This is a genomic window from Nocardia sp. FBN12 (assembly GCF_054031145.1).
Map to the genome: position 1 here is coordinate 168,910 of NZ_CM132926.1, position 106,797 is coordinate 275,706.

Sequence of the window (106,797 nt, forward strand, 5' to 3'; positions counted from 1 at the left end):
GGTTTCCAGCGTGAAGGCGCGCCAATGCACGGATTCGATCTGCTCGCATTCCAGGACGGCGCGCAGGAAGATGAACAGTTCCTCGATCGGCAGCTGAACGAGCGGGCCGAGAGTCCAACGGGGGCAATCGTCCCCGCGGACCGTGAAGCCACCCACGGTCCGCGAGGGGATCTCAGTCGTCATGTTCAGTCGTGGTCGTAGTGCTCGACGTTGAAGCCCTCGACGGTGGCGGTCACCTGGGCCGGGTCGCCGAAGTGGGTGTGAAGGTCGGTGTCGTAGGCGCCCGACTGGAGGGCGTTGCTGAATTTCTCGAGCGCGTCGACGATTTCAGCGGTGGCCTCGGGGTAGCGGGGAGTCCAACCTTCCTCGTCGTGGCGGTTGGGGTCGTTGTAGTACTGCAGGGACCACAGGTCGATGAAGTCTCCCTCGTCCTCGTCCTCGTCAGAGTTGTCGGGCGCGGTGCTGGTCTTGGGGTCCGCGTCGTCAGATGTAGGCGGACTCACGCGAAGCGACGGTTCGGCGACAGAGAATGTGCAGGCATCACCGTCGTTGAAGTAGGGCGTGAACTGCTCCCATCTCACAGCCTCGGTGCCGGGCAGGGCAAGCAGCGAGTCGAGCAGTTCGATCAGTGCGGCGATCGGATGCTGCTCGACGGGAGCATCGGCGTAGTGGGTGACGTCGCCGGTGATCGGGCGGCCGGCCAGCTCGGTTGGTGTAGCGGTCATGATTCCGTTCCGTGTGCTCGATTGGGATGTGGCAGAGAGGAAGCGAGCAGCTCCTCACGGCCGATGAACTTGTTGCGTTTGCCGCCCATCCAGGTTTTGCAGGTCAGGCACGCTGACCAATCGGCCGGTGAGGGGAGCCAGCCGAGGTCTTCGAGGATGTGGTTCTCGGCGATGTCGCGGACGAGGATGGGCTTGTTCGCGGAGTTGGTGATCGTGCGGCCGAACACTTCTTGCGCCATCCAGGGCCCGTGGCTGTTGTGCCGGTACTGGCGGTGGGTGACGTCGCCAACGATGGATTTGAAGGCGTCGATCCATTCGTGGATGGCGATGTAGTCCTCCGGTGCGCCGCCGAAGTGGCGGGCGCTGGCTTGGGCGTGCACCCATGACTGCGCCACCGCTAGGACTCGGTGGGCGCAGGTGTTCCGACTTCGGTGACGCTGTCGGCCATGAAGGTCACGGTGATCAGTGCGATGCCGGATGCGTCGTCGATCTCGAAGTTGGGCCCCGAATCGGTGATGTGCCAGGGGAATTCCTCACCGTCGACGTGCAAGGTGCGCGCGGTGTGGTCGATGACGACGATGTCGGGCAGGGTTTGTTCAGCCATCACAGGTCCTTGACGGGGTAGAGGGCGTAGCCGTCCCAGTTGATTTCGGGCATGGTTTCGCGGGCGATCTGGGCTTCGAGTCCGATTTCGGTGCGCGTCAGGAAGGGGGCGGGGAGCTGCTCCATGAACTGGCGGCCGAGTGCGTCATGGAAGCCGAGCAGGTACCCGGCTGGTGGCTTGCTGTTGCGCCGCTGCGGTGTGCGTGTGACTGCAGGCTGCGGGTGCATGCGTGCGACACCGTATTTGGTGAGGTAGAAACCTCCGTAGCAGCCGCAGGTGCACCCGTCGATCCACCCCTTGGTGTGGAGTCGGCGCAGCTTGGCCAACGCGAGCTTGTGCGGCACCGGGTAGGGGCGCTGCTCATCCGGTCGGGCGACAGCGTCGAAGCCGTAATGGGTGAGATCGGAGACGACCTCGCCGAGCGTGGCCCAGCTGCCGTTGCGCCCGTTGATGAGCTGGATGATGGTCAGCAGCACGACATCAGGGATATCGGCGGCCTTGCTCAGCGGGATCGACGGGTGGTGCGGGTTCATCGCGCGGGGATGGTCACGGGCATGTTGGTTCCGGGCCAGCACTGGAAGCCGATGGGCAGCTGGTGACCGGAGGCGACTAGCTCCAGGCAGCGGGCGACGAGCACATTCGGGTCACGGCTCACCGAGTCGGCCATCACGCGGTTGGCCTGCGCCTGGGCGGCGGCGGTGCGCTGGGACTCCTCGGCGATGCGGGTGCTCGCCAGCTGGGCTTGAACTGCGTTGATGCGGTCCTGGGTCTGGTTGTCGAAATGAAGCAGGGCGATGATGACGTTCTGAACGTCGACCTGGGCCTTGATCTTGGCCTGGATCTTGCTGGTTACCGCGGCCGAGAGATCAGGCAGTTTGGGGGCGTTGGCGTCGAGGGGGTTGTATCCGGCGAAGACTTCGCTGAGTGCCGCGTTGAGTTCGCGGGTGACCAGCGATTCGCGGATCCGCTCGTCGCTCTGGTAGTCCCTGAACAGTTCGTCGGCGGCGGTCGGAACCAGTCGCCACCTGATGGTGTTGTCCACACAGGCGGTCGAGCCGTTTGCCAGGCGGACCGAGGTGCCGCCGTCGCAGCGTCCTTCGCGCCAGCCGCCAACCTGTGAATCGGTGTGGATAGTTCCCGACAGCTCGGGAACTCGCTGCCATGGGGCGATGAAGTGCAGGCCGTTGCTCAGCGTTGAGACCGGTTTGCCGAAGGAGGTGACCACGCCGATGTTGCGGGTGCCGACGATCGTGGTCGAGGCCGCGCCGAGACCGAGAACTGCCAGCAGGCCCGTGGCGACGAACACGACCGCTGCGGTGGGGCGGTCGCGGTGGCCGGCCAGCTTGTAGAAGACCAGGGCGGCGAACGCGATCAGCGCGAGGATCACGCTGGTGACGAAAAGGAAAGGCATGACTGCTTTCTCAAAACGGGGGATGGGGAGGTTGGGAATTGAGGTAGATCAAGGCCACGGAGAGCACGACAAGCCAGAGCAGAAGGCCCATCACGCACCGGGAGCCAGGGAGTGATCGCGCAGGAGGCGACGCTCCAGCGCGTCAACCGACATGCCCAGGCGTGAGGAGATCCGATCGGTGGGCATGCCGAATCCGGTCATGTGGGCCAGCTCCTCGACGAGCACTTCGTCGGGCACGGTCGCGCAGGCATCGCGGCCGATCGCAGATCCCTTGGTCCGGGCGGCCTCGAACTGGCCGATGCTGATGTCGACGTCGACGTCCCACCGTTGGGGATAACGCTGAGAGGGCAGCATCACGCGGCTCGCAGGTCGGCGACGATGAGATGCGCCAATTCATGCAGGTCTAAGACCTCAGCACCGCGTGGCGATTCGATCCATGCCCCGCCTGTGCCGGATTCGCTGGACATCGTGATCGAGGAGAAGGTGCTCAGATAGCCAGCTAGCGACTCACGGACCTTGGTGACCTGTTCGGAGGCCGAGAGCGCAGGCACCCAGTTGGCGCGCGCAGCGGGCCCGAAAACGTTGGGAGCCTTGGCTGCCAGCTGGTGACCGATCTCGGCGGCGAGACGTCGATGTTCAGCATCGGCGTGGGGGGAGTCTCGCTTGAGCAGGTATTCGATCCAGGAGCGATAGTTGCCGGAGATCGTGATTCTGGTTTCGGTGAATTCCGGCAAGAACGCTCGGGCGGCCTCTCGGGCCTGCTTGCGGTCGACGCCACGATCGAGGTAGCGCTGTACGTGGTTGCGGTACCGGCTGATCGCATCCTCTGCGTGCCGGTTCAGGTCCGCGAGCGCCTCCTGGTCAGCGTCATAGAGCGGTGGGACGACGAAGGCGAGGTTGCGGTCGTCGACGAAGCGCTGCGACACCTGGGAGGGCGAAAGGTGGCGGTGGCGTACCAGTTCGTGGGTGAGCGCGCGGGTCACGCCTTGGATGTAGAAGGTGGCCGTCGCGTGTTCGAGGACCGACAGGTGTCGGTGGTCGAGGATGTTGGCCAGATAGCCTGCGGCGGTGGCAGTTCGGGTGTTGGGGCGTCCGAAGCTCTGGTAGCACACGCGCCCGGCGAACACGGCCAGTTCCTCGCCGTTGTCTGCGGCATCGGCGTTGAGGGTGTAGTCGACGCTGGCGGGGACGACGAAGTCGGTTTCCGCGATCAGCTCGACGCTCAGTGGGGCGAACACAACCATGACCGAAGCCTATAAACCGCGTAAAACCTCGGAACGGAAGGTGTAAACGCACAGGTAGAGGCGCATTCAGCCGCCTCGGCTCGCGTCAGGGGATGTGCGCGCGCAGGTAGGCGTTCGCGTTGGCCGCGATGTTGGGCCCGCTGCTGAACTGGGAACCGCCGCGGGCATGGAGCATCAGCACGCTTCCGGCCGGCACACTCATCCCGGAGATGCTGACGGTGGCCGTGCCGCTGCCGAACGCCGGGGCGCTGGCCTGGACGCCGGTCTGGACCGAGACTCCGTTGAGGTAGAGCTGGAGCGTCAGATTGAACGCGTAGCTGGTGCCCGAGCTGAACGGTATCGACGCCGACAGCGTGACGTTCTCTCCGGCGTTCGGGATCACCAGACTGTTAGAGGAGACTGCCGAGCCGGGATAGGCGGCATCGGCAGTGAAGCCCAGCACCTGCGCCCACGACGTGGTGGTCTGATGGGCGGTGGTGAGCTTGGCGCTGGCTGGGGTGAACGGCTGTCCGTCCCAGAGCAGCGTGGTGCCGAGGCTGATCCGAAGAAGCGGCGTGGTGCCGATCGAGGCTTTGACGATTGGTGTGGTGCCAGCAGATCCGGCCATCTACGCCGACCTGAGATAGATCGTGTTGGTGTCCTTGGTAGCGATCGCCATGAACTGAGCCTCGGTGCCCACCCAGATGGTGAACGTGCGCGGTCCGGAGTTGTCGGCGCCAGAGACGTAGCCGGTGGCCAGCTTCGACAACGCGATCGCAGCGCCTGCCGCGATCTTGGCGTTGGTGACCGACCCGTCGAGCGGGGTGCGCGGATCGGACAGCCGTGCATCATCACCGGCGGCGGCGGTTCCCGCAGCGGTGCCAAGGGCCAGGCTCGATGTGCCCGCTCCCAGCGAGGAGCGCGCAGCCGAGGCAGAAGCTGCCGTCAGGACCGATCGCCCGATGGTGGTGGAGTCGGTGATGTCGACCGCTGCGGTGGTGACCGCACCCGTGCGCCCATTCACAGTCGATACCGGGGAGGCCGGGTAGGTACGCTCACGCCAATTCGCCAGCGCCGTCGACGGTTCGGCGATGACTTGCCAATCGGTGCCGGTGTCGGTGCGTGTGCACCAGTCACCGCGCTGGCCGGTCAGCGCGAGCATCGCGGACTGAGAACCGACTGCGCCGAGAAACTCGGCCAACGCGACCGCAGGGATGATCGCGGCGGGAAGCTTGCCGGATCCGTCGACCTGCACAGCACTGTCGGCCTTGCCGAGGGAGGTCTGTACCGCCGATTCCAGATCGGCCTTCGGGATCCCGACGCCAGGCCTGGTGTAGGACAGGTCGGCCTTGCCCAGGGATGCCTGCACCGCCGATTCCAGGTCGGTGCGCGGGATTCCGTCGGTAGGCCTGGTGTATTTGGCATTCACCGCTGAGACGTCGGCCTTACTCGACCATCCCGCGACTACGGGGTGCTCGAAGGTGCCGCCCAGCTCGCCGGGGGTGCCGCCGGGCAGCATGATGCCGCCCTTGATGCCGACATCGGCATTGGGGATGCCACTTCCGACGGTCTCGGCAGCGGATTCGGCCCAATGCTGAGCGTCGTCGGCCGAGGCCGCGGCGGCGATCTTGGCGGTGTTGGCGTCGCTGGCTGCCGAAACGGCGGTGTCGCGGGCGGTGGTGGTGGCATCACGCGCGGCGCTGGCGTCGGCAGCCGAGGCCGCTGCGGCTGATGCCGAGGCTGCCGCCTGCGTGCGGTGGGTGCCCGCGCTCGTCGCGTCGCTCGCCGCAGCGGTGGCCGAGTTCGTTGCCGAGGCCGCCTTGCTGGTCGCTGTCGACGCGGCGGCTTGTGCGATGTCGCGCGCGGCGGTGGCGTCCTCGGTGGCGTCGGTTGCCGACGCGGCAGACGTGGTTGCCGAACCTGCTGCCGCAGTGGCGATATCGGCGGCTGCGACCGCATCGTTGGCCGCGGTCGTGGCCTGCGACGCGGCGGCCGTCGCGGCAGCCAGCGCAGGAACGGAAACGTCAACCGGCGTCGGGGCCTCGGTCATTGTGAATCGCAGGCCGTCGGCGGTCGTCGAGATCGACACCACGCCGCGGCCAGGATCGCCCTTATCACCCTTGAGTGGTGCACCCGCGCCCTCGGCTGGCCATTGGTAGCCGTTCCACAGGTACGCGCGGTTGTCGGCGAGCACCAGGTAGCCGACGCCGGAGTCGGCGGGGTCCAGATTGGTGGGCAGCTCGGCGTAGGTCGACAAGACGCCAGCCAGCTGGAGCCCGGAGCCGTCACGGCCGGCGACCGGCACGAGTACCCCGATGGGGGTGGCGACGTTGCCGCCGATGTCCGGGTTCGCGGTGGGTGGTAGTCCGATGATGAAGTCGCTCATCAGCTTGCCTTCCAGCGGCGCACGCGGCCCATGCCGAGCGCGACCGGCTCCGCGGCGGCGGCCTGCTTCCACATCAGATAGAACGGTGCCCGGTCGGCGATGCTGGTCAGCTCGGCGACGGTGACGATCAAAGTGGCCCGCGCGCCGAGGATCTCGAAGTCCCAGCGGTCGGGCGCGTTCTCGGGACCGACGAGGAGGTAGAGCTGGCTGCCTGCGGGGAACGGAACGGTGCCGTCGCCCCAGCGGAACTGCCACTCCAGTCCGGAGTGGTTGCGGATGTGCATGATGCCCTTGGGTGGGGCCTGGCCGATGTCAAAGCTCACTTGGATCGCCAATCCGGGTCGTCCAGGTCCAGAGCTTCGGCCAGCTCGTCCATGTAGGCACCTTCCTGGCCGGATTTGCACATCATCAGGTAGAGGTCGCCGTAGGGGTCGATGCGTTGGAGTGCCTGCATATCGCGCTGCATCTCTCGCATGTAGGCGATCACGGCGGTCGCGGAGCGCGCCGAGGTTGCCGGGCCGACGGGGTCGTAATGCGGGTCATCAGCCTTGACCGCGATATACAGCTGAGGAACAGCCCATTCGTGAATGTATGTGCGTGCACTATCGAGGTGTGTATGCCCGATGTATTTGCGCGCGCCGAATCCGTCGTAGGCGCGCGCAACAAGGAATTCCTTGATGTGTTTCAGCTGGTCGGGCATGTCACCTCAGAACATAGAACGGCAGTTTGTCGGAGTTGGCGTAGGAGATGTGTTGGTCATGAATGGCAGCGTGCATGACATCGGTTGGCCCGCACCACCCATAATTTTTTCGGGGGAAGATGACTCCGGGTGGATTCAAATCCGTCAGGGTGGTCGCCATCAATGATGAGGTCGTCTGGAAAGCGCCTGTGACCTGCAAGGTTGCAACAGCGAAGATATCGCCCTGTTTTGCTGTGATGACCGTACCCAGATTGAATCGGTATTCTGTGTTCGTCGCACCCATGGAGCCCTTGAAATCCATCGCTGCCGAGATCGGGTTCAATAGATGGAGATCTCCATTGGCCACATCAACGGAGTAAACGCCCAGGTGGAACTTCTCGATTCCCAGGAACGTCACCGCGTCCCCGGTAATGAATCCGGCCTCGGTGTAAGTGCGGTCGCGAGTGCAGGTGATATACCCGATTTCGATGCTTCTTCCACCATTTCCGGCAGGCTTGTATTGTGGCGTCACTCCCATTCGGTGCGAATGTGAATTGTCGCCGTTGCCGCCGCTCGATGTCGTGCCCGCCGCCCCGTAGGTCAGCTGCGAGCGCGGAAACGTGCTCTCCTCCGAGGCGATGATCGACTGCCACATCGGCGAACCGATCGGGATCTGTGTCAGGCCGGGCTTGGAGTCCAGTGGCGACTCGACCTGGTCGACGAACTTCTGCCGCGCTGCGCCGTAGGCGAGCCGGATGCCGCCGGTCATGGCGGTGAGCGCGGAGTCCTCGTTGAGGTCGTAGCCGTATCTCGAGCCGAACCGGTACGCGCCATCAGGGGGGTTACCGACGGGATAGGTCACCGCGGGGCCTTGCGGTACTCGGCCAATTCGGCACGCAGAGCGGCGATTTCGACCATCGCGGCCGACAGCTGCGCGGTGGTGGCGGCCAACTCGTCAGAGGTGCTCGACAGTCGATCGCGGAGATCGTCGAGCTGGGCTTGGTGGCGCTCGGAGTCCTCGCGGCGCTGACGCAGCAGCTCGTCGAGCTGGTCTTGGTAGCGGTCGGCGTCTTCGCGCGACTGGCGAAGTACAGCATCCAGTTGCGCTGATACGCCGGAGAGTTGGATCGACAGCAGGCGGTTACGTTCGTCGTGCAGGGTGGCGGCGGCGGCTTCGATGCGTGCTTGCCGCTCGATCTTGCGGACCTCGCGGGTGCTGACGAACCCGAAGATCGGTGAGATCAGCTCACGGACGCGAGGCACGGTCGCCGCGGCGACGGTGATCACCGCAGCGATCACCGTCGCCCACACCACCCACGGGTGGTTGTCCGGCATGGCTACTCCTTGGTGGCCTTCGTGATGCCGCCGACGGTGGACAGCAGCTCGACCAGCGCGATCAGACCGGCCGCCGACAGGCTGGCGCGCCAGTCGACATCGAGCAGGCCGGTGAAGACCGCGAGCGAGCCCGCGAGGTGCAGGGCGAAGGTCTTGAGCGAGCGCTTACCGGCGTCGAGAAGACCGGCGGTGGTGAAGACATCAGGCAGCATGGGTTTCCTCCTGGGGGAGTGGGCAATCCGCGCACCGACGGCCGGTGCGCTGGGTGTCGACCTCGCCGAGCGCCTTGAGTAGCGTTTCGAGCTTGGCGTCGATTTCGAGGACGTAGCGGGCCAGCGACGCATGGAAGATCTGGTCTTCGGGCTTGCCGGAGCGCAGGTCATACACCGATGCCAGGCCTGGGTTTTCGCCCGCGTCGCGACCGCCGGTCAGCTCCTGGCGGATGTCTTTGACGTCGGAACCGATCGGGCCGCAGAACGCGGCGATGAACGAGGTGATCTGGTTGACTTCTGCGGCGCTCAATTCAGCGTCGTCCTCTCCGTTGTCGATGAAGTGCTGCACATCGGCTCGGAAGGCATCCATGTCGATCCCCGCGGGGTCGACCTTGCCTTCGGAGCTGTACTCGCGGTGGGCCACACAGCCCTGGTCCGCGCTGCGCCCGATGCGGGCCAAGATCGCGGCGACGCCGCGCTTGTAGGCGTCGAGCTGCACGTCGGTCCAGTCGTCGCCGTAGCCGCGCGAGACAGCCTCGATGCCGATGACGTGGTAGTTGGCGTTGTTGGTCGGCCAGCCCGGCCACGACCCGCGCCCGGCGTGCCAGCACACCCCGGCGGCGATGACCCGGTAGGTCCCGTCGCGTTCGAGGACTAGCTGCGCCAGTGGGCCGGGCAGATCGCTGCGGCCGTACTGGACGATGCGCCAATCGTTGGTGCCGCCGCCGGCGGTGTGATGGCAGAGCACGCCGCGGATGTCGGCGAAGTCGCCGTGGCCGCGCTCGCGCCAGCCCTCGTGTTCGATCACGTTCAGTCCGGCCTCACGCAGCACGTCGGCCAGCCAGATCGGGTCACCGCTCCACGCCATGGGTTTCTCCATCCCTGCCGGACATGGCCCACAGCACGGGGATGGTCACGGCGTCACAAACCGCCCACACCGGCCGCGATGACGCGTTGATCCCGGGGGCGAACGAAATTCCTCCCGGGGGCTGGGCTATGGCCGAACAATCCCGGGGCGTCCTCATTATCTGACGCCGCGGGGGCCGGTGGAAGATCATCTGAATTCAGACGACCTGCGCGTAATTCGGCGGCGGCTCAGGATCGGCGATATATCCCTTGGCGCGCCACATCGCGACCATCGCGTCCCGCTCTTGTGGGGTGAGATAGTCGGGGTCGGGAAGGCTGATCACTGCCGGTTCGGGAGTGTCCATCGGCACCCACTGGCACCCCGGGTTGAAATGGGACTGGTCGCCGCGCTGGGGCCGCATGAACTTCTTGGTCTGCTGCGGCAGATCGCTGACATGGATGTACCCGTCGGCGTTAGCTTTCGCTGCCAGATGCGGGGCCCACACGAATCCGATTTCGGTCAGGTGAGTCGAGATCGCGTCAGCCCACGCAGCGGGTAGGGAGGTGCCCGAGGGGCCGGTTCCGACGCCGGGAACATTGCGTAGCGCCCAGGAGAAATGCTCTGCCGGATTATCGAGATTCGACGTCTGGAGAGTTTTTAGTGCCATTATTCAGTTGTCCTTTAGAGAACGCCCAGGTCCTGAATGAGACCGAGCACATCCTGTAGAGCTTCCCACGCCTTTACGACGGGGTCCTTATGTTCTCGCTTGCCGATGGTGATCTTCCACCCTGGAGCGCGCTCACGGTCCCAGGAAAGCGAGACTTCCGAGACCTGGTCGATGAAGATCCGGCCCGGCTTCATCCCGCGAACCGTGCTGCCGATCCGGTCGCCGAGGTAGAAGTGACCGTGCCCCTGCGCGCCGATCCGGTACGGCGCGCCATCGGCCACGACGATCTCATGAGAGATTTGCTCACGGGTTGCCCACATGCCCGCGCGCATGGCCAGCAGCCAGCCCAGGGTGTAGGCCCGGTCGGCTCCCTCGCTGAACGACTCATGGTATCTGCTGGGGCCTAGCCGCTGCGCACGAGCGATGTTCTTCCACTTACCGAACGCCAGAATGGTGTCCGTGTACAGGGGTTTTAGCAAAGCGTCGAGCGCTCCGCCTATTGGCGGCACGACAATAGCGGCGGCAATCAGATCGCCGGCGGTCTGCACCGCGGCTGAGATCAGCTCGTTCACGTAGGGTGCGGACTTACCCCCGGCTACCACACCGACGTCGGTAGCTGGATGGACGCTGAACGCGCTGGTTTGGATGCCTGTGCCCGGACCGTCGCGGTAGATCACCCACGGCGCGGTAGGTACGGTGCCCAAGTAGTCCGGGTCGCCGTACTGGGGCGGCGGGTCGATGTTGGGATCATCGGCGATGTCGATGCCCTCTTCGAGACCGTTCTCATCCATCCCGATAACGGCCTTGACCAAACCGGTGAACAGATTGCCGAAATAGCTCGTCACCATTCCGGACGCGCCCTTATTCACCAGGTCGATAACCAGGCATCCGTGACGCACCACAGCGCCCGGCCACGGCGGCGGATCACCCTGGAGCCACCGCCGGAAAGTCCACGTCAGCTGAGCGTCGGCGACAATCTTCTTGCCGACCTCGTGCAGCGACTTCATCCGTGAATGCACCAACGCGGGCATCGAGGTATCCGACGCCAGAGAACCCGGTGCTACGACAATCCACCAACGGCTCTGATCAAGGTTGAACCAACTCGACGCATCGAGCGGATCGTCGGGCAGAGTCCAGGCCGAACTTTCCAGTCTGGCGATATTCAGAAAAGCGCAGAGTTTGAGCCCCCAAGACGCGCTGCCGAAAAGGAAAAAATGGCGCGGAAATTGTATCTCGGGAGGTAGCGCTGGATTTGGATAGCAAATGATATGTTTCAGTTCTTCGTAATCGTGCCTGAAACTCATCGCGAGAACGCCAGTACCGTCCTCCTGTTTGCGTACCTCGAACATCGACATGCGCCCTGACCAGCGCACACCGTCCTTGTCGACAGTGAGGTGGATATTGTCGAGACGGCTGTCGATATCGACGACCCATTCCGAGATCCAATAGTCCAGCGGCAATTCCAGGTGCGCCATGCCGGTTTCGTTGTTCAATTCCGTGATCTCGGCGGAAATGATCTGGGTGACCTTGCCGCGCAAGTTCCACGCGCCGTCCCACAACCGCACCAGCGGCGGTTGTAGGCGCCAGAACCTCTCCTCGGCGATGTCACGCTCGAACTCAGCAAGGGCCGCCGCGAAATCGAGTGTGGGAACGCTCATTCCAGCCCCCACGGCCGCGACCAAGTCCGCTTGCACAACACCTGCGCCCCGACACCGGCGGTCGCGTTGGTCACCGACACCGGCAGCTGCATCGCGGAGGTGTAGGCCGGGATCGGGTAGTTGTAGGTGACCCCGTTCATCAGCGACCAGACCTGCGATCCGTTCGCGTCGCGCAGCTGGTCTTCGTGAGGGTCGGTGTTGACCAGGAACGTCTGACCGGGGTTCTGCAACGGCATCTGGACCCGTCGCGCCGCATCGACCTCGGCGCGCCGAAACCGGTTGTCGCCGTGGCTGTAGTCGGGCAGGGTCCAGCGCGCGCCGCCCTGGAGGATCCAGCGCAGCCACATCTCCTGGTCGGTCGGATTGGAGACGGTGACGAAACCAGTTCCCGCCGTGCCGGATTCGAGAATCCAGGTGTCGGTCTGGTCGGCCTCCTCGTACCACCACGGGTCACCCGCGATCGCCGTCATCAGCACCCGGCCGGACTGGAGGATGTTGGGGTCCTTCTCCGGCTTGAATTGCGGCTGCTCGCCCAGGCGGACCTTGAGGTATCGGCGGCCCGATTCCTCGGTCTCGACCCATAACTTGCAGTCGCGGTCGTAGGCCCATGCCTTGCGCCAACGAGAGTCGTTGGCCTGCCAGGAATCTGCGGCTTCTTTTCCGATCCAGACGCCGAAGACGATGTCGCGGCGCAGATGCCGCATGCCGGCGTAGCTGGCGCCGATCTGGTGCGCGTGCTCGGTCCAGATCGTTTTCACCGGCGCGTCGAAGATGCCCTCGACGTCGGTGCCAAGGATCACTCCCTCAGCGCCCATTCCCGGGCCCGAGAGCGTGAACCAATCTCCGTTCACGCCCTCGAGCTGCACGAGTGTGCGATTGCTCGCCACAGGTCCTCTATTCAGTTGTTGTTCAGTTGTTTTCGCAGGTCAGCGCATGAAGCCGGAGGCATCCTGCCGCTGACGGATAGCGTTTTTGCGCAGCGCTTCGTCGATGTTTGTCACGTGGTAGTGCACGTGCTGTTCGACTGTTTTCTGCGCCCCGGTGAACGCCTCGGTCGCCTTTTTCTGGATGTACTCGACGCCGATGTTCTTGTCCTCGTTCTTGTGCAGCTTCACCAGCTGCGACAAGGTGCCCTCACCGGTGATCCCGAGGTCGGAGGTGAACTGATTCCACGTCGTCTCAGCGAAGTTTGACGGGATGTCTTTCCACTTGTTGGCGTAGTACTCCGGCTTGCGGATCTCCATCGCCGCAGTCAGATACGGGTCGGTCTCGGTGGTGTCCTTGGGCTGGGTGTCGCCGCCCTCGACCGCGCTAAGATCGCCGGTCTCGGTACTGCCGTCGGTCAACGACGAGGTATCGGTGCCGGTGCCACTGCCGTCGGTGGCGGCAGTGTCCCCGGAATCTGTCGTATCGGTTCCCGAAGTTGAGCTGTCGGCCCCGGCGGTAGTCGAATCGCTCTCACCGCTGCCGGATTCCTTGGCGGTCAGCGACTTGATCCGGCTCACCACCGCCTCGACAACCTTGGTGAACTGCTCGACGAACTGCGCAGGCCCGGACGGCGCGGTGAGCGCGGTCATCCCCGGCGCCAGCTTCGACAGCGACTTGAGCAGACCGCTCATCGTCACCCACTGGTCGTTGGTGAAGACAGGCTCCGGCTTCCCGCTGAGGTTGTAGCCAATCGACCCGTGCTCAAGCCAGCCACCCTGGTCGTAGCCGTGGGCCTGGCCCCACATCGCGCCGAGGTCTTCGCCCCACTTCGCCCGGTAATAGCGCAGCGCCGCACTGATGTTGGCGTCAGGGTCGGTGCGGTCGTTGGGCAGGGCGGGGTTGCGCCAGCGAGCGAAAGTACCAGGGATCACCTGCAACAGCCCGACACCCTCGTTGCCGCCGCTGTTCACATCCTGGACTTGCTGGACGATGTTCGGATCGCCGCCGGACTCGGACTGGATCTGGGCCAGGGTCAGGTTGATGTTGCGCTCGTTCGCCTCAAACCCCTCGCGCAGCAGCGCAGCGATGACGTTGTCGCGCCACTGGGCCGCGCCCGCACTGATGTCGAAGGCCACATTCCCGGCATCCACCGACGAACCGGCCGCCGCGGTGGCAGCACCGGTGACCGCGTCGAAGATCGCCCTCGGCAGCTTCTCCAGATTGCTCGCGCCAGTAGGGACCTGCTTGGCCAGCGCGGCCATCGGCCCGGTCAACAGCTCCTGCACCCGAGCGCCCGCCGCGCCGAACATGTTCCCGCCCAGGGCGGGCATGACCACATTCGACATGTCGCCCAAGGCCTTCGCCAAAGCCACATGAACGTGGTTGCGGTGCTCGGCCATGGTGGCGGGCCCGTAGAAGCCCATGCCGTCGCCGACGTCCCGCCCGTTCTTCAAATTGTGGTTGAACGGGGAGTGGATCAGCTCGAGGGTGCTCGACTGGAAGTTCGACGCAAACCAGGCGGCCAGCTGGCGCATGGTCGGTGTCGAGTCGCTGCCGTCGGAGAAGTCCGCGGCTTGGCCGGTGCTGTGGTAGCCGTTGTCGGTGAACCGCAGCCCGCTGGTGAGCTGCATGCTCGGCCAGCGTTCCTTGACCGCCGATTCCATCGAGTCGACGATGCCGCCGCCTGCGTACGCACCCTGAATCCGCTGCACCGCCGACACGCCGCCGCTGCGCGCGGCGGCGTTCATCTGGTGAACCCAGTCAGATCCGAAGGCGCGCACAAACTCTGGGCGCATGATGGCTTCGCCGCGCCCGACGGCGACGATCCGGTCGTCCACGCCCGGCTGGTAGCCCGGGATGATGCCACCACGGTGATACCCGGAGATGGTGGGGATCACCGCGGTCCACTCCGGCAACGACGGCAGCGTCTTGCGGACCTCGTTCCAGGCGTTCTTGAGCGCGGTGTTGAAGACGTTGGTGATCAGCCAGTTGATCGGCTCCGCGACGGCCTTCTTGATCCCGGCGAACGAGGCGGTCGAATCCGTCGCAACGGACTTGAACTTGGCGTTCAGCTCGTCGAGACCACGCACCAAGTTGGGAAGACCGTAGTCGACCAGCACCACAAGGTCCGCGTCCATGGCTGGGCGCAGCTTGGCCCACTCGACCAATGCGCCTTCGGTGATGTCGGCCTTGAACACCGCATGCAGGTTGGTGATCGCGGCGACGAACTCATCGAGTTTCGGCTTGGCTGCACCGATCCCGTCGACCAGCGCGGTGCTGAGCTTGGTCGCCTTGTCCAGCGCGCCGTCGAAGGACGGCACAATCCGATCCCTGTACCCGGCCTCGACAGCCTTGGCGTAGTCGTCGTAGGCCTTGATCGCACCGGTGTAGTCCGGCACCGTCACCGCGGCCGAGGAGGTTGCCGCAGCGGCGGGTGCTGGTGCGGCGGCTGCGGGTGCAGCGACACTCGGCGCTCCGGGAAGCATCATGCCGAGGACACCGGGGATCGCTTTGGTGGGTGCGCTGCTGTCGGCGGGGACGGTCGCTGGTGCCGCGGTGACCGGCGCGGTCGGTCCAGGTACCACCTGGCCCGGTGACTGGGTGCGGGGTGCCTGAGCGCGGGTGAAGCTGTCGGGCGCGATGCCGTACTCGCCGAGCACGTTGTCCAAGTCCGCGCCCGAGAAGTACTGGCCCGCCTTCGCCCGCGCGGCATCGGTGATATTCGCAGTGGCCTGCACCACCGCCGCGCGCGCGGCTTCGTCGCTCTTGGTCTGCTCGTATGTCGTGGCATAGACCGCGCCGGCGACGCTGTTGTAGGCCTGGGCCAGGCTGTAGAGCTGCTCGTGGAAAGCCGCGCCGGCCTGGCTGTTGACGTCGACCTTGCCGTCGACGTTGACCGACCCGGTGGACTCACCGGTGGTGAAGCCGTTGAAGCTGGTCAGGGTCTGGGTGGCCTGGGCCTTGGCTTCGGCGACGGTGAGCCGGTTCTGGGTCTGCCGGTTCATCGCCGAGGTCAGCTTGTCGGCAGCATCGGCCGCATCGAGATAACCCGCGCGCACATCAGCGAGGGCATCGACGAGCTTGGACGCCGAGTTCTGGGTCTGGGTGAAGTTGTCGCGCAGCTTCTGGTACTGCTCGGCAGCGATCCGCCCGCCCTCGGTGCCGTCGAGCAGCTTGGCCTTGAACTTGTCCCATTCCGCCGCGCCGCCGGTGAGCGCCGACGTCAGTTCCCCGGTGGAGATCTTGAGCGCCTTGAGCTTGTCCATCGCCGCGGTCGCGGCATCACCGGTCTGGTCGATCTGGAAGTTCTTCGGCGCGTCCAGCTTCTGGGTCCAGTCGAACCACGTGGCAGGGTTGTAGAAGCGGAACGTCTCGACGGCCTCACCGAACTGCGAAGAGTTCTTCTGGTCCTCGATCGCCTTTTTCCACTCGTCCATCACGTCCTGGGCACGCTGACGCATGAGGCCGCGGACGTTGTCGTCGACGAAACCGTTGCTGTTGTTCAGCGCCTTGGTCAGGTCGAAGGAGAACTCGAAGCCGGTGGTCTTCCAGTCGGTGATCGCCTTCTGGTGCGACTGCCACGCGGCCTTGAATTCGTCGGCCTTCTTGGTGATGGCGGTGATCGCCAGCACCGCTGCGATCATGGCGACGTTGAACCAGCCGCCCATGGCATTGGCCATGACGTTGGCTCCGCGGGAGATGGAGCTGTAGGTGGTGCTGGCCGCGCGCTGTATTCCGTTGAACGCGGTTTCAGCTGCCAGGCGCGTCCCAGGCAGACGGCCAGAGGCGGCGTCTCTGATCCGCGAGAACACCGTCGAGACCCGATCGCGGGTTGTGTTGGCGACCGACTGGACCCGGTCCATCGCCGAGGATGCGGCCGAGGCCACGCCCGGGAAACGGTCGACGGCGGCCTGGCGGATCTCGGTCAGGCGGGCGGTGGCAGTGTCACGGAGGTTGGTGAACTGCTCACGCGCGGCCACGACCGGGTTGGTCAGGACGAACGGCATGTTGCGCGACAGCGCGTTCATCGGACCGGCGAGCCTGGACTGTGCCCGGGTCGCTTCGGTGGCCATGCCGCGGTAGGCGGTGGATGCCGCGTTGCGGATGTTGTCGAACATGCCCGACAGCGACCGCAGCGCATACATGGCCACGAATGCGGTGGCCACGCCTTCGATCAGGGCAGCGGTCGGCCCGAACGACATCAGCGCGCCGACGATGCTGGCCAGGCTCTCGGCGAGAGTCTCGACCACGCTCAGGGTGATGCCGAAGTTCTCCGACACCGGGCCCAGCACGTCGACGACCGCCGAACCCAGCGAGGAGATGATGTTGCTCAGCTGGGTGGCAACGGAGTTGATCTTGGCGAAGACGGCCTGGATCTTGCTCGCACCCGCTGCGGACTTGGCCCACGCTTCGAACTTGGCGGTGGCCACCGTCATCCGCTCGATCATCGAATCGCCTTCGCCGCGCATGGCTTTGAAGACCCCGGAGATCCCGCCGAAAGTGTTGGAGATGATCTGGCCGAGCTGACCCATCTTCTCGATGCCGTTGTTGATCGACTGGTTCAGCTCGCCGGTCTCGCGCTTGAGCGAGATCTTTTCCGACCAACGGGCCGAGGCAGCGGCCAGCGCGTCACCGAGCTGGGGTAGCACGGAGGAACCCGCGGTCGCCAGGTCGACGAACGTGCGGGTCAGCGGTGCAGCGGCATCGGCCAGTCCACGAAAGCCGTTGCGCGTGTTGGTGAGGAACTTGTTGTAGTCGGCCTGGGACTTGCCGCTCGACAGCACCGACAACGAGTCACGGAATCCGCGCCCGATCTCGGCGTTGATCGCGGAGAACCCGGCCTTCATGTTCGGCAGTTGCGCGGTGGTGAAGTTGCGGACCGCCGCGCCGGCACCGTTGGTCAGCGCGTCCTGGGCGGCCCACTTCACTTCCTGCCACGCGGGCTTGATCGACAGGATGTCGTTGACCAGCTTCTGCGCGTTCGGCGAGAGCTTGGCCATCGCCTTGGCGAGCTTGTCGTCCTTGGTGCTGGACTGGAGGTCGGTCCAGGCGTCGGTCATCCGCTCCCAGGAGTCGGCGATCGAACGCTGTGCGTCGGAGTTGGCTTGGGCGACCGAGGCGATCGTGTCGGTGACGTTCGATCGAGCTTCCTCGACCCGCGACTGGGCCTCAGCCAACGCCTCCTTGGCCGCGACGACCTCGTCGGAACCTTCGACCCCCTTTGCCCGGGTCGCTGCAGCGTCGTCGTGATTGTCACGGTTCTGCTTGCGGGTGGTGTCAAGGTTGTAGTCCGCCTGGTCGATGGCCAGCTGGGCTTCTTCGATATCGAGCGCGGTGACGCCGTTACCGGTCTTGAGCAGGTCCGACATGTTCTGCCGTGCCCGCTTTTGTGCCAGTACCGCCGAGCGTTCATCCAGCGCGCTGCCACGTAGGGCGTCGCCGAGGCCGCGGATCTTCTCGATCGCCGACTGGCGTGCCTTGGTCAGGTTTTCCTGGGCGGTCTGGCTGGACTTGAGGGCCGACTGCACCGACTTCTCGGCCGAGGCGATCTGGCGCTGACCCGAGGCGTAGGTGCGGTCGGCGGATTCGCGGGCACGCTCGTAGGACTGCTCGGCGTCGCGGGCCCGGCGACGTGAGGCAGTCCGGTCCTCATCGGACTGGTCCCCAGCCTGACTGGCTGCCTTGATCGCCGCACCGATCCCGCCCATGCCGGTCACCAGCGACGCGATACCGGTTGCGGCACCAGCCAATACCGCTGGCAGGGCAGCGAAGACGGTCAGCGCCTGCGATGCCGAGGAGATCAACGGCACCAGGCGCACGGCGCCGAGTGCGGCCATGGCCATGGTGACCGTGGTGGCGATCTGGGTGATCGAGGCCAGCGCGCGCCCCAGCAGGATCACCCGCGACATCACCTCGCGGATGTTGTCGCCGACGTGCAGGTCCACCCGTTCGAACGCACGCACGACCCGGCTCACTCCGGTGCGGTTGCCGATGTTTCGCTCGGCACCCACGAAACGCTCTCGGGCCGAACTCATTCGGATCGCAGCGACCCGTTCCTGCCGCTCAAGGGACTGGTGAGTTTGGTACAGGCGGGTGTAGGAGTCATTGAGCGCGTCGATCTCGGAGGTGTCAGCCTCCCTCAGACGCGCATGCTCCAGCTCGATCGCGCTCTCGGTGAGCTTGGTGTAGATGCCGTCGCGGCGCGAAAGAACCTGCTGGTAGGCAGCTTCGGCGCGATCCTGTTCCACCGCGGCCTTGGTCAGCTTCGCCATGGCCTCTTGGTCGCCGGGCAGCACACGGCGCGCCACGCCGGACCGTTCGGCCAGCTTGGCGATCATGGCCTGCGAACGCTCGACGGCCGGGAACTCGGCGTACTGTGTCTGGCCGGCGCGTGAGCGGGCCATGTTGTTGGCACGCTCACGCAGCTCGGACATGTAGGTGGAGTCGAAGTTGGAGTTGGCGATCGCGAACAGTTCACGCGCACGCTTCATCTCGGCGTGGCGGCTGTCGATCACACCCTTGGCCCGCGCGATCGCGGTGTGCAACGCGTCGAGCTGATCAGACGAGCCCTGTGCACGGTTGCCGAGCCGGTTGCGGGTGCGGCCGTTGCCGTTGGGGTCGGCGATCGCGGCGGCAAGGGCGTCGAGGTTCTGGTCGTGGCGTCGGTTGGCGTCGCCGAGGTCCTGATACAGCCGCCGCAGCGACTGCCCGGCCTTGTCGACGTTGTTCGAGATCCGCGCCCAGTCATCGCCGAGCTTGCGGGCCACACCGTTGTTGACGTCGGTGCGGCGCAGCACATCCTGCGCGCGGTCGGTGTGCCGCCACGGCTGGGGCGTCTTCCTGGTGCGCCGGGACTCGGCCTCGTCGAGGCGCGCCCGCTCGGTAGCGGTGGCACGGTCGAGCCTGAGTTCGGCCGCAGTGCGCCGCGCGGCCTCGCGCAGGCGAGCGTCGTTGCGCTCGGTCTCACGCCGTGCGCGGTCCTGGGCGTCGACTTCGAGTCGATCGAGCCGAGCCAGCGCCCTCGCCACGCCCTCGGTCTCGATTTGGTCGATCCGCGCCCGACTCTTCTCGGTGATCCGGCGCAGAGTTTCCTGGTGGGTCTTCTCCCGTGCCTCGGTGGAGTCCTGGCGCGAACGCCGACGCGCCGCCATCGCCTGATCGGCCCGGTCGCGCTGAGCCTTGAGCTTGGCCGCGGCGACCTTCTCTACACGGGCGACCTCGTTGGCGGTGCCCTGCGCGTGGCGGACCGAGGTCGCCTTGCCCTCCGACAGAGCCTTCTTGCGGGCCGCCGCAGCTGCACGGGCACGGCCCTTTTCGACCGCGGACCCCATCTCCTGTCCGGCGCGCTCGGCACGAGCTTTGTCGACCTCGGGGTACAGCTCGACCAGGGTTCGTTTGTCGGCACCAAGACGCGAGGCCTCCTCCTGGACTTCCTTGCGGAAGCGGCGAAGGTCGGGCGACACCGTGATCTTGATGTGGCCAGCGACGTTGCTCATGGGGTCCTCGCGGCGGGGTTGGGGATCAGAATCCGAATGCGCTCAGCGCGTCTCCGACCTGGTCGACCTCTTCGTCGACGGCATGACGGGCACGCACGACGTCGAGCGCGGTCACCGGTCGGGGCAGGAACCGCGGTTTGGGTGGGGCTTTGCCCTCGGGCAGATTGACCGCGACGAGGGTTGCTTGGAGCTGCTGGATCAGGTCGGCGATCGTCATCAGCGTCTGAACCGAAAGGTCATAGCCAGCAGAGGTACTGACCTGCGGCCCTGATTCGCCTTCATCGCGGCCGTCGCCGTCAGCGTCGAGTTGCTGGCGGGCGTAGGTGTATTCGGCGATGTCGAAGTCGGCGTCGATCGCGGCCTGATACCGCGAGCCCGGAGGGAGCTGCCGCAGAAATCGGGCCAACTTGGCCCAGGGCAACTCCCCCCGGAAGAAATCGAGCAAGTCCACCGCCCAATAGGCGTGCAGGTCCCACTCGACGGCCTCGTAGTGGCGCTCCAGTAGCGCTACGAGGCCTGCTCGCCCCCCGGGAATTCCTCCGCGCCTTCATCGGCCTTGCCGTTGAAGTGCTCGCCGATGTCGTCGATCAGCGCCAGGGCGACCTCGATCGGTTCGTTGCGCAGCGCGCTCCACACGAGAGCGAACGCACCCTCACCGACGAGGGCCTCGAGCATCGGAATCAGGTTCTCGATGGCCGAATCCTCGCTGGCCTCGAGCAGTCGGGCCAGCGCCAGCGAGCGCTCCAGACCGTCGGGAGCGTCGATCAGCAGCGGCGGGTCGACCGCGTCGAAGACGTAGGGCTCGTGGACGGGAAGGTCCTTCTTGGCCTCGCGAACCAGCTGGGACCAGCGCGATTCGGTGGCGGGGGACTTGCGTGCACGCTTGGTGGCGGCCATGGGTATGGGAACTCCCGATTCGATATTCAGTTGTGGGTGAAGCTGTTTCGCGCGCGACTACTTGACTGCGGGTACGCGCACGGGCTTGGCGGGCTTGCGGTCCTCTACGGACTCAGCGGCCGGTTGAACTGCCGCAGCGGCCTCGATGGAGGCGGCGGGCTTGGGTTCAATCTTCGTCCGGTATCCCGAGCATGCAAGATTATTGGCCTCAACAGCGGTGGCCACACGGACCTCGACGCCGGCGGGGGACACCATCGTGACAGGGGTGAAAGGCATGGGGACTCCTGGTAAGTCGGGCGCTCCGAGAATGAAAATGCGAAGGGCCGCCGCCGGTGGTGGAGCGTCACACCAGCGGCGGCCCGGTCAGATCCCGTCCAGCGACTACGGGGTCGAAGCGACGAAACCTGCCTTGAGGGCCAGGGCCTTCCAGCCCGGACCGGCGAAGATCGTCTTGAGGGCATAGCCCTCGGCTTCGTCGATCTTGGCGCGGGCGGTGATGCCGTACTCGACGGCGTTCTCCTGCGACCAGCCCTGCTCATCGACCTCGGTCACCACCAGCTTGGGCGCGAACTTGATGATGTAGATCGCGTTGGCACCCGCACCGTCCACAGACAGGAACACCGCGCGGTGGTAAGTGATCGACGGGTCGGTCGGGTCGGTGAACTCCGTCTCACCGCTGGCGGAATCGAACTTGACCGCCGACAGATCGCGGCCGTGGTACAACTCCAAATTCTTCTTGTGAGTTTCCTGGCCCTTCCACTTGATCGTGGTATTGCGGCTCACGATGTCAGTGCGGGCCGACTCCAGAAGACCCCACGCCTCGACCTCGCTGGTCTCGGTCTCCGGCGTAAAAGTCGGCGCGCCTTCCTTGGAGATGTGGCCCAGCGACTCGAACCCGGCGGTCTTGAGGTCGATCAGCGCACCGGCGGTGTCGGTGAACTTTTCCGGCACATCGGTCGACAGCGGTGCCAGCAGGACCGCACCGGCGAGCGGCTTGCGGATCAGCGACTGCTTGAGATCGCGCAGCGCGGAGAAATCAGCCATCTTCGGCTCCTCTATTCAGTTGTGGTGTTGTTCAGGCCGCGGCGTGGGAGTGCAGGTAGGCCGCTGCTCGGAGTAGGAGTTCGGGGTCATCTCGCAGCTGGCCGATGCCGACGTTGCAGCTGCGACACAGCAGGGCCCTTACCCGGCCGTCGCGGTGGGAGTGATCCACTGCCAGCACCTCGCCCGGTTCGGGCACGTGCTCGCAGATCGCGCACCGCCCACCCTGATCGGTGAGCATCCGCTGGTAGTCGCGGTGCCCGATGCCATAGCGGCGCAGCAGTTTTCGCTCTGCGGCGCAGTCGCGGCATTGGGTATCCAGGCCGCGGGCGCGAGTGGTGTTGCGGTGGAACTGGTCGGGGGTGCGGTCTCGGCCGCAGCGTTTGCAGATCACTGGGCGCGGAAGCTCATCCAGAAGGTCAGCTCGACGAATCGGTTGTCGCTGGCCAGGTTTGGGTCTTGCGCGGTGCCGGTCTCCTCGTCGGTGGTGTCGATGAGAACCCCGTTGACCTCGGTGCATCCGGCGTTGAGGATCCGTTTGCGTACCGCGCGGGCGGTCGTCCAGGCTCGTGGCCTGGTCGAATCGACAACCACGACCGCGACCAGTGCCCGGTCGGTGATCCCGGAGGCATCGACGCCGCCGCCGGTGCGATTGACCGCGATGATCGGCGCCAGGCTCGGCCACTGTTCGGGGTCGGGCAGTGCGGTGCAGCACCAACCGAGATCGTCGAGCAGGTCCATCGCGACCAGCTCGGCGTCGGGGAATTCGGCCTCGCTCATCGTGTCCGCCCGTGCCGGCGTTCGATGTCGGCGACCACTGACCGGATCCGGCGGTTGTCGCCGCCGAGGGTGTGATCACCAGCCCAACGGTCTGGCATCGAGCCGGGCAGAACTCTGCGCCGGCCGCGGTTGCGTTCGTTGTCGCGAGCGAGGTTGACCTGCCCGAACTCGACCGCCGCGGAGTAGGGCGCGCGGATGGTGAGCACCCCGGCCCAGCGACCAGGATCGGAATTGCTGGTACGCAACAGATCTCGGTGGACTTTGCCGGACCCGGCGTAGCGTCCGGTGCGCCGACGTGCACGCTGCTCGAACAGCGCCTTGGCTTCCTGGGCGATCGAGCGCAGGATCTTGCCGTACTTCGGCGAGTGCAAGACGCCGTCGATGGCGGGATTAACCGGCCATCCGGTCGGGGTCTTGCGCGTCTCGTACCATTCGATCTGCGGCGTCGGATCTTTCTTGGCCATCAGCCCTCGATCCGGCGAAGTCGCACGATCACACCGGGGGTGGTACCGGTGCGGGGATGGCGGGGGCGTTCCGGTCGACCGACAACGTGATATTGCAGCCCGTCGGGAAGCTCGGCGATGTCGGAGGCCAACACGTCAGATCCGGTGGGGCAGAACACGATTGAGTCGTATCGTGCCATCGGTCGGTCCAGTGTCGGTGCGCCGTTCGGGTTGGGTTCGCCGCTGCCGGTGTCGTCGATGGCGACCCCTTCGATGTCGTGATGGGCGACGTAGGAGGTGTCACCGAACCTGTCACGTGACGGTCGACGCAGGATGGTGATGGTTGCCCCGTAGGCGTAGCTCACGACACCCACCTCGGACCAGACAGGCCGATCACACCGACCCGGCGCGGACGAGTGCGCACTGCGGCCAGCTCGTCGTCGGTGAAATGCAGGTCACCGCGGGCCGCACCGTCGCCGTAGCGAGTGGTGTAGGACCCGATGACCTCATAGCTGACACCGGCAGGATTGCGGATTACCCGCAGCACCGCCGCGCACACAGCGCGAACAGCATTGGCGCGCACCAACTCCGACACGCCAGACGGTCCGGCGGCCAGGGATGGCACGAGACTCATCAGCAGCGCTTCGGCGTCGACGATCTTCGCCTCGCCGAAGGTGAGCTGACGATCGGTCAGCTCACCCTCGAATCGAGCGATCAGGTCATCACGACCAGCGAACACACCCACCGATCAGGCCCCCGCCGCCTTGCGGGTGCGCCGCACCGGCTTCTCGGCCGGTTCCGCAGGTTCCGCCTCGGTGATCGGCTCGACGGCCGGTTCCCGGGTCGGTTCCACATCCACCGGTCCGCCCACGGCGTAGGCCGCAGGGTTGGTGATCTTGGCGATCGCCCACTCCGGCAGATCCACGCCGGGACCGAACCAATGATCAATTCCGCTGTCCGGGTTACGGACAGCGACGAACGTATTCAGTTGTGCCACAGGAACTCCCGATCAGAATACGGTCGCGACCATCAGCGACTTGGGATCCTCGAGGACCGGCAGCACCAGGCCGTCGACCACCGTGGTCTCCTTGAACGGAGGACCCGACTTGACCACCACACCGGTCAAGCCCGGCGCATCCTGGAAAGTCATGTCGGACTGCGCGGCACCGACCAGCTCCAGGGCAGTAGCGGTCACGCCCCACTTCACCGCACCCAGGCGACCAGCCGGAGGGACAAAGATGATCTTGTTCTCCGGAATCACACGAGTGTCGACACCACCGACATTCACGCTGGTGTCGTAGACCGCGCTGATCGGCGGAAGATTGAAGTCGTCCAAGACGTTGTTGACCACCGACTTCGACACGATCGCCGGGCCACCCGCCAGTGCCGAGGTGTAGGCCCGGAACTCGGCGTTGCGCTGGAGGAACGATGCGGTCTTGCGACTGATGATCATGCCCGCCGGCGCGAAGCCGTTGTCGGCGATGTACTTTTCAGTCCAGGTCGACAGATCGCCGACCACGGTGGCCGTAGCGGTCTGGGACCACACGGTGCCCGCGGTGACGAAGTGATCGACGGGCACCTCGAAGTCCGCGGTCAGTGTCAGACCGTTTTCGCCGGTCAGCTGGATCTTGCCGGTGGACAAAAGCTCACCGCGTGCCAGCTCGATGCGATTTCGGATGCTCCTGACCGCGATCTCGATGTCGTTGTAGATCGCCTGGGTGATCGCCGACAGCGAGCCACCGTTCTGGCGCGCACGCTCGAGCTGGAGCCGCTCAAGCTCGCCCTTCATGCCCGCGATGGAGATCGGCAGCAGGTCGACCTCGCGCGTCTCCACGTAGTCTCGCTCAAGCTGCGGGATCGAACCATCGAAGCTTCGGAACTGCGCGGTGCGGTTGACTCGCGTCGAGTTCAGCAGTCGGATCGTCTGTTCCTGCACCAGCTGGTCAGGCAGATACGCATTCAGAATGTGGTCGGACGGGTTCGGGATCTCCCGCGCGAACGCCGTCGCGGCATCGGGGTGGACCGCCGCATCGAAAACAAGAGCCATGACAGGCCTCTCCGCTATTCAGTTATGTATGTTGTTGTGGCGCTGGAAAATTCAGTTCGTCAGACGAACTTGAACCACGCGCCGAGGTCTGTCTTCGCCTTGGTGCCCACACCGGAAGCCGGGGGCAGCTTGTTCTCCTTGACCAGACCCGGACCCACCCACAGCGGCGCGGCTTCCTTGCCTGCCCAGTCGGTCGGTGCGAAGGCGTCCCAGAGGAACCCAGCAGCGACCTCGCGGCCGTCGTTGGCGGTCGAATCGTGGATGCCGAACAGGCCGCTGGCGGTGACCTTGCCCAGGATCAGGCCGGACGGGAGATAGCCCTTCGGCGCATGGGTCGCGGCGACGAACTTGGTCATGTCGAGGGTGATCGAGAGACGGCCGGGCTGGCCGGAGATGTCGCCGAGCGCGAATGTGCGGCTGTCGCCGTAGAAAACGCCGGTCTTACGGATCGCGATATTGCTCATCAGGTGCTCTTTCCTGGGTTACTTCTCGGCCTTGGCGCCGAAGCGGCGCGCGGCCTCGGCCAGACCGGCCTGAAACGCGGGCGCCTTGGTGAAGCCCGCACCCGAGGAGGCCTGCCCGACATTGGGGTAGGTGGAGGTCGGCGCGGCCGGAGACTTCTCGGGCTCGCCGAATAGGGCGGTCAGATGTGCGACGACCTTCGCGCCGTCGACGCCGCCCTCGGCATCGAGGAACTTGTCGACTGAGACCGAATCGACCCAGCCGTCGAGTCGCTCGCCCGAAATCACCGTGCTCGCATAGCCCCTGACCTGTGCCTCGTGCAGAAGCGGCAGAAGCTCGTTGCGGGCTTCGACCCGCGCCTGCTCGGTCGCCGAGGTGATCGCTTCGGACTGGGCGCGCTCGGTGTCGCTCATCGCGGCGGTGCGCAACTGCTCGATCTCATCGCGCAGTGCCTGCGCCTCCTCAGCGCTGAGGCCGCCGGTGTTCTTGGCTTTCGCGCGGCCTTCGTGCTGGCGGGCCTTGTGCTTCCAGTAAGCGGCCTGCTCGGCAACGCTCATCTCGGCCAGTGGAGTGGCATCGGGGAAACCGTTGTCGTTGACGACGCGTTCGTTGTCGGTCGTCTCGGAGGTCTCGGCGATGACGGCCGGATCGCCGCCTTCCGGGTTGGTCTCGGTGGCGGCAGCAGTCGTCTCAGCAGGCATATTTAGTTGTGATCCCTTGTCGGGTAGTGGATTTTGGTGGAGCCCATGTCGGGCAAGAATCAGTTCACGGACAGCAGGCGCTCGTACCGCGCGACCTGCGCGGTCTGCCACACCACCTTCGGGTGGTCCTCGCCGAGTCCTTCGGAGCGGGACTTGGTGAGCATCTGCCGCATCAGCGGCAGCTGACGTGCAGCGAACGCCTCGGTGCTCTGGTCCAGGTCTACCAGCGGTGTCGACGATGGATCCCGGTAGCGCGGTACGGCTTCGCCGCGGCGATCGGGCACCAACACGGCCTGGAGTTCGCCGTGCTCGTCGACCCGGTAGCGGGTGCGCTTGAGCAGTCGACCGGCGGTGCCGCCGGCGTCGTCGTAGAGCTTGCCCAGGTCCTCGTCATTGAGACGACGGCCAGGGTCGGCGTCGGCCTTGATGGGCATGACCTCGCACTTGCAGCCCGCATGGATCGGTTTCAGATCACCGGTGTGATACTTCCGGTCCGACGCAGCCAGACACAGCCCGCACGTTCCGCCCACAGACAGCTCCGGGCGAACCACCCGCCGCCAGCCGATCACGTCCAGATCGACGATCCCAGCATGTGCCAGGACCTGCGATTCTGCTTCGCGCTCAGCCAGCGAAATATTGGTGGCCAGCTCCATTTTCACACGATTAGCGGCCACGTCCAGAGCATCACCAGGGTCACGGCCCTCAGCGAGAAGCCGCCGATACATCCGCGCCGGCCGGTTGAAGACTTCCTCGACTGGCAACCGGTCAGTGACTACCCCGGCGGCTTTGACCTTGCGGGCCGTGGCATACCGGTACTCGCGATCCCGGGCGAACATCCTGACCTCGTCAGGGACCTCGGTGACGAAATCCTTGATGTCGGTGCCCATCTCGTCGAGATAGCGGCGCTGGGCGGCCAACGTCAGCGACACCGCGCGCCGCTGCGCCGCCGCCGACACCTCAGCAGCCGCGCCCGCGAACTCGTTGACCGAGCGCCCGTCAGCGGGGTCGGTCATACGGAACATCGCGTGGACTCGATCCTGGGCGTTGAGCAGCAACAACTGACGCCGAGCTGCCCTTGCCAACAGGATCTTGGCCAGCATGTCGATCACCATCAGGCCGCCAGCAGCTCGTCACCGGCCGCCGCCGAACTCGACTCGGCCGCAGGAGCTACGGCCGCCGCGGCACCGGTGATTCCGCCTAGGCCGCCGCTGTTCTGTTCGGTGGCCATCGCCTCCTCGAGCAGCTCGGACTCCGAGAGCTTCGCAATCACCGGATCCATCTCGAGCAGCTCGACGATCTGGCGCTTGCGCGAGAGGATCCCGCGCGTCTTCTGCGCCGCATCCGCCCGGGAGTTCAGGCTGGTGCGCTCGGGCTTGCCCCACTGCAACCGGATCCCGGTGACGGAGTTCGCCTTCCCCGCGAGGGTGAAAGCCATCTGCCACAACAGGATCCATTGCGGTTCCTGGCGGGCCTGCCGGTCGCTGATCTTGTCGATCAGCCCCTCGCGCATCGTCGTCGCACCCTCCGCGGATTGATTGACGCCGTCGGGGGTGAGCATGTGCATCGGGATTCTCGTGCAGACCCCAAATTCCTTGACGTCGTCGCGGGTGGCGACGAGCAGGGGCGTGAGGTCCGTCGACTGGCTCTCCCAGAAATCGACCCCCTCCGGCACCGCCCAGAGAACGCCCGGGTCATTGGCGAAAACGTCGGCGATCGTGGCGTCATCCAGCGGCCGGATGAGCGACTCGGTGTCGCCATCAGAGAAGTCCGCGCCACCGTCGACATCGCCCTTGATAGCCCTCTGCCTAAACGACTGGTAGGCGGTGATGACCATCCGATGCAAGATGCCGTCGGTGATCCGGTCGAGCAGGTCGATATGCGGCTCGAACTCACCGAGTCCCATCTTGTTGGTGAACCGCACCACCGGGATCCCGCCCAACATCTCCAACCCCGGCATCGCCGTCGACGGGCCCGCCGTCCACTGCTTGAGGTTGAACTCCGGATCGAACTGCCCTTCCTCGCGGACCCATTCGATCCGTGTGCCGGGCAGAAATAGAATCGCCTTCTGGCAGTTCGCGATCCGATCAGCGAAGACCTTGATGAACGCGATCAACCGGCGAGGGTTCAGCGGGTCAGGCTCGCCGACACAGAACCGCGGATCCTCAGCGAGCAGCATCGGCACCGAACCCTCCGGCGCGCCCTGCACCGGCGGAACGACCATCGCGTAGGCCTCGCCGAGGGTGTACAGCCAGGTCTGCATGTCGCGCTGTAGCGCGGCGAACCCGGAGATCTCCTGCACCTGACGGGCCAGATCGTCGCCGTCGAGATCGGCATCGGCCGCGGTGTAGATCCCGCGCAGCACCGAACGATCACACATCGAGTCAATCGACATAATTGCGTAGTTCGGGCGGGCCTTGCGCAGCATCTCCCGGAACGTCTCCCGATACCGCTCATTGATGCTCGGCAGTGGCGGGTCGCCCAGGTAGTAGCTCCACAACAGGTCGAGCCGTTCACGTCGGGTAGCCGGGGAGTTCGCGGTTTGTGACCGAGGTTCCCGTTCGAGGTCCTCGTCGAAGCGCTTCATCAGGAACTCGAACCACCACTCCGGCGGCTGCTGAGTCGGTTGCTGTTCAGCCATATTCAGTTGTCCTCGTCATCTATCGCAGTCGGCGCACGATCCGCTTGCGCGGCTTGACCGCCAAGCCCTTCGACACCGCATCCAGGTAGGCCTGCCACGCCAGTACCGAGGCCACCGCGGCGTCGATCTTGTTCGGAGAGTCCGGATTTTCCTTGCGGATCTGCACGCCCTTGGTCGTCTCGAACCGCCTGGCATTGAGCACGTGGGCGCGCAGCGTCAGGTCACCGTCGTGGCGCAGCTTGCGGTCGAGAACGGCGTCGACGAACTCGCGCAGGGCCTGCACGGTCTTGTATCCGCGATCGCCGGTCATCCACCACTCAATCGGGTGCGCCGCAGTAGATTTCAGCTTCAATCGGGCCCCGTACCTGGCTTCCCAGGCCGCGACGTTCGCCTCCCACCTGGCGGGGTCGGCGAACATCCCGAGCACCCGATAGGTCTTGAACGCTCCGGCGATCGTGGCATTGACGTCGTGCTCGGGCACTTCCCAACCGTCGGCGTGCACGCCAGGTGGTTGTTCCCAGATCTTGATCGGAGAGATCAGTCCATCCGTGAGGCGGCAGGCGATCAGCGCGGTCGCGTCGGTGACACCGCGTCGTCGTCGTCGGCTGCCGTCGAAGCCGAGCACGATCGAATCGCCGGGCGACAGCGGCTCGGAGTCGTGGTACTCCGGACCGATGCCATCCCACTCATACGCTGCCAGCCAGGCATTTTCGGCGCTGGTCGGGGAATTGAACCAGTACCTGAACGAGCTGGTCACATCGTTGCGAGGGTCCGCGATGGCTTCGACGTAGCCGTCGATGTCATTCCAGGTGCAGTCGCCGTAGGCATCGACCAACGCGGCGCGGACCTTGTCCTCGTCGTCGAGTTCCTCCGGCGTGATGGCGCCGAATCTGTGGTCGAAAAGCTGCCTCGGGTGGGTCTTGAGCTTGCCCTGGAGCACGTCCTGGATCAGCTTGTAGGTCTGTTCGGCGATGCTGTCCTCGCCGGGCGCGTACATCGTGGTTGTCTCGACTGCGAAGGTCTGCGCGGTGCGGCGACGTTTACGCAGGTTGCGGGTGAGAGTCCGGTACGTCGCGCGCAGTTCGGCTTTGTTGTACAGATGTGTCTCGTCGAACAGGACCAAGGTGTCCTTGCCGCCGTCCTTGGATGCGGCGCTCGACGTCGACGGAATGATCTCGCCGCCACCAGGAATCAGGATCCGGGTCAGGCCGGCGTCGTCGCGGCGCGGCAGTGCATGCCGCAGCGGACCCTCGCTGACGTTGAGGTGAATCGTGTCGTAGATCAGCCCTGCCTGGCCCTCTTCGGTTGCCACGCAACGGATGTAGGGCGTCTTGAGTCTCTGGCCCATGGGTTCGCCGGGCCGGTAGACGTAGCGGAAGCCGATGCCCCACTCGTCGGTGAAGACCTCGCCACCGCGGGCATATCCAGCGAACCGGCACGGGCCGAGTGCCTCGAAAAGGCCGATGAACGCAGCGATCTCAGACTTCGCGCAGCCCTTCGGGCGGCTCAAGAAGACGTGATCATAGATGCGCCGACCGCTCTCCTCGAGGGCGTAGGTATCGACCAGGAACCCGACGTACTCGTCGATGATCTGCCCGATCGGCTCGCCACCGAGATCGCCGGGACCGTGCACGGCCATGTATTCGAGCCACGCGGTCGCCAGCCAGCCCAACGACCGTTCCCGATCGTGGTCGGGATGGGTGATGATGTCGTGTGGCACAGGCGGTTACGCGGGCTTGAGCAGGCGGGCGCGGCGTTCCTCGGCGAAGTCGACCACCGGCGAGCTGGTGGTTTCGACTTCGTCGTCCAGCTCGTCGATGACCGGCTTGATGCGCACGCGGGCACGCTGGAGGTCGTCTTCGGTCAGGCGCAGCGCCGCACCGAGCGTGGACGTAATCGCCTTGTAGTTCTCGCTGCCGGGGCGCGACAAATAGCGCTCGACCAGCGGCAACGTCATCCACAGCTGCACCCACGTGCCCATGCCGTAGAGGCGGGCCTGGGGGAGCGCGGCCAGCTCGGCGTAGACGGCGCGCCCGATCGCGCCCACGGTGATCCAGTCGGGGATCTCAGGGATTTCGCCGTCGTGCGGCGTCGGGTCGATTTCGGTCCAGCCATCCGCACCGGTCAACGGGTCGGCATTGCGCCGCGCCCTGTCTTCGGGATTTTTCGGAGGCGGGCCGCTTCTGCGTCCAGCCATATTCAGTTGTCTCCCATGTCGGGTGTATTTCTCGATCGGAAATTCGTGTGCCCATGTCGGGCAATTGAATTCATGATCGAAAGTGACTACGCGTTGATTTGACCCGTTTTCACACTCGGGCTGGCAGACGCGCCCCTGCCGGGCATAAATGGAGCTGGGGCGACAGGATTTGAACCTGCGACGCACGGCTTTGGAGACCGTTGCTCTACCGGATTGAGCTACACCCCATGGAAGCCCGCGCGCCCGAAAGCGGCGGGCCGATGCACATCCACGGTATCCAGGCCACGTGGATGTGCAAGATCATCCCAGGAGTGCCACCAGGATCGGGAGGATCTTGAGCACAGCGCCAGCGATGGTGGCGACTGCTTCGCCAATTGTCACGATGTCATCCGCATTCATTTTGACCTCACACATATCCAGGGTGTTTTCTCAGCGAGTCGGGATGGCGTGCATCGCGGCGCAATTTAGCGCGCGCCGCAGCTGATTCCGACGCGGTCTTGCGTTTGTGGCAGGAGCTGCACACAGCCTGGAGGTTGCCCAGGTCATCAGTGCCCCCACGCGAGAAGTTGCGCCGGTGATCGACCTCGACCGCGGTGGTGGTGCAGCCGCGCCACCGCAGCTGGCACCGGAATTCATCACGGGCCAAGGCGATCGGTCTATTGCGGCGGAATTCGGCGCTGACTTGCCGCGTGCCACCCGTTCCCCATGCCATTATCCGAATTATCCCAGCTCAATCGGTGTATTCCAGATCATCTATCTCCGTCGGGGGTAACTGGATGTCGCGCACCGGTAGCTGGTTGATTGGCTCGACCTATCAGTGAAAGGCGCTGATATGACATTCAATTCGCAGCGTTGAATACGGAATTGATTTGGCTCTCAATCCCTGATCCCGCTGGGAACGGCGGGGTGCGGCGGGCAGCGGCTGGGAGTACCCCGTACCGCGAAAGTACGAGATCGCCCCGAGCGCAAGCGCTTCCGCCGGTCAGACGGTCATGCGTATGGTTGCTCAGGTAAGAACGGGCTGCGGGTATTACTCGCTTGCCCAACGGCCGGGATACGAGGTCGCGCCGCTACAACAACCACGCTGTCCCCCGCCGGGCGTTCCTTCAATTAATCGGGGTGGACGCAGACCTCTCGGATCCGTACCAGTAGCCGCAGGGCGGCGTATGGGTACGGTTGCAGATGCGGCTCTGACCCGCGACGGCACCGCTCGGTGAGGCGGCCCACCCGTGGAACCTACGGGCGAAGAGGACGGTCATAGACCGCGATAGACCGGGTTTTACGCGGTGTATGAGTGAAGGTAGCACGCGACGGCGGCCTCGGCGCGACTTTGACCCCGCCTATGGGGCGATCGCTCGGCGTTCTGCTAACCTCGGCCTCATGCCCCGCGAAACGATCGACGACCGCCAGCAGCTGGCCGCGGCCATCGCCGATGCGATCGAGCGATCCGGCGAGGGCGTGCCGTTCATCGCCGAGCAGATCGGCGTCCCCCAGAACAGCCTGTGGGCGATCGCCAGCGGCAACGTCAAGTCCTGGACCGTGGACAACCTCATCGAGGTGTGCGCCAAGATCGGGATCAACGTGTCGATGGCAGTCGCTGGCGTGCCGGCCACGCGCACCAATCCCAAAGCCCAGGGCCGTAAGTCGACACCCGATGGCTCCATCGTCTTCCCGATGCGCGAGGAACTCATCGCCGCGATCGCGAGCAAGATTGCGGCGTTTGACGGCACCCAGAACGACCTCGTCGAAGCGACCGGCGTGATCATCCCGACGGTGTCGAGGCTGCGGAACCAGCACACCGATTACTTCCGCCTCGACAAGCTCATCGAGTTCGCTCGTAAGTTCGGCCTCGACGTCACCCTAACGACGGCACCGGCATGACCCCGGTCGAAGAGATCATCTGGGCAGAGTGGAACGCCATCGACGACAGCGACCCCTCACCGGTGAAGCGGATCGCGCGCAAGCTCGGACTGACCACCGGCGAAGTCGCCGCGGTTGTCTACCCCGCCACGAGCCAGTACGACTTCGGCGAATGGGACGACAGCCAAGAGCCGGATATTGATTAGGGGCGGGCCCTCTATGCGGTGATCTCCTGCATCAGCATCCGCAAAGTCAACGAATGCTTTTCCGGCGGGAGAGCGTCGAGCGCGGCCTGGGCATAGGCGATGCCGCCATCGCGGTCCCCGGCGCGGACAAGCATCAAGCCGCGGTGCATCTCGAGGTGAGTGGCAAACCGTGGCAACGTGGCGGGGAGTTCACGTCGCGAAGAGTCTTGGGCGTCAACAGCACTCGCCTCATCGCCTAGACGCGCTGCTAGCAGCGACCTGAATACCCCGAGTCGCCACCACGGCACTGCGTAGTCGGAGGTCTGCTCGTCAGAGCCTGCCTGGTCGAACATGCGCCGACCTTCCAGGTCAAGGGCGCGGGCTGTGCTGACGTCTCCACGCAGTGCTGCGGTGTGGGCCTTGCCGTAAATCGCGTTCAATCGGCCCAGGCTGGGGCGTTCGCTGATCGCCAGCGCCTCGTCGGCGAAGCGGTCCGCCACTGGCAGCGCCGCACCTTCATAGCCCAACGCGATAGCAGCCCGGCCCCGAACCCACACTCTGGTCGTGACGTCACCGGACGCGTCAGCGGCGTCGGTAGCCATCTGGTACCAGGTCACTGCCTTTGTGCCGTCGCTGCCAGGGAAAGTCTTGGCGTAGAGGGTCATCAGCTTGGCGGCGGCGGCCCACATTCTCGGCTGGTCGCACTGCTGTTGGATAACCGCCAGGTCAACGGCCAATCGGCGTTGGATTTCCGCAGCTCCCATTGACATGTAGTCGGCGCCATAGCCGACCAGCCGGTTCTCCCACGAGTCGACACTCGGGCCCCGGCCGGCAAGGCGCGCTGCGAAGCCTTCGGCGAGTAAATCGTTTGCAACAACGGGCGCGATGGTTGTCGCGGCCACACTGGCAAGCAACTGTCGACGGTTCACCTCTGACTCCCACACTGCTAGCGGCACATCCAGGACGGTGACCAGGTGGCGAAGCCAGAAAGCGGATGGCTTGCACTTGCCGGATTCCCATCGTCGCGAGATGTATTCGCGGGTGATGTTCGCCCCAGACACCTTGGTCAGCTCATCCGCCAAGCGGGCCTGTGACCAGCCACGGGCATTCCGCAGTTCGCGGATGAGCTCGCCTGTCTTCATACCCCCATCATGCCCCGGTTGTCGCAGCTGCGGAGGAGATGCCACTGGTCATGCCACTCGTGGTAATCGCCACCGCATCTAAGGGTTGACAGGTCGCCGACGTCGTATGGACGACGCCGGTTCGGCGCGCGGCGGAGGGCGATTCGACAATATCGCCGGCTGCGCGACCCGATCGCAGAGCTTGCTCCCGCAATCAGTCGAGCGCCTTCAGCGCAGCGGCCCACGGGACGGGATCACCCTCGGCGATCCGAATGAAGCGCACACCCCACTCGCTGAGGCTGGTGAGCGCGGCAGCGACTGCGGGAAACTTGAATTGGGTCTCCCGAGCGTGGGGCACCGCCACCACAGGCAGTCCGGCGCCGACTGTTTCGACTAGCAGCGAGAGCGGCAACGTATCGCCGATTCCCGCAGCCCATTTCGCCAAACTGTTGGTTGTCAGCGGCGCAACAATCACCGCATCAGGCTTCGGAAGCAGGTCGACGGCACCCGGTACCTTGAAGGTCGAGCGAACGGGGTACCCGGTCTGCGCCGCTAGTGCCTCGGCGTCGATGAACCGTGTGCCATTGGGAGACGCGAGCACGCACACGATCCAACCATCCGCCTGCGCCAACGCCACCAGCTTCCCGATGTCCTCCGCGCCACCGGCACCCGTCACCATCGCGTACAGAACCTTAGTGCGCTCTTCCATACGCCCATCATGGCAGGCAATCTCAGGCGCGTCTTTGCCTACGGAGCCACAACCCCGACCCGTGAGGCGAGGTCTCCCAGATCGCCAGTGGTCAGCTCGCGCCGTGCCTTCTCCATCATGTGCCCCACCAGCTCTTGCACGGTTGGCATTTTGCGCACCAGGTGGGGGGCAATCTCCTCGGCGCGCAACAGCGCATCGACCGAGGTGGTGTGGTCATCGCGGGCCGAGGCGGCGCGTCCTACCTCGACGAAATACTGTGCGGCGCGGCCGACGGTGGGCAATGACCTGGGATCGAGTTCGCGCGCAAGGTCGAGCACCCTCTCCGGGTCGGCCTCCTCCATTGCCACAGTCATATTCCACAACGCGACGTTCGCCGAACCGAACGAGACGTTCCCGACGAGCGTGCCCGGATCCTCAGCGCTCGTTCGATCGAGACGGGCCGCATACTCGGCAGCTTGACCCAGGTGGTCGTGCGGGCTGCCTCCCATAGTCGCAGTCACCAACGAGGCTTGCAGATGAAGCATCCCGACCGTTTGGATCTCGGGCGCAGTGCTGGCATCGGGCCCGACAAGCATGGCGGTGCGAACCGCGGAATCCAGGGCCGCCTTCAACGAACCGGGGCGCGCCAACAACACCTGGCTGCGCACATACGCTCCCGCAGCCAACCCTTGTCGGCTGTCGATTTTCTTCGCGGCCGACTCGGCGGCCTGAGCCGCCGACCATGCAACCGCGAGATGGCCACGACCACGCATCGCAACCGAGGTTTCAGATGCGACCTGCGTCAGGGCGTCCCACGCAACACCTCGATCAGCCGGCCTCCCATTGAGCGCCTGTCGATACAAATCGGTGATCAGCGGGGCCAACAACGGGCCGAGTGTTGTGTACTCACAGTCCATTTGGAGTTTGGTGATGCGTTTTGCGAGGACGACCAACTCCGCGACCTCGCGGACGGGACTGCCGTCGTCGACGTTGCCTGCCGTCCACAGCGCGGTTTCGATGTCAGGAACGCTGGCAGAGAATTCGTCGACGTTCGTCAGCGGTGCGTCCGGCCCCGGTGCCGCGCCTAACAGCGTGTCGCTCGCCGTAGTAGACGTGATAGCTGTCGCTGCCAGGCTGGCAAGCAGCTGTCGACGATTCACGTCCGGGTCTCCCACTGCTAGTGGCACACCGAAAACGGCACTCAGGTGGCGCAGCCAGAAAGGAGACGGCTCCACCTCGCCGGATTCCCAACGGCGCGAGATGTATTCACGGCGGATCTTGGTGCCAGATTCCTTGGTCAGCTCGAAAGCCAAACGGTTTTGCGACCATCCGCGGGCTAACCGCAGTTCGCGCACGAGCTCGCCTGTCTTCATACCCTCACCCTGCCCCGATGTCGCTCCTGCGGGAGAGATGCCACTAGTCATGCCACTCCTGCCTCATGGAAAATGCCACCCTCTGCCACCCCCCAGAACGCTACCCCGGCATGTACATCCAGCACAGACTGAAAATGCGCCCGGGACAAAGCCTCTGGTTCTCGGATAGCAGGTCCCGAGCGCAAACCACCGTAGCGGTGGTCCGCAACATCAAGGGATCAGCATCGAGAGGGGCGTTGCCAAATGACACAGCGAGCACTGCGCGCGATCTGCGCGCTCAATACCGATCGGGTGTCGAGCTGGCAGGTGTGGGAACGGCTCCTGATGACGACGCGGGCTGAACTGGATGGCTGGACGGTACCGGCCGTGGTCGATTGGACGAACTCAGTCGAAGACCCAGTCCACTTGATCCTGTCTGCCTGTGCGCTGCACAAGGCCAGCAGGGTCTACCTGCCTCGCATCGAGCACCTTCCCCAAGGCGCGCTGCCTCGGTTGCGGGCCAAGGTGTCTGTTTTCACCGTCGAACCGGACCACTGCTATGAGATCTCTACCGTGCAAGAAGGGTGCCTCAGTGAGTAATTCCCGAAGTTCGCTCGTCCTCCCACTGGAAGTCGCGCAGCCCCGGGGGCCATTGCGAATCATGACCCCAGAGGAACAAGCGCAGCTCGATCCGAAGTTGCAGCGAGTCATCGACTACCGAAAGAGCGGATTGTCGCTCAACTGGATCGTCGGATGCCCCCTCGACTGCACGTATTGCGTGCGCCATACCTTCGGAAATTATGAGATGAAGGTACCCAAGCGGCTGATGGACGAGGAAACTGCCGTGCGAATGCTGCTGAGGAACAAGCACTTTCGTCCGTTCGTCACCCCGATTCAGCTGCTCAACAGGGCAACCGACCCGATGTTGCCCATCGTCAAGCCGCATACGCTCAACATGCTCCGCTTGCTCGACGAGCAGGGAATCAACAATCACGTCTTGGTGATCACGCGGTGGAGGATCGACCCCGAAGACTGCGAGATATTCAACAGCTTCAACAACATTCGACTGACGATCCTGGTCACCCACTCTGGCATTGACGACAACCGGATCGAGCCGGTCAAATCCAGCATCGCTGCCGCTTCGCTGCGCACCGCCTACGAGCACGCCGAAAAATACCGGACCATTCTGTACTGGCGGCCCATCGTTCCAGGCCTCAACGACTCCGACGAACACCTTGAGCGAGCTCGCGAACTCAGCCACCATGCCCATGCCACGGTATTCACCGGTCTGTTCTTCAAAGACGAAATCCGTGAGTACTACCAGGCGAATGGCTTGCCCGAACTTTACGAGGACGGGCCAAGCCGCAAGATCTTCCCTGAACTGCTCGAGCAGCGCATCCTGGCCAATCGCGCCGGTTTCGGCTCCCCGCTATTTCGCAAGACCTCATGCGGCGTGACATACGCACACGGGGTCGCCGACTACAACGGCCACTACGGCGTGCGCGAACTCTGCGACATCTGCCCTGTCGCTCAGATCCAACGGTGTGCCGACGATTGGCAGCGCCCGGACGAGTCGACGATCGCAGCCTGGGTCGGTCGCCTCGGCGGCGAGATGGTGACGGTCACCGATCGCGCAGTCCTGGTGAAGGGCTTGCCCGAGGGCAGACGAAACTTCCTGCAACACAATCTCCACTACCAGGTCAACGACATCCGACGTCCACACCACATCGGCCGGCACGGTCGCGCCGACATCGGCTGGACGGACACCCAGGAGGCAATGCGATGATCATCCCGAACACCCTGCGTGGCAAAGACTTCGCCGCGGTCGATGTCGAAGGGAACGGCCAGACACCGCCAGAGATCATCGAAATCGCGATCCTTCCCGCGTCAGGGGAGACCGTCGTCGTCGATGAAATGCGCTCGTGGCTGATCCGACCAGCCCGCCCGATCACACCCATCGTCACCCGCAAGGTCCACGGCATCACCAACGCCGACGTCAAAGACTGCCCGACATGGCAGGACGTCTCCGACGTGATCAGCACGGCCTTGAACGATCGGATTCTGGTCGCCCACAACGCGAATGTAGAGCGTCGAGTGTTGGCTGAGCACTTGCCTGAATGGACACCGCCGATGGTGCTCGACACGCTGCGACTGGCGAAGGCAGTCTGGCCGGGTCTGGTCGGCGGCTACTCGCTGGAAAAGCTGGTTGCCCACGCAGAACTCGACGACACCGCGATCGCCGACCATGGGCACCATCGCGCCGGATGGGATACCTGGGCGGCCTGGCAGCTGCTCGTGCGCCTGGTCGAGGAAAGCAAGTTCAGTTGGGATGAGCTGGTCGAGGCCGCGGCGCCCGCCGAATACGTTCCGCCGAGAGAGCCCGAAGGGCGGCTGTGGTGACCGGAAACTTCGGGCGTCCCGTCACTGTCGCAGTGACGGGCACGCACTCCACCGGCAAGAGCACGACCTTGCAGCGGCTGGCTGAGCAGCTGCATCGTGACCGCATCGAAGTCGCGTTCGTCCAGGACCTCGGTGCCGAAGCGGTCGAGCTCGGGTTGCCGATTCTCGACAAGCACACCGCGGCATCCACGCTGTGGTTCATCTCCCGCGGCATGTCCCTGGAAGCCCAGGCCTGGGCCGAAGCCGACGTCGTTCTGATCGACCGGCCCGTGTCCGATGCCCTCGGCTACTACGAAGCGGCCCTCGAATTCCGCGGTGAGCAGCCCGATCCGACGAACATGCACCAACTCGAACAGATGGTCCTCCACCACTCGCGCCATTACGACCTGGTGCTGCGGACAATCCTCGACCCGACGATCCCGCTCGATCTCACCAAACCCCGCGGCACCGACTTGGCGTTCCGTGCGCTCGCTGACCGGCACGTCGCGAAGGTACACGAACGGCTCGGCATTGAGCACGACACCTTGCCGGCCGACGGGCACAGCCGAGCGATTGTCGAAACCCTGGCCTTCATAAAGGGCCGTCTCGACGGTGTCGAACACGACGCGGAAGGTTCCAGATGACTATCAGCACCCTACCCGCCGCGACGAGCGGCACGTTCTGCATCGGCGGAGACCTGCCGGTCCACCGGATCGGCTTCGGCACTATGCAACTCACCGGCCCCGGTCACTGGGGAGAGCCAGCCGACATCGACAACGCAATCCGGGTACTGCGGCGCGCAGTCGAACTCGGTGTCAACCACTTCGATACCGCCGACGCCTATGGGCCTGCAACCGTCGAGACCATCATCCGCAAAGCGATCCATCCGTACCGCGGAGAACTCGTCATCGCGACTAAGGGCGGGCTGACCCGGCAGGGACCGAACCGATGGTCACCTGTTGGTCGGCCACCGTATCTGAGGCAGTGCCTCGAGATGAGCTTGCGCCGACTCGGCGTCGACGCCGTGGACCTGTACTACCTGCACCGCGTCGACCCGGAAGTGCCATTCGACGACCAGATCGGGGCCCTTGAACTGATGCGTGAGCAGGGCAAGATCCGCCACATCGGCCTCTCGAAGGTGACCGTTCCCCAGATCCAAGCGGCTGAGAAGATCACCCCGATCGCCGCAGTGCAGAACCGATTCAACCTCGCTGTCGGCGGTGATCGCGACGTGCTGGCCTACTGCGAACAGAACCAGATCGCATTCGTGCCCTACGCCCCGCTCGGCGCCGGCCATCAGTCCCTCATCCCGCGGATCGCACTGCGGTGGCTGCTCGAACAATCGCCGAGCGTTCTACCGATTCCGGGAACCGTGAACCTCGATCACCTCGAAGCGAACGTGGCCGTCGGAAGCTAGCTCGACGTGAACCCACCTGAACCCCTGACGAACCAACCATCCGCGATGGAAGCGACCAGCGTGACCGACGAGACCGGCACCGACGAGGACCGTGCCCTCGCACTCTGCCACGAGGTGCAGACCTGCATCCAAGACCTCATCGACTGGGGACTCGTCACGGACACGCCGCATTTGATCGAAGGAGGATGACCATGGTCTTGGGACTCCTCACCGCTTTCGGATCTGTCGTTGCCATCGGCGTGTTGATCGTTTGCCTCACCCCTTCGGATTACGGCGACCTCGAGCCCAAGATCGTGACCCGTCGACGACACCAGCCGTTCTATTACTACGAACTGCTCGACCTGCTCGACCACACGGCACCGGAGGAACCGATGACGCTTGAGCGGGCACACCGAGAATCGCAATTACACGCCATGTGCCCACCATGGCTGTGCCCGAGGAAAAACGCCGCTATCGAATTGCTCGAGTCCAAAAACCGACGTTCACTGCGTCGCCGATCAATCCTCTGACATGGGCGAGTATTAGTCCGAACAGCAGGAGAAAACTGTGCTACCCAAACGTATTCCGAACGCGACGAAGGTTCCAAAACGAACGGGAACTGCGGGCCCTGAGTTCAGTATCGAGTTCATTCGTCGAATTGCGGAGGGTATGGCGGCATATGTTCCGCCAGATCAGCCAATCAACGAACCATCGGCCACGTTTTCATACTTCTCAACTGAGCATTGACAAACCACTCCGGCGAATAGGCTCCCGCCAATCAGCCACCCCTCGGGCTGAATGGCTAATGCCTAAGCAAGTGGGTGGCAGGTCAGCTCAGATCTGCCACCCACTTGCACCGTGAAATCAGCCCGAAATTGCGATAGAACCTGACAGGGGGACCATGAAGCCGCACACCTTCCAACTCCCGGCTAACCGCATAAACGCGTGTACGACGGTCGTGTTGGCGACCCCGGCACCAGTGACGCATCGGACCGCCGAAGAGAACCTCGGCCTGGGCTACCTGGCCGCAGCACTACGACAGGCCGGCTACCGAGTCGAGGTCATTGACGGCTGGCTAGCCGGGCTCGACACAGAGGAATTGGCTCAACAGATCATCGAGGCACGACCGACGATACTGGGATTCGCTTGCTACCGGTCGAATATGGAGTCGGCCTTGAAAACCGCCACCCAAGTCCGCAATCAGTTGGGCGAGGTGCCGATCATCGCGGGAGGGTTCGGGCCGTCATTCCACCCCGAAGATTTCCTGACCGCAGGATTCGACGTCGTCGTCCGCGGTGAAGGCGAACACACAATCATCGAACTCGCCGACCACTACGTCCACGGGCAGCAGCATCTGAAAGACATCGCCGGGATCAGCTTCACGACCAGCCAAGGCCCCCAACATAATCGAGCCCGCCCCACCATCGCCGACCTCGACAGCCTGCCGTTCCCCTCGCGCGACACCCTCGACCTGACCACTGCCCGGCGAAGCCTGGTTCACGTACAGTCCTCACGCGGATGCCAAGCGTCGTGCACTTTCTGTTCGATCGTCGCTTTCGAGCGACTCGCCGGACGGGGGCCAACCTGGCGGCAACGTTCCATCACCGGGTTCGCCAGCGAACTCGAACAACTCCACAGCCGCGGTGTCCGGCACGTGAAAGTCATCGACGACAGCCTCATCGAACCCCCACGAGACGCATCGTGGTGCGCGGAGCTCGCCGACGAACTCGAGCGCCGCGGAGTAGCGATGTGGCTGCGCGGGTCGATCCGCGCCGACCGCGCTACCCCGGCTGTGCTCGCCGGACTCGCGCGCGCGGGGTTCTGGTCGTTCTCCTGCGGGATCGAGAACTTCGCGCCAACCGCATTGGCGCGCATGGCAAAACGCGCAGACCTCGACGCCAACCTCGCCGCCCTCGCCGAATTCCGGCAGCTCGGTATATACGTCCAGGCCGGACACATTCTGTTCGACCACGCCACCACCCTCGACGAACTCGAGCAGAACTGGGCCGGGATGCGCGCCCACGACTGGACCATCTCCAAAGGCGTGTTCACCGAAATGTACGCCGCGACCGGCACCAACCTGACCCGCCGCCTCGACCGCCAAGGCTTGCTCGGCGCATCTGACACAGCGACACCGGGAACCGCAGGGCTGGGAAACCACGCCTACCAGGTCGCAGATCCGGCGGCCCGCATCGTGCGAGTCGCGCTCAAGCAATGGCAGAAGAGTCATTCGCGCGTCTACGACGAAACCATCGACCCCCTCTCGGCACCCAAGGCCATAGCCCCGATTCATCGGCAGATCTTCGGCGAGCTGTCGATCGCGCTGCGCCGCACAGATCTCGAATTCTTCCGCGCCGCGCTCGACCTCGCGGCCGGCGGCGCCAGCGAAGCCGACGCCGCCGAGTTCACCACCGCCCGGGTCGAGGAAACCCGCGGCTGGTACCAGCGCCTCGCCCAACGCACCGCCACTGCCTACCGCGCAGCTGGCCTGATCTACGACGGCCAGGACAACCCGTTCCTGTGCTGAGCTCCCCAGGAGGACACCATGACAGACCTCGGAATCCCTGTGCCGCAAACGTTCCCGTGGGAGCGGCCCACTCAAACGGCGTTGCCAGTGATCGACGCCACCGAACACTTCCGACGCACCGACGTCGGGCCGATTGAACACCCCGAACTCGACGAATGCCCGACCACGATCCGCAACATCGGCTGGACACTCGGAAACGACTGCCCCTACCGGTGCACTCACTGCTACTCGATGACCGCCCGTGACAAGGGCATGGACTTCACCCCGGAAATCATCGACCGGATCGTGGAGCAGCTGGCGATCAACGGGGTAGAGACCGTGAATTTGGGCGGGAACGAGCCGCTGTTCACCAACGGCCCCAACCCGAAGGACACGCTACTGCCCCGCATCATCCACGGTCTGACCGACGCGGGCATCCCCGTCGGGCTCACGACCTCGGGAATCACGTTAATCCATCTCGCCCGTGATCACCGATCAGCGTTCGAAAAGCTCAACGACGTCGACGTCAGCCTGGACTCGCCCTACCCCGACGAACACAACAAAAACCGCGGCGCCAAACTCTACAAGCAGGCCATCACGGCATTGGATCTCTGTGTGGAACAGGGGATTCCGCACAGCGTGATCATGTGCGCGATGGGCTGGAACTTCACCCCCGACCGCATCGACGCCCTCGTCGAGATCGCGCGAGCCCACCAAGCCCACATCCGAATCAACCCGATCAAACCGGTAGAGAAGGCGCACATGGAATCAGCGCTACCCGCCGACCAGTACTACGCAGGATTCTCCCGCCTGCTCGCCCGATGCTCACCCATCGACCTCGGCGAGCCGCCGATCGCAGCGGTGACCGGATTCGCCGGTGCGAAAGGGTGCCCGTGCGGACGGACCTCGTTCCGCATCCATTCAATTACCCCGGACGGACGGATACCGGTCTCACCGTGCGTGTACCTGCATGACTACAAGGTCGGTGACCTCGTTGTCGACGACCTCGCCGATATCATCGCCTCCGACCAGTTCAAAACCTTCCGCCGCCGCAACGCCCACCCCGAAGTCATTCCAGGCTGCGAAGGCTGCTCGCTACTGCACTCGTGCCGGGGAGGCTGCGCCGGCCGTTCCTACCTGCACAACGCACACACCACCGGACAACGGTCCCTGTTCGCTCGCGATCCATACTGCCCCCGCGACATCGCCCCCACCGAGGTATTCCCACAGAACCCGACCCTGCCCACCGACCAGAGGCTTGTCCACATGGACTACCTGTGCACGTGGATCGGCAAACCACTACCCATCGACGCAGCTAAGATCGGGCAATGAGCAGCACTGCACCACCGCCTACCAGCGACGACGACTCTGTGTCGTTGAAAATGGCGCGAGGCTACCTGGGGCGGTCGGTGGAACTGACGATCGACCGGCCACTCGGTAGCCGGCACCCGGTCCACGGCTTCCGCTACGAAGCAAACTACGGCTTCGTGCCTGGAACGACTGCGCCTGATGGTGATGAACTCGACGGCTACTTCCTCGGCGAACCTGAACCGCTTGCTGCCGCGTCGGGGGTCTGTGTGGCAGTGATCCACCGCAGCGGAGATGACGATGACAAGCTCATTGTCATTCCAGCTGAAAGTGAAATTCCCAGTGATGGCGATATCGCGGCTGCCGTCGAGTTCCAGGAGATCCCCGGCCGGTATGTGATTCTAAGAAGTTGAGTGGCTCGACCGGAAGCTGGCCAGCGGGGGCGTCGAGGCGGCCGTAAGAGGGGGCGCCGTCGGCACCCCCTACCAGCCGTACATCGAGATGGTTTCCCCGGAAGCGATACGGTCCAGCGCGTCTCGGCAGTAGGGGATCATCTCGATCGGCAACGAGTCCATCGCGAACCACTCCAACGCGTCACACTTGTCCGGCTCACGATTCTCCGGCACGCCCTGCCACTGAGTCGCCCGGAAGAAGAACGCCACCCTCCCGCCGGATGAGGCGTTGTGCATGACGTGGACGAATTCGACATCACCCGGCGCGATCTGGACACCGATCTCCTCGGCCGCTTCACGCACCAGCGCGTCGACCACAGATTCATCGGCTTCCAGGTGCCCGGACGGCGGATGGTAGGCGCCATCGGCGAAACCGGTGTTGGCACGCCGACCGAACAAGATCCGCCCCTGCTCGTCAGTGAGCAGCAAATGCACATCACCGATCAGTTTGTGTCGCTCAACGCTGGCCACAGCCATTGCCATCCCCATCTCTCGAATGCCCGAACTGAGCGCGGGCCTGGACCACCTTGTTTACCGAGGCACGCACCCGCGCGTGAGGCGGGCGACGACGAAGTTCCGACGTGCTTTGGTCGTCATCGTCTCGACGGATGCAGCGGCGCCGATCACGAAGAACATCGCCGAAAGTCCGATAATCGGGCCAAGAACGACCCCAACCAGGCACGCCACGAAAAGTATCAGCAACGGCAGACTTACCGAAAGGATATCGCGGTACACCCGGGCCCATGTCTGCGACCGATCCAATTCCTCGAGCGGGATGTCCTCCTTCAACCCATCTGCGGCCCAACTTTCGTTGCGCCGCTCCAGCAGCAGGACTAGCTTTCGGCGCTCGACATGGATGACCATCGACCACCACCACAGCCCAGCCATGAGCAGAAAAGCCACGCCCGCCTGGAACGAGCCCAGAAAGAGCAGGAGTGCGGCCATGGATGAGGTGACAGCCAGGTAGGCGATCTGGAACGCTGTAGACGAGGAGATGATTCTCGCCGCCAGTCGCAGGTAATGCACGCTGCCACTGTACATCTGGGGTGTGAGGCCGGCGGCGCAGCTGGATCGTCGCACGGCGATGGATCTGGGAACTATCCGGCCGCGACCATCGTGATGAGCAGTGGCCGTGCCGTTTACACTTGCCGTTCCCCGGCGCGAACAGTGACTTAGCCTCGCTTGGTGATCATCCCGCTCCGCATCCCCTACATCCAGCTCGATCCCGAGCTGCCCCGCCCGCGTCGCGCCCACACCGGCGACGCGGGCATCGACCTGCACGGCGTTGACGATGTCCTGCTGGCGCCAGGAGGCCGCGCGCTGATCGGCACCGGCATCGCGATCGCACTGCCACTCGGCACCGTTGGCCTGATCCATCCACGTTCAGGTCTGGCTGCACAGTCTGGCGTCACCGTGCTCAATACGCCGGGCACCGTCGACTCGGGCTACCGCGGCGAGATCAAGGTCTGCCTGATCAACCACGGCGAGGAAACGGTCATGATTAAGCGCGGCAACCGCATCGCGCAGCTGCTCGTCCAGACCGTGGAACTACCTGAACTCGTCGAGGTTGACCAGCTCGACGAGACCATCCGCGGCGCAGACGGATTCGGATCAACAGGCTCCGGCCGGGAGATTGCCGCGTGAACATCACCGAACTGATCGTCCACCTCGACAAGGTCCGCGAGACCTCCGGCGATCTCGAAGTGGAGATCCCCGACGGCGGCTGCGGCTGCTGCGGGTACAGCACCGACGACATCACAGACATTCATCTCGTCAGCTACGGCGACATCCCGCCCCGACTACACCTCACCGACCGGCAACTCGATGACCACCGCCACGGCAAACAGGCCAAGGTGACCTCGGTGCTAACAGGTGCCGACGCGGATCCGCGGGAGTGGGAGCTATGACCACGATCGCTCGCGCCATCAACTGGAACCGCGTCTTCGACGAGAAGGACGCCGAGGTATGGGATCGGCTGACCGGCAACTTCTGGCTGCCCGAGAAGGTCCCGGTGTCCAACGACATCCAATCCTGGACCGCCCTCACTGACGCTGAACGCCAGCTCACCATGCGGGTTTTCACCGGCCTGACGCTGCTTGACACCATCCAAGGCACTGTCGGCGCAGTCTCCCTGATCCAGGACGCGGCCACCCCACATGAGGAGGCGGTGTACACCAACATCGCGTTCATGGAGTCCGTACACGCCAAGAGCTACAGCTCCATCTTCTCGACCCTGTGCTCCACCAAGGAGATCGACGAAGCTTTCCGCTGGTCAGAGGAGAACCGATACCTCCAGCGCAAGGCAGAGATCGTGCTGTCCTACTACGGCGCCGGCACTGACTACGGCCGCGGTGACGAGTGGCTCCAGGACGACCGAACGTTCGTCGCGGCGAAGCGCAAGGCGGCCTCAACGATCCTTGAATCGTTCTTGTTCTACTCCGGCTTCTACCTGCCGATGCACTGGTCATCCCGCGGCCGACTCACCAACACCGCCGACATGATCAGGCTTATCATCCGCGACGAGGCTGTCCACGGCTACTACATCGGATACAAATTCCAACGCGGCCAAGAGAATTGGCCGCAGGCCGATCGAGACATCTTGCGCGACTGGGTAATTGAGCTGCTCCTGGAGCTTTACGACAACGAGCTGGAGTACGCCGGCGAGCTGTACGGTGAGGTCGGCCTGGTCGATGACGTCGCGAAGTTCCTGCGCTACAACGCCAACAAGGCGCTGATGAACCTCGGATACGACGCCCTGTTCCCCAAGGACGACTGCGACGTCAACCCTGCGATCCTGGCAGCCCTGTCGCCGAATGCCGACGAGAACCACGACTTCTTCTCGGGGTCGGGCTCCAGCTACGTCATCGGCAAGGCCGTCGAGACTGAGGACGAAGACTGGGTCTTCTAGGCGGCGGAAGCGCCCCCGGCAGGTGATCGGCCCGCCGGGGCACCCGCTGTCACTGTGACGGTTTGAACGGGCGAGAGATTCTATGCGCCGAAGGGCGCGTCGAACTCGCTCGATCTTCTGCTGGTCGCCCTCCCTCAGTGCTCGGATCATCGCGACGAGCGTGCGTTCGTAGATCTCGCCGGTCATCGCGTCCAGCTCCTCGCGCAGCCACTCCGGGATGTCGACGATGGGCTGGCTATCGAATTCATTGCTCATGCAGAACTTATAGGGAGGCTCGTCGCGAAAACCCCCGCGCCGGCCGAAATGGATGCGATAGACCCCTTGGAACCCGTATGCACCGCGAACAGCAGAGCACTGCGCTGCCCTAGTTGACCTGCGGGGGAGGCCCCCCGGCCCCCCTGCCGCGCCGGTCGCGCCTGCCGCGCCGGTCGGTCGGTCGCGCCGGTCGCGCCTGCCGCGCCGGTCGGTCGGTCGCGCCGGTCGCGCCTGCCGCGCCGGTCGGTCGGTCGCGCCTGCCGCGCCTGCCGCGCCGGTCGCGCCGGTCGGTCGGTCGCGCCTGCCGCGCCGCGTGGCCCGTGCCCCCGTGTGTGCGCATAATTGATACAGCCTCGGCGCAGGGCTCTGACCTGCGGGTTTTCCGCATCCTTGCTGGTCAGGGGGATTTCGGTCCGATTGTCGGGTATTTGTGCAGGTCAGGGCCCATTTTTTCCCCAATTCCCCAGGTCGACCGGCCTGCGACAGCGCCTCGAGTGTGGCGCTGATCACATATTCGGCATTTATGCAGGTCAGGATGTTTTGAGGGTGACCTTACTAAGGGTGGGTTTAGTCGGGTAGTTTCGGCCCAAAAACCCTATCCGACCAGGGCATTTGACAGGTTAGCAAAACGTCGCGTAGCTTTGTCGTTGTTCGGCCAGCGAGGCCGGACAGGCAGGGGGCGACATTCCCCCCGCCGCAACTCTCACCAGTCGGTCACGGGACCGGCGGAAGGTAGGCCGAAGTGTCCGAGACCATGACCGTTGCCGAGTCCGACGTCATCGAAACTGTCGAGGTGGAAACCGTCGACATTGCGGAAACCACCGAAGCGGTGGACACGCCGCCACTTGGCGAAACGATCGGCGGATGCTTTGTCGAGTACGCCGAGACGTTCCGCAAGGTCAACCGCGCCGGTGAGTTGCTGGGCCAGATTGTCGAGTTCAACGACCGGTGGCTAGCTGTTCCTGTCGAGGGCATGGCGACCGACTACGAAACTGATTTGCTCGCTGTCGACGCGTTGATTGCTGCGCAGATGGCAGCGGCGGCGGCCAGCATGATCGCAAAGGGCAAGGGCAAGAACGCGAAGGAACGCGCGTTGTCGCTGGTCACTGTTCACACTCGCCGCTTTTACAAGTTCTCTCGTGAGTTGACCGTCGCCGAGAACGGCTATAAGCGGGCGGTCACGGCGGCGGAAAGGGCGGCGGCGTCTGCAAAGGATAAGCGCGAAAAACTGGCCGTCGCAAAGTCGGGGTTCGTTGCGCAGGACAACACCGACATTGCCGATCGCAAGCACAACCTTGCATGGCAAATCGTGTCGATTCATGAGACCAACCGTGTGGAGGCGGGTAAGCAGCTCGACACCGTGATTGCCCAGCGTTCGCAGGCCGAACGAATCGCGGTCGTCGATCACGCGGCGACTCAAGCGGACGTGGATACGGCGCGGGCCGCTGGCAAGCCTAAGCGCAAGTGACCTAACGGGGTCGATTGCGGGCCGCACACTCGCATCGTGTGAGTGTGCGTCACCGGAGTTACCCGTTAATTCCGCCCGGCATTAGCCAGAGCTACGGCTCAATAGGTGAAGTCGGTTCCGAACGGTGCGACCGAATCGCGCCCACGGTACGGGCCCTGTGATGGGGTGACCTGCCATTCCGCCCAATCGGGCAAACCCAATCTCAACCCAGTAAGACAAACCTCCGCAATTCGTGGGGGCGGCAGGCCGAACGTGATCGGTTACCGACGGATGAGAGGTCGGAAAATCCCGAATCAAAACCCACACTCGCACTTTCGGTTCACGCCGTTCGGATTGTGAGGTGGCGATTCTGCCGGGCTTGTAGGCGCATGTTGTTTGAGAACTCAATAGTGTGTGGGCGAAATTATCCGCCCGGATTCTTTCCCTGTTTCGCGTGCCGTCGACTTGTCCGGCACGTAGGGAATCCGGGCGTGAGCGCGACGTACGGCCGTAGCGGGTAGCGGCGTCGCGAAGGTATCCGAGTAATCCGCTTGTCGGATGAGTGCGAGGGCGGCCGGTGGTGTGAGCGCCGGACCGCCAATCGGACTTATTCGGTCCATTCGACGTGAAATGGAGTAGTTGCAATGAAGGTTTTGGAAACTGTCGCGGGTACAGCATCGTTCGTCACGGTCGATGTGAACAACGTCCAGATGACGGCCGGAGGAATTCGACTGTGGGACCAGTTCGGCACAGCGTACGCATTCGACCGTTCGCGGCTTGCGATGGCGCTGCACGCCATGTACCTGGTGGGCAAACCCACTGTGCTGGCGCTGAATCAAGACGGGAAGATCGTCGGAATCGCCGATGATCCGAACTACGTCGGCACCGGCTGGCTGGTCGACACCGACCGAAAGCGCTTGTGGGTCTGCGGATCTGGCGAGACGACCCGAGACGGTCGCATCACTATGGCGACCGGCCCGAACATGGTGGCCTACGAGGCACCCGAAGGCTCGGCGGTCAATGCCGTGATGTCAGTGGCCCAGCCGGGCAGCCGTATCGACGTGTGGCTACGTCGCGGCACGAACGAAGTCGTCGGCGTCATCTTCTGACCTGCTCTGCGAGCACGAGCAATCGGCACGAGCACACGGCCCCGAGTCCCTGTGCTCCTTCGACTCCTTGCGCTTATTTCCGCGTCAATCGGCCGGGAGTATTTCCCATCCACAACCCAGGAGGTTGTTCTATGTCGACCAACAAGCTGATCAAGGTGGCGAGCGTGATCGCGTTCGGTTCGTTGTTCACTGTGACCGGCGTGAGCCACGCTGATGCACAGCCGCAGTTCACGCAGGATCACCACGTGGTGTGCTTCACGATGGCAATCGGTCCAGGCAAGAGCGGCCCGTCTGCCCGCGCGCCGATCTCGTTCGGGTACAAGGTGAACTGCAACACCGCGCCGACCTCGCGGCATATCGAGTATGTGCTGCACCGCAAGAACCTCGGCACCGGCCGCAACGAGATCCAGGCGTTCGGGCGTACCTACGAGACCACCGCGGTCATGGAGGAGACCTTCTTCTCCGAGTGCTCGGGCGAGACCCTGTATGAGTTCTGGACGGAGGTCAACCACATGGCCGAGCATGGAAACACCGACTCTGATCAGGTGTTCTCTGACCACGTACTGCTCGCCTGCTGACGAATGTCGGTCCCGTCTGCTACACCAATGGCAGGAGAAGGGAGTCACCCAGTGACCACAATCGAGCACCCTGCCGCCATCGCCGCCGAGGCAGCCCTGTCTGAACTGGCGATGCACGCCGAACGCCTCGTCGATCGCGGATCGGCCGTCGTGGTGCAGCTCGGCTCGGCCGAGCACGAGATCATCGTGCTCGTTCCGACGGACGCCGCAGGTTTCGGCGCACCGGTGGGAACAGTCGGCACCTTCCGCCGCCCGATCGTGCGACCCGACCGCACCGCCGAGCACAGTCCGATACAACTGCTGACCAGGAAGCGCGCCACGCTTCCCGGCCAACAGCATTGGTGGGTTATCTCAGCGGTAACCGCCGCCGATGCTATCGGAGTACAGGTCACCTCGAGCCAGGACACCCACGAGGCAGTTCCTGACGCTGAGGGCCGTGTCATCGCGGCCGTGCAGGTGCAGGAGGGTGAGGTGCCGTCGGTGACGGTCACCACCCGCGACGGCGGCACGGTCCGCGTGCCGCCGGACTACCTCGGACGGTAGTCAGACACACAACCCCGAAGGGGCACCGCCGAACAGTGGCGGTGCCCCTTCCTCATTTCACACAGACTCACCCGCCAGGTTGGCGGGTTCATATGGCGCCCAGGGATTCCTGGGCGCCCTTTTTGTGCAAGGAGATCGAGATGACGATGCTGGTTGACCACGCACCTGTCGTCGCGGCCACTGAGGCCGAGCCGACCGTGCGTGATGTGCTGGTCGAAGAATTCGGAATGGACTGGCAGCGTGCGTTGCCGCATGTCTGCGAGGTGGTGATGTGGGCACCGAACCGCAAGGTCGTCGACGACGACGGGGCGGTGCATTGGCTGATGCACGAACGCGAGTTCCTGGCTTTCAGCCATACCGGCGACCGCGACGCAGATGGATTCGTCGACCCGATCGACCGTGGCAACCACGCGCACCTGGTGGACCAGTGGGGCGAATTGGCGCGGTCCTACGGTTGGCTCGACCAGATTGCGGTCGAACTGGATCACGTCGCACCGGCGGATCTACTCGACGTGGTTCGGGCGCTACAGGATTCGGTCATCCTCGACAGCGATGCCTGGTGCCAGGCCGAAGACCAGACCTTGCGTGAGCACTGGGATGACTACGGGCTGGACGATGCCAAGCGGGCATTGCGTGATCGACTCGGCGTGTGGGAGGTCACCGACCACGCGGAGAACGTCCTCACCCAGCTTGTCTGGGGTGGGTGGGTGAACTACGGGCATCGCGACGGCTACCCCGAGTTTCCACGTGATCCGTCGGCGGCGAACTTCGGTGACGTCGAGGTGGCCGACTGGATCGCCGACCGCCTCGGCGTGGTGGTCACGTTGTCTCGGTATGGCCGCAGCGAGGTCGTCGATCTTCGTCGCCGGCTGATCGTGGAGCCATGACCTGACACCGACTCTGTCGCGTCTGCGACTGAATCTCATTCGTGGGACCTGTCTTTCGGCAGGTCCCTTTTTCATGCCCATGAGGAGGGTTTCGTGGAGTTCCGCAAATTGACATCACGCCAGGCCGCAACGCTTCGCCGTGCGTGTGACCAGCTCGGCGTCCGATTCAATCCGGCCGACTACCAGTTCAACGGTGACCCGATGTGCGTGACGTTCACCGCCGTCGGGCAGCTCGGCGGTGCAGTTTCTGGCTACTTCCGCAGCACGCCGATCGTTCAGGTCGACGCCGGGGGCGGGCTGGCCGTGCAGGGCGTGCCGCGCCCGAAGGGGCTGGTCTTCAAAGGATCTCGGCTCATGGCATATCAGGAGCCGGTGAATCTGACCCATGCGGCGAGTTGGCTGCTCCCGGCCGGGTTGGCACGGATCTAAGCGTTGGGCTCGGCTGCCAGGAGCGAGTACTCCTGGCGGCCGTACCGAACTGTCGAGTTCTGTTGTCTCTCTAAGTCTCTGGAGGAATATGCCATGTCCGATTGGATGGATCATGTGATCATCGCGGCGGCCCGACAAGGGTTCGCCGTGTTGCAACGCAAGGACGGCCGGTGGGTCTTGCACCGGCAGGGAATGTATCTGGTGCTGGGCGAAACACCGGAGGGTGTGAAGGCGTTGGCGGAATTCCTCGCGGCGCTGCGTGCGGCGGGAATCGACCTGCGGGGTGAGCGCTCGTGAGCAAGATGAGCCTGGACGAGTACATGGAGTTGCTCGCGGCACGTTCGGCTGAATGGCAGGCCGCGAATCCTCCTCGCGAGGGGGTGAAGCCGAAGCCCTGGGTCGAGCCACTGCTCACGTGGTTCATTCGTGACGGCGATGAGGAACTCGTGGAGTTGCCTGAGACCACACCGCGGCCCAAGCCCAAGCCGCGCTACTACCGCCCGGCGTCGTACTGGCGTGAACGGTGTGAGGCGCTGAGCAAGCAGATGGAAGCACTCGCCGAGCCGATCATCACCGACCGTGCCGCAGCGGGCGGGGTGGCGCTGGGCCCACGTCGTACAGCTCGAGTCCAAGCCCGCGAGGACAGCCGACTCCAGCGCTACACCGCGCTCAAACCCAAGCTCGACCATGCCAAGTCGATGCTGCGCGCCGCCGAGGCCCGCGAAGCCAAACAGGCATCGGCTTGACCATCAGATAGACATCGCCCGGTCACCTCCGATGGCCGGGCCTTTTCGTGAACGGAAGTGATCATGAACAACACGGTGAACGTGAAGTACACCGGCACGCACGGCCTGGCCGATCCCGATCCACTCGACATCGGCCAGGCGTTGCGGGATCTGGTCGAGGACCTCGAGAACACCTATCCGCAGGGCAATTCCGACGCCAGCAAAGCAAGGGCCTGGCTGACCGTAAACGGCTGGATCGTGGTGACGCCGATGGCAGACGGACTGGCCTTCTACGAGTTCCCGCCCGTCCCGCAATTGCAGTCAGCGTCGGTTCGGTTCGACGACATGCCGATGCTGATGTCGCCGGAAGGCCTGATCGACCTGCTCATCTTCACCGCCTTCACCCAGCCGTTCGTCTCGCTGGCAGTGACCCGCGACAGCTCCGGGATTCGCCTTGACCTCCGACCGCAGAAGGAATCGGGCAAGGTCCTGCGTTTCGAGTTCGAGGCCTGACACCATGAGACTCCTACATGGGCTTTCGTGCCATCATGGGCAGATGAGCGACAATGCGTGGCTGGTCGACGTGCAGCTGGTGGAGCTGACGCTGCCCGGCGGCGAGGACGCAATCGAATACGGGCTGATCGCGTTGGCGGATCTGCTCGGCCACACCGCCATCACCTACAACGCCAACACCAGCGTCGCTGTTGTGCCGGTCGTCGTCGACGCACCGACCGGGTCCGTCGCCTCAGCTGCAGCCGAACGCACAGTGGCCGAGGCCGTCTCGGTACTGCGCTGGTCGGTCGGCATCGCCGCAACCCGCACGGTGCTCGTCGAAGACGAACTGCGCGAAGCATTCCCACCCGACGGTGCACCGCCGCAACAAACAACAATATGACCGGCCGCAGGACGGCAAGGCCCCCAGGAACGCACCTGGGGGCCTTTTCTATGCCCATTTCCAGGAGGTACCCGTGCAGCACCGTGTCGTGTTGGCCAGACCGGGGCGCGAGATGCGCACCGGAATCCGCGGCAGCGCCCAACACTGCCTGACCTGGTTACAAGCCCTGGCAGCCCGCCCTGACGGGTTGGCCTCCACGGCAGGTACTCAGGTCCACATTCTTCGACCCGACAGCACCGTGCTGCACGGTGTCCGATTCGAGCTGCGCGCCGAGCAGCAGTAGGAGCACAGATCTATGACCGACCACGTTATCCGGGAGCAGAAACCATGCGAGAGCTGATCGAAACCAGGGAGAACGGCACCCGGATCTATATCGAGCACGACGACAGCTGCGATTCCCCGTACGACAACGGCGACTACATGTACATGTCGGCGGTCATCCACCACGGGCATGGTCGCTATGACCTCTACGAGTCCAAGGACGACGAGATCCCGGTGACCGCCACGAAGGTACGAGAGGCCCTGCACCGCACGGACTACCGAATTGTGGTGCGCTGGCTGGAAGTCGTGTACGGCCTGCGTGTCGACGGGGACGGCGGGTCGGTGCTGTTCTTCACCCGAGGCGACGCCGAGGACCTCTCGAACGATATGGCGATCTTCAACGCCTGGCGTGACGGGGAATGCGGCGGGTGGATCGTTGAAGACCCCGACGAGGTCGAGGTTGAGTCGGTCTGGGGCTTCTACATGACCGACGCGGAGCGGGACTACATGCTCTACGAGGCGCGAATCGCAGCTGACAGGTGGACGCCAGACCCTGCAGCTGCGTACCGGCGCATGAACGAGGCCGCGAAGCTACACCCCGCCGGGGATGGGTATCCGGCGGCGCTGGAGGTCGGCGGCGTGCTGGTTCTCGCCTATGTCGATCAACAAGGAACACTGCGGGTCTCGATCGACCTGGACACCGTCGACTCGGCGATCACCTCGACCCACGAGACGGTGCCGATGCAGATCGCTGTGCAGGGCGAGCAAGTGTTCGCGGCGGCCTAGGACAATGAAACGTCAACTAACAACGATGACCAGGCCCCAGCTCAACGCCCTCACCAGGGTTGACGGCGACGGTGTGCTCGACGAGACAGACCGGCGCGTCCTCAACGGCCTGGCCCGGCGCGGATGGGTGCAGAAGCATCAGCACGTCACGAAGCGGCGGAAGCGGACGTGGTGGACCACTACCGACGCCGGCCGCGCAGCTCTCGAGGTCGCTGTCGTCCCACCTGATCGCATCCCGGTCAAATGGCCTGGGCACTGGGATCGTCGACGCGAAGGCCACAACCGCCACATCCTCGCCGACGGACACATCATCTTCCGGCAGGCCCGCACGACGATGTGGCGAATCACCTGCCCCGCGGCGTATCTCGAAGACAAGCCCCTCGGCATCGTCGAGGAGTTGGGCGAGGCCGTCGCGATCTTGACAACGCATTTGTATGACCAGCAGCGCGCTTGCCGCGACGAGTCAACAAGTTCTGAATCCTGCTGCCCTGCTGGCTAATTCAAGTCAACCACCCCTGCCTACGCCCTGCCGTGATCGTCACGGTGGGGCATTTTTCATGCCCTGCGGGGCCCGTTCTGGAGGTGCTTTCCGATGTACATCGAGCGTGTTTCTCGTCCCGACCAGGTGCAGCGCGAGGTCGCGCTGCACGCAGAGACCGGCGTGCTCGTCGGTGACGGTGTTGCCCGTGCGCTGGCACAGGCGCTGTGGAGCGACGGCGATGCCGCGCTGTTGGCGATGGCTCTGGGCGAATCGTTCGACCCCACCCGCATCGACCTGACCGGGATGGATTTCGCCGCTGACCCGGCGACACTCGCAGCACTGCGGGCGTGGCTGCGGGTAGCGACCAAGCGCGATCAGGTGGTGGCTGTGTGAGGAACCAAGTGGTCGAGTTCGACGCCATCAACCACACCGACCCGTCTATTTCAGGCGGGCGGCTTCGCTGCCAAACCTGGTATCCGGGACCGCTGGAGGACACCGTCTGGGTTCTCGATCCCGACACTGTGGGCCTGCCGAACAAGGGCGCTCGTGTCGTCGACACCCGTCGTCGCCGCGAGATCGCCTGGCCACCGACCGCGGCCAACGAAACGGCGGCGATCGTGCCGCCGCAGCTGGTCACGCGTGAGCCTGCCGCACAGTTCGCACTGTTCTGATTCGCCGAACCAATTTCCCTTCGTTATATCTCGACAGTGTTCGATTTACACCCTGCGTCCCCCTGTTGGAGATGCCGGGTAACTTCACCGAACGATTCGAGACAGTCACCAGCTCTAGGGGATTCAGTGGATGAACTCTATGCCGACTACCTGCGATTTGTGCAGGTAACAGGCAATTTCTTCGTCGGCTGGAAAGGCTGGAGTGGGGATGAAGAATTCCCCTCCTTCGTCACCGACTACCAAAACATGTTCGGGATTTGCGAAGCGCTTTTCGTATAGCCGAAACCGCCCAACAAAAGGAGCAGAAAAAGTGAGCAACCCCGCAACCCTCGAGGCTGTCGACTCCAACTGCCAGACCGCCGTGATAGCTGCCATGAAGGCATACGCAGCCGAACACGGACGGCCCGGCGAGATCGAGATCGAGGGCGAGTTGGCCTGGGACGACAGCGAACTCGCAGACTTCCTGACCTGCACCCTCAAGTACCTCACTCAGCGCCGCGTTGACCTGGGGGAGGTACTCGACAACGTCGAGCGCCACTTCAACGAGGAGGTCGACGCCGACCTCGCGTGCCTGTACCTCATGGCCTGGGTCTACACGGACGTGCGTGAGTGACCTATCGCGACCACAGCTGGTACGTCAGACAGGTCAGCACCCTCGAACAGCAGCTGGCCAACACCCAACGCCAGCACAACGCCGAGATCGCCCGCAGCGCAACGCTGCTCGACTACATCACTGCCGCCGGTCTGATGCTCACCGATCCCGAGATCCGCACCAGGATCGAGTCGAACCTTGTCGGAGAGATCCTGACCGCCAACCAGGCCGACCGGTGCGAGGACTTCCGCACCGACATCGTCAGCCTCACCCACGAGGTCACGCAGGCCCGTAACCGAGGAGTCGACGACACCGCAGTTCTCGAGGCCACCCTCGAGGCGATCAGCAAGGCCGTCGCTTGCTGCAAACGACGCGAGATCCGCGCCGTGGACGCCCGCGCGAAGGCGGCTCAACGCCTGGCGCACCTCATCCCCGAGTAGGGGTCCGAACCCGACTCTGTCCCAACACCTTTCAGCAGGCCCTCCAGCATCGACTGGAGGGTCTCTCAACCATGCAAGGAGCACCCGAATGTCGATGGAAACCTCGCAGTGGCTCAACACCAACACCCTGATCGGCATGACCGCCGAGCGCGGCAAGGCCTGGCACTACCGAGCCGAGGAACAGGGCCAGGAGACCAATCACTACACCGGATTCGTCCCGGTCGCCGACGTCGTGCGACGCCTGTTCGACTGGGATGCCCAGAACACCAAGCTGCGCATCCAAGTCCCCGCCGACAACGACAACTTCACCACCATCGGTGACGACGGCACGCTGATGCGCGAGATCGTCGACCAGACCCGCAACGTGACCTATCACCCGGTCACCGGCCAGATCTTCGGCGTCTACAAGACCGACAGCATCCACCAGTACTCGGAATGGCTGTTGGACAACCTCGCCCACCTCGTCACCGCCGACGGCTTGGCCGTCACCACCGACTCATTGGGCATCGGTTCGGCAGGAGTGCTGCGAGGCGGGGCGCAGGCCTGGGTTCAGCTCGAACCGCACGAGACGTTCAAGACGCCCGAGGGAGTGGCCTATCGCTCCCACATCACCGCCTACTCCTCCCACGACAGCAGCATGGCGACCACCTACGGTCGCGGAAACACGGTCGTAGTCTGCGACAACACCCTGAGCCTGGCCCGCAAGGACATGTCGCGGACCGGCCAGCAGTACAAGGTTCGCCGTTCCGCGAAGTCGATGAGCACCAAGCTCAAGGACGCCCGCCAGGCCCTCAACCTCATCATCGAGTCCTCGGATTCGTTCGCCGAGGAGATCAAGCGACTGTGCGAGATGCCCGTCACTGAGCGCCAGTGGCAGGCATTCCTCGGCGAGATCGCACCCTTCCCCGAGGAAGACGGCCGAGCCAAGACCCTCGCGGAGAACCGTCGCGAGAAGCTGACCAGCCTCTACCGCAACGACAACCGCGTCGCGCCGTGGGCGGGCACCGCGTGGGGCGTTCTCCAGGCCACCAACACCTACGACCACCACGAGGCCAGCAACCGATCCGGCCTCACCCGCGGCGAGCGCAACACCACCCGGGCCATCGACGGCGATCAGGCCAAGTCCGACGAGAAGACCCTGCGCCTGCTCGATCTGGTCCTGTCCAACTCCTGACTCCTCCCACCCGAAAGGAGCCCGGTCATGCCCATCACGACGCGTGAACAGTTGGACCTCGCTCACGGCGTTTCCTGCTGGATCAAACAGAACCCCCATCTCCACGACCAGACCAGCTTCCGGACCGCGACCAAAGACGGTGTGGCGCACTGCATTGCGGGTGTTGTCGTGGCACTCACGCCAGGTACGCGGTTCGACGACTGCAACTGCTGCGCAACCACCGTTGACGGCGCGGTCGATATCAGCGACTTCGCACAGGAGCGGCTCGGTTTGAACTGGGGGGAAGCCTTCGACCTGTTCTTCGAGTACAGCAACGACACGGCTCGCGCATATCTCGATCAGTTGATCGCTGACGGTTCGGCCTATCTGGCAACCGTTTGACCTGTGGGTTTACACCCTCGGTTCCTCGTTTAGTGGCGCCGGGCAGGATTCGCCCGGCGCCACGGAGCCTCCTGAAAACCCCTCCGAGAAAGGACTTCCGATGAGTAGCGACAACCAGGTGCGCTTCCGTGTCCAGTACGACATCAACGGCAAATGGCACACCGCACACGGTGCCGACCTGCCCGCCCTCGACAAGGCGATCATGCGGATCAAAGCAGGTCCGGCCAACCTGCACCGGATCCTGCTGATCATCAGCGCTAAGAGCCCCACGGGTGTGGTGATCTGGCAGGGCAAGCGGCTCGCTCAGCACCTGGGCCAGGTGGTGGACCTGTGAGCGACGAGCTTCGCCACGACCAGGTCATAGACGAGGGCTGGGCAGTCGGCACGACACACCAGGGCGAGCACCTGACCGTGATCGGCAGCCGATACAGCGCATTCCTCGTGTTCCCCACCGCCCAGGCCGCCGAACCGCGCGCCGAGTTCTTCCGCGAACGCTGGAACAACCCCGCCGATGTCCTGGTCCGCCGAGTCCGGCGCGTCGGCTTCTGCGAGTACCTGCTGATCGACACCTCCACCACCGCGCCGGCGGCCGCACGCACCGAAGGAATCGCCCATGTCTGACAGCTTCAAAACCGACTACGAACTCCTCTACGACATCGACAGGTCGATCAAGCTGCACGAGGCCTTGGGCCTGGACGTGTTGCCGCTGCATGCGATTCGAGACGGCGTCGAAGCCGTCGCCGAGGTTGATCACGTGATCGGCGAGGCCCTGGACACGGTGCAGACATCGGGCAGATATGCGGTGGTCGGCGGCCGTGTCCGGATGGCGCTCAGTCGCGCCGGACTCGAGATCGTCGACGTCGACGACACGGTCGAAACGTTCGTCATCGGGAAGTCCGGCGGCATCAAGATCTCAGTCCCCAAGTCCGCGACTTGCGAACTGGCCGAAGACATCCGGGACATGGCCCATCGGCCCGGCATCGACGCCCAAATCCTCGTCGAGCGCGTCCGACCGCTGAGGGCCATCACCGCACGGGACGACAACGAGCCCCCGTTCTGACACCGCCATGAGGCAACCGTCAGCCCGTCCGACAGCCAAACATCGCACCAGACAGGGAAACCCGATGAACTACGCCTCCAAGAAGGCCACGATCGCCGAGATCCTGAGCCTGCTCGAACCGGCCAACACACACCAGGGCCCGTCAACACCCGAGCAGCACGCCGAAGCGCTGCGGCTCGACCCCAGCCAGCTCGACCCCAACGAGGTCATCGCCTGGCTCGACGGACTTCTCACCGATACCGACGGCGAAGCGACCGTGCAGGTCAGCCGCGCCCAGCTGATCCTCTTCGCCGCCCTCGCGCAAAAGGCCGCGCACCACGACAACGTGCTCGACGCCATCGAACGCGTCCTCGACGAGATCAGCAAAGCCCTGACCGGCAGCGAGACCCCCGAGATTCGCCCCGGCGACCTGCCCGAAATCGTCGGCCAGGTGGTCGCGGCCTTCGCCGCGCTCGTCTCGAAGTAGCTCAACGACAGGAGGTGATGACCATGATCGAGGTGACGTTGACCGAGACGGTCAACTACCACTCCAGATACACCCGCGAAGAGGTCGTGTACCTGCTCACCGCACACGGGCAACCCGCGCCTTACCAACGGTTCCCGGACGCAGTGCTGGCCAACACATTCCGCGATCTGCTCAACGACGGCGTATTCGCGCTGACCGACCTGGTCAACACCCGCGGCGAGTCCCAGTCCGAGGTGATCTCCACCGACTACGCGATCACCGGCGGCCTGATGTCGCTCGCGGCTGGAGGTCACGCCGATGGCTGAACGATGGATCGCCTCCGCAGCCGGCCTATCGGTGTCCTTCACGATCGCCGAGACCGACCAGACACCCCTGGCAGAGGCCGCTCGCCGTGCACTGGCTCGCCAGCAAGGCAAATCAGTCGCTGCTGCAACAACATTCACTGCGATCGAGCCAGCAAATGATGCAGCTCGATCGGTCATCTGCGGGAGGTCAGTCTGATGGGTGAGGAGTTCACGCCTCGCGGCTGGTGGAAGATCAGCCGCCCTTGCTACGACAAGTCGTGGCGCTGCCCCGGATGGAACGGCGGCGGCATGCGATACGCCAAGGTGGCGTACTGCCCCAGCGGCTACATCACCTGGGGGATGTCTCGCGCGGCACTCGAGCACCTTCCGAGCGCTGAGGTCAGTCGGTATCCGGCGTGGAATGCGTTGGGCCAGTGCAGCAAATGCGATGTCCGGGTTCTCCCGGCATGGGTCCGGCAGCTCGACCCGACCTACTGGCTGGGCGAGATCCAGCGGGTACCGATCCGGGCCCGCCGACGGGCGCGGTGGTGGCTGCGTGACCTCGACGACTGGATCGAGAACTGGTGGGCAGACCGGTGACCAGCTCCATTCCCGACCCCCACTCGGCGGTCGCGGGCGAGGCGCCGAACGGCACCGGCATGGTCCACCGATACGAGCCATCCCTGTACTGCGACAACGCCTGTCACCCCCAAGGCATCTACTCCGGCCCGCACTGCGCAACCTGCGGCCAGCCCAAAACAGCTACAGCGCACAGCAAATGAACGCACCGACATCGGCGAGCGCCGGGAACAGACGCAGCCGGTTGAGGCCGACCACATAGGGGATTGCCAGTGACTTTTGTGTACATCCAAGAGGGTGGCGCGTCCAACGAGTTCTACGTCCACGCCTTCGACACCGAGGACGAGGCAGACGACGGTCGCGCCAACTGCGCCCGAGATGGCGCTTACCGAACGACTCCCATCTTCGAGTTCCCCGACATCCCCGACGAATTCGTGGGTCCGTTGTTCGACGCCGTCGAGGAACTCCTCGGAGGCCTGGACGATCTCGACTATGCCGAGTACGACGAGGACGACAACGAGGACGACGACTCGGACGTCGCCGACTCGAGTAACGAGGACGGCAACTGATGGGTGACCACATCGACCTCACTCCCGATGTCAAGGGACTGGTTGCCTTCGCCCGCCAGGTCCTCAAGGAATCGGCCGAGGGCAGCAAATCCGCCGAAGCTGCCCGCGAGATCCTGCGCGACTGCGGCGTTACCACCCAGGCCTGACCACCTCCCAAACCGCAATGCCGCCGACCACTGCTCGACCGGCACCAATCAATCACTCCTGCAACGAAAGAGAGAAACCAATGACCGCCTCCGTTTCCGGATTCCCCGTGGCCTTCGACGCCGAGATCAAAGAGCTTGCCCTCGACGAGCTGAAAAACCGCGTCCAGGCAGGCGCGAAGGTGACCGTTGCGATCGAGGAGGTCGCCGACCTCCTCGCACCGAAAGGCCCGGCGAAGACCACGATCTACGCCTGGTACCTCGCGGAGAAGAAGGCGGCCGACGCCGCGCCCGCCAAGCCGAAGTTGACGGTCGTGGAGGCCCCCGAGCCCCCAAAGGTCGACTTGAGCGCGTTCGGGGAGTCCGTAGCCCGGCCGCTGCGCAGGGAGATCTCCACCCTTGAGGGGAAGGTCACCCGGCTCAAGGAGCAGGTCGGCGCGCTCAAGGGGCAGATCGCTGACCGTGATGCACAGATCGAAAAACTCGAGATCTCGGCGCGGGAGTCGCGAACGATGACGGTGTCGCAGGCCGACCTGGACCGCCTGGCCGAGTTCGAAGCTGAGAACACGGACCTGAAAGCCAAGCTGAGCCACCTCGAACCGCTACTCACCGCCTACATGAAGTAGCGCACCAGCTCACATCCACTCAACCCCGCGGGCCGGTCTCGGCCCGCGGGGTTATCCGTCATGCCCGAAAGAGAGAGCACATGGTCAACGTCGTCGTCGACACGATCAATCCCGTCACAGTGATGATTCGCCACCGTGACGGACGTACAAGCACCGTCGCGATCACCGAAGCCGACACCGGCGTCACGTTCGATATCGCACCGGCCGACGCACTAGCTATGACGATCCGGCTGAACGGGCGGGAGCTGCGGGTGCCGACGTCGCCAACCCTCGATGCCGCACTGATGCAGTTCCTCGCCGCCTGGGGCAATACCTCCCTCGCAGAGCAAATCGGCGGGCTATGCACTCAGTCCGAGATCTGGCCGCTACTCAACCTTTTCGAGAAGGCTGAGATGCCCGACGTCGCGCAGGCGTGGTCTGACGCCGAGGAATCCGGCCGAGCCGACGACGACGATGACGTCGACACGTCGGCCTACCTGTGAGCACCACGATGATCATCACGCATATCTGGGAAGCTGACCGACTGCCCGACGGTGCGGTGCTGATCCCGCTGCGCGACGACGCGACGGCACTGCAACGACTCTCTGGTCTGTGGCTCGAGATCGGCCAAGAGCACCCAGTCGAACTCGATCAATATGCATACCTGCCCGCCAAGGCCTTCAACGTTACCCAACCAGCCGAGGACGGTGAGGACGAGCTGATGGTCCGGCTCGTCTTCACCGAAACAATCCGGTACGTGGTGAAACTCCCGCGGCAAGCGCTCGTCGAGGCGCTCGGCGATGACCACGAACGCGACACCATCACCGTCGAGGAACTCAACAGCAACGACGAGATCGACGCGCTGCTCTACGACGAGACCGACCCCGACTACTCCGACGGCAGCGAACGGACGGTCCTGTCCATCGAGACCATCGCCGCCAACACCCGCTAGCTAGCCAACCGAGGGAAACACGTTGCCGCTCAACCAGATTCTGGACACCGTTGCCCAGGCCATGAACGGCCACGTCCGGCCTGCCGTCATCCGCCGCACCATCGCGACCTTGCAGAAATCGCTACCGAAGGCGGTCGACGAGGCGGCCGTCGACACCGCTGCGGACTACCTCGCCGCAGTCGGACACCCCGCGATCAGCGCACTCGAAGCCGTCATCGCGGTACGCAACGCCGCCGCGTCCGGCCACGTCACAGAAGCCGCCATCGACAGCGCTGTCGCGGCGAGTGCCGATGTCGCTCACGCGCTCGGCGTCGACGAACAGCGCGTGCTGGCCCTCACCACGACCTGACAGGAATCGACACCTGATGAACACCTCCACCTACCCCGACCTCGCTGAACTCGTTGCCGACGTGGAAACGATCCTCGTCACCCTCCAGAAGCTCAGCGAGCAACTCGACGAGAGCAGCCCCGACTACCGCAGCTACGACGAGAAACGATTCGACGAGTTCGAGAACATGCACGGACCAGTCGAAGCTCTCGTTGCCGCGCTCAAACAGCGGGCGACCTGCCAGGTATGCGGGGAGCCGATCCGCCCGCATGTCTGGATTCACCAGCACAACGACATCTACTGCGGCACAGGCGATGGCGCGAGCGCTACGCCCTCGGGGAAGTGACGCCCGTTGGCGCCGACCATGCTCACCGCAGCCCGCATGCGGATCCAGAACACCTACGGCGACGGCTACTGCACCGACGACACCCGCGTGATCCATCTGAACTCGCCCTGCCCGCGGGAGGACTTCCTCGAATGGATCGACGATGTCCTGTTCACCCTGACCGGAACCGGCCGCGTCGACGACTACGCCGTGTACGAGGTCGACGTCGTCTGTGCACCCGTCGAACTGCCCGGCCTCGCCGGATACCGATTCGAGGCCGGGTACTGACCGCCATCCGTCACACGTCACCTACCGATCTGACATTCATCATGAAAGGAACCTCATGGTCACCGAAAAGGAAGCCTCCTTCGACCGGCTCGTCCGCGACTTGGTCGACCAGATGCCCGGCTACAACCTCACCTGCAAGGCGAGCGGCTACGTGGCTCTCCACGAGGAGGGCCACGGCCTGCGCTTCTGCGACGGCGACGACCGCTGGAGGAACGCGGCAGACCGGGGACGGCTCATCGTCATCCCGTGCGAAAAGGTCGCCCATGACGGGTGGGACGTCAAACCAGGTGGTTCGGGGATCCGCGTGTCGAAGACGAAGTCCCACAAGGTGATCATTGCCGACATCCGTCGCCGAGCGATCGCCCCGCTGCTCGAGTACCTCGACGACCGCAGGAAGGTGGAAACGCGAATCCAGGGCCTTGCGGCCCAGGCGTACGAAGCGGCCAAAACGACGCAAGAGCAACTGCAGGGCTGGCGCGTCGAGGCTATGCATGCCCGGCCATCCGCCGAGCGGGTGTTGCCGAGCACCGTGACAGTCGTAGACCGCACGACCAAGCACGGCGTCGATCTTGCCACCGTGCCGCTAAATGTCGGTGCCTTCCACCTCAAGGTTGGCCTGGTCGTCGACGTCGACGAGGGGCCTGCGTTCGCCAAGGCACTCCGCGAGTTTCTCGACGCACAACCCTGGAAGACCGGCATCCCAGACCTGACCAGCATCGAGGAGCCCGACACACAGGTTGAGATCGCAATCGTCGACGAAGGCACCCACTTCGAAGCCGCTCTGTTCGTCAACGGCAAGCCTGTGCCAGCCGAGCTGTACGCCGTCGACGCTGGCTGCGACCTCGAATTCATCGACAAGGCAACCCCGCCGATCAGCGCGGCCTGCGTAGCCCAGCTGGAGAAGTACTACGCCGAAGCAGTGGTCCACGCCGCGTGAGGTGGACCGAAACGACCTACTTGCCCCGCCACAAGGAGAACGCCTTGGGACACAGAATCTTCGCAGAATACGTCCGTGCGGTCGCGGCTGAGCTGGGCTGGACCCCCGGTGAAGTGTCCGACTACAACTGCCGAATCAGCGGCCCCGACGCGCAGCGACTCTCGATCTACAACGGCGACATGAGCCACCTCAAGGCGATGAAGGGCCGCGTGACCATCAGCCTGCACAGTCCCATCGACGAGTACATCCCCAACGACCTTCGACCGCGACGGTTCACCCTCGCTGTCGACCGCGGGCCCAGCGTTGCTGTGCGAGAGGTCCGCAAACTGCTCCCCGCCTACGAGCAAGCGATGGCGGTCGGCAACCAGGCGCGGGCCGTGAGGGACGCTGCCCGCGCCAACCGTCTGAGCGTGACCAATGTGGTCGCGCAGACATTCGGCGGACGAGTGACCTCGAACGACCCGGACTACCCCGAGGTGCACTTCGACAGCGGCGACGTCAAGATCCGCGGCTCGGATGCCACCTTCACGGTGAAGGTCCCCGCGCGCCGGGCCGCCCACGTTGCCGATGTCTTGGCACTGGCGCTCGCCGCCAGCACGCAAGGGGCCTGAGCGATGCCGATCTTCAACGTCCGCGTCGCCGTTGTCGCGCTGATCGGCGCGGAAACCAACGAGCGCGCGATCCGGGAGCTGCGCACACAGCTCTCCGCAGCCGGATTCGAGCCCCTGGAAAACGATGCCGACGCCTTCCTCAGCGAGGACTAGGACAGACGAAGCAGCCGATCCATCTACACACCGACCATCGACGACCAGCCCTGTGCGGCTGGTCGTTTCGCATTGAGGAGAGACAACATCATGATCAGCAACGAGGAGCGTACGTTCGTCGAGCAGCTCGCCGAGCGGCTGTCCGGGGAATGGATGGCTAGGCCCACCGAGTACGCGATGAGCCCGCACATGTCCCTGGTCAACACCGACGGTGCGCGCGTCGTCGTCCTCGACGGCGACACCGAACGCGGATGGGCGGACCCCGGCCGGTGGTCGTTCGTCGGACTCCACGATGGGCTATACGACCAGGTCAAGTACACCCGTTGGCCCAGCCAGATCAACATCGCCAAGTCCAAGCGGCCCGCGGTGATCGCCCGCGAACTCCAGCGCCGCTTGCTGGTGGCCTTCCTCGAGGTGCACGCCGACGCGGTAGCGAACAAGGCGGCCCGTGACGAGAAGGCGGCAGCGTGGGTACGCCTGTTGAACGGTGTTGCCGTCGCCCTCGGTCCCGCCGTCGGCGCGCGGGTGTGGGCGGACGAATCGCGTCGGAGCGCGCCGGAGGTCTTCTCCCGGCAGGTTCGGATGGAACAGTACTGCCGTGGCGAGGTGCAGCTGACGCTGTTCGCGCCGTCGGAGCGCGCGATCGAACTGGCCGAGTTGCTGGGGCTGTTCTTCGCCGAACCCGCCGCGTCGCTCCAGGCCATTGCCTAGCCGAGAGCTGAGAACCTGCCCGTCGGCCGTCTTGTGCAACGAGTTCGGCCGGCGGGCACGTCGACAGGAAGGATCGCTATGTTCGGTGCTGGTCACCGAGGTTGTGGAAGGGTGATAGTGGTACGGGCAGAAGGTGTCGCCGCGCCGTGCAATAGTGCATGGGTGAGAGGAGTCGCTATGTCGCCGACCAGGGCAGATCAGGAACGCGCCGCTTTCGTCGCGCTCATTCGGATGCGGCCCAAGCTCGTCGAGTGGTCGGCGATCACCGAGCAGGTCTTCGAAGCCGGAGGCAGCGCGCTCGCGGTCTGGGAGGAACTGAACCAGCCGAACCTGCTCGGCCCCGGCGATTACCAGGATGTGTTCGATCAGGCAGTCGTCGACCTGCAGCACTGGGAGGCACGAGGCTACCGACTCCACACCTTCCGCGACCGGACCTATCCACGACTGCTGAGGTCAGTACGGAACCCGCCGCCGGTCGTGTTCACACAGGGACAAACAGTCTCCGACGAGCGCGGCGTCTGCATCGTAGGCTCTCGTGCGGTCTCCGATTTGGGTCTGAGGTTCGCTCGTGAGGTCGCACGCGGAGCAGTAGAAGCGAACCTGTCGGTAATCTCTGGTCTGGCGCTCGGAGTGGACACTGCCGCGCACGTCACAGCTCTGGAGGCTGGAGGCAGGACCGTAGCGGTCCTGGGCAATGGACTCGGACGTGTATATCCGAGGCCCAATGCCGCGTTGCAGTCCGAAATCGCCCGTCGCGGCATGCTGCTATCGCATTTCCTTCCCGACTTCACGGCGAACAAGTGGAGCTTCCCGGCGCGCAACATCACGATGAGTGCCTTCGGCCTGGCGACGGTGATCGTTGAGGCAGGAGAGAAGTCCGGGACACGACACCAGGCGCGGGAGGCCAATCAGCATGGTCGACCGCTGATTCTCACCACGTCGGTGGTCCGCACGACTAGTTGGGGCCGAGACTTGGCAGATAAGCCAGGTGTGGCGGTGGTGACGACGCCGGCGGAAGCGGTCGAACAGGCAGCTCAGATAGCTCACCGCCAGGCCGTCGCTTCAAGCTGGCTGGCCGATGCCATCCAGTAGTCCACACGATATCTGGGATCTGCTCGGCTTCATTCGGGATGCGATCAGTGCGACCTACCACAACACCTATCTGACGGGTGTGTGCGAGGTGTGCCGCGGGCAAGTGTATGGAACCGAGCGATGCGAGGTGTGCCAGGCACACGTTGATGAGTACGGTGACCGCCTGGCCGATCAGACGATCCTTCTGACCTACGTGGAGGCCTATCACAAGGACGGCTACCACCAGTCTGTGCATGACCTGACGTACTACAAAGGCAAGGACGGTGTTCCGCCGTCGGAAGATCTGCTGGGGAAACTCGGTGCGATGTTCAGCGCAGCGGGTGCACTTCACGCTGACTGCTTCCGCGCTTCGCGGGGCAGTGAAAAGCTCTGGGACGCAGTGACGTTCATTCCGTCGGTTCGGTATCCGAGCATTGATCACCCGGTGTCGAGGCTGGCGAACTCGATGAAGCTCGCAATCTCCGGCTGGGATCCCAAGTGGGTGTTCCTGGCGCCTCACAACATGGGCGACAAGCACAAGGTCACCGTGGATCGGTTTCTCGTCCCTCCTGTTTTCGAGCCAGTCGTCAAGGGCGCGAGTGTGCTTGTCGTCGACGATACGTGGACGACGGGCGCGAACGTTCAGTCGGCATCGTTGGCCTTGAAAGCTGCTGGAGCACAGTCGGTGACGGGCCTCTGCGTTGCTCGGTGGCAGGACTGGAGATACCAGAATCAGCTGTGTGCGTCACTGAGCGAGCCGTACTCGCCGCAACGTTGCCCGGTTGGCGTGTGTAGCTAGCCGCCGAGCATTGCTCCGGCGTGGTCGCGCCAATGAGCCTGGGCGCGGTGTCCCCGAACACCGCGGGCCCGGTCAGGCTGCTACCGCTGCGTCTTCCGGGTAGGGAATGAGGCGGTAGCGGTGCCAGATGTTGGCAGGGAACTCCGGCTTGTCGATGCGGACGATGTGTCGGCTCTGTTCGTCGCTGGACAGCGTGCGCAGCAGGATCACGTCACTGTCCCCGCCTGGGTCGGGCGGATAGGTGTTCCAGAACTGGTCCCATCGGGGGAGCCCGGCACAACGGTCGACGATCGTGGCGAACCGTTGGGCGACTTCGCCGTTCGGCTTCGGCGCGAAGCGCAGGCTGTGCACCATACCGTGGGCGAACGCGGCCCAGTCCGGTAGGACCAGCGGTGCTTGTGGGTTGAGCATGACCCATTCGACGACGTTTCCGCCAGCGGTCAGTCCAGGGAACGCGGCCTCGAAGGCGGCATTGCAGGCTATGACGTCGAACAGCGGCCACCGCATCAGCGCATGTGGATACGGGCTGGCCTGGAGGTCGATGAGGTCGTGGGTGTGTGCTGTCCCGTAGGCGCGTGGCTCTCGCTTCTGTGCCGAGTCCAGCAGCGTTGGGTGCGCGAGCTTGACCAGGAACTCTCGCGATCGTTCGTCGACGTCCAGCGCGTCGAACAGGTTGGACAGGGTGTCGAGGCCGATCTGCTGGGTTCCGCGTTCGACTCTGCCGAGGTAGTCGGAGGACATGCCAGCCTTGCTGGCAACCACTTTCAGGGAGAGGCCGAGGAGGTCGCGGCGACCTCGCAGATACCGCCCCATTTCATGCTTCAACTTAGGCTTGCCTTATTTCCGGGGTCCATTCCCTTTTTGATGGACAGGCAAACCTAACCTAGACCATAGTTTCAATGTGGAATTTCATGTTTCACTTCCAAAAAGTGCACCTGACGTGCTGTTTCGCACCTGTTGCGCACATTTTGCATTTCTATTGTGATTTGCATCGCACATATCAGGAATGGTCATTCCATAGTGGAGGGAGGGATAAGGCTGGCATAACTTAGGCGCGCCTTAGATGGTCTCCCATATGGCCCATATGGGAGATATGAATATCTCTTCGTAATGAAGAAATCGTAATTGATCAATACCTACTAAGGCGTGCCTAAGTAGGTATTGATGTACGAAAGGGTAGATCTCACAACGGGTTGTTTCCGGCGGGGTTGGTGTGCGTATCCTGTGCTCGACATCGCGCCATGGATTGAGGAGAACGAATGGCTACGATAATTCCCGACTATCGCCGGATGACCCGCGGCGACCGTCGGTCACTCATCGTCATGCTGCTCAAGGCTCGGCGCGAGGTCGACACCGACCTCGTCGTCGCCGCGCGCGAGTACAACGCTGCCAAGGCCCGCCTGGACGAACTTCAACAGCGCCGCTCGGACATCGAACACTCGCTGTCGTACATTGACTGAGAGAGGCAAAAGAGGTGCACATGCAGCAGAACTATCGGGTCATCAGTGACGGACGCCGATCGCTGGTGCTCGTCGACGGCAGACCCGTCGGCAGCTTCCAGCAGTTGGGTGCCACGGCCTGGATGTTCACCGCCTGTAACTACGCAGACGGCCGCGAAGACATCTTCCTCGGCACCGACTTCGATGAAGGTGTCGCCGAGCTGGTCCGTGTCTCCACCGGGAGCTGATTGGCACTCAGGAACGCCCCTCACCGCTGGTGGGGGGCGTTTCGTCTGTCACGGCGGGGGTCAGGATGCCAAGGCGCCAATGCAGGCGGGTGGCGGCTTCGGGGCGGTAATAGCGCTGGTGATAATCGGTCACGACACCGGTGCTGGGGTCGCGCATCGAGATGGTCTCGGCTGCTGAACGTGGTGGTGCGACCGGATTGGTCAGCATTGCCGACCACTGCGGATCGTGCTCGCAGGCCGCGGCGATCGCGGCGAATGTATCGGCGTTTTCCCACTCCGGGGCGTTGTCGAGCAAATAGGACACCGCCATATGGGTGTTACGGTGCCAGTTCACCATCACTCTGCGCGCGACCGGATCGTTGAACAGCCACACAACCCCGTTCATCCCCGCATCGAGGCCCGGAGCCAGGCGGCGTGCATGACCGTTGAGGGCGATCACGTCCCAGCTGCTGCCGTCGAACACCGCCGCCGGCATCTCCATCAACTCCAGTTGCGCCTGGTCAGCGGGCAAAATCTCAGCTGGCAGAGTGTCCTGACCGGCATCGGCGAACAGCTGTGGCCAGGCGCGGCGAGTCAGCTCGATCCGGTGCCGGGCGGGGATCCGCAGGGCATCGGCGATCGCGCCGAAGTTGGCGAACGACAGCGGCAACGCTCCCTGCTCGATCTTGCCGAGAGTGTCGGGCTTGATCCCGGATATGCGTGCGACTTCCTTGCGGCTCAAGCCCATTGAATCGCGCAATTCTTTCAGGTATGGCCCGAGGCCGGGATTTCTCATTTGCGTCATTGTTAGGCGAGCCTTTCTCGGTCCACCCCGCGTGACGGATTTGTTAGCCCCAACTATTTGACGTACCCAGTGAAGGGAGGTGATGCTGTGTTCAGTTCGAAGCTTGATCGAACTGTAATTCTGATGAGATCGAAGGGGGACACGTGAGCGCCGTGTCGCATGTCCATACGGAACGTGTATCGACTATGGGGCACCTATCGGTCATCACGATGTTGGTACCAGGTGGTAACACGCCTTACCAGACCGTGGTGCACGGAGGGCGGTGGGACGGACGCGAACAGCGATGCCGAACTCGCCGGTGTGCATTGGCCTGCCATGTCCGCATGTGTCGCGACGTCGGGATCACAGTGAGGAGCGATCGTGAACTACCGAGTGCCTCGAAGCAAGTGGCAGCAGCGAAAGAAGGACCTGCTGGACTGGGAGGCTGCGCAGCAGGCGCGCCAGAACTTGGCCGAGCAGGCCGAGGAGCTAGCGAACGAGGCTGAGACAGCCATGGCCGCCGGGGACGGTTTCGAGGCCAGCAGGCTGATGAACCTGCGCCACGGCGCACTGGGCGCGCGCGCCGAGATCGGCTACCTCGGTCTCGGCCTCTAGATACATCGAGGGGGCGAGCCAGATCGGCTCGCCCCCTCGGGTCCGGCCCACAATGTGTGCCTCTGCCGGAGCTTCAGATCGCCACCGGCCGCTATTCAGTTGTTCACTATTCAGTTGTGCCCGCCCGATAGGGCGAGGTTTGCTCCCACGTCTGGGAGCCAGAGCCTGTCAATTCCGGCTCGATCTCGAGCGTATCGGCCGGTCATAGGCCTGTCACGACGTTCTCACGCCCGTTGCAACGGCCACGCCGACTTCACTCCAGCGGCCTTGCTCTCCAGCTCGGCGGCCGAGACCAATATCTGTTCGGCGCGACGTCGTTTGTCGGCGGCCAGGTTCGCGAACCGCTGCCGCAACGCCTCGGCTTGGTCGCGATACCACCCGATCTGCATCTGTCCCAGCGTGGCACCGTTGAGCCGTCCGACCTCTGGGAACTTGCGACCCAGTACCCACGCCAACCGGATCGCGGCCAAGGTGTCGGCGTCGGCAGTGTGAGCGGTGCCCATGGTGAGTCCGTAGTGGCGGACCGCATCGGTAAGACGTCGCCGCCCGACCCGGTCGGGATCGCAGGCGCGGTCGATCACCAGCGGATCGACCAACAGCCCGCCGGCCAGTGGCTCCATCCCCAAACGCGCCAGCTCCGAGGAGATGATCGTGACGTCGTAGGCGGCGTTGTATGCCGCCATCGCCCGCCCCTCGCGCCACGCGGCGTTGAGCGCGTCACGGATTTCGCCGAGGCCTTGCCCATAGTCCATTCCCTCGGCGGCGGCGCGATCGGTGGTGATGCCGTGCACCCGGGCGGCTTCCTCGGGGATCTCGATGCCCGGGTTGAGCAGCCAGGTCCGCACCGACACCGTGCTGTCGTCGACGACCATCACACATGCGGTCACGATCCGTTCCCGTGTCGGGTCCAGCCCGGTGGTTTCGGTGTCGAATCCACCCAGCGGCAGCCTGATCCACGGGCGATCGGTCCAGGTCGGGTGCTGCATCACACGGCCTCGGCGGGACCGATCGGGCGGTCATCGAATCCGCGGTGCATACGCATGAACTCGGCCAGGACCAGACAGTGCCACGCCGCGGAGATCACGTGCGGGACACCGGTTTCGGGATCGTAGTCCTCGCCCCGCCAGAACGCCCATGCGTGGCGCATCATCGCATCGAAGCTCAGCGACCAGTCGAACCCGCGACGCCAATTGTCCGCCGAGTACTTTTCGGCGCCCTTGCCGCACAGCTCGGCCAGATCATGCAGCGGCACAGCAGGAATCAGCCCGTAGCGGTGGATCTTGCGGCCCTTCTGGCCGCCAGTCGCGCTGGTGATCCGCACCTCCTGCGCGCTCACCGGATGAACTCGGTGGCGTAGGCAGCGCCGATCAAGATCGAGGCGACGGTGTAGGCGCAGACCACACGCCACGCCAGCAGCGCCGACCGTTCACACGTGGTGTCGTCGGTGACGATGCTCCACAGGCAGATGATCGCGCCGATCAGCGCGCCGATGAAGGTCATCAACAGGTCGTACACGTGACCTCCTAGTACTCGATGGTGATGTCGGTGTCGGCAGGCAGCGCGACGATCTCGTTGCCGTGGGGGCCTTTGATCCGCAGCCGCACATAGCTTTGGAGGTGCTCGACCTCGAACAGCAGGCCGCGGCGGCGTTTGCGCCGGGCGGGGTCGTCGTAGGCGATGAGGCAGCCGAAGAACTCACGAGTGAGCCCGGACGCGGGCCGGATGGTGACGCTCATGCCGCGCCCCGCTGGAAAGCGCGGGTGGCCTGGGAATGCGAGATCCGCAGGATCCGCGCCAGCGAACTGACATTGAGGCCCCACGATGGATGGGTCATCGCCGCGGCGTAGGCCTGGCGCTGCCCGTGGGGCACCTTCACCCGTTGCCCGGCGATGAGCTTCCCGATCAGCTCGATGTCGATCACCGGTGCGGCTGGTGGTTCCACCGGTAGGTCCATGATCCGCCCGGCAACGTCGGCGGCGAACCCTTGGGTGTCGCGGCGGTTGACGATCCGCGAGATCGTCGACACCCCCACGTGCGCGGCCTTGGCCAGTTCGGCTTGGGTGTGGCCTAGCCGCAGCAACTCCAGCACACGCTCGTGCAGGTGTTCTCCGCTGTAGCGCCGGACCGTCGAACGTAGGTGTTCGATCGCGAGGTAGATGTGCGGCAGCAGTGCCGCGGCATCGGAGCGGAATTCGCCGGAGTCGGTGTTGAACGGGGTGTGCGACAGTGCGCGGTCGGCAGCGGTGATCAGTGCGTCGAGTTCGACGACGGAATAGTCGGTCACAGGGGGTCTTCCTCGTCGTAGATGGCTTCGATTTCCGTGGTCAGCAGCGCGGCCAGCCCGGTGGCGTTGTGGTAGGGCAGGGCTGAGGACGCGGCGACTTCGTATCCGGTGCCCGGACGCTCGCTTGACACTCCGGCCGAGATCAGGACCCATTCGGTGGCCAGCACGCCGGGGTGAAGGGCGTCCATCCAGCGCTGGATGGCGGCGTCGACCTCGGCCAGCTCGGCGGCGCGGCTCACGGGGTGCTCTCCTTGCAGATGTGGTGGGCCATCAGCGTCTGTTCGTCGGTGGAAACCAGGCGTTCGCGCAGCCCTTGCAGCAACAGCTCGCCGCACGATGGGCACTGATAAGCCACGCCGTGTTCGCTCAGCTGGGGTGAGGGCACCATCGCGGCAGCAGGTGTGGTCGGCGCGTTGGCGTCGGTGCCGAACGATTCGCGGGTCATGGTGATCACGGGCACGCCGAGGAACCGCACGGTGGTGCGTTGGTAGTGGACGTTCATTCGCGGACCAGACTGCTCGAGTGCGAGCTGATGAAGATGACGGTTCGGGGGTTGGCTCGGTCGAGTTCGATCACGCCGAACGCTGCCGTGCATTGCGAGTCATCGACCCACGCGACCTTGTTGCCGGCGTCGAAAACGTGCTTGAGCAAGTTGTCGACGTCGACGCGGCGGCGGGTGGAGCGGTAGAACTCGCACCCGACGGCCAAGTTGCCGGTCAGCGGCTCGCACAGTGTCGCGCGCAGGATCGCGGCGGTCGATGCTTCGGCCTCGACGTCGGCGGGGTGGGTGTATCGGCGGCCGTTGCCCAGGCGGGGGCGGCGCTTGGCGACCGGCTCGCCAGGGATGGTGATGACGTAGGCCGGGGACATCATCGCTTCGGCAGCCTCGCGCAGCCGCGCTGGAGTCTTCACAGGCTCAACCCGTCGGCGATGCGTTCCAGGTGCGCGATGGCGCTGCGGTGGAATCGTGTGCTCGGCGTCTGAGGGACCGGGATACCAGCCCAGACCATGCCGCCGATGTTGTCGCGGTCGAGCAGCGCGTAGGCGGCACATTCGCGTGTGGTGGTGCACCCGCCGCAAGCTCGTGCGAGGTTTTCGGCCTGTCGGCCGCCGCGATTGTCGGAAACGTAGAGCGCGAACTCCGCGGCTGTGCTCGACGTGCGGCACTTCGCCCGGACCATCCAGTCCCGGCTGTCGCTGGGCACGAGTGATTCACTCCATCTCGGTGGTGTGGGTGATCCGTCAGCCGCAGCTGCGCCTCCCGGGAAGGTTGCAGACCGGGTCGTGGGCGCGCTTTCAATTCCGCGGGTCGGGGCGTAGGGGTTCCCGGTGGCGGTGATGTTGACGGCTGACGGATCAGGGGAAGGGCGGTCTAGAAGGGCGGGGCGTCGTCGCTCGCGCTGGCATCCGAACCCCATGGGTCACCGGATCCGCTGCGGGAACCACCGCCGCCCTTGGCCGCCTTGGTCACTTTCGCCGTGGCGTGCTTGAGTGAGGGCCCGACCTCGTCGACCTCGAGTTCGACCACGGTGCGCTTCTCACCCTCGCGGGTTTCGTAGGAGCGCTGCTTGAGCCGACCAGAGACGATCACACGCGCGCCTCGCTGGAGACTCTCAGCGACATTCTCGGCAGCCTCGCGCCAAATGTTGCAGCGCAGGAACAGTGCATCACCGTCTTTCCATTCGCTCGAGTTCTTGTCATAAACTCGGGGAGTGGAAGCAACGGTGAAATTGGCCACCGCCTGACCGGCTGGAGTGAATCGAAGTTCTGGGTCAGCGGTTAGATTTCCGATGACCGTAATTACTGTTTCGCCTGCCATTCGGCGGGGCTCCTCTCTTTCTGCTGATTTCGAGGCTAACAGCGTGGAGGTGCCCGGGAACGGGGGGTGTAATCGGTTGGATTAGGCTATCTAGCTGGGAAAACAGCCAGCGAATTGGATGAGGTTTATCTGCTTCCCGAAACGGTGACAGTCTTTATTGCTCGGTGTTGACATGCCGAAAAAGCCGGTCCGCAAAATTGCTGGACCGGCATTTTCGGACGTCGGCTACAGGCTGTTGACGGCATCCGCCAATTCAATGCACAAGCCCTCGTTGATATAGGCCGTGGTATGTCGGCCTTCGGTGAGATACGCGTTGGCCTGGGCGATCACATCGGCGGTGTCGCGCCAATTCTGAGGCTCCCACCAACGCTGGAATCGCCGCCGCACAGCCAGGTCGACGATCGAGGCACCCCACTGCGCGAACTCCTGCGGCGAGGAGATCGACATGTAGGCACTCATGTCGGCCAAGTACCGCAGCATCGACCCCTCCGGCAGGGCACAGATCGGATCGCGGAACGCGGCTGCGTGTAGCGCCGGCATCGTGGTGATCGCCAGCTCGCCGACCACGCCATAGCCGCCCGGGTCGGTGCCCACACACAGTCCGCGGGGCCGCGACGGACAAGCGATCAGCGCCGCGGCCCGCACGTCCAGGTCCGGATACAGCTCGATCTCAGCGGCGACCTCGGCCGCCACCGCAGCGCCCTGGGAGTACCCGGCAACGATCACCGGATTCGGCGAGTCCCGGATCGCCTGCACGAGGGCGCTTTTGCCGAAGCCGACACTGCTGCGGTACGACATCGGCGTGCCGTACGCGGCGGGGTAGGGCACGTACTGGTACCGGAACCGGCGACGGTCGAGCGCGTTGGCGAAGGTCTCGGTCACCGGGTCGCCGTTGGGGTTCCAGGTGCCGCCCATGATGAGGACGTCGATCATTCGGTGAAGGCCTTTCGGTCGTGATGGCTGGCGCGGGTAACGGTGAAGACCAGATGCCCACGCGTGTCGTCGGTGGGGTCGGTCTGGAAGACGATCCGGTCGAAGCTGTACACGGCGACGGTGTTCGGGTCGGTGACGATGAGCGCGTGTTCGTTGCCGATGATGTCGATCTCAGGCAGGCCGGGCATGGCCACCTCCGTTGATCCATTCGATGTCGGCCAGAGGGTCGGATTCGGTTGACGCATCAGGCATGGGGGGTGCGTCCTCGGGCCGGTACATGAAGGTGAAGTCCGGGTGTGGCAGGCCCCGCACGACCATCGACCCGCAGTGGGGGCAGTGCGCCATCCCGCCCGGGATGTCTTGACGGTGGGTGGGCCACCACGGCCAGGGGCACGGGTCGCCCATGTCGTCGAGGCAGTCGAGGATCCCCGGCTGAGGTAGCACGACCTCGGCCGCCTCCTGTGGCGACAGGTCACTCCAGTGACGCTTCTGGTCAGGCACGGTCAAGCTCCGATCTTGGCGAAATGAGGTCGCCACGGCAGGGTGACGATGGTGTCGCGGGTTCCGGTCCGGTTCTTGGCGACGATCAGTTCGATCTCCCCGGTCGGCAAGCCCTCCATGGTGGGGTGGTGCAGCAGGATCGCTACGTCGCAGTCCTGCTCGATATCGCCGGTTTCGCGTAGATCGCTCAGCACCGGCGGGCGACTGGACTGGTCAGGACCGCGGTTGAGCTGGCACGCCAGCACCACGGCCACGGACAGCTCTTTGGACAGCTTGACCAGCTCTTTCATGATGTGGCCCAGGCTTTCTCGCCGATCACGCTTGCCGCGTGAGGCGCTCACCAGGCCCAGATAGTCCACGCAGATCGCGTCCAGGCCGCCGCGCGCCGACATCTGCCGGGCTGTCTCGCTGATGTGTTCCACCGTCATCGACGGGTTGTCCATCAGCCATAGCTCCGTCTCGGCGACTCGGGAACTGCGGTACAGCTCAAGCTTGTAGCGGTCGCGTTCCACCACCTCGCGCCGGGTAATGCGCCCGTAGTCGGCTTCGGCACCGGAGGCCATGATCCGCGAGACCATCTCCAGCTCAGGCATTTCCAGACTGCACATCAGCACCGGTGAGCCCGCCTCGGCCAAGTGCTGGCCGATGTTGAGCAGCCCGACGGTCTTACCGCCACCGGGACGACCAGCGATCACATACGTCCGACCCGGGTGCAGCCCACCACCGATGACGTCATCGAGATGCGGCCACGGGCTGGGGAAGATCCGCACTTTCTCCGCGGGGGCGTGCAGCCAGAGCCACCAGTCTTCGACCGCGTCCGACAACCGCCGAACCCCTTCGGGCAACGGCGCCTGGGTCCACACGAACTCGTCGAGCCGTCGCCCTGCCGCGATGTGATCAGCAGCGTCCTTGCCCTCGGCGGGCGAGACGATGCAGGGCTCGGCACGCCCGGCCAGCAGGCCGGCGACCTGGTTGGCGTGCGCCAGGCCGACATCGTCCATATCGCGCACGATCACCACGCGCCGTCCGTAGAGCGGGCTCAGATCAGCCAGGTGGGCTTTCCCCGCACCCATCGCAGTACAGGTCGCGATCTCACCGAGCGCCTCGAGGGCCAAGACATCTTTCTCCCCTTCGACGAACCAGATCACCCGGTCCGGGTCAGCCTCAGCGACCCGAGATGCCCGAAACAGTGACGAGCCCTTCGTGTTCCCCGCCTGCTTGAACTCCTTGCTCGGGGACCGGCGCACAATTCGGCCGTCGTCGTATCGGTACTCCGCGCCGCGCGGCTGATCGAACAGGTCGACCAATCCCAGCCCGACCGATTCCAGCACCGTGTCGGTGTCATCGCTGTGACAGTGGATGAGGACCTGGCCCTCGATCGCGCGAATCGACACACTTCGGTCCGCCGCAGAATGTCCCGGGGCCTGGGCCTGCGCGACACCGCTGCTGCGCTCGAGCACGATCAGCCCAGCAGCACGGAAGGCGTCGACGACGCGTTGATAAGCGATCATTGCAGTTCTAGTTGCTCTCCGTTGGCGAGGGCCTTGGCGACGAGGCGGGCACGGTTGCGGTCGATCCAGCGCCGGAATTCCTTGCGGTGGAACGCCGTCAGCGCATCCGGGTCCTCGGCGGACACCGTCGTCGGCGGCGGCCACGGCGGGGACCAATCCAGCCCGGTCATTTGCTGGATGGCTTGGGAGTACGGGTGCTGGGACCAGCGATCGAGGAACGCTTCGATCCGCGCCGGCGAACTGGTTACCGGCAGGGCCGCCACTCCTGCGATCACATCGCCCGGCTTGATCGGAAACCGGCCCGGCTTGCGGTAGTAGTTCTTCACCGCGGCCACCGCGTCCTCGGGTCCGATGCCCTGGCCGTCGAACAACGTCGCCCAGGCCTGTATCCGCAGCTTCGTGGGCTCTGGCATCTGAGCGTCGATCGCTGCTGCCATCGCATAAGCGGCCGTAGCGGCCTCGATGTGGGTGGTCACAGCGTCTCGACCTGGTAGGCAATCGCGGGCATCGGCGCTGCCTCGGGACTCATCTCGGCCATGAGCTGGCGGCCGATATCGAGCGCATCAGCGAAGCCACGTTCTGCGGTGCGCCGGTTCGGGTTTCGATCCGGCAAAGGCGCGTCGTGCCACCGTTCACCGTTGAGCCACGTCGCTCCGTAAGGGGTGAATCGGTCCTCGCGATTGGGGTCCTCGGAGAACGCGACCGTGGCGCGCATCAGCTCGGCGAAACCGACCTTGGCCAACGCAGTGGTGAAAGCCCGCTCGGCGTCACGACGAGCCTGCTTGCGCGGCCACACCTGCCACCACGAATCGAACCGAGGGTCCGAGGTGACCGCGACGGCACGCGAACGAGCGACCCGGCCTGCACCGGGCAGCTGCAGCTGCTCGTCGCCCGGCACCCGATGCACCACCGAACGCTCAAGCAGCATCTGCCGGTCGTTCTCGCTGCCGAGACTTTCCCAGATCTGAACAGGCAGGGCCGCAACGTTGTGCCGCGACAGATACATCCATCCCTTGACCAGCATCACCAGCTGGGCGGGAGAAAGCGGCAGATAGGCCGGACCATGCGGAAAGTCGTCGGGAATCGAAACCTTCACGCCGCCAGCACCTTCCACACCATCGGCGTGGCACCCGGCTTGGCCTGCGACATCTTGATCTCGCGGCGGCGCGGCTTGCTCCACCGGCACGGCTTGTGCGCCGGGTCGTCGATGCTGTCCTCGTCCCACTCGAACGGCAATGCCCAGCGTTGCAACCGGCCCAACTCTCGCGACCGAGGGCTGCGACCGGGATACAGCTGCCAGACCCGAAACACCGCGTCCAGCCGGTCGGCCACCTCGGCCGGCACAGACGACACCGACCCGTTTGCCAGCTCGAGCACCGACCGCATCGACAGGCAGGCCCGCGCCGCCAGCCACGGCACCGTGTGCCCGCTGGCGATCAGCGCTTGAACGCGCCGGACCGAACCGAGCGCATCGACGTGGCCGTCCGGGATCGGTGCACGCACCGCCTCCACCGCCATCAGCCGTTCATGGGTCGTCACGGTGATAGTCCGCTGGCCCGCCAGAATCTGGATGATCGACTGCCGCGACACACCCGCCTCGCGGGCGATCCGTTTGCGGGATGAGCTTTGCAGGAGGTAGAGCAGGTGCTCATGGACGGTGTCGGCGGGGACCAAAGCCACGGCTGCCACGAGGGCTCCTTCGTTAGGGCATGGGAAATAGACCCTGCGCGGACAGGCGCCCGCGCAGGGCTGGAGAGGAAAGGGACTAGCGCTTGGGCTGGCCGTACGTGATCAGCCATTCCTTGAGCGCTTCGGGAAAGATCAGCTTGCGGCGGCCGATCTCCAGATAGGCCAACTGGCAATCACGCATCGCGTCGTAGATGGTGCGGGGGTGGACCCCGATGGCGTCGGCGGCCTGTTGCACGTTGTAGGAGATCTTCTCGCTCATGCGACGTCGGCGAAGTCGTCGTAGCTGTCGTCAACGGCGGCCGGGCTGGTCAGGTCGACGAGCATGCCTCCGGTGACCCGAAGGTTTAGTGCTGAGGTCGACACGAACTTTTCCAGTTCACGGACTGCGACCTTGCGGTGCATCGGCGCGGCCGGCGAATTCCACGGTGAGGCAGCGTTGTCCGAGCCGCGGGACTTGGCCTTGGACGCGGCGATCATCTCCTTGGTGGCCTCGGCCACCTTCGAGATGGCACCGCCCTGGAACTGAACCGCGTAGGCGTAGGCGGACACCGGCTTGCCGCGGTCGCCCTTGGCCTTGCTGTGGCGGGGCCGCTCGTCGACGTTCTGGTCGAACTCGTATTCGTCGTGCTCGTAGACGGCCTCGACGATGACCTTGGAGTACAGGGCACTGCGCTGAATCCGCTGAATGATGCCCTTGTAGTCCTCCCAGCCCTCGATGCTGGAGCCCTTGGGCACGAGGTGGAAGAGACCGCCACCGGGTTCGTGACCCAAGGTGGCGCACCGCATCAGCGCCCGCATCAGCGACGCTCCGCGGTCACGGCGGAAGATCTCGGCCAACTTGTCATCGGCGTTGACCGCCGAGATCGCCAGGCGCACCCAGCGGTCCACGGTCATCGTCGGCGGCAGAACGCTGGCGAAGTCGGCGCGGTGCCGTGTGATCAAGCTCGCCGGAGTGGATTTGGCGGCAGAAGCGGCGTCGATGATGGATTCGGTCACAGTGCGTTCCGTTCGGTTTCGGGGATATAGCGGGCCCAGACCGCGGTGTCGCGGGTGTCGGCCTCGTAGGTTCCGGCGGGTTGAAAAGCAACGAGGTTGCCCTTCCTGATCGCACTGGCTTGCGCTAGTGCGCGCTTGGGTGTCGCGCAGGTCATCACCCGACCCCACTGGCCCTTGTTCGCCTCCAGCTCGGCCGCTTCCTCCAGGTAGGAGGCGGGTCGGCCGGAGGCACGCGCCACGCGCGGGGGGAGGGTGTTGAGCAACTCCACGTCAGGGTCCTTTCACGGCATCAGTGATGGTTGAAAACTTCGGTCGGGCAGCAGATTTGACGAAGGGAGTGCCGTTTCCCTTGGGCGGGCGCTGCCGGTAGGCGACTTTCTGCTCGCCGCACATCGCGCGCCACGCCTCGCCCATGACCTTGGCCAGTTCGCTACGCACGCCCATCAGCTGGGATTCGGCGGTTTCGGCTTCCCCGAGGGCGGCCCACCAGCGATCGGCCAGGTCGGCGCTGATCTGGAGCGTGGTGCCGTCGATCTCGGGATGCAGCTCGCGCAGCACGGCGTAGGTCGCGGAGTGGTCGTCGATATCCGGCTCGACGTCGTTGGCCAGGTCTTGCATGAACTGCGCGCCGGTGGCGATGAGCAGTTCGATCTCCTCGGCGGTTGGCTCGACGCGGTAGGTGCGCCAGTCGCCGACACCGAAGACCACCCGCACCCACATACCGGGCAGGCCCATGACCGCGCAGTACCACGTGACCTGGGTGCGGTAGTAGATCGGGATCTCGTCGGTGCCCTCGGTGCCCCACTTGTCGTCGCGAGCGGCGCACTTGATCTCCAGGCCGTCGACCAAGTTGCCGTTGGCGTCCCAGATCAGCCCGTCGGGGTTGGCGATCATCCACGGGTGCTCGGCGTGGCGGTAGGTGATTCCGGAGGTCATCGTGTGACCGGGCGGAAGCAGGTTGTCGCGGTAGTGGTCGAAGATCACGGGCTCGAACAAGCTGCCCATGAGCATGTAGAGGTTCTCGCGGACCGGCGGGAGCTTGTCCTGTTTGCGCCACCACAATGTGAAGCGCGACTCCCACGGGCTCAGCCCGAGGACCGCGGAGATCTCGCTGCCGCCGAGACCGCTCGCGCGTGCGGCGTGCCACTGGGGGGAGCCGCTGGGGAACTCGCCGATAGCGACGGCGGGCCCGGGGTTTAGGTGTGTTGTGGAGATCACTGTCGATTCGCTTGGGGTCGCCAAGCCCCCACGCGCGGACGGTTTTACGAGGTTTATCCGGGCGTAGATGAGGCTCTATGTCGGCTGTTTATGCTGGTAGGGGAGAAGACCATTGGGTCTCGTACGTAGACACCGTAACGCATTAACGCGGTTTATGTCGAGCTGCGAGCCGATAGCTGACCAGGAAAAGACCCCGTAAATCTGCTATAGAAAGTGATTTACGCGGGTTATCGACGTACTATGGCCGCGAACCTTGACATAGAAAAGAGGAGGCGGTCATGGCCCGAGGTAAGCCGGTCGGCGAGCCGTGGGCGACGCCGATGATTGCCCGCGGGTACGTCGAGCCGCGCAGCAACAACCCCAGCATCCAGGCGCTCGCCGCTGCGGCCGGCCTGGGGCCGACCACGGTTCAGCGAATCATCCGGCGCGAGGCGATCCCCGAGCGCCGAACCCAGGGCAAGCTGGCCAAGGCCCTCGGCATCGACATCGACACGCTCGCCGAATGGGTCGATCTCAAGGAACGCGTCGCAGTCCAGCCCCACTGGACTCCTCCGCGAGCAGTCGCCACGCTGACCGAAGAGGACTTGCTCCAGGTCGAAGCGTTGATCAACGAACTCGCACTCAAGCGCATTCGAGGTCGCGTCGGCGCTGGCAAGGACTGACCCCCCAACGGCGCGAAGGCCCACCCGAACGAATCGGGTGGGCCTTCGCTGCGTCTACGGCCACTCAGGCTGCGGGGAGTTCGTCCTCGCCGTAGTGGTCATGGTCGGCGGCCTCCAACTCGGCGGCATCAACAACATCGTGGCCGCGATCGAGCAGTGCGCGAAACGTGGCGGCCCGGAACTCTGCGACCACCGGCACGCCCTCGCCGGTGTCGATCTCGATCGTTATGTACGCGTTGTCCTCGACCGCCCCGCCACGGATGGTGACCGTCTCCAGCCCCATGGCCACGAACTGCGCCGCGGCCGGTTCTGGTGGGTGATGCAGCACGGCGAAACCCTTCGGGTCAGGCGAGGCGAGATCCTCGATATGCAGGATCGTACGTCAGGTTTATTCGCCTGTTTCCCGGGGTGTCACCGCTTGGGCAGACGGCGGCGGGTCGGAGTCCGACTGTGCGGCAACCGGTTTGCCGCTCTGATTCGAGTCTCGATCTCAGGTGGGATTCTGTGACCGGGTTCACAGGATGTCTAACCCCTGAACGTTCCTATGCAGGTTGGAGAGAGGGGTTTGAGTGACCCAAATCACAGCAAAATTCTCCTCAGAGAAGTCGCTGGTCAGGGCTCTGGAGGCGGAAATCAGGCGCTCCGGCCGTCCCTCCGCAGAGGGGGTGGGTAGTTTTGTGGGTAGCTCAACCAGAGGTTGAGCGTTCCACATCGCTATAACACCAGGTAGACCTGGTGCTTCTGAGTGCGCCATCAGGGACTTGAACCCCGAACCCGCTGATTAAGAGTCAGCTGCTCTGCCAATTGAGCTAATGGCGCATGTTTTGTTCTTTGCCCCGTCTCCGGTGCGGAACAAACATTAGCAGGCCGTGGGCCGGAAAGTGAAATCGGGCGCTGACCAGCGCCAATGCCGTGTATCGGGCGTTGTTAACGCCGACGGCCCTCGTACGTATCTAACGATTGTGACTTGGTCGTGTCGCGGGGGCTTTCCCGTTGGAACCGGCCGGACTAGCTGGCAGAATGGGCGAGACGTCGAGTTCGTAACGCCCCCCGCCTACACGGATGGCAGTAGCGATTCGGTATGTGGGATCTGCGGCGCACTGTTATCGCGTCGGTACGGAAACGGGGTTGACATGGGTAAGAAGCGGGGGCGACCTCGGTCGCTGCGGACGATCGTTCCGGTGGTGCTGCTGGCGGTATTCGCCCTGGGGGCATCGGCGTGTTCGGCCGCGGAGGGTGCCGGCGTGGAGGTGGCGATCGATCGCAACCCTCTCGCCGAGCTGATCAAGCCGAAACTGGTCTCGACCATCAAGGACGGGCAGGTGGGTGTCTCGCCCGGGATGCCGATGGCCTTCCAGGTCGAGGACGGCAAGTTCACCGACGTCACGCTGACCAATCAGCAGGGCGGTGTGGTGGCGGGCCAGCTGGCCGCGGACGGCCGCTCCTGGGCGACCGCCGAGGTGCTCGGCTACGGCAAGACCTACAAGCTCACGGCTTCGGCCATCGGGCTCGGTGGCGCCAACTCCTCGACGCTGAGCTTCACCACCAGCTCGCCGAAGAGCCAGACCAAGCCGTACCTGCTGCCCGGTGAGGGTGACGTGGTCGGCATCGGTCAGCCGGTGGCGATCCAGTTCGACGAGAACATCCCCGATCGCCGGGCCGCGCAGGAGGCCATCAAGATCACCACCGAGCCCGCCGTCGAGGGGGCCTTCTACTGGGTGAACAATCGCGAAGTGCGGTGGCGCCCAGAGCATTACTGGGCACCGGGCACCAAGGTGACCGTCGATGTGAACGTCTACGGCAAGGACCTGGGCAAGGGTCTGTACGGCCAGGACAACATCCATTCGTTCTTCACCATCGGCGACGCGGTGATCTTCACCGCCGACGACAACACCCACCAGGTGACGGTGGAGAAGAACGGTCAGGTGATCATGACCATGCCCACCTCGATGGGTAAGGACAGCACGCCCACCGACAACGGCATCTACATCGTCAGCGACCGGCACGAGAAGATCGTGATGGATTCCTCGACCTACGGTGTGGCGGTGAACTCGGCCGACGGGTATCGCACGCCGGTCGACTACGCGACGCGAATCTCCTACAGCGGCATCTTCTTCCACTCGGCGCCGTGGTCGGTCGGGCAGCAGGGTTACTCCAACGCGAGTCACGGCTGCCTGAATCTGAGTCCGGCGAACGCGCGCTGGGTGTACGAGAACGCCAAGCGTGGCGACATCACCATCATCAAGAACACGGTCGGCGGCACCCTGTCCGGTGTCGACGGGCTCGGTGACTGGAACATCGCGTGGCCGGAATGGAAGGCGGGCAACGCCGACGCTCCGTAGGCGCACGAAAAGCGAAGGGGCACCGGATGTTTCCGGTGCCCCTTCGCTGTGTCTGTGGTCAGTGCGGCGTGGGAAGCTCGCTGCAGTCCATCATCGCCTCGCCCGCGACGGCGAGGGCGCTGCCGAACGCGCCGCACAGGATGCGTCCGCCGAACAGCAGGCGGTCGAGGTTGGGCAGGCCGGCCGAGCCGGTGCCGGAGGAGCCGGTGGTTTCGACGCCGGTGGTGGAGCCGCTCTGCGCCGAACCGGATTCGGGCTGATCGCTCGGCAGGCCGAAGTCGCCGGTGGGGGTCTCCGCCGTGAAATCGGTGAGGGGTAGGCCGGGCGAGGCGGCCGCGGTCCCCGCGACAGGGCCGAGCACGGTGGCGGCCGCGAGGATGGCGACGACGGTGGAACGCTTCATCAAGGGGTCTTTCCGGTCGAGCGCTGACGCTGTGGCGAGATCTGCCCCACATCTGGGCAGCGGTCCAAAGTGTAGCGGTCAAACGTGACGTTCGTCATGGTGGAGCGGGTTATCCGGCTTCGGCCAAGTCCGGTTCGTCGCGGTGGATCTCGGACGCGACGCTCAGGTGGTCGACGACCACTCGGCGTGCGCCGCAGTGGCAGCGCTGATAGGCGACGAGGCCCTCGCTGGTCCGGTGGCGTGACTCGAGTTGCCAGGTGTGCGCGGGGTGGTTTTCCATGCTTCGAGTCTGATGTAATGGCATTGTGCATTACAACCATTACGGGCGTGAGCCGGTGCTGCTCGGCGTCGATCTGCTCAATGATCCGTGTTCGAGTGCCGGGGAGTTGGCGCGGCGCTGTGCCGACGCGGGTTTGGTGCTGAGTGCGCCCGTGTCAGCCGCCGATCTCACGTCGGTGACGGCTTTTCTGGGGCGCTGGCGTGCCGTGGTGGAGTGCGCGGACCGGGCCGAGCGGGCGGCGCTGCTCAATGTGTTGCTGGCCGAGTACGCGTCCCCGCCCCGCCTGACCGACCACGTGGGCGACGGCTGGCATCTGCATTTCCGGCCCCCCGAGGTGCCGACGGACCGCCAGATCGCGGCGATGATCACCGTGGGGACGGCATTGCACCTGACCGGGCTCGGCATGGACCGCTTGGGCGCCTGCGAGGCGCAGGGGTGTTCCCAGGTGTACGCCGACATTTCGCGCAACGGCCGACAACGCTTCTGTAGTCCGGCCTGTGCGAACCGGTCGGCCGTCCGAAGGCACCGGGCCGGTCGCGCAGTTGGTGACAGCCTGCCGGTGCGGGGCACACCCTGATGTGACCACGCCTGCCTGTAGTGCGGCGAAGGATCGGCGCGATGACGGCGTGTGCGCGAAAGGCCGATGGTGTTCGCCGCGAGTAATACGACCGCGGACCCGCGCCGCCGACCCGTGGCGGCGCGAGCTCGTGATCAGGGCTGAACCGGGAAATTGGCGCTCAAGATGTTTCGCGGATCGCGGGCCTGCTTGATCGCGCGGAGGCGTTCCAAGGTGGCTGTGTCGAAGGCGGCCTCGGCCGATTCACCTGGCGCGAGGAAGGTGTACGGCTTCTTGCCGGTGACGTGGGCGCCGAGGTCGTCGACGATGCTGGTGAAGGCGGTCTGGACGTCGTCGATCAGGTGGGGGAGTCCGAGCCCGAGCAAGTAGAGGGCGTAGGGCTCGGCGACCGGGCCGCGGGCGCCGTGTTCGCGAGTGGTGTCGGCGAGGGCCCCACCGAGGGCACGGATCTGGATGTTGAGCAGGGGTGCGACCGGTGCGTCGATGAGCGTCTTGACGACCGCGTCGCCCAGGTCGGTGAGCAGTTCGCCGCGCGAGAGCGACGGGCTCGGGTCGGTGGGTTCGGCGGTGATGGTGCCGATCCGGTCGGGGGTCATGGTGGCGCGGGTGTCGGCGAGCGCGCCGGTGATGGTGTCGAGGCGGCTGGTCAGCTCGCGGCCCCGCGCCTCGTCACCGAGGTAGGCGAAGTCGATCGCGACGGTCGGTGCGGCGCCGGGAATCTGGTAGCGCTGCAACCACACCGACAGTTCCGGCGGTGCGTCGGTGGTGAGTGCGGTGAAGACGTCGAACACGTCGTGGGTGCGCTCGGCCGACCAGCTCACCCGCCCGCCGTAGAGCCGCGGTAGTTCGAACAGGTCGATCTCGAGCGCGGTGACGATCGCGAAGTCGCCACCGCCGCCGCGCAGTGCCCAGAACAGCTCCGGATCGGCGTCGGCGCTCACTCGTGCGCGGTTGCCGTCGGCGTCGACGATCTCGAACGCGCGGACCGCGTCGGCCGCCCACCCGTGCTTGCGGGCCAGCCAGCCGAAGCCGCCGCCCAGGGTGTACCCGGTCACACCGACCACGGGATTGCTGCCCGCGAGCCCGCTCAGGCCGTGTGCGGCGGCCGCGGTCTGGACGGCGCCCCACTGGGTGCCGGAGCCGATGCGGGCCACCCGCGCGACCGGGTCGATGTCGATGGTGTCGAGGTGGCCGGTGCGCACGAGGATCGTGTCGTCGATGTCGCCGGTCGCGCCGTGGCCGGTCGGCTGGGTGACCACCGTGCGGCCCGCGCGGTTCGCGTAGCGCACGAGGTTCGCGAGGTCGTCGGCGTCGGCGACCTCGACGACGGCGGCGACCGTCTGGGCGATCGCGGTGTTCCACGGGCGGGCCGCGAGGTCGAATGCGGTATCGCCCGGCAGGAGAACGTTTCCGCGGAGATCGGCGCGCAGTTCGTTGATGCTCATGATCAGTAGACGATGCCGGACCGGCGAGTGTGACATGCACGCGGCGAACAAAGAAGGCCCGGTCCTGGGGACCGGGCCTTCTCTTCGGGGTGACCGACGGGACTCGAACCCGCGACATCCAGGATCACAACCTGGTGCTCTACCAACTGAACTACGGTCACCATCACCGGTGAATCACCGGCGCCGTCGATACTAGCGTGAGTTTGGTGCCAGGCCCTAATCCGCTGGTAGAGGGCTCGAACCGGTGACATCCACGGCCTCGGTGGCCGCCTGCGCGGCGGCCGCGATCTCGGTGGTCGATGGCCCGGGCAGCGGCACGAAGGCGGTGCGGCGGTAGTACTCGAGTTCGCGGATGGATTCCTTGATGTCGGCCAGCGCGCGGTGCGCAAGGCCCTTCTCCGGCTGGCCGAAGTAGATGCGCGGGTACCAGCGCCTGCACAGTTCCTTGATCGAGCTCACGTCGACCATCCGGTAGTGCAGGTGCGCGTCGAGTTCGGGCATGTCGCGGGCGATGAAACCGCGATCGGTGCCGATGGAATTACCGCACAGCGGCACCGTGCGCGCGGTAGGCGCGTACTCGCGGATATAGTCGAGTACCTGCTGCTGGGCCTGCTCGAGGGTGACGGTCGAACGCCGAACCTCGTCGGTCAGACCGGATTTAGCGTGCATGGTGGCGACGACCGGTGGCATGCAGGCCAGGGCGGCGTCGTCGGCGTGGATGACGATGTCGACACCGTCACCGAGAATGTTGAGGTCGCTGTCGGTTACGAGCGCGGCGATCTCGATCAGCTTGTCGCTGTCGAGACGGAGCCCCGTCATTTCGCAATCCATCCAGACCAAAAGTTTGTCGGACACCGAGCCACCCTAACGGGGTAGGCGTGAACCTCGTCGGCAGGTGTGTCGTGCGGGCGAGGCGGGCCAGGTTTGCCGACGACATCGGCGGATGTTCGCCGCCCAGGTGACCGGCACGGATACAGTTTGCCTGGAATTGTCCGCAGACGTTCCGAGCATTTCTTGCGTACGTGCCAGTGAGCAGACGGAGGACGCGCGAATGACCACCCCACAGGAGAAGGCGGCAGCGGCACGTAAGGCGGCCGAGGACGCGGCCCGGGTCGCGGCCGAGGCGATGGCGGCCGCGGAGGCCGCCGAGCAAGAGGCCGCGGCAGCGGCCACCGACGACGAACATGCGGCACCTGGCAACGAATCCGCCTCCGCGAGTACGGAATCCGATTCGAAGTCACCGGCATCCGGCGTGGCCGGGGAGATCGCCGAGGGCTACGCCTTCGCGGGGCCTGCCTTGGAACTGGGCACGGTGATGGTCGACGGGGTGGCCGATCCTGGTGCGCGCGTGCGTATTCCGCTGCGGATGATGAACCGGCACGGCCTCGTCGCCGGCGCCACCGGCACCGGCAAGACCAAGACCCTGCAGGGTATCGCCGAACAGCTTTCCCGCGCAGGCGTTCCCGTGGTGATGGCCGACGTCAAGGGCGACCTGTCAGGTCTGAGCGAGCCGGGCGCCGACAACGAGAAGATCCGGGCGCGCGCGGCGGAAACCGGCGCGACCGACTGGGCACCGAGCACCTTCCCCACCGAGTTCGTCTCGCTCGGCACCGGCGGCATCGGGGTGCCGATCCGGGCGACGATCACCTCGTTCGGTCCGATCCTGCTCAGCAAGGTGCTCGGCCTCAACGACACCCAGGAATCGACGCTCGGCCTGATCTTCCACTGGGCTGATCAGCGTGGCCTCGCCCTGCTGGATCTGAAGGACTTGCGCGCGGTCATCACCCACCTGACCAGCCCCGAAGGCAAGGAAGACCTCAAGGGCATCGGTGGCGTGTCCTCGCAGACAGCGGGGGTGATCCTGCGGTCACTGGTGAACCTGGAAGCCGAAGGCGGCGACACCTTCTTCGGCGAACCCGAGCTCGACCCGGCCGATCTGCTGCGCACCGCGGGCAGGCTCGGCGTGATCACGCTGTTCGAGCTCGGCCAGCAGGCGGCGCGACCCGCGCTGTTCTCGACGTTCCTGATGTGGGTGCTGGCCGACCTGTTCCAGACGTTGCCCGAGGTGGGTGACGTAGACAAGCCGAAGCTCGTGTTCATCTTCGACGAGGCGCATCTGCTGTTCGCCGAGGCGTCCAAGGCGTTTCTGCAGCAGGTCGAGCAGACGGTGAAGCTGATCCGGTCCAAGGGCGTCGGTGTGTTCTTCTGCACCCAGTTGCCCACCGACATCCCCAACCCGGTGCTCTCCCAGCTCGGCGCCCGCGTCCAGCACGCCTTGCGCGCCTTCACCCCCGACGATCAGAAGGCGCTGTCCAAGACGGTGCGCACCTACCCGAAGTCGTCGGTGTACGACCTCGAAGAGGCGCTGACCTCGCTCGGCACCGGTGAGGCGATCGTCACTGTGCTCTCCGAGACCGGTGCGCCGACGCCCGTCGCCTGGACCAAGATCGCGCCGCCGCGCTCGCTGATGGACACCATCGGCGATGACGCGATCAAGTCCAAGGCGCTGGCGAGCGCGTTGCAGGGCAGATACGGGCAGAGCGTCGACCGGGAATCCGCCTACGAGATGCTGCTGGCCAGCGTGGCCGCCGCCGCACCCGCGCCCGAGGCCGCGCAGGCACCGGGCCGATCGCAGGCACAGCAGGACGAGGACACGGCGGCCGAACGGATCATGAAGAACCCCGCCGTGAAGAGCTTTCTGCGATCAGCGGCCAGCGCCGCCGGTCGCGAGATCAGTCGCAGTATCTTCGGCACCCGGCGGCGCTGACGGACGAGACGGTTGGCTCAGCTGCTGCCGAACCAGCCCCACGGGAACCAGTTGTGCCCGCCACGGCCGCGGTCGCAGCGATCCCAGTCGCGATCGTTCCAGTGGTTGCGGCCGTACCAGTCGTTGTCACATCGGTGCCCGCGGTCGCGGTCGCAGTAGTCGTAGTTCCGGTGGTTCCAGTCGTCGCATCGTGGGCGATTGGTCTGTACCTGGTCGGGGGCCGCTGCGGGCAATGCGGTCGCGGGCGCCGCCACTGTCATCGGAAATGTGACCGCCATACCGGCCACCGCCATGCTCATGAGCAGTCGGCGCAGGCCGACCTCGCGTGTTCTGTTGGTATTCATCGCTACCTCTTCCGGTGCGCTCGTCACCGGACCAACGCACCGTCGGTCGAGTTGTGTGATTATCCCCGACCTGTCTGATATTAGGCGCGCGATGGGTGCCGCCACCAGACCGATGACGGCAGTATTCCGGCCTATTCCAGAATTTCGCGCATCAGCAGATCGGCGGTTGTCTCGCGGCGCATCAACTGCCGGGTGCTGCCGTCGGCGACAGCGACGATCGGCGGCCTGCCCACCGTGCTGTAGGTCGACGCGAGCCCGTGGTGGTAGGCGCCGGTGCACGGGAGGGCGAGTACCTCACCGGGGTGCAGATCGGCGGGTAAGCGCACGTCGGTGGCGATGAGCGCGCCGGATTCGCTGTGCCTGCCCGCGATGGACGCGGTCATCTGCGAGCCGGTCGGGTGCCGGTTGACCACCAGCGCGCCGCCGTGTCCGCGTCCCTGGCCGCCACAGCCGCCGCCGTCGACGATCACCCGGGTGCCACCGTCGGCGGTCTCGTTGACGGCGAGCACTCGATACAGGGTGACGCCCGCCCTGGCTACGATCGCGCGCCCGGGTTCCATCGCCAGCACGGGGCGGGGAAAGCGATGGCGCGCGCAGCCGGCGTCCAGTGCGTCGTCGAGGATGTCGGCGAGCTCGCGCAGGTTCAGTTCCGCGTCGCCACTGCGCAGCGCTACCGCGTGCCCGCCGCCGATGTCGAGATGGGAGAGCAGCAGACCGTATTCGTGGTCGACCCAGGACATCTCGCCGATCATCCGGCGGATCGCCTCGCCGTAGTGGTCGGGGTTGTGGATGTGCGGGCCGAGGTGGCAGTGCAGGCCGACGAGCTGCAGGTTGCACCGGCCCGCGATCCGGGCCACGGCGGTCTCGAACGACCGGCTGCCGAGCGGGAAGCCGAACTGGTCGGCGCCGGGAACGTCGATACCGGTGGCGACGCGGAGCAGCACCTGCTGCGGTTGGGTCGCCAAGGCAGTGAGCAGAGTGATCTCGGTGAGCGAGCCGACCACGATGCGGCCGACCCCGCAGCGCACGGCGGTCTTCAGTTCGTCGAGGGTCTTGCCGTTGCCGTGCAACACGATTCGGCGCGGATCGATGCCCGCCGCGAGCGCGACCGACAGCTCACCGCTCGAACCCACCTGCACCGACAGACCCTCGTCGGCGACCCAGCGGGCCACCGCGCCGACCATCAGCGCGGTACCCGCGTAGACGATCTCGGCCTCGGGGAAGTGCTTGCGGTAGGCGCGGCAGCGCTCTCGTACCTCGGCTTCGTCGACCACCTGGACAGGAGTGCCGAACTGATCGGCGATATCGGCGAGCGCCACCGAGCCGAGGGTGATCCGGCCGTCGTGGTCGTAGTGGGTATCGGCAGGCCAAACCGCGGAATCGAGCCGCGGCACGGTGGTAGCACGCAACGACGGGAAGATGTCGAGCAACGTCACGGTGGTCTCCTGAGGACGCCCCCGCGTTCGGAACGGCGGGGCCTACTGTCAGAACTACGCCGTGCGCGCGCCGCTGAACTCGGTGTTTACGGGTCCTTGACCACCGGTGAGTCCTTCCTGACGGTTTGCTGACATGCCGACCCGTCAGGCCGTGCTCAGCTGCCGAGCTTCTTGTAGAACGCGCCCGCGACAGGGGCGGTCAGCGCGCGCGGTCCGTAGTTGCCCGCGACGCTCATGCCCTTGCTGATCAGGCCGGGGACGATGCGCATCTTGTTGCGAGCCAGCGCGTCGATGGAGACCTTGGCGGTGTACTCCGACGACACCCAGAGGAAGTCGGGAACCATCTTGTCGACGATCGACTGGTCCTCGGGGGCGGGGGTTTCGGTGCGAACGGGACCGGGGGCCAGCAGGGTGACGTGCACGCCGGTGCCCTTGAGCTCGCCGCGCAACGACTCCGAGAAGGTGTTCGCGAACGCCTTCGACGCCGCGTAGGTGGCGTTGTTCGGGATCGGCATGTTGCCCGCCGCCGAACCGCTGATCAGGATCCCACCCGCCTTGCGCTCGATCATGCCGGGCAGCACCGCCAGGGTCAGGTCGTGCACGGCGGTGGCGTTGAGTTCCATCTGCATGCGCTCGTAGGCGAAGTCGAGTTCGGCGACCGGGCCGAAGGTCGCGATGCCCGCGTTGTTGCAGAGGACGGCGATATCGCGGACCGCGAGCTCGTCGACGAGGCTGGCCCGCTGGGTGCGATCGGCCAGGTCGACCGCGCGGACCTCGGCGGTGATGCCGTGGACCAGGGTCAGCCGCTGGGCGAGCTCGGTGAGGATCTCACCGCGGCGCGCGACCAGGATCAGCGAATAGCCGCGCCCGGCCAGTTCGGCGGCCAACGCGGTGCCGATGCCGGAGGACGCGCCGGTGACGACGGCACGATTGTCTGCAGTGGGGGAGGGCAAGCTCACGAGGGGAGCTTAGGGGATCGGCTCCAGGTGTGCCGTGCCCGCGTCGACGGGTGGCAGCGCGCTCCGGTAGTTCGACGCGACACCATCGATACTGGACTGATGGCTGACGAGCAGGTGTTCGGGATGGGCGATGACCCACTGGCCGAGCCGACGTGGCCCGCGCTCACCGAGGACGAGATCGCGCGGGCGGTCGCCGCGACGTGGGGTGGCTCGCCCGCGGCGATCGAATGGCGTGGTGCGCGGCCGTTGTCGTCGACGGTGGGGGTGCGGTTGGACGACGGGGAGCGGCTTGTGGTGAAGCGGATGCCAGTGCGCTTGCGTGATGAGGTGGCGTTGGGTGAGGAGCATCGCTTCATGGCGCATCTGCGGGATCGGGGCATTCCGGTGCCCGAAGTGCGTGCGACGGTGGGTGAGTTCGTCTACGAAGTGCACAGGGTTGGGGTGGGGGAGGACAGGTATCGCGCGGACTTCTCCTGGTCGCCTTATCGCGACAGCGACGATGCGGTGCGCGCCGGGGTGATGCTCGGTCGATTACATTCGGCCGCAGCAGGTTTCGATGCGCCTGCTCGACCGCCCAGGCCATTGCTGGCGAGTATGCACGGTGACGTGGTGAGCGCGTTCGAACGGCACATCGCACGGCGGCCGTCGGTCGCCGGATTCCTGGGCGAAAGGGACTGGCGTGCTGAGGTTCCCGAGTTCCGGGTCGACTTCTCCGGTGTCGCGCCACTGTGGACACATGGAGACTGGCACGCGACCAACCTGCTCTGGACCGACCACGAGGTGACCTCGGTGATCGATTTCGGACTGGCAGACCGGACCACCGCCGTCTTCGACCTGGCCACCGCCATCGAACGCACCGCCGTCGACTGGGTTTCCCTGCGTGACGGCGGTCCCGCCCATGTGCGCGCGGACCAGATCACCGCGCTGATCCAGGGATACCGATCCGAGCGAACACTGTCGGCGGCCGAACAGAACCTGCTTCCGAGCCTGCTCCCGCTGGTCCACATCGGCTACGAGCTCTCGGAGATCGACTACTTCCTCACGATCGCCCACGACCCACGCAACGCCGAAGTCGCCTACCACGACTGGCTTCTCGGACATCTTCGCTGGTACGAATCAGCGGAGGGCCGCGAACTACGCGATGCTGTTCGCGACCTCTCCCTACACTGACCGCCCACCCGGCACCACCGAGTCCGCCCACCCGCACCGCTTTCCCAGCTACACCGTCAAACCCCAGTTCCGCCATGACCGCACTCCCACCCACCACGACCCGACCTCGAGGAGGGTCCGCCGCGAAGCGGCGTAGCGGCCCGGCCGCGAGTTAGCCGCCGTTGCGTCCGCGGCGCAGCCGCCAGCAACGGCGGCTAACTCGCGGCCCCCCAGGGGCCGCGCTCGAGCGCGCCAGCGCTCCTATAACACAGCGGCCAATCGGGTGCCCTGGTTGATCGCGCGCTTGGCGTCGAGTTCGGCGGCCAGGTCGGCGCCGCCGATGAGGTGCAGGTCGACGCCCGCGGCGCGCAGCGGTTCTTCGAGTTCGCGCACGGATTCCTGTCCGGCGCAGACGATCACGTTGTCGACCTCGATCACGCGCGGGTTCTCGTGCTTCTCGCCGAAGCTGATGTGCAGGCCCGCGTCGTCGATGCGGTCGTAGTTCACGCCGCCGACCTGCTCGACACCCTTGGCCTTGAGGGCCGCGCGGTGCACCCAGCCGGAGGTCTTGCCCAGATCCTTGCCGAACGGGGTCGACTTACGTTGCAGCAGTACGACATCGCGGGCAGCGGGGGAGGGATTGGGCTTCTTGAGCTGGCCGGGAGCCTGCTCGTTCTCGGAATCGACGCCCCACTCCTCTTTCCACTCGTCGAGCTTGAGCGTGGGATGCCCTTCGACGGTGAGGTATTCGCTCACGTCGTAGCCGATGCCGCCCGCGCCGATCACCGCGACCTTCTTACCGACCGGCTTCTCCTCCTTCACCAGTTCGGCGTAGGAGAGCACCATCGGGTGGTCGATACCGGGAATGTTGGGGATGCGCGGGCGCACACCGGTCGCCAGGATCACCGAGTCGTACTTGCCCGCGATCAATTCCTCGGCGGTGACCCGCTTTTCGAGATGCAGGGTGACACCGGTGACGTCGATCTTGCGGCGGAAGTAGCGGATCGACTCGTCGAACTCCTCCTTGCCGGGTATGCGGCGGGCGATGTCGAACTGGCCGCCGATCTTGTCATCGGACTCGAACAGGTCGACGTGATGGCCACGCTCGGCCAGACTCACCGCGGCCGACAGCCCAGCCGGGCCCGCACCGACGACCGCGACCCGCTTGGCGCGCCGAGTCGGCAGCAAGTTCAACGTGGTCTCGCTGCCCGCACGCGGGTTGACCAGGCACGACACCTTCTTGTTGCCGAAGGCGTGGTCGAGGCAGGCCTGGTTGCAGGCGATGCAGGTGTTGATCTCGTCGGCCCGATTCTGCTCGGCCTTGTTGGCCCATTCGGCGTCGGCCAGCAGCGGGCGGGCCATGGAGATCAGCGCCGCGTCGCCGCGGGTCAGGATCTCCTCGGCGACCTCGGGCATATTGATCCGGTTGGAGGCACAGACCGGGATGTTCACCTTGCGCGCGATCTTCGCGGTGAACTCCACGAACGCCGCACGCGGCACCGAGGTGACGATGGTGGGCACGCGCGCCTCGTGCCAGCCGATGTCGGTATTGAGGATGTCGACGCCGACGGCTTCCAATTCCTGTGCCAGAGCGACGATCTCGTCGAAGGTCTGCCCCTTCTCCACGAGTTCGGCCATCGACAACCGGAACACGATGATGAAATCGGGGCCCACTTCGGCACGGATGCGGCGGGCGATCTCGACGGGCAGCCGACGTCGGTTCTCCGGTGTGCCGCCCCACTTGTCGGTGCGCTTGTTCACCCGCGGCGCGAGGAACTGGTTGAGGAAATAGCCCTCACCGCCCATTATCTCGCAGCCGTCGTAGCCGGCGAACTTGGCCAGGCCCGCGCAGCGCGCGTAATCGTCGATGGTGCTCTCCACACCCTTCGACGACAGCGCCCGCGGCTTGAACGGGTTGATCGCGGACTTGATCGCCGATGCCGAAACACTGGTCGGCATATAGGAATAACGCCCCGCGTGCAGGATCTGGATGGCGATCTTGCCACCCTCGGCGTGCACCGCCTTGGTGATCGTGCGATGCCGGTAGGCCTCGGTCTTGTTGGTCAGCTTGCCGCCGAGCGGCAGCAACCAGCCGGTGCGGTTGGGCGCGTAGCCGCCGGTGATGATCAGGCCGACACCGCCGCGGGCGCGCTCGGCGAAGTAGGCGGCCAGTTTGTTGGTGTCCCAGGCGCGGTCCTCCAGACCGGTATGCATGGAGCCCATGACTACGCGATTGCGCAGCGTGGTGTGGCCGAGGTCGAGTGGCTCGAACAGATGGGGATAGGCAGTCATGGGCGGTCGTCACCTTTTCGCGGTCGCAGGGCCTGCAGTACTTCGTCGCACCATTCGAGGTAGCCGGACTCCGCGCGGATGCCCGCGCGCAGCACCAGATACTGGTGCAGAGCGGTGCCGGAGAGCTGGTCCGGCACCGGGAAGAATTTCTTTTCGCTGAGGCGGTACTCATCGAGGCGCTGGGCGTGCTGGCCGCGATGGCGCTCGACCTCGGCGCAGATGGCATTGATGTCGCCGTACGCGGCGGCGCGGATCTTCACGCCCAGTTCGTCGCGGGCCGGGGTGGCGTCGGTGGGCTCGGCGAGCCAGCGGGCGATCTCGGCCTGGCCGGCCGGGGCTACCGAGTACACCTTCTTGTCGGGCTTGCCCTGCTGGGTCACCGATTCGACGGTGACCCAGCCGGAGGACTCCATCCGCTTGAGCACCCGGTAGATCTGCTGGTGGGTGGCACTCCAGAAGTAGCCGATCGACTTGTCGAATCGGCGTGCGAGCTCATAGCCCGATCCGGCCCGCTCGGTGAGCGAGACCAGTAGCGCGTGCTCCAGTGCCATGGGACGAGAGTATCCGGAACGCTGGGTACTATGCAACCAGGTTCATATGAACTGCCGGTGCCGATCCAATAGACGGCGCGGTTGTCGGATCGTCGTTACGCTTCGGCGTATGACCGAGGTGGACGCGGCCGAGACCGTCGGGGAGGCGGCCGGACGCGGGCAGGTGCTGGCGTGGGGGCTGTGGGACTGGGGGTCGTCGGCGTTCCAGGCCGTCACGCTGACCTTCGTGTTCTCCGTGTATCTCACCGACAAGGTGGGCAAAGATCTGCCGGGGACGACACCGGCGAGTGCCTGGCTGGGGTGGGCGCTGGCGGGGGCAGGCTTGGTCGTCGCGCTGACGGCGCCGGTCTGCGGGCAGTACTTCGACGCGGTCGGCTCACGTAAACGAGCCTTGGCGACCTTGACGGCGCTGACGGTCGGCGCGATGTCACTGATGTTCTTCGTCCGCGACAACTATGACGACCTCTGGCTTGGCTTGGCGTTGCTCGCATTCGCCTCGGCCACCTTCGAGCTCGCGGGCGTGCCCTACAACGCGATGATGCGGCAGGTGTCGACCCCGGCCACGGTGGGCCGGGTGTCCGGATTCGGTTGGGCGATGGGCTATTTCGGCGGCATCGCGCTGCTGCTGATCTGCTACGTGGGATTCCTCGCCGGCGACGGTGACACCCGCGGGTTGCTCGCGATGCCCACCGATCAGGGCCTCAATGTCCGGCTCGTCATCGTGCTCGCGGCGGTGTGGTTCACGGTCTTCGCGCTGCCGGTGCTGTTCGCGGTGCCCGAGATGCCGCGCACCGGCGCCGACCCGGGTGCGGCGAAGGTCGGCTTCGCCGGTTCCTACCGCGTCCTGTGGCGTGACGTGCGGGAGCTGTGGGGGCAGGACCGGCACACGGTGTACTTCCTGCTCGCCAGCGCGGTGTTCCGGGACGGCCTGGCCGGTGTGTTCACTTTCGGCGGGGTGCTCGCGGTATCGGTGTACGGGTTCGCTGACGCCGATGTGCTGCTGTTCGGGATCGCCGCGAATGTCGTCGCGGGGGCGGCTGCGATCGTGGCGGGCCGGTTCGACGACCGGATCGGGCCCAAACGGGTGATCGTGGGGTCGCTGGCCGGGATGCTGGTGTGCGGAGTGGCGCTGCTGCTGGTGTCGGGCTCGGCGATGTTCTGGATCTTCGGCCTCGCGCTCACCGTGTTCGTCGGTCCGGCACAGGCTTCGGCGCGTTCGTTCCTGGCCCGGCTGGCTCCGCCGGGACGGGAAGGTCAGCTGTTCGGGCTGTACACGACCACCGGACGGGCCGTGTCGTTCCTGGCGCCTGCCCTGTTCGGCGTGTTCGTGGCGGTTTTCCACAGCGACCGCGCCGGCATCGCCGGACTGCTCGTCGTGCTGGCGCTGGGTCTGCTGGTGTTGCTCCCGGTGCGTGCGCCTGCGCGCGCCGAGTGAATCGTGTTGTGGGGTATCACTGAAATCGTCGCGCGCATTGAGTGTGAACACCTGTACTCCGAACAGCGGTGGCCAACTAACCTCGAAGGGGCAGGGGTAACTCACCGGGTACGCCCTGTGTAGGCCGATCGTTCCGCCCGATGCGTTCACCTGGCGTGCCCACGTCCGGTAGCCGCGGAGGCGTCGATGAGCCTAAGACTCGGGGAGCCCGCTCGGCGTCCAGCCCGCGATGCCGAGGGCGATGAGCCGCATCTGCATGACGGTGCGCTCCTGGATGGCCGATTCCTCGCGAGGGCTCGATGCGACGAACGCGGCGATACCGTCGGTCACGGTGGTGACCAGCAGGTCCGCGGCGATCTCCAGCTCGGTCGTGCTCCACGAATCCAGTGCGCGCAGGCGCGACAGATCGGCGACGATCTCGCGCACGATCAGCTGCATCTCCATCGCGATCGCCTGACGCAGTGGCGCGGGCCCACCGTGCCGTTCGCGAATGAGGAAACCGAACAGGGCGCGTTTGGCGCGTACCTGCTCGAAGACGAAGCGGACCGTATCGGCCAGGTGGGCGTCCGGCTTGCGCCTGACCTCGCGCAATGCCAGCCGCAGCGCGGTGACGCCCTCGTCGACGATGGTCGCGCCGAGGTCGTCGAGCGAGGCGAAGTGGCGGTAGAAGGCGGTCGGCACGATGCCGGCCGAACGGGCGATCTCACGCAGGCTCAATGCAGCGAATCCGCGCTCCGAGGCCAAGGCCAGGGTGCCCTCGAGCAGGGCTGCCCGGGTATGCGCTTTGCGCTCGTTGCGGGTTCCTGCCTGCTCAGTCACATCGGTGAGCATACATCCGTTCACCATAGCGGCCTTCGTCATGATGTTGTCCGCCTCACATTATTGCCGGTTGACAGTGGCCCGGGGTCATCGGGCACACTGGTGAGTGTACAGACGTGCACTGAAAATTTAACCGCACGTCGAGGAACTTCTCCGTACTTCGCAAAAGGGGCAACACGACATGGTGGGACTGATCGATCTGGTGCAGACGTTGACGACGCCGCACCCGCTGGACCGGTACCTGGAGCTCGTCCGCCCCGGGCTCACCGCTCGGGAGCTGCGCGCCGAGGTCACCCATGTCTCACACGCGGTGCCCGGCTCGGTGACGCTCACCCTGCGCGCCTCGCGGCAGTGGCGCGGCCACGCCGCCGGTCAGTACGTGCAGATCGGCGTCTCGATCAACGGCGTTCGCCACACCCGCTGCTACTCGCCGATCGACCCGGAGAGCACCGGCGAGCGCTACCTGCAGCTCACCGTCAAGGCGCACCCGGGCGGGCTGGTGTCGAACTACCTGCACGCCAACGCGAAGCCGGGCATGGTCGTCGACCTGGCGCCTGCCTCCGGTGTGTTCCACCTACCGCAGCAGCGACCCGACAAGATCCTGTTGGTCAGCGGCGGTAGTGGCATCACGCCGGTACTGTCGATGTTGCGGACCCTCGACGCGGAGGGTTACACCGGGCAGGTCACGTTCCTGCACTACGCTCGTCAGCCCGAGATGGTGCCGCACCGGGCCGAGTTGTCCTCGATCGCGCAGCGCCGCGCCAACTTTCGCATCGAATACCGCTACCCGGTCGAGCCGGGCACGGTGATCGACGGTGAAACCTCCACCGGCAGTGGGTTCTTCGACTACGACGAGCTCGAGCGGGTCGCACCCTGGTTCGCCGACGCGCAGACGTTCGTGTGCGGGCCGCCGCCGCTGATGCGCGCGGTGCACACGATCTTCGAGGCCGAGGGTCTCCAAGATCGAGTGCTCAGTGAGGAATTCACGCTCACCACGGTCCCGACCGACCCGTCCGAGGCCACCGGCACTGTCACCTTCTCCGACAGCGACGTCGCCGCCGACAACACCGGAGCAACGCTGCTCGAGCAGGCCGAGGCATCCGGCCTGACCCCGGAATACGGCTGCCGCATGGGGATCTGCTTCTCCTGCACGGCAACCAAGGTCTCCGGCTGCACCCGCAACATCCGTACCGGCGAACTCGACGCCGAGCCCGACAAGCAGATCCAGGTCTGCATCAACACCGCTGTCGGCGACGTCGACATCGCGCTGTAGATCGACACCGAGACAACAAGGGGAGATATAGCCATGACGATCCTCACCGAAGGCAAAGACGGTCCGGTCATCCTGAGCCCGGAGCAGGTCGAAGAACTCGGCGCCGCGCTCGACGCGATCCGCGCCCGCGTCGTCGACGACCTCGGCGAACGCGACCGCGACTACATCTACAACATCATCAAGACCCAGCGTGGCTTCGAGATCGCCGGCCGCGGTCTGATGTACCTGGGCTTCCTGCCGCCGTTCTGGCTGGCCGGTGTCGCCGCGCTCGGTGTGTCGAAGATCCTCGACAACATGGAGATCGGCCACAACGTCATGCACGGCCAGTACGACTGGATGCGTGAGCGCGGTATCAACTCCCGCGAATTCGACTGGGATACGGTCTGCCCGGCCGACCAGTGGAAGCACTCGCACAACTATATGCACCACACCTACACCAACATCGTCGACATGGACCGCGACATCGGTTACGGCATCCTGCGGATCGACGAGGCGCAGAAGTGGAACCCCTATTACCTGGGCAACCCGCTCTACGCCTTCCTGCTGATGACGTTCTTCGAGTGGGGCGTGATGCTGCACGACCTCGAGGCCGACAACATCATCAAGGGCAAGCGCAAGTGGTCCGACATCAAGCCCCTGCTCAAGGGACAGGGTAAGAAGGCAGGCAAGCAGGTCCTCAAGGACTACGTGATGTTCCCGGCGCTGACCGGCCCGCTGTTCCTGCACACCTTGGCGGGCAACGTGGCGGCCAACCTGGTGCGCAACGTGTGGACCTACTCGATCATCTTCTGTGGTCACTTCCCGTCGGGCGTGCAGACGTTCTCCAAGGAGGAGACCGAGGTCGAGACCCGCGGTGAGTGGTACGTGCGCCAGATGCTCGGCTCGGCCAACATCACCGGCTCGCGGCTGTTCCACATCATGTCGGGCAACCTGTCGCACCAGATCGAACACCACCTGTTCCCCGATATCCCGGCGAACCGGTACCCGGAGATCGCGCCCGAGGTGAAGGCGCTGGCCGAGAAGTACGGCCTGCCCTACAACACCGGTCGTTTCTCCAAGCAGATCGGTTCGGTCTGGGCCAAGATCTTCCTGCTCGCGGTGCCCGATCGTTTCGTGAAGAGGGCGCCCAAGCCCGGTGTTATCGTTATGCGTAATCGGAAGGCAACCGAAGTGGGCGTGTAAATGGTCGGCAAATTCGAAAGCAATAAGGACCTGGTCCAGGAACTGACGGCATCCGGTGCCCAGCGGGTCGGCAAGATCGCGACCCTCATCACCGGAACCGTCGCCGAGGTTGCCCGCGAGATCGGTGAATTCGTCACCGATGCGATCGAGATGAGAGAAGCCGCGGCTGCTGCTCGTCGCGACGCGGCGCAGGATCGCGCGGCGGCGGAGTTCGTCGAGACCGAGACTGTCGACCTCGACGCACCGGTCGAGAGCGATCTCGGGGCGGCGCCGGTGTTCGCCGAGCCGGGCGACAAGGCCTGACGTTCACCACACCGGCAACCGCCTGCGGTGTTCGGTGACATCGGTGATCAGATCGCGGTAGCCGTCGGTCAATTCGGCAAGACGACACCACTGCAGATGGGTGCGAGCCTCCCGCTGCCGTGGTGTCGTTGTCGTTTGCGCGGCCAGAGCCTGGTGCGCGGCAACCCATTTCGCGGCCATCCGGTCGATCACCGCGCCGAGCGTCTCGGTGTGCAACGAGGCGCCGTCGCGGTGTTCGACATGGGTGGCGACCCAGTTGTCGATGCGGGCGATCAGCGCGATGCGGTCGTTGTCGATGTCGTCGACCAGGCGCCCGCACGCCGCGACGCCGCTGCTCGACGCGGCGGGATCGCGGGCCTGCTCCAGGACTCTGCGCCGGCGATCGTGGCAGTGCGCGAGCCCGCTCGCGGCGTCGAGTACCCGGTGTCGCGCCGGGTCGGGGTGGTCGGTTTCGAGAAATGCGCGCAACAGTGCCGAGGGAGTCGGCAGCTGTGCGGCATCCAGACGGTGGCCGTAATCGATCGGCATGGCTGGCCCCTGATGACGCGTTCGTGCATGGATGCGCCGGCACCGAGGAGGATGTGGTGGGGGTGCACTCCCCGGCACCGGCGTAGCCCCGCCCGGACGTCGACGAATGGCCGCGACGCTGCGGGTAGAGAAGACGGCCCGGGGAAAATCGGGACCCCTTCAGGAAAGCGCGATTCGGTCGTGACGCGCAATAGTATGGTGTACAAACCCGGCGGTCGGCGGAAATTGTTATCCACCATTACGGCGGGGTCTCCCGGTGAGCACCGCTGGGTAACCGAGGTGGCACATTTCCGGCAACCATTTTCCGCCCTATGTACTAACCTCGATAATTGTGCCGGCCTACGTGTCCTCGCCAGAGCTGACCTTCGGGTTCCTGTTCGCGCTGGAAGACCCAGAGCGAATCGCCGATGTCGTGCGTGGCCTCATGGAACGTCGTGCGGTATCGGTGTTCCGGCTCGCGCGGCTGTCCGGCGACGTCGGCCCACCCGAGCGCTATGTCGTGAACTGGGCTGCCATCCCGCAGATTTCGATCACCACCGGCGCTCCCGACGAGGAGGAGTTGCGCGCGCAGCGGATCATGCTGGTCAACGCCTTCCTCGGGGAGGGTGGCGAGGTGAGCATGTACGCGGGAAACCCGGACGGGCCGAGCTGAATTCAGCGGGTCGACTCGTAGATCCGGCGGACCACGTCCTCGATATCGGGTTCCTCGATCGACAGATCGCGCACCTGCGCCCGGTCCGACACCGCGGCCAGTAAAGCCGCCGCGGTGGTCTTCTCGGCGTCGAAGGCCAGCCGCTGGCGCATGCCGCCCGCCTCGCTGGACAGCAACTGCGCCCCGCACGGCAGATCGTCGAGATCCGGAGTGGGCGCGGCCAAGTCGACGACCAAGACGCGCCGCGCGCCGACGGTGGCGCCGAGCCCAGCCAGTGAACCGTCGTACACCAGCCTGCCGTAATCGACCACGAGCACCCGATCGCAGAGCCGTTCGATATCGCCCATGTCGTGGGTGGTGAGCAGCAGTGTGGTGCCGCGTTCGATCCGTTCGGCGCGCAAGAACTCGCGTAATCGCTGCTTGGACAACACATCGAGGCCGATCGTCGGCTCGTCGAGGATCACCAGCTCCGGCGAATGCAACAGCGCGGCAGCCACTTCCGCGCGCATCCGCTGACCGAGCGAGAGCTGGCGGACCGGGGTGTCGAGGGTGTCGCCCATTTCCAGCTGTTCCACCAGCTCGTGGGTCCGCTTGTCGGCGATATCGGGGTCGAGGCGGTGGATCGCCGCCAGGATCGAAAACGATTCGTGCAGCGGCAGATCCCACCACAGTTGCGAACGCTGCCCGAACACGACGCCGATGCGCGAGGCGAGTTCCTTGCGCTGGCGCACCGGTTCGAGGCCGCAGGTGCGCACGGTTCCGGTGGTCGGGACGAGGATGCCGGTGAGCATCTTGATCGTCGTCGACTTGCCCGCGCCATTGGCGCCGATATAGCCGACCGCCGAGCCACGCTCGATGCGAAAGCTCATCCGGTCGACGGCGGTGATGGTGTCGCGATGTCGGCGCCAACGGCTGCCGTTCTTGCGGTAGACGGTGAACTGCCGGGTGAGGTCATCGATGTCGATGATCGGTTCGGAGTTCTCGTGCTCGTCCATCGTTATCCCCCTCCTCCCTGATAGTGCCTCGTACCGATCCGCCATGCCGCTGATGCGAGCAACCACACCCACGCCGCGGCGAGTGGCGTCAGCCACGCCGACCACGCGGGCAGCAGCGGCGGACCCGGCAGCCCGAGCAGGGCGACGGTCGGCACGTACGCCGTGAACGCGACGGGAATCGCGAACCCGAACAACAGTTTCAGCGGTGTCGGGAACACCGAGGCCGGCTGCATCGCGGCGAACGAGCCGCCGTAGGTGAAGCTGTTGGTGAGCTCGGCACCGTCGATCAGGAAGAACTGTAGTCCGGCTGCGCATACGAAAAGGCCACAGAACAGCGCGATTCCACTGATCAGGGTGATCACGATCAAGGTAACCGGGGCGATGCCCCAATCGATATCGTTGCGCCACAGCCCGATCCCGAGCACGATCACCGCCACGGCGGCGCGGGCGAGCCTGCGTAACGAGATGTCACTGGTCACCAGCTGTAACAGCAACGGTTGTGGGCGAAGGTGATACGCGTCGAGGGTGCCCATCCGGATCATCGAGGGCAGGGAGTCCAGATGCCCGACCGCGACCTGTGCCAGCGCGAACGAGGTGTTGGACAGCCCGAACAGCAGCAGCGCCGCATCCACATCGAGGCCGCCGAGGGTTTTGACATTGTGGAAGATGACCCACACCTCGGCGAACTCCACCAGCCCGATCAGGAAGGCGCTGAACACCTCGGTGGCGAACGAAAGGCGGTACACCTGCTGTGCTTTCACACGCGAACGCAATACTGCGAGATAGGGAGTGAACCAGGTCCCGGCAACAACGCGCGCGGAATCCGGTTCAGCCACCCTGTACCTCCAGCCTGCGTTGTCCCGCTCGCAGCAACACCCTGCCGAGCAGTCCGATCACCAGCACCCAGAAGCCTTGTATCGCAACGATGACCAAGGCTTCCGGGCCGGCGGCCCGCCCTGACAGCGTATCGATCGGGGCCTGCAGGATGGACGGAAACGGGGTAGACATCGCGACGACACGCAACCAGTCGGGGAACATGTGCACCGGGACGAAAAGCCCGGCCAGGAACGTTCCGACGATCTGGTACAGCACCCGGAAGCCACGAATCTCGACCACCCAGAACCCGATCAGCGCCACCGCGAACAGACACAGAAACGACAACGCCACCGCGAGCAGCACACTGATCAGACCGAGCAGATAGGCCAGCGGTGTGTCGGGCATCGACAGACCGAAGGTGGCCGCGCCGATGAGGATGCTCGGCACCCCGCGCGGCAGGATCGTGCAGGCGGCGCGGCCCATATCGGTGGCCAGGTAGCCGAGT

Annotated in this window: 148 protein-coding genes and 3 tRNA genes (2 of these 151 cut by a window edge); 68 read left to right on the plus strand and 83 right to left on the minus strand. The window is 64.9% G+C overall.

Annotated elements, in window-relative coordinates; genetic code table 11:
- The 38 genes from ACWZHB_RS00840 to ACWZHB_RS01025 form a co-directional block, all read right to left on the minus strand.
- A protein-coding gene (locus tag ACWZHB_RS00840) for a hypothetical protein (RefSeq protein ID WP_427906022.1) crosses the window boundary here: on the minus strand, positions 1-183 show its start. 267 nt of this gene lie to the left of the window's left edge; the window shows 183 of its 450 coding nt (coding positions 1-183); the start codon lies at positions 181-183; the stop codon falls past the left edge of the window.
- Between the two features lie 2 nt (positions 184-185).
- Positions 186-725 (minus strand): hypothetical protein, encoded by a 540-nt coding sequence (locus ACWZHB_RS00845; RefSeq protein ID WP_427906023.1) that lies wholly within the window; start codon positions 723-725, stop codon positions 186-188.
- Positions 722-1,120: a DUF6915 family protein gene (locus tag ACWZHB_RS00850; RefSeq protein ID WP_427906024.1), complete on the minus strand. Its 399-nt coding sequence runs from the start codon at positions 1,118-1,120 to the stop codon at positions 722-724. Before ACWZHB_RS00850 ends, ACWZHB_RS00845 begins: the two co-directional genes overlap by 4 nt.
- A gap of 2 nt (positions 1,121-1,122) precedes the next feature.
- The gene (locus tag ACWZHB_RS00855) at positions 1,123-1,329 is read right to left on the minus strand and encodes a hypothetical protein (protein ID WP_427906025.1); all 207 of its coding nucleotides are present in this window, start codon (positions 1,327-1,329) and stop codon (positions 1,123-1,125) included.
- Positions 1,329-1,862 (minus strand): hypothetical protein, encoded by a 534-nt coding sequence (locus ACWZHB_RS00860; protein ID WP_427906026.1) that lies wholly within the window; start codon positions 1,860-1,862, stop codon positions 1,329-1,331. The genes ACWZHB_RS00855 and ACWZHB_RS00860 overlap by 1 nt, the downstream gene beginning before the upstream one ends.
- On the minus strand, positions 1,859-2,740 hold the full coding sequence (locus tag ACWZHB_RS00865; protein WP_427906027.1) for an SPFH domain-containing protein: 882 nt from the start codon (positions 2,738-2,740) through the stop codon (positions 1,859-1,861). The genes ACWZHB_RS00860 and ACWZHB_RS00865 overlap by 4 nt, the downstream gene beginning before the upstream one ends.
- 90 nt (positions 2,741-2,830) lie before the next feature.
- Positions 2,831-3,094: a hypothetical protein gene (locus tag ACWZHB_RS00870; protein ID WP_427906028.1), complete on the minus strand. Its 264-nt coding sequence runs from the start codon at positions 3,092-3,094 to the stop codon at positions 2,831-2,833.
- Complete coding sequence (gene thyX / locus ACWZHB_RS00875; protein WP_427906029.1) at positions 3,094-3,984, minus strand: FAD-dependent thymidylate synthase; 891 nt, start codon at positions 3,982-3,984, stop codon at positions 3,094-3,096. The genes ACWZHB_RS00870 and thyX overlap by 1 nt, the downstream gene beginning before the upstream one ends.
- Before the next feature lie 85 nt (positions 3,985-4,069).
- The gene (locus tag ACWZHB_RS00880) at positions 4,070-4,591 is read right to left on the minus strand and encodes a hypothetical protein (protein ID WP_427906030.1); all 522 of its coding nucleotides are present in this window, start codon (positions 4,589-4,591) and stop codon (positions 4,070-4,072) included.
- Positions 4,592-6,349, minus strand: a complete 1,758-nt coding sequence (locus tag ACWZHB_RS00885; RefSeq protein ID WP_427906031.1) for a phage upper tail fiber protein — start codon at positions 6,347-6,349, stop codon at positions 4,592-4,594.
- On the minus strand, positions 6,349-6,672 hold the full coding sequence (locus ACWZHB_RS00890; protein WP_427906032.1) for an LtfC-like domain-containing protein: 324 nt from the start codon (positions 6,670-6,672) through the stop codon (positions 6,349-6,351). The genes ACWZHB_RS00885 and ACWZHB_RS00890 overlap by 1 nt, the downstream gene beginning before the upstream one ends.
- The gene (locus tag ACWZHB_RS00895) at positions 6,669-7,049 is read right to left on the minus strand and encodes a hypothetical protein (protein ID WP_427906033.1); all 381 of its coding nucleotides are present in this window, start codon (positions 7,047-7,049) and stop codon (positions 6,669-6,671) included. Before ACWZHB_RS00895 ends, ACWZHB_RS00890 begins: the two co-directional genes overlap by 4 nt.
- A 1-nt stretch (position 7,050) precedes the next feature.
- The gene (locus ACWZHB_RS00900) at positions 7,051-7,890 is read right to left on the minus strand and encodes a hypothetical protein (RefSeq protein WP_427906034.1); all 840 of its coding nucleotides are present in this window, start codon (positions 7,888-7,890) and stop codon (positions 7,051-7,053) included.
- Entirely contained in the window at positions 7,887-8,363 is a 477-nt protein-coding gene (locus tag ACWZHB_RS00905) for a hypothetical protein (protein WP_427906035.1), read from the minus strand. The genes ACWZHB_RS00900 and ACWZHB_RS00905 overlap by 4 nt, the downstream gene beginning before the upstream one ends.
- Positions 8,364-8,365: 2 nt before the next feature.
- Positions 8,366-8,575: a holin gene (locus ACWZHB_RS00910; protein WP_427906036.1), complete on the minus strand. Its 210-nt coding sequence runs from the start codon at positions 8,573-8,575 to the stop codon at positions 8,366-8,368.
- On the minus strand, positions 8,565-9,443 hold the full coding sequence (locus ACWZHB_RS00915; protein ID WP_427906037.1) for a peptidoglycan recognition protein family protein: 879 nt from the start codon (positions 9,441-9,443) through the stop codon (positions 8,565-8,567). The genes ACWZHB_RS00910 and ACWZHB_RS00915 overlap by 11 nt, the downstream gene beginning before the upstream one ends.
- A 196-nt stretch (positions 9,444-9,639) precedes the next feature.
- Complete coding sequence (locus tag ACWZHB_RS00920) at positions 9,640-10,089, minus strand: phage gene 29 protein family protein (RefSeq protein WP_427906038.1); 450 nt, start codon at positions 10,087-10,089, stop codon at positions 9,640-9,642.
- Between the two features lie 14 nt (positions 10,090-10,103).
- Positions 10,104-11,747 carry a Gp37-like protein gene (locus ACWZHB_RS00925; RefSeq protein ID WP_427906039.1) on the minus strand — a complete coding sequence of 548 codons (1,644 nt, stop codon included), beginning with the start codon at positions 11,745-11,747 and terminating at the stop codon, positions 10,104-10,106.
- The gene (locus tag ACWZHB_RS00930) at positions 11,744-12,634 is read right to left on the minus strand and encodes a phage tail protein (RefSeq protein WP_427906040.1); all 891 of its coding nucleotides are present in this window, start codon (positions 12,632-12,634) and stop codon (positions 11,744-11,746) included. The genes ACWZHB_RS00925 and ACWZHB_RS00930 overlap by 4 nt, the downstream gene beginning before the upstream one ends.
- Positions 12,635-12,673: 39 nt before the next feature.
- Positions 12,674-20,170 (minus strand): transglycosylase SLT domain-containing protein, encoded by a 7,497-nt coding sequence (locus tag ACWZHB_RS00935; RefSeq protein ID WP_427906041.1) that lies wholly within the window; start codon positions 20,168-20,170, stop codon positions 12,674-12,676.
- A 25-nt stretch (positions 20,171-20,195) separates the two neighbouring features.
- Complete coding sequence (locus tag ACWZHB_RS00940; RefSeq protein ID WP_427906042.1) at positions 20,196-20,621, minus strand: hypothetical protein; 426 nt, start codon at positions 20,619-20,621, stop codon at positions 20,196-20,198.
- Positions 20,622-20,677: 56 nt separating this feature from the next.
- Positions 20,678-21,067 (minus strand): hypothetical protein, encoded by a 390-nt coding sequence (locus tag ACWZHB_RS00945; RefSeq protein WP_427906043.1) that lies wholly within the window; start codon positions 21,065-21,067, stop codon positions 20,678-20,680.
- Between the two features lie 381 nt (positions 21,068-21,448).
- Positions 21,449-22,111, minus strand: coding sequence for a phage tail tube protein (locus ACWZHB_RS00950; RefSeq protein WP_427906044.1), 663 nt, complete (start codon positions 22,109-22,111; stop codon positions 21,449-21,451).
- A 31-nt stretch (positions 22,112-22,142) separates the two neighbouring features.
- Positions 22,143-22,502, minus strand: coding sequence for an endonuclease VII domain-containing protein (locus ACWZHB_RS00955; RefSeq protein WP_427906045.1), 360 nt, complete (start codon positions 22,500-22,502; stop codon positions 22,143-22,145).
- Complete coding sequence (locus ACWZHB_RS00960; RefSeq protein ID WP_427906046.1) at positions 22,499-22,888, minus strand: phage tail termination protein; 390 nt, start codon at positions 22,886-22,888, stop codon at positions 22,499-22,501. The genes ACWZHB_RS00955 and ACWZHB_RS00960 overlap by 4 nt, the downstream gene beginning before the upstream one ends.
- Positions 22,885-23,352, minus strand: a complete 468-nt coding sequence (locus tag ACWZHB_RS00965; RefSeq protein ID WP_427906047.1) for a hypothetical protein — start codon at positions 23,350-23,352, stop codon at positions 22,885-22,887. The genes ACWZHB_RS00960 and ACWZHB_RS00965 overlap by 4 nt, the downstream gene beginning before the upstream one ends.
- Positions 23,352-23,696, minus strand: coding sequence for a hypothetical protein (locus ACWZHB_RS00970; protein WP_427906048.1), 345 nt, complete (start codon positions 23,694-23,696; stop codon positions 23,352-23,354). The genes ACWZHB_RS00965 and ACWZHB_RS00970 overlap by 1 nt, the downstream gene beginning before the upstream one ends.
- The gene (locus ACWZHB_RS00975) at positions 23,693-24,076 is read right to left on the minus strand and encodes a hypothetical protein (protein WP_427906049.1); all 384 of its coding nucleotides are present in this window, start codon (positions 24,074-24,076) and stop codon (positions 23,693-23,695) included. The genes ACWZHB_RS00970 and ACWZHB_RS00975 overlap by 4 nt, the downstream gene beginning before the upstream one ends.
- A 3-nt stretch (positions 24,077-24,079) precedes the next feature.
- Positions 24,080-24,328, minus strand: coding sequence for a hypothetical protein (locus ACWZHB_RS00980; protein ID WP_427906050.1), 249 nt, complete (start codon positions 24,326-24,328; stop codon positions 24,080-24,082).
- 12 nt (positions 24,329-24,340) lie between these two features.
- Positions 24,341-25,378 carry a major capsid protein gene (locus tag ACWZHB_RS00985; RefSeq protein WP_427906051.1) on the minus strand — a complete coding sequence of 346 codons (1,038 nt, stop codon included), beginning with the start codon at positions 25,376-25,378 and terminating at the stop codon, positions 24,341-24,343.
- A gap of 59 nt (positions 25,379-25,437) precedes the next feature.
- Positions 25,438-25,842, minus strand: a complete 405-nt coding sequence (locus tag ACWZHB_RS00990; protein WP_427906052.1) for a head decoration protein — start codon at positions 25,840-25,842, stop codon at positions 25,438-25,440.
- An 18-nt stretch (positions 25,843-25,860) separates the two neighbouring features.
- Complete coding sequence (locus ACWZHB_RS00995; protein WP_427906053.1) at positions 25,861-26,541, minus strand: hypothetical protein; 681 nt, start codon at positions 26,539-26,541, stop codon at positions 25,861-25,863.
- Between the two features lie 59 nt (positions 26,542-26,600).
- Positions 26,601-27,653: a hypothetical protein gene (locus ACWZHB_RS01000; RefSeq protein ID WP_427906054.1), complete on the minus strand. Its 1,053-nt coding sequence runs from the start codon at positions 27,651-27,653 to the stop codon at positions 26,601-26,603.
- On the minus strand, positions 27,653-29,179 hold the full coding sequence (locus ACWZHB_RS01005; RefSeq protein WP_427906055.1) for a phage portal protein: 1,527 nt from the start codon (positions 29,177-29,179) through the stop codon (positions 27,653-27,655). The genes ACWZHB_RS01000 and ACWZHB_RS01005 overlap by 1 nt, the downstream gene beginning before the upstream one ends.
- A 19-nt stretch (positions 29,180-29,198) precedes the next feature.
- Positions 29,199-30,899: a hypothetical protein gene (locus ACWZHB_RS01010; protein ID WP_427906056.1), complete on the minus strand. Its 1,701-nt coding sequence runs from the start codon at positions 30,897-30,899 to the stop codon at positions 29,199-29,201.
- A gap of 6 nt (positions 30,900-30,905) precedes the next feature.
- On the minus strand, positions 30,906-31,376 hold the full coding sequence (locus tag ACWZHB_RS01015) for a phage terminase small subunit (protein WP_427906057.1): 471 nt from the start codon (positions 31,374-31,376) through the stop codon (positions 30,906-30,908).
- 154 nt (positions 31,377-31,530) lie between these two features.
- Positions 31,531-31,604, minus strand: a tRNA-Trp gene (locus ACWZHB_RS01020).
- 178 nt (positions 31,605-31,782) lie between these two features.
- On the minus strand, positions 31,783-32,088 hold the full coding sequence (locus ACWZHB_RS01025) for an HNH endonuclease (RefSeq protein WP_427906058.1): 306 nt from the start codon (positions 32,086-32,088) through the stop codon (positions 31,783-31,785).
- 668 nt (positions 32,089-32,756) lie between these two features.
- On the opposite strand from ACWZHB_RS01025, the gene ACWZHB_RS01030 reads away from it, so the two are divergent.
- Positions 32,757-33,257 carry an XRE family transcriptional regulator gene (locus ACWZHB_RS01030; RefSeq protein ID WP_427906059.1) on the plus strand — a complete coding sequence of 167 codons (501 nt, stop codon included), beginning with the start codon at positions 32,757-32,759 and terminating at the stop codon, positions 33,255-33,257.
- On the plus strand, positions 33,254-33,442 hold the full coding sequence (locus ACWZHB_RS01035; RefSeq protein WP_427906060.1) for a hypothetical protein: 189 nt from the start codon (positions 33,254-33,256) through the stop codon (positions 33,440-33,442). The genes ACWZHB_RS01030 and ACWZHB_RS01035 overlap by 4 nt, the downstream gene beginning before the upstream one ends.
- Before the next feature lie 11 nt (positions 33,443-33,453).
- Here ACWZHB_RS01035 and ACWZHB_RS01040 read toward each other — a convergent pair whose 3' ends face one another.
- From ACWZHB_RS01040 to ACWZHB_RS01050, 3 genes are all read right to left on the minus strand, one after another.
- Complete coding sequence (locus tag ACWZHB_RS01040; protein WP_427906061.1) at positions 33,454-34,563, minus strand: helix-turn-helix domain-containing protein; 1,110 nt, start codon at positions 34,561-34,563, stop codon at positions 33,454-33,456.
- A 193-nt stretch (positions 34,564-34,756) separates the two neighbouring features.
- On the minus strand, positions 34,757-35,251 hold the full coding sequence (locus ACWZHB_RS01045; protein WP_427906062.1) for a flavoprotein: 495 nt from the start codon (positions 35,249-35,251) through the stop codon (positions 34,757-34,759).
- Positions 35,252-35,289: 38 nt separating this feature from the next.
- Complete coding sequence (locus ACWZHB_RS01050) at positions 35,290-36,603, minus strand: helix-turn-helix domain-containing protein (protein WP_427906063.1); 1,314 nt, start codon at positions 36,601-36,603, stop codon at positions 35,290-35,292.
- A 243-nt stretch (positions 36,604-36,846) separates the two neighbouring features.
- On the opposite strand from ACWZHB_RS01050, the gene ACWZHB_RS01055 reads away from it, so the two are divergent.
- From ACWZHB_RS01055 to ACWZHB_RS01100, 10 genes are all read left to right on the plus strand, one after another.
- Entirely contained in the window at positions 36,847-37,182 is a 336-nt protein-coding gene (locus ACWZHB_RS01055; protein WP_427906064.1) for a hypothetical protein, read from the plus strand.
- A 61-nt stretch (positions 37,183-37,243) separates the two neighbouring features.
- The gene (locus ACWZHB_RS01060; protein ID WP_427906065.1) at positions 37,244-38,368 is read left to right on the plus strand and encodes a radical SAM protein; all 1,125 of its coding nucleotides are present in this window, start codon (positions 37,244-37,246) and stop codon (positions 38,366-38,368) included.
- Positions 38,365-38,982, plus strand: a complete 618-nt coding sequence (locus ACWZHB_RS01065; RefSeq protein WP_427906066.1) for a 3'-5' exonuclease — start codon at positions 38,365-38,367, stop codon at positions 38,980-38,982. Before ACWZHB_RS01060 ends, ACWZHB_RS01065 begins: the two co-directional genes overlap by 4 nt.
- 32 nt (positions 38,983-39,014) lie before the next feature.
- Positions 39,015-39,605, plus strand: a complete 591-nt coding sequence (locus tag ACWZHB_RS01070; RefSeq protein ID WP_427906067.1) for an AAA family ATPase — start codon at positions 39,015-39,017, stop codon at positions 39,603-39,605.
- A complete protein-coding gene (locus ACWZHB_RS01075) occupies positions 39,602-40,378 on the plus strand; it encodes an aldo/keto reductase (RefSeq protein ID WP_427906068.1) in 777 nt (258 codons plus the stop codon). The genes ACWZHB_RS01070 and ACWZHB_RS01075 overlap by 4 nt, the downstream gene beginning before the upstream one ends.
- A 45-nt stretch (positions 40,379-40,423) precedes the next feature.
- The gene (locus tag ACWZHB_RS01080) at positions 40,424-40,567 is read left to right on the plus strand and encodes a hypothetical protein (RefSeq protein WP_427906069.1); all 144 of its coding nucleotides are present in this window, start codon (positions 40,424-40,426) and stop codon (positions 40,565-40,567) included.
- A 2-nt stretch (positions 40,568-40,569) separates the two neighbouring features.
- A complete protein-coding gene (locus ACWZHB_RS01085) occupies positions 40,570-40,887 on the plus strand; it encodes a hypothetical protein (RefSeq protein ID WP_427906070.1) in 318 nt (105 codons plus the stop codon).
- Positions 40,888-41,336: 449 nt separating this feature from the next.
- Positions 41,337-42,884 carry a B12-binding domain-containing radical SAM protein gene (locus ACWZHB_RS01090; protein WP_427906071.1) on the plus strand — a complete coding sequence of 516 codons (1,548 nt, stop codon included), beginning with the start codon at positions 41,337-41,339 and terminating at the stop codon, positions 42,882-42,884.
- Between the two features lie 18 nt (positions 42,885-42,902).
- A complete protein-coding gene (locus ACWZHB_RS01095) occupies positions 42,903-44,195 on the plus strand; it encodes a radical SAM protein (RefSeq protein ID WP_427906072.1) in 1,293 nt (430 codons plus the stop codon).
- A complete protein-coding gene (locus ACWZHB_RS01100) occupies positions 44,192-44,584 on the plus strand; it encodes an inorganic diphosphatase (protein ID WP_427906073.1) in 393 nt (130 codons plus the stop codon). Before ACWZHB_RS01095 ends, ACWZHB_RS01100 begins: the two co-directional genes overlap by 4 nt.
- Before the next feature lie 69 nt (positions 44,585-44,653).
- Here the strand turns inward: ACWZHB_RS01100 and ACWZHB_RS01105 are convergent, their stop codons facing one another.
- Together ACWZHB_RS01105 and ACWZHB_RS01110 are read right to left on the minus strand one after the other, a co-directional pair.
- Positions 44,654-45,100: an NUDIX hydrolase gene (locus ACWZHB_RS01105; RefSeq protein ID WP_427906074.1), complete on the minus strand. Its 447-nt coding sequence runs from the start codon at positions 45,098-45,100 to the stop codon at positions 44,654-44,656.
- Between the two features lie 54 nt (positions 45,101-45,154).
- Positions 45,155-45,649 carry a hypothetical protein gene (locus ACWZHB_RS01110; protein WP_427906075.1) on the minus strand — a complete coding sequence of 165 codons (495 nt, stop codon included), beginning with the start codon at positions 45,647-45,649 and terminating at the stop codon, positions 45,155-45,157.
- Positions 45,650-45,808: 159 nt separating this feature from the next.
- Here ACWZHB_RS01110 and dut point away from each other — a divergent pair, with 159 nt between their 5' ends.
- The 43 genes from dut (at position 45,809) to ACWZHB_RS01325 (ending at position 69,066) form a co-directional block, all read left to right on the plus strand.
- The gene (gene dut, locus ACWZHB_RS01115; RefSeq protein WP_427906076.1) at positions 45,809-46,267 is read left to right on the plus strand and encodes a dUTP diphosphatase; all 459 of its coding nucleotides are present in this window, start codon (positions 45,809-45,811) and stop codon (positions 46,265-46,267) included.
- Positions 46,264-46,530: a hypothetical protein gene (locus ACWZHB_RS01120; RefSeq protein ID WP_427906077.1), complete on the plus strand. Its 267-nt coding sequence runs from the start codon at positions 46,264-46,266 to the stop codon at positions 46,528-46,530. The genes dut and ACWZHB_RS01120 overlap by 4 nt, the downstream gene beginning before the upstream one ends.
- The gene (gene nrdF, locus ACWZHB_RS01125) at positions 46,527-47,531 is read left to right on the plus strand and encodes a class 1b ribonucleoside-diphosphate reductase subunit beta (protein WP_427906078.1); all 1,005 of its coding nucleotides are present in this window, start codon (positions 46,527-46,529) and stop codon (positions 47,529-47,531) included. The genes ACWZHB_RS01120 and nrdF overlap by 4 nt, the downstream gene beginning before the upstream one ends.
- 997 nt (positions 47,532-48,528) lie before the next feature.
- On the plus strand, positions 48,529-49,254 hold the full coding sequence (locus tag ACWZHB_RS01130) for a hypothetical protein (RefSeq protein ID WP_427906079.1): 726 nt from the start codon (positions 48,529-48,531) through the stop codon (positions 49,252-49,254).
- 623 nt (positions 49,255-49,877) lie between these two features.
- Positions 49,878-50,342: a hypothetical protein gene (locus tag ACWZHB_RS01135; RefSeq protein ID WP_427906080.1), complete on the plus strand. Its 465-nt coding sequence runs from the start codon at positions 49,878-49,880 to the stop codon at positions 50,340-50,342.
- A 131-nt stretch (positions 50,343-50,473) separates the two neighbouring features.
- Positions 50,474-50,920, plus strand: coding sequence for a hypothetical protein (locus tag ACWZHB_RS01140; protein WP_427906081.1), 447 nt, complete (start codon positions 50,474-50,476; stop codon positions 50,918-50,920).
- Between the two features lie 51 nt (positions 50,921-50,971).
- A complete protein-coding gene (locus ACWZHB_RS01145; RefSeq protein WP_427906082.1) occupies positions 50,972-51,463 on the plus strand; it encodes a hypothetical protein in 492 nt (163 codons plus the stop codon).
- Between the two features lie 140 nt (positions 51,464-51,603).
- The gene (locus ACWZHB_RS01150; RefSeq protein ID WP_427906083.1) at positions 51,604-52,350 is read left to right on the plus strand and encodes a hypothetical protein; all 747 of its coding nucleotides are present in this window, start codon (positions 51,604-51,606) and stop codon (positions 52,348-52,350) included.
- Positions 52,351-52,443: 93 nt separating this feature from the next.
- The gene (locus tag ACWZHB_RS01155; RefSeq protein WP_427906084.1) at positions 52,444-52,779 is read left to right on the plus strand and encodes a hypothetical protein; all 336 of its coding nucleotides are present in this window, start codon (positions 52,444-52,446) and stop codon (positions 52,777-52,779) included.
- A gap of 93 nt (positions 52,780-52,872) precedes the next feature.
- Positions 52,873-53,076 carry a hypothetical protein gene (locus tag ACWZHB_RS01160; protein ID WP_427906085.1) on the plus strand — a complete coding sequence of 68 codons (204 nt, stop codon included), beginning with the start codon at positions 52,873-52,875 and terminating at the stop codon, positions 53,074-53,076.
- Positions 53,073-53,525, plus strand: coding sequence for a hypothetical protein (locus tag ACWZHB_RS01165; RefSeq protein WP_427906086.1), 453 nt, complete (start codon positions 53,073-53,075; stop codon positions 53,523-53,525). The genes ACWZHB_RS01160 and ACWZHB_RS01165 overlap by 4 nt, the downstream gene beginning before the upstream one ends.
- 63 nt (positions 53,526-53,588) lie before the next feature.
- Complete coding sequence (locus ACWZHB_RS01170; RefSeq protein ID WP_427906087.1) at positions 53,589-54,017, plus strand: hypothetical protein; 429 nt, start codon at positions 53,589-53,591, stop codon at positions 54,015-54,017.
- Between the two features lie 43 nt (positions 54,018-54,060).
- Positions 54,061-54,399 (plus strand): hypothetical protein, encoded by a 339-nt coding sequence (locus ACWZHB_RS01175; protein WP_427906088.1) that lies wholly within the window; start codon positions 54,061-54,063, stop codon positions 54,397-54,399.
- A gap of 73 nt (positions 54,400-54,472) precedes the next feature.
- Positions 54,473-54,682 (plus strand): hypothetical protein, encoded by a 210-nt coding sequence (locus ACWZHB_RS01180; protein WP_427906089.1) that lies wholly within the window; start codon positions 54,473-54,475, stop codon positions 54,680-54,682.
- Between the two features lie 44 nt (positions 54,683-54,726).
- On the plus strand, positions 54,727-55,446 hold the full coding sequence (locus ACWZHB_RS01185; protein WP_427906090.1) for a hypothetical protein: 720 nt from the start codon (positions 54,727-54,729) through the stop codon (positions 55,444-55,446).
- Between the two features lie 25 nt (positions 55,447-55,471).
- Positions 55,472-55,945: a hypothetical protein gene (locus ACWZHB_RS01190; RefSeq protein WP_427906091.1), complete on the plus strand. Its 474-nt coding sequence runs from the start codon at positions 55,472-55,474 to the stop codon at positions 55,943-55,945.
- A gap of 93 nt (positions 55,946-56,038) precedes the next feature.
- Entirely contained in the window at positions 56,039-56,320 is a 282-nt protein-coding gene (locus tag ACWZHB_RS01195) for a hypothetical protein (RefSeq protein WP_427906092.1), read from the plus strand.
- Positions 56,317-56,598, plus strand: coding sequence for a hypothetical protein (locus ACWZHB_RS01200; RefSeq protein ID WP_427906093.1), 282 nt, complete (start codon positions 56,317-56,319; stop codon positions 56,596-56,598). Before ACWZHB_RS01195 ends, ACWZHB_RS01200 begins: the two co-directional genes overlap by 4 nt.
- A gap of 126 nt (positions 56,599-56,724) precedes the next feature.
- A complete protein-coding gene (locus ACWZHB_RS01205) occupies positions 56,725-56,877 on the plus strand; it encodes a hypothetical protein (protein WP_378766279.1) in 153 nt (50 codons plus the stop codon).
- Between the two features lie 31 nt (positions 56,878-56,908).
- Entirely contained in the window at positions 56,909-57,211 is a 303-nt protein-coding gene (locus tag ACWZHB_RS01210; protein WP_427906094.1) for a hypothetical protein, read from the plus strand.
- Positions 57,208-57,630, plus strand: coding sequence for a hypothetical protein (locus tag ACWZHB_RS01215; protein ID WP_427906095.1), 423 nt, complete (start codon positions 57,208-57,210; stop codon positions 57,628-57,630). Before ACWZHB_RS01210 ends, ACWZHB_RS01215 begins: the two co-directional genes overlap by 4 nt.
- An 88-nt stretch (positions 57,631-57,718) precedes the next feature.
- The gene (locus ACWZHB_RS01220) at positions 57,719-58,804 is read left to right on the plus strand and encodes a DUF932 domain-containing protein (protein WP_427906096.1); all 1,086 of its coding nucleotides are present in this window, start codon (positions 57,719-57,721) and stop codon (positions 58,802-58,804) included.
- 27 nt (positions 58,805-58,831) lie between these two features.
- Positions 58,832-59,185 (plus strand): hypothetical protein, encoded by a 354-nt coding sequence (locus tag ACWZHB_RS01225; protein WP_427906097.1) that lies wholly within the window; start codon positions 58,832-58,834, stop codon positions 59,183-59,185.
- Between the two features lie 100 nt (positions 59,186-59,285).
- Entirely contained in the window at positions 59,286-59,519 is a 234-nt protein-coding gene (locus ACWZHB_RS01230; RefSeq protein WP_427906098.1) for a hypothetical protein, read from the plus strand.
- On the plus strand, positions 59,516-59,806 hold the full coding sequence (locus tag ACWZHB_RS01235; protein WP_427906099.1) for a hypothetical protein: 291 nt from the start codon (positions 59,516-59,518) through the stop codon (positions 59,804-59,806). Before ACWZHB_RS01230 ends, ACWZHB_RS01235 begins: the two co-directional genes overlap by 4 nt.
- A complete protein-coding gene (locus ACWZHB_RS01240) occupies positions 59,799-60,245 on the plus strand; it encodes a hypothetical protein (RefSeq protein ID WP_427906100.1) in 447 nt (148 codons plus the stop codon). The genes ACWZHB_RS01235 and ACWZHB_RS01240 overlap by 8 nt, the downstream gene beginning before the upstream one ends.
- A gap of 64 nt (positions 60,246-60,309) precedes the next feature.
- Positions 60,310-60,711 carry a hypothetical protein gene (locus ACWZHB_RS01245; protein ID WP_427906101.1) on the plus strand — a complete coding sequence of 134 codons (402 nt, stop codon included), beginning with the start codon at positions 60,310-60,312 and terminating at the stop codon, positions 60,709-60,711.
- 17 nt (positions 60,712-60,728) lie between these two features.
- A complete protein-coding gene (locus ACWZHB_RS01250; RefSeq protein WP_427906102.1) occupies positions 60,729-61,016 on the plus strand; it encodes a hypothetical protein in 288 nt (95 codons plus the stop codon).
- 195 nt (positions 61,017-61,211) lie between these two features.
- Positions 61,212-61,595: a hypothetical protein gene (locus tag ACWZHB_RS01255; RefSeq protein ID WP_427906103.1), complete on the plus strand. Its 384-nt coding sequence runs from the start codon at positions 61,212-61,214 to the stop codon at positions 61,593-61,595.
- A 251-nt stretch (positions 61,596-61,846) separates the two neighbouring features.
- The gene (locus ACWZHB_RS01260; RefSeq protein WP_427906104.1) at positions 61,847-62,143 is read left to right on the plus strand and encodes a hypothetical protein; all 297 of its coding nucleotides are present in this window, start codon (positions 61,847-61,849) and stop codon (positions 62,141-62,143) included.
- Positions 62,143-62,289 carry a hypothetical protein gene (locus ACWZHB_RS01265; RefSeq protein ID WP_427906105.1) on the plus strand — a complete coding sequence of 49 codons (147 nt, stop codon included), beginning with the start codon at positions 62,143-62,145 and terminating at the stop codon, positions 62,287-62,289. The genes ACWZHB_RS01260 and ACWZHB_RS01265 overlap by 1 nt, the downstream gene beginning before the upstream one ends.
- An 80-nt stretch (positions 62,290-62,369) precedes the next feature.
- Positions 62,370-62,912, plus strand: coding sequence for a hypothetical protein (locus ACWZHB_RS01270; RefSeq protein ID WP_427906106.1), 543 nt, complete (start codon positions 62,370-62,372; stop codon positions 62,910-62,912).
- An 80-nt stretch (positions 62,913-62,992) separates the two neighbouring features.
- Positions 62,993-63,394, plus strand: coding sequence for a hypothetical protein (locus ACWZHB_RS01275; protein WP_427906107.1), 402 nt, complete (start codon positions 62,993-62,995; stop codon positions 63,392-63,394).
- Positions 63,395-63,402: 8 nt separating this feature from the next.
- Positions 63,403-63,843, plus strand: coding sequence for a hypothetical protein (locus ACWZHB_RS01280; protein WP_427906108.1), 441 nt, complete (start codon positions 63,403-63,405; stop codon positions 63,841-63,843).
- Between the two features lie 22 nt (positions 63,844-63,865).
- Positions 63,866-64,192, plus strand: a complete 327-nt coding sequence (locus ACWZHB_RS01285; RefSeq protein WP_427906109.1) for a hypothetical protein — start codon at positions 63,866-63,868, stop codon at positions 64,190-64,192.
- 16 nt (positions 64,193-64,208) lie between these two features.
- A complete protein-coding gene (locus ACWZHB_RS01290) occupies positions 64,209-64,517 on the plus strand; it encodes a hypothetical protein (protein ID WP_427906110.1) in 309 nt (102 codons plus the stop codon).
- An 18-nt stretch (positions 64,518-64,535) separates the two neighbouring features.
- Positions 64,536-64,784: a hypothetical protein gene (locus ACWZHB_RS01295; RefSeq protein ID WP_427906111.1), complete on the plus strand. Its 249-nt coding sequence runs from the start codon at positions 64,536-64,538 to the stop codon at positions 64,782-64,784.
- 55 nt (positions 64,785-64,839) lie between these two features.
- Entirely contained in the window at positions 64,840-65,721 is an 882-nt protein-coding gene (locus tag ACWZHB_RS01300) for a hypothetical protein (protein ID WP_427906112.1), read from the plus strand.
- Positions 65,722-65,765: 44 nt separating this feature from the next.
- On the plus strand, positions 65,766-66,332 hold the full coding sequence (locus ACWZHB_RS01305) for a hypothetical protein (protein WP_427906113.1): 567 nt from the start codon (positions 65,766-65,768) through the stop codon (positions 66,330-66,332).
- A 3-nt stretch (positions 66,333-66,335) separates the two neighbouring features.
- Positions 66,336-66,485: a hypothetical protein gene (locus ACWZHB_RS01310; RefSeq protein ID WP_427906114.1), complete on the plus strand. Its 150-nt coding sequence runs from the start codon at positions 66,336-66,338 to the stop codon at positions 66,483-66,485.
- Between the two features lie 90 nt (positions 66,486-66,575).
- A complete protein-coding gene (locus ACWZHB_RS01315) occupies positions 66,576-67,196 on the plus strand; it encodes a hypothetical protein (protein WP_427906115.1) in 621 nt (206 codons plus the stop codon).
- Positions 67,197-67,373: 177 nt separating this feature from the next.
- The gene (locus ACWZHB_RS01320; protein ID WP_427906116.1) at positions 67,374-68,288 is read left to right on the plus strand and encodes a DNA-processing protein DprA; all 915 of its coding nucleotides are present in this window, start codon (positions 67,374-67,376) and stop codon (positions 68,286-68,288) included.
- On the plus strand, positions 68,275-69,066 hold the full coding sequence (locus ACWZHB_RS01325) for a ComF family protein (RefSeq protein ID WP_427906117.1): 792 nt from the start codon (positions 68,275-68,277) through the stop codon (positions 69,064-69,066). Before ACWZHB_RS01320 ends, ACWZHB_RS01325 begins: the two co-directional genes overlap by 14 nt.
- Positions 69,067-69,138: 72 nt before the next feature.
- Here the strand turns inward: ACWZHB_RS01325 and ACWZHB_RS01330 are convergent, their stop codons facing one another.
- Positions 69,139-69,879, minus strand: coding sequence for a helix-turn-helix domain-containing protein (locus ACWZHB_RS01330; protein ID WP_427909045.1), 741 nt, complete (start codon positions 69,877-69,879; stop codon positions 69,139-69,141).
- 446 nt (positions 69,880-70,325) lie between these two features.
- Between ACWZHB_RS01330 and ACWZHB_RS01335 the strand changes: the two genes are divergently transcribed.
- Both ACWZHB_RS01335 and ACWZHB_RS01340 read left to right on the plus strand, forming a co-directional pair.
- Positions 70,326-70,526, plus strand: a complete 201-nt coding sequence (locus ACWZHB_RS01335) for a hypothetical protein (RefSeq protein WP_427906118.1) — start codon at positions 70,326-70,328, stop codon at positions 70,524-70,526.
- Positions 70,527-70,546: 20 nt separating this feature from the next.
- Complete coding sequence (locus tag ACWZHB_RS01340; RefSeq protein ID WP_427906119.1) at positions 70,547-70,753, plus strand: hypothetical protein; 207 nt, start codon at positions 70,547-70,549, stop codon at positions 70,751-70,753.
- A gap of 7 nt (positions 70,754-70,760) precedes the next feature.
- Here the strand turns inward: ACWZHB_RS01340 and ACWZHB_RS01345 are convergent, their stop codons facing one another.
- On the minus strand, positions 70,761-71,528 hold the full coding sequence (locus tag ACWZHB_RS01345) for a helix-turn-helix domain-containing protein (protein WP_427906120.1): 768 nt from the start codon (positions 71,526-71,528) through the stop codon (positions 70,761-70,763).
- 369 nt (positions 71,529-71,897) lie between these two features.
- Between ACWZHB_RS01345 and ACWZHB_RS01350 the strand changes: the two genes are divergently transcribed.
- Entirely contained in the window at positions 71,898-72,131 is a 234-nt protein-coding gene (locus ACWZHB_RS01350; RefSeq protein ID WP_427906121.1) for a hypothetical protein, read from the plus strand.
- Positions 72,132-72,355: 224 nt separating this feature from the next.
- Here ACWZHB_RS01350 and ACWZHB_RS01355 read toward each other — a convergent pair whose 3' ends face one another.
- The 21 genes from ACWZHB_RS01355 to ACWZHB_RS01455 form a co-directional block, all read right to left on the minus strand.
- On the minus strand, positions 72,356-73,117 hold the full coding sequence (locus ACWZHB_RS01355; RefSeq protein ID WP_427906122.1) for an exonuclease domain-containing protein: 762 nt from the start codon (positions 73,115-73,117) through the stop codon (positions 72,356-72,358).
- Entirely contained in the window at positions 73,117-73,467 is a 351-nt protein-coding gene (locus ACWZHB_RS01360) for a dATP/dGTP diphosphohydrolase domain-containing protein (protein WP_427906123.1), read from the minus strand. The genes ACWZHB_RS01355 and ACWZHB_RS01360 overlap by 1 nt, the downstream gene beginning before the upstream one ends.
- The gene (locus ACWZHB_RS01365) at positions 73,464-73,646 is read right to left on the minus strand and encodes a hypothetical protein (protein ID WP_427906124.1); all 183 of its coding nucleotides are present in this window, start codon (positions 73,644-73,646) and stop codon (positions 73,464-73,466) included. Before ACWZHB_RS01365 ends, ACWZHB_RS01360 begins: the two co-directional genes overlap by 4 nt.
- Before the next feature lie 8 nt (positions 73,647-73,654).
- Complete coding sequence (locus tag ACWZHB_RS01370; RefSeq protein WP_427906125.1) at positions 73,655-73,867, minus strand: hypothetical protein; 213 nt, start codon at positions 73,865-73,867, stop codon at positions 73,655-73,657.
- Positions 73,864-74,415, minus strand: a complete 552-nt coding sequence (locus ACWZHB_RS01375) for a helix-turn-helix domain-containing protein (RefSeq protein ID WP_427906126.1) — start codon at positions 74,413-74,415, stop codon at positions 73,864-73,866. Before ACWZHB_RS01375 ends, ACWZHB_RS01370 begins: the two co-directional genes overlap by 4 nt.
- Positions 74,412-74,654, minus strand: coding sequence for a hypothetical protein (locus tag ACWZHB_RS01380; RefSeq protein WP_427906127.1), 243 nt, complete (start codon positions 74,652-74,654; stop codon positions 74,412-74,414). Before ACWZHB_RS01380 ends, ACWZHB_RS01375 begins: the two co-directional genes overlap by 4 nt.
- Positions 74,651-74,917 (minus strand): hypothetical protein, encoded by a 267-nt coding sequence (locus tag ACWZHB_RS01385; RefSeq protein WP_427906128.1) that lies wholly within the window; start codon positions 74,915-74,917, stop codon positions 74,651-74,653. The genes ACWZHB_RS01380 and ACWZHB_RS01385 overlap by 4 nt, the downstream gene beginning before the upstream one ends.
- Positions 74,914-75,327 (minus strand): RusA family crossover junction endodeoxyribonuclease, encoded by a 414-nt coding sequence (locus tag ACWZHB_RS01390; RefSeq protein ID WP_427906129.1) that lies wholly within the window; start codon positions 75,325-75,327, stop codon positions 74,914-74,916. Before ACWZHB_RS01390 ends, ACWZHB_RS01385 begins: the two co-directional genes overlap by 4 nt.
- The gene (locus ACWZHB_RS01395; RefSeq protein WP_427906130.1) at positions 75,324-75,620 is read right to left on the minus strand and encodes a WhiB family transcriptional regulator; all 297 of its coding nucleotides are present in this window, start codon (positions 75,618-75,620) and stop codon (positions 75,324-75,326) included. The genes ACWZHB_RS01390 and ACWZHB_RS01395 overlap by 4 nt, the downstream gene beginning before the upstream one ends.
- A gap of 167 nt (positions 75,621-75,787) precedes the next feature.
- The gene (locus ACWZHB_RS01400) at positions 75,788-76,234 is read right to left on the minus strand and encodes a single-stranded DNA-binding protein (protein WP_427906131.1); all 447 of its coding nucleotides are present in this window, start codon (positions 76,232-76,234) and stop codon (positions 75,788-75,790) included.
- A 225-nt stretch (positions 76,235-76,459) separates the two neighbouring features.
- Positions 76,460-77,167, minus strand: a complete 708-nt coding sequence (locus tag ACWZHB_RS01405) for an alpha/beta fold hydrolase (protein ID WP_427906132.1) — start codon at positions 77,165-77,167, stop codon at positions 76,460-76,462.
- Positions 77,164-77,355 (minus strand): hypothetical protein, encoded by a 192-nt coding sequence (locus ACWZHB_RS01410; protein WP_427906133.1) that lies wholly within the window; start codon positions 77,353-77,355, stop codon positions 77,164-77,166. Before ACWZHB_RS01410 ends, ACWZHB_RS01405 begins: the two co-directional genes overlap by 4 nt.
- Positions 77,339-77,668, minus strand: a complete 330-nt coding sequence (locus tag ACWZHB_RS01415) for a hypothetical protein (RefSeq protein WP_427906134.1) — start codon at positions 77,666-77,668, stop codon at positions 77,339-77,341. The genes ACWZHB_RS01410 and ACWZHB_RS01415 overlap by 17 nt, the downstream gene beginning before the upstream one ends.
- A gap of 2 nt (positions 77,669-77,670) precedes the next feature.
- The gene (locus tag ACWZHB_RS01420; RefSeq protein WP_427906135.1) at positions 77,671-79,179 is read right to left on the minus strand and encodes a DnaB-like helicase C-terminal domain-containing protein; all 1,509 of its coding nucleotides are present in this window, start codon (positions 79,177-79,179) and stop codon (positions 77,671-77,673) included.
- Entirely contained in the window at positions 79,176-79,655 is a 480-nt protein-coding gene (locus ACWZHB_RS01425) for a hypothetical protein (RefSeq protein WP_427906136.1), read from the minus strand. Before ACWZHB_RS01425 ends, ACWZHB_RS01420 begins: the two co-directional genes overlap by 4 nt.
- Positions 79,652-80,275, minus strand: coding sequence for a hypothetical protein (locus ACWZHB_RS01430; RefSeq protein ID WP_427906137.1), 624 nt, complete (start codon positions 80,273-80,275; stop codon positions 79,652-79,654). Before ACWZHB_RS01430 ends, ACWZHB_RS01425 begins: the two co-directional genes overlap by 4 nt.
- Positions 80,272-80,868, minus strand: coding sequence for a hypothetical protein (locus tag ACWZHB_RS01435; protein ID WP_427906138.1), 597 nt, complete (start codon positions 80,866-80,868; stop codon positions 80,272-80,274). Before ACWZHB_RS01435 ends, ACWZHB_RS01430 begins: the two co-directional genes overlap by 4 nt.
- A 76-nt stretch (positions 80,869-80,944) precedes the next feature.
- Positions 80,945-81,127: a helix-turn-helix domain-containing protein gene (locus ACWZHB_RS01440; protein WP_427906139.1), complete on the minus strand. Its 183-nt coding sequence runs from the start codon at positions 81,125-81,127 to the stop codon at positions 80,945-80,947.
- Positions 81,124-81,864, minus strand: coding sequence for a recombinase RecT (locus ACWZHB_RS01445; RefSeq protein WP_427906140.1), 741 nt, complete (start codon positions 81,862-81,864; stop codon positions 81,124-81,126). Before ACWZHB_RS01445 ends, ACWZHB_RS01440 begins: the two co-directional genes overlap by 4 nt.
- On the minus strand, positions 81,861-82,133 hold the full coding sequence (locus tag ACWZHB_RS01450) for a hypothetical protein (RefSeq protein ID WP_378766374.1): 273 nt from the start codon (positions 82,131-82,133) through the stop codon (positions 81,861-81,863). The genes ACWZHB_RS01445 and ACWZHB_RS01450 overlap by 4 nt, the downstream gene beginning before the upstream one ends.
- 1 nt (position 82,134) lies before the next feature.
- Positions 82,135-83,082, minus strand: a complete 948-nt coding sequence (locus tag ACWZHB_RS01455) for a YqaJ viral recombinase family nuclease (protein ID WP_427906141.1) — start codon at positions 83,080-83,082, stop codon at positions 82,135-82,137.
- Between the two features lie 278 nt (positions 83,083-83,360).
- Between ACWZHB_RS01455 and ACWZHB_RS01460 the strand changes: the two genes are divergently transcribed.
- Entirely contained in the window at positions 83,361-83,744 is a 384-nt protein-coding gene (locus ACWZHB_RS01460; RefSeq protein ID WP_427906142.1) for a helix-turn-helix domain-containing protein, read from the plus strand.
- Between the two features lie 64 nt (positions 83,745-83,808).
- On the opposite strand, the gene ACWZHB_RS01465 is transcribed toward ACWZHB_RS01460, so the two are convergent.
- Together ACWZHB_RS01465 and ACWZHB_RS01470 are read right to left on the minus strand one after the other, a co-directional pair.
- Positions 83,809-84,072, minus strand: coding sequence for a hypothetical protein (locus tag ACWZHB_RS01465; RefSeq protein WP_427906143.1), 264 nt, complete (start codon positions 84,070-84,072; stop codon positions 83,809-83,811).
- Positions 84,073-84,490: 418 nt separating this feature from the next.
- Positions 84,491-84,563, minus strand: a tRNA-Lys gene (locus tag ACWZHB_RS01470).
- 314 nt (positions 84,564-84,877) lie between these two features.
- Here ACWZHB_RS01470 and ACWZHB_RS01475 point away from each other — a divergent pair.
- Positions 84,878-86,086, plus strand: coding sequence for a L,D-transpeptidase (locus ACWZHB_RS01475; protein WP_427906144.1), 1,209 nt, complete (start codon positions 84,878-84,880; stop codon positions 86,084-86,086).
- 58 nt (positions 86,087-86,144) lie between these two features.
- On the opposite strand, the gene ACWZHB_RS01480 is transcribed toward ACWZHB_RS01475, so the two are convergent.
- Both ACWZHB_RS01480 and ACWZHB_RS01485 read right to left on the minus strand, forming a co-directional pair.
- On the minus strand, positions 86,145-86,489 hold the full coding sequence (locus ACWZHB_RS01480; protein WP_427906145.1) for a hypothetical protein: 345 nt from the start codon (positions 86,487-86,489) through the stop codon (positions 86,145-86,147).
- A 109-nt stretch (positions 86,490-86,598) separates the two neighbouring features.
- The gene (locus ACWZHB_RS01485) at positions 86,599-86,769 is read right to left on the minus strand and encodes a hypothetical protein (protein ID WP_427906146.1); all 171 of its coding nucleotides are present in this window, start codon (positions 86,767-86,769) and stop codon (positions 86,599-86,601) included.
- Between the two features lie 25 nt (positions 86,770-86,794).
- Between ACWZHB_RS01485 and ACWZHB_RS01490 the strand changes: the two genes are divergently transcribed.
- Positions 86,795-87,346, plus strand: a complete 552-nt coding sequence (locus ACWZHB_RS01490; protein ID WP_427906147.1) for a CGNR zinc finger domain-containing protein — start codon at positions 86,795-86,797, stop codon at positions 87,344-87,346.
- Positions 87,347-87,480: 134 nt separating this feature from the next.
- On the opposite strand, the gene ACWZHB_RS01495 is transcribed toward ACWZHB_RS01490, so the two are convergent.
- From ACWZHB_RS01495 to orn, 3 genes are all read right to left on the minus strand, one after another.
- Positions 87,481-88,791: an FAD-binding oxidoreductase gene (locus ACWZHB_RS01495; protein WP_427906148.1), complete on the minus strand. Its 1,311-nt coding sequence runs from the start codon at positions 88,789-88,791 to the stop codon at positions 87,481-87,483.
- Between the two features lie 88 nt (positions 88,792-88,879).
- A tRNA-His gene (locus ACWZHB_RS01500) sits at positions 88,880-88,952 on the minus strand.
- 55 nt (positions 88,953-89,007) lie between these two features.
- On the minus strand, positions 89,008-89,646 hold the full coding sequence (gene orn, locus ACWZHB_RS01505) for an oligoribonuclease (protein WP_427906149.1): 639 nt from the start codon (positions 89,644-89,646) through the stop codon (positions 89,008-89,010).
- 196 nt (positions 89,647-89,842) lie between these two features.
- On the opposite strand from orn, the gene ACWZHB_RS01510 reads away from it, so the two are divergent.
- A complete protein-coding gene (locus ACWZHB_RS01510) occupies positions 89,843-91,558 on the plus strand; it encodes a helicase HerA-like domain-containing protein (RefSeq protein ID WP_427906150.1) in 1,716 nt (571 codons plus the stop codon).
- A gap of 17 nt (positions 91,559-91,575) precedes the next feature.
- Here ACWZHB_RS01510 and ACWZHB_RS01515 read toward each other — a convergent pair whose 3' ends face one another.
- The 3 genes from ACWZHB_RS01515 to cmrA all read right to left on the minus strand — a co-directional run bounded on the left by ACWZHB_RS01515 (position 91,576) and on the right by cmrA (position 94,297).
- Positions 91,576-91,902: a hypothetical protein gene (locus ACWZHB_RS01515; RefSeq protein ID WP_427906151.1), complete on the minus strand. Its 327-nt coding sequence runs from the start codon at positions 91,900-91,902 to the stop codon at positions 91,576-91,578.
- Between the two features lie 131 nt (positions 91,903-92,033).
- On the minus strand, positions 92,034-93,338 hold the full coding sequence (locus ACWZHB_RS01520; RefSeq protein WP_427906152.1) for a diaminopimelate decarboxylase family protein: 1,305 nt from the start codon (positions 93,336-93,338) through the stop codon (positions 92,034-92,036).
- Positions 93,339-93,493: 155 nt separating this feature from the next.
- Positions 93,494-94,297: a mycolate reductase gene (gene cmrA / locus ACWZHB_RS01525; RefSeq protein WP_427906153.1), complete on the minus strand. Its 804-nt coding sequence runs from the start codon at positions 94,295-94,297 to the stop codon at positions 93,494-93,496.
- Between the two features lie 99 nt (positions 94,298-94,396).
- Between cmrA and ACWZHB_RS01530 the strand changes: the two genes are divergently transcribed.
- Positions 94,397-95,467 carry a phosphotransferase enzyme family protein gene (locus ACWZHB_RS01530; RefSeq protein ID WP_427906154.1) on the plus strand — a complete coding sequence of 357 codons (1,071 nt, stop codon included), beginning with the start codon at positions 94,397-94,399 and terminating at the stop codon, positions 95,465-95,467.
- Positions 95,468-95,707: 240 nt separating this feature from the next.
- On the opposite strand, the gene ACWZHB_RS01535 is transcribed toward ACWZHB_RS01530, so the two are convergent.
- On the minus strand, positions 95,708-97,738 hold the full coding sequence (locus tag ACWZHB_RS01535; protein ID WP_427906155.1) for an FAD-dependent oxidoreductase: 2,031 nt from the start codon (positions 97,736-97,738) through the stop codon (positions 95,708-95,710).
- The gene (locus ACWZHB_RS01540; protein WP_427906156.1) at positions 97,735-98,289 is read right to left on the minus strand and encodes a PadR family transcriptional regulator; all 555 of its coding nucleotides are present in this window, start codon (positions 98,287-98,289) and stop codon (positions 97,735-97,737) included. The genes ACWZHB_RS01535 and ACWZHB_RS01540 overlap by 4 nt, the downstream gene beginning before the upstream one ends.
- 109 nt (positions 98,290-98,398) lie before the next feature.
- Here ACWZHB_RS01540 and ACWZHB_RS01545 point away from each other — a divergent pair, with 109 nt between their 5' ends.
- Complete coding sequence (locus ACWZHB_RS01545) at positions 98,399-99,724, plus strand: MFS transporter (RefSeq protein ID WP_427906157.1); 1,326 nt, start codon at positions 98,399-98,401, stop codon at positions 99,722-99,724.
- 192 nt (positions 99,725-99,916) lie between these two features.
- Here ACWZHB_RS01545 and ACWZHB_RS01550 read toward each other — a convergent pair whose 3' ends face one another.
- Positions 99,917-100,543, minus strand: a complete 627-nt coding sequence (locus ACWZHB_RS01550) for a TetR family transcriptional regulator (RefSeq protein ID WP_427906158.1) — start codon at positions 100,541-100,543, stop codon at positions 99,917-99,919.
- A 181-nt stretch (positions 100,544-100,724) separates the two neighbouring features.
- Between ACWZHB_RS01550 and ACWZHB_RS01555 the strand changes: the two genes are divergently transcribed.
- Genes ACWZHB_RS01555 through ACWZHB_RS01565 form a run of 3 tightly spaced genes read left to right on the plus strand, consistent with a single transcriptional unit; the run spans position 100,725 to position 103,301 of the window.
- A complete protein-coding gene (locus ACWZHB_RS01555; RefSeq protein WP_427906159.1) occupies positions 100,725-101,816 on the plus strand; it encodes a ferredoxin reductase in 1,092 nt (363 codons plus the stop codon).
- A 33-nt stretch (positions 101,817-101,849) separates the two neighbouring features.
- Positions 101,850-102,998, plus strand: a complete 1,149-nt coding sequence (locus ACWZHB_RS01560) for a fatty acid desaturase family protein (RefSeq protein WP_427906160.1) — start codon at positions 101,850-101,852, stop codon at positions 102,996-102,998.
- The gene (locus ACWZHB_RS01565) at positions 102,999-103,301 is read left to right on the plus strand and encodes a hypothetical protein (protein WP_427906161.1); all 303 of its coding nucleotides are present in this window, start codon (positions 102,999-103,001) and stop codon (positions 103,299-103,301) included. It begins immediately after the preceding gene.
- A 3-nt stretch (positions 103,302-103,304) separates the two neighbouring features.
- Here the strand turns inward: ACWZHB_RS01565 and ACWZHB_RS01570 are convergent, their stop codons facing one another.
- Positions 103,305-103,829, minus strand: a complete 525-nt coding sequence (locus ACWZHB_RS01570; RefSeq protein ID WP_427906162.1) for a DUF4254 domain-containing protein — start codon at positions 103,827-103,829, stop codon at positions 103,305-103,307.
- 331 nt (positions 103,830-104,160) lie between these two features.
- Here ACWZHB_RS01570 and ACWZHB_RS01575 point away from each other — a divergent pair, with 331 nt between their 5' ends.
- Positions 104,161-104,481, plus strand: coding sequence for a hypothetical protein (locus ACWZHB_RS01575; protein WP_427906163.1), 321 nt, complete (start codon positions 104,161-104,163; stop codon positions 104,479-104,481).
- Between the two features lie 2 nt (positions 104,482-104,483).
- Here the strand turns inward: ACWZHB_RS01575 and ACWZHB_RS01580 are convergent, their stop codons facing one another.
- The 3 genes in view from ACWZHB_RS01580 to ACWZHB_RS01590 are tightly spaced (at most 2 nt apart) and all read right to left on the minus strand, a layout consistent with a single transcriptional unit that may run on beyond the window.
- Positions 104,484-105,476 carry an ABC transporter ATP-binding protein gene (locus tag ACWZHB_RS01580; protein ID WP_427906164.1) on the minus strand — a complete coding sequence of 331 codons (993 nt, stop codon included), beginning with the start codon at positions 105,474-105,476 and terminating at the stop codon, positions 104,484-104,486.
- A gap of 2 nt (positions 105,477-105,478) precedes the next feature.
- On the minus strand, positions 105,479-106,312 hold the full coding sequence (locus ACWZHB_RS01585) for an ABC transporter permease (protein WP_427906165.1): 834 nt from the start codon (positions 106,310-106,312) through the stop codon (positions 105,479-105,481).
- On the minus strand, positions 106,305-106,797 hold the 3' portion of the coding sequence (locus tag ACWZHB_RS01590) for an ABC transporter permease (protein WP_427906166.1). Its footprint extends 371 nt past the window's final position; 493 of the gene's 864 nt are visible here — the last part of the coding sequence; its start codon lies off the right edge, out of view; the stop codon is at positions 106,305-106,307. Before ACWZHB_RS01590 ends, ACWZHB_RS01585 begins: the two co-directional genes overlap by 8 nt.

Excerpts from the sequence above, each read along its gene's own strand:
- ACWZHB_RS00920 (WP_427906038.1), bottom strand. The coding sequence starts at position 10,089 with ATGGCACTAAAAACTCTCCAGACGTCGAATCTCGATAATCCGGCAGAG.
- ACWZHB_RS01190 (WP_427906091.1), top strand. The coding sequence starts at position 55,472 with ATGACCAGGCCCCAGCTCAACGCCCTCACCAGGGTTGACGGCGACGGT.
- ACWZHB_RS01265 (WP_427906105.1), top strand. The coding sequence starts at position 62,143 with ATGGGTGACCACATCGACCTCACTCCCGATGTCAAGGGACTGGTTGCC.
- ACWZHB_RS01045 (WP_427906062.1), bottom strand. The coding sequence starts at position 35,251 with ATGGAAGAGCGCACTAAGGTTCTGTACGCGATGGTGACGGGTGCCGGT.
- ACWZHB_RS00965 (WP_427906047.1), bottom strand. The coding sequence starts at position 23,352 with ATGGCCAAGAAAGATCCGACGCCGCAGATCGAATGGTACGAGACGCGC.
- ACWZHB_RS01035 (WP_427906060.1), top strand. The coding sequence starts at position 33,254 with ATGACCCCGGTCGAAGAGATCATCTGGGCAGAGTGGAACGCCATCGAC.
- ACWZHB_RS01515 (WP_427906151.1), bottom strand. The coding sequence starts at position 91,902 with ATGAATACCAACAGAACACGCGAGGTCGGCCTGCGCCGACTGCTCATG.
- ACWZHB_RS01325 (WP_427906117.1), top strand. The coding sequence starts at position 68,275 with ATGCCATCCAGTAGTCCACACGATATCTGGGATCTGCTCGGCTTCATT.
- ACWZHB_RS01580 (WP_427906164.1), bottom strand. The coding sequence starts at position 105,476 with ATGGACGAGCACGAGAACTCCGAACCGATCATCGACATCGATGACCTC.
- ACWZHB_RS01345 (WP_427906120.1), bottom strand. The coding sequence starts at position 71,528 with ATGAGAAATCCCGGCCTCGGGCCATACCTGAAAGAATTGCGCGATTCA.
- ACWZHB_RS01290 (WP_427906110.1), top strand. The coding sequence starts at position 64,209 with ATGAACACCTCCACCTACCCCGACCTCGCTGAACTCGTTGCCGACGTG.
- ACWZHB_RS01220 (WP_427906096.1), top strand. The coding sequence starts at position 57,719 with ATGTCGATGGAAACCTCGCAGTGGCTCAACACCAACACCCTGATCGGC.
- ACWZHB_RS00855 (WP_427906025.1), bottom strand. The coding sequence starts at position 1,329 with ATGGCTGAACAAACCCTGCCCGACATCGTCGTCATCGACCACACCGCG.
- ACWZHB_RS01015 (WP_427906057.1), bottom strand. The coding sequence starts at position 31,376 with ATGGCTGGACGCAGAAGCGGCCCGCCTCCGAAAAATCCCGAAGACAGG.
- ACWZHB_RS01295 (WP_427906111.1), top strand. The coding sequence starts at position 64,536 with ATGCTCACCGCAGCCCGCATGCGGATCCAGAACACCTACGGCGACGGC.
- ACWZHB_RS00865 (WP_427906027.1), bottom strand. The coding sequence starts at position 2,740 with ATGCCTTTCCTTTTCGTCACCAGCGTGATCCTCGCGCTGATCGCGTTC.
- ACWZHB_RS00985 (WP_427906051.1), bottom strand. The coding sequence starts at position 25,378 with ATGGCTCTTGTTTTCGATGCGGCGGTCCACCCCGATGCCGCGACGGCG.
- ACWZHB_RS01050 (WP_427906063.1), bottom strand. The coding sequence starts at position 36,603 with ATGAAGACAGGCGAGCTCGTGCGCGAACTGCGGTTAGCCCGCGGATGG.
- ACWZHB_RS01485 (WP_427906146.1), bottom strand. The coding sequence starts at position 86,769 with ATGGAAAACCACCCCGCGCACACCTGGCAACTCGAGTCACGCCACCGG.
- ACWZHB_RS01300 (WP_427906112.1), top strand. The coding sequence starts at position 64,840 with ATGGTCACCGAAAAGGAAGCCTCCTTCGACCGGCTCGTCCGCGACTTG.
- ACWZHB_RS01555 (WP_427906159.1), top strand. The coding sequence starts at position 100,725 with ATGGTGGGACTGATCGATCTGGTGCAGACGTTGACGACGCCGCACCCG.
- ACWZHB_RS01565 (WP_427906161.1), top strand. The coding sequence starts at position 102,999 with ATGGTCGGCAAATTCGAAAGCAATAAGGACCTGGTCCAGGAACTGACG.
- ACWZHB_RS01245 (WP_427906101.1), top strand. The coding sequence starts at position 60,310 with ATGAACTACGCCTCCAAGAAGGCCACGATCGCCGAGATCCTGAGCCTG.
- ACWZHB_RS01545 (WP_427906157.1), top strand. The coding sequence starts at position 98,399 with ATGACCGAGGTGGACGCGGCCGAGACCGTCGGGGAGGCGGCCGGACGC.
- ACWZHB_RS01560 (WP_427906160.1), top strand. The coding sequence starts at position 101,850 with ATGACGATCCTCACCGAAGGCAAAGACGGTCCGGTCATCCTGAGCCCG.
- ACWZHB_RS01440 (WP_427906139.1), bottom strand. The coding sequence starts at position 81,127 with ATGAGCGAGAAGATCTCCTACAACGTGCAACAGGCCGCCGACGCCATC.
- ACWZHB_RS01540 (WP_427906156.1), bottom strand. The coding sequence starts at position 98,289 with ATGGCACTGGAGCACGCGCTACTGGTCTCGCTCACCGAGCGGGCCGGA.
- thyX (WP_427906029.1), bottom strand. The coding sequence starts at position 3,984 with ATGGTTGTGTTCGCCCCACTGAGCGTCGAGCTGATCGCGGAAACCGAC.
- ACWZHB_RS01240 (WP_427906100.1), top strand. The coding sequence starts at position 59,799 with ATGTCTGACAGCTTCAAAACCGACTACGAACTCCTCTACGACATCGAC.
- ACWZHB_RS01075 (WP_427906068.1), top strand. The coding sequence starts at position 39,602 with ATGACTATCAGCACCCTACCCGCCGCGACGAGCGGCACGTTCTGCATC.
- ACWZHB_RS01160 (WP_427906085.1), top strand. The coding sequence starts at position 52,873 with ATGTCCGATTGGATGGATCATGTGATCATCGCGGCGGCCCGACAAGGG.
- ACWZHB_RS00880 (WP_427906030.1), bottom strand. The coding sequence starts at position 4,591 with ATGGCCGGATCTGCTGGCACCACACCAATCGTCAAAGCCTCGATCGGC.
- ACWZHB_RS01410 (WP_427906133.1), bottom strand. The coding sequence starts at position 77,355 with ATGCCCGGCCTGCCTGAGATCGACATCATCGGCAACGAACACGCGCTC.
- ACWZHB_RS00895 (WP_427906033.1), bottom strand. The coding sequence starts at position 7,049 with ATGCCCGACCAGCTGAAACACATCAAGGAATTCCTTGTTGCGCGCGCC.
- ACWZHB_RS00950 (WP_427906044.1), bottom strand. The coding sequence starts at position 22,111 with ATGGCTGATTTCTCCGCGCTGCGCGATCTCAAGCAGTCGCTGATCCGC.
- ACWZHB_RS01170 (WP_427906087.1), top strand. The coding sequence starts at position 53,589 with ATGAACAACACGGTGAACGTGAAGTACACCGGCACGCACGGCCTGGCC.
- ACWZHB_RS01175 (WP_427906088.1), top strand. The coding sequence starts at position 54,061 with ATGAGCGACAATGCGTGGCTGGTCGACGTGCAGCTGGTGGAGCTGACG.
- ACWZHB_RS00845 (WP_427906023.1), bottom strand. The coding sequence starts at position 725 with ATGACCGCTACACCAACCGAGCTGGCCGGCCGCCCGATCACCGGCGAC.
- ACWZHB_RS01065 (WP_427906066.1), top strand. The coding sequence starts at position 38,365 with ATGATCATCCCGAACACCCTGCGTGGCAAAGACTTCGCCGCGGTCGAT.
- ACWZHB_RS01495 (WP_427906148.1), bottom strand. The coding sequence starts at position 88,791 with ATGAGCATCAACGAACTGCGCGCCGATCTCCGCGGAAACGTTCTCCTG.
- ACWZHB_RS01255 (WP_427906103.1), top strand. The coding sequence starts at position 61,212 with ATGGGTGAGGAGTTCACGCCTCGCGGCTGGTGGAAGATCAGCCGCCCT.
- ACWZHB_RS01275 (WP_427906107.1), top strand. The coding sequence starts at position 62,993 with ATGGTCAACGTCGTCGTCGACACGATCAATCCCGTCACAGTGATGATT.
- ACWZHB_RS01370 (WP_427906125.1), bottom strand. The coding sequence starts at position 73,867 with ATGAGCGTCACCATCCGGCCCGCGTCCGGGCTCACTCGTGAGTTCTTC.
- ACWZHB_RS00905 (WP_427906035.1), bottom strand. The coding sequence starts at position 8,363 with ATGCCGGACAACCACCCGTGGGTGGTGTGGGCGACGGTGATCGCTGCG.
- ACWZHB_RS01385 (WP_427906128.1), bottom strand. The coding sequence starts at position 74,917 with ATGAACGTCCACTACCAACGCACCACCGTGCGGTTCCTCGGCGTGCCC.
- ACWZHB_RS01400 (WP_427906131.1), bottom strand. The coding sequence starts at position 76,234 with ATGGCAGGCGAAACAGTAATTACGGTCATCGGAAATCTAACCGCTGAC.
- ACWZHB_RS01025 (WP_427906058.1), bottom strand. The coding sequence starts at position 32,088 with ATGGCATGGGGAACGGGTGGCACGCGGCAAGTCAGCGCCGAATTCCGC.
- ACWZHB_RS01150 (WP_427906083.1), top strand. The coding sequence starts at position 51,604 with ATGACGATGCTGGTTGACCACGCACCTGTCGTCGCGGCCACTGAGGCC.
- ACWZHB_RS01475 (WP_427906144.1), top strand. The coding sequence starts at position 84,878 with ATGGGTAAGAAGCGGGGGCGACCTCGGTCGCTGCGGACGATCGTTCCG.
- ACWZHB_RS01405 (WP_427906132.1), bottom strand. The coding sequence starts at position 77,167 with ATGATCGACGTCCTCATCATGGGCGGCACCTGGAACCCCAACGGCGAC.
- ACWZHB_RS01100 (WP_427906073.1), top strand. The coding sequence starts at position 44,192 with ATGAGCAGCACTGCACCACCGCCTACCAGCGACGACGACTCTGTGTCG.
- ACWZHB_RS01315 (WP_427906115.1), top strand. The coding sequence starts at position 66,576 with ATGATCAGCAACGAGGAGCGTACGTTCGTCGAGCAGCTCGCCGAGCGG.
- ACWZHB_RS00915 (WP_427906037.1), bottom strand. The coding sequence starts at position 9,443 with ATGGCGTGGAGCGGTGACCCGATCTGGCTGGCCGACGTGCTGCGTGAG.
- ACWZHB_RS00885 (WP_427906031.1), bottom strand. The coding sequence starts at position 6,349 with ATGAGCGACTTCATCATCGGACTACCACCCACCGCGAACCCGGACATC.
- ACWZHB_RS01140 (WP_427906081.1), top strand. The coding sequence starts at position 50,474 with ATGTCGACCAACAAGCTGATCAAGGTGGCGAGCGTGATCGCGTTCGGT.
- ACWZHB_RS01030 (WP_427906059.1), top strand. The coding sequence starts at position 32,757 with ATGCCCCGCGAAACGATCGACGACCGCCAGCAGCTGGCCGCGGCCATC.
- ACWZHB_RS01310 (WP_427906114.1), top strand. The coding sequence starts at position 66,336 with ATGCCGATCTTCAACGTCCGCGTCGCCGTTGTCGCGCTGATCGGCGCG.
- ACWZHB_RS00925 (WP_427906039.1), bottom strand. The coding sequence starts at position 11,747 with ATGAGCGTTCCCACACTCGATTTCGCGGCGGCCCTTGCTGAGTTCGAG.
- ACWZHB_RS01270 (WP_427906106.1), top strand. The coding sequence starts at position 62,370 with ATGACCGCCTCCGTTTCCGGATTCCCCGTGGCCTTCGACGCCGAGATC.
- nrdF (WP_427906078.1), top strand. The coding sequence starts at position 46,527 with ATGACCACGATCGCTCGCGCCATCAACTGGAACCGCGTCTTCGACGAG.
- ACWZHB_RS01320 (WP_427906116.1), top strand. The coding sequence starts at position 67,374 with ATGTCGCCGACCAGGGCAGATCAGGAACGCGCCGCTTTCGTCGCGCTC.
- ACWZHB_RS01060 (WP_427906065.1), top strand. The coding sequence starts at position 37,244 with ATGACCCCAGAGGAACAAGCGCAGCTCGATCCGAAGTTGCAGCGAGTC.
- ACWZHB_RS01330 (WP_427909045.1), bottom strand. The coding sequence starts at position 69,879 with ATGGGGCGGTATCTGCGAGGTCGCCGCGACCTCCTCGGCCTCTCCCTG.
- ACWZHB_RS01185 (WP_427906090.1), top strand. The coding sequence starts at position 54,727 with ATGCGAGAGCTGATCGAAACCAGGGAGAACGGCACCCGGATCTATATC.
- ACWZHB_RS01000 (WP_427906054.1), bottom strand. The coding sequence starts at position 27,653 with ATGGTGATCGACATGCTGGCCAAGATCCTGTTGGCAAGGGCAGCTCGG.
- ACWZHB_RS01055 (WP_427906064.1), top strand. The coding sequence starts at position 36,847 with ATGACACAGCGAGCACTGCGCGCGATCTGCGCGCTCAATACCGATCGG.
- ACWZHB_RS01570 (WP_427906162.1), bottom strand. The coding sequence starts at position 103,829 with ATGCCGATCGATTACGGCCACCGTCTGGATGCCGCACAGCTGCCGACT.
- ACWZHB_RS01480 (WP_427906145.1), bottom strand. The coding sequence starts at position 86,489 with ATGAAGCGTTCCACCGTCGTCGCCATCCTCGCGGCCGCCACCGTGCTC.
- ACWZHB_RS01250 (WP_427906102.1), top strand. The coding sequence starts at position 60,729 with ATGACCATGATCGAGGTGACGTTGACCGAGACGGTCAACTACCACTCC.
- ACWZHB_RS00960 (WP_427906046.1), bottom strand. The coding sequence starts at position 22,888 with ATGAGCGAGGCCGAATTCCCCGACGCCGAGCTGGTCGCGATGGACCTG.
- ACWZHB_RS01005 (WP_427906055.1), bottom strand. The coding sequence starts at position 29,179 with ATGGCTGAACAGCAACCGACTCAGCAGCCGCCGGAGTGGTGGTTCGAG.
- ACWZHB_RS00935 (WP_427906041.1), bottom strand. The coding sequence starts at position 20,170 with ATGAGCAACGTCGCTGGCCACATCAAGATCACGGTGTCGCCCGACCTT.
- ACWZHB_RS01095 (WP_427906072.1), top strand. The coding sequence starts at position 42,903 with ATGACAGACCTCGGAATCCCTGTGCCGCAAACGTTCCCGTGGGAGCGG.
- ACWZHB_RS00995 (WP_427906053.1), bottom strand. The coding sequence starts at position 26,541 with ATGCCTGCTGAGACGACTGCTGCCGCCACCGAGACCAACCCGGAAGGC.
- ACWZHB_RS00990 (WP_427906052.1), bottom strand. The coding sequence starts at position 25,842 with ATGAGCAATATCGCGATCCGTAAGACCGGCGTTTTCTACGGCGACAGC.
- ACWZHB_RS00860 (WP_427906026.1), bottom strand. The coding sequence starts at position 1,862 with ATGAACCCGCACCACCCGTCGATCCCGCTGAGCAAGGCCGCCGATATC.
- ACWZHB_RS01135 (WP_427906080.1), top strand. The coding sequence starts at position 49,878 with ATGAAGGTTTTGGAAACTGTCGCGGGTACAGCATCGTTCGTCACGGTC.
- ACWZHB_RS01420 (WP_427906135.1), bottom strand. The coding sequence starts at position 79,179 with ATGATCGCTTATCAACGCGTCGTCGACGCCTTCCGTGCTGCTGGGCTG.
- ACWZHB_RS00870 (WP_427906028.1), bottom strand. The coding sequence starts at position 3,094 with ATGCTGCCCTCTCAGCGTTATCCCCAACGGTGGGACGTCGACGTCGAC.
- ACWZHB_RS01355 (WP_427906122.1), bottom strand. The coding sequence starts at position 73,117 with ATGCAGCACCCGACCTGGACCGATCGCCCGTGGATCAGGCTGCCGCTG.
- ACWZHB_RS01080 (WP_427906069.1), top strand. The coding sequence starts at position 40,424 with ATGGAAGCGACCAGCGTGACCGACGAGACCGGCACCGACGAGGACCGT.
- ACWZHB_RS01230 (WP_427906098.1), top strand. The coding sequence starts at position 59,286 with ATGAGTAGCGACAACCAGGTGCGCTTCCGTGTCCAGTACGACATCAAC.
- ACWZHB_RS01280 (WP_427906108.1), top strand. The coding sequence starts at position 63,403 with ATGATCATCACGCATATCTGGGAAGCTGACCGACTGCCCGACGGTGCG.
- ACWZHB_RS01510 (WP_427906150.1), top strand. The coding sequence starts at position 89,843 with ATGACCACCCCACAGGAGAAGGCGGCAGCGGCACGTAAGGCGGCCGAG.
- ACWZHB_RS01340 (WP_427906119.1), top strand. The coding sequence starts at position 70,547 with ATGCAGCAGAACTATCGGGTCATCAGTGACGGACGCCGATCGCTGGTG.
- ACWZHB_RS01105 (WP_427906074.1), bottom strand. The coding sequence starts at position 45,100 with ATGGCTGTGGCCAGCGTTGAGCGACACAAACTGATCGGTGATGTGCAT.
- ACWZHB_RS00910 (WP_427906036.1), bottom strand. The coding sequence starts at position 8,575 with ATGCTGCCTGATGTCTTCACCACCGCCGGTCTTCTCGACGCCGGTAAG.
- ACWZHB_RS00945 (WP_427906043.1), bottom strand. The coding sequence starts at position 21,067 with ATGGCCGCCACCAAGCGTGCACGCAAGTCCCCCGCCACCGAATCGCGC.
- ACWZHB_RS01085 (WP_427906070.1), top strand. The coding sequence starts at position 40,570 with ATGGTCTTGGGACTCCTCACCGCTTTCGGATCTGTCGTTGCCATCGGC.
- ACWZHB_RS01460 (WP_427906142.1), top strand. The coding sequence starts at position 83,361 with ATGGCCCGAGGTAAGCCGGTCGGCGAGCCGTGGGCGACGCCGATGATT.
- ACWZHB_RS01195 (WP_427906092.1), top strand. The coding sequence starts at position 56,039 with ATGTACATCGAGCGTGTTTCTCGTCCCGACCAGGTGCAGCGCGAGGTC.
- ACWZHB_RS01530 (WP_427906154.1), top strand. The coding sequence starts at position 94,397 with ATGGCTGACGAGCAGGTGTTCGGGATGGGCGATGACCCACTGGCCGAG.
- ACWZHB_RS01040 (WP_427906061.1), bottom strand. The coding sequence starts at position 34,563 with ATGAAGACAGGCGAGCTCATCCGCGAACTGCGGAATGCCCGTGGCTGG.
- ACWZHB_RS01225 (WP_427906097.1), top strand. The coding sequence starts at position 58,832 with ATGCCCATCACGACGCGTGAACAGTTGGACCTCGCTCACGGCGTTTCC.
- ACWZHB_RS01535 (WP_427906155.1), bottom strand. The coding sequence starts at position 97,738 with ATGACTGCCTATCCCCATCTGTTCGAGCCACTCGACCTCGGCCACACC.
- ACWZHB_RS01335 (WP_427906118.1), top strand. The coding sequence starts at position 70,326 with ATGGCTACGATAATTCCCGACTATCGCCGGATGACCCGCGGCGACCGT.